Origin of the sequence: Stutzerimonas stutzeri (assembly GCF_051028275.1) — a bacterium.
GTDB lineage: Bacteria > Pseudomonadota > Gammaproteobacteria > Pseudomonadales > Pseudomonadaceae > Stutzerimonas > Stutzerimonas stutzeri_AS.
This window is the reverse complement of sequence record NZ_CP069269.1, coordinates 1511652-1623956: the sequence shown is the minus strand read 5'-3', so window position 1 is coordinate 1623956 and position 112305 is coordinate 1511652. Positions and strand designations below refer to the sequence as shown.

Below are 112305 nucleotides of genomic sequence, written 5' to 3'. Positions count from 1 at the left end.
CTTTGGGATGTCGAGGTACGTTGGCACTACCCCGACCCGTCGACCATTACCGTGTTGGAAGTGGCACGAACACCCGGCTAGGCTGGCCTGTACTCCCTGCATAGCCTGGCCAGCAGTTGGGTGGCCACGTAGTGGTATACGAACCAATCTCCCAGCGAAGTGACCGTTATGCCCACGTTCGTCGGTATCTACATTTATCCAGACGTCGAGGTCCTTGATTTTACGGGGCCTTACGAGGTGTTCACGACCGCGACGCGGCTGGCATTGCGGGACGGTCAGCCACCCCCCTTCTCGACCGCAACGATCGCTGCGCGCAAAGGCTTGGTTCGCGCCAGGGCCGGACTGGTCGTGCAACCCAATTTCAACTTTGCCAATCACCCGGCCATCGACCTGTTTATCGTTCCAGGCGGCATAGTCACAGCGGAACTGGACAACCCAGATGTGGTGCGATGGATTGAGAAAACCGCTGCTCAGGCCGGCCTTACCGCCTCGGTCTGCACGGGCTCCTTCCTGCTGGCGAAGGCCAACGTGCTATACGCGCACAGGGTGACCACGCACTGGGAAGATATCAGCGAGCTGAAAGCGATGTTTCCACTGCTGAATGTGGTCGAAGGCTGCCGCTGGGTGGACACTGGACGCTACGTGACCTCGGCAGGCATTTCTGCCGGCATCGACATGAGCCTGCATCTGGTCGAGCGAATCGCGGGCCGCGAGCTGGCCGAAGCCACCGCGCGGCAGATGGATTTCGATTGGCGCAAGAACGGCTGACCGTAAACTGCGCCAACGCTATCAGGCACGGGTCAGCTCGTTATTTTGGCGCCGGCGTTAGCAGTAACCTGCGGGTGCCATAAACCTTGTCCAGATTTTCGGGTTTGAATGGGAAGCTCATGTAATTGCCTTCCAGCCAGGCTTCGATGCCATCGGCATAGTGGGGGCTGGCCGGATTCCCGGACTGACCGGTGCTATTCAGTCCGATCATGGGTTCATCGCGGCCGAAGTCGACGATGATCCGCATTGCAGGTATCAGCCAGGTATCGAAGTTGTCGCCCCAACGGTAGGCCGATACGTTCAGGGTGCTGTGATCGCCACCGGCCGCGACCGGGCCCCGATCCAGATACCCGCCGATCGCACCGATTCCGGCACGCTGGCTGGTCGACATGTAGGGTGCCAGTTGCGTGGTGCCCGACTTCCAGGTGTATGTGTGCAGCTTTCCCCATTGCCATCCGCTTCGGTCAGTGCCCAGGGCGGACTCCATGCGGCTGACCGACGCCGCAAGCGAGCGCGCCAGAATTGCTGGCTTGTCTTCCTTGCCCGGCGTGCTGATGTCATTCCAGAACGGGCTGTCGTCGCGACCGAGAAGATGGTCGGCTTGTGCAGAATAGGAAGCGTTCGCGGTCTCGACCAACGCCTTCCACGCGGGAGAAGTATCTGGCCCTAACTCATCGAGAAAGGTCTGACGCGCCGCCTCCATCAGGAACGCTTCATACAGCGCAGCGTCTGCAGAATCGGCGGCGAGCTTGCCATCAAAGCGCAGAACGGCCGTAAGCGCTTCCCGTGCCCTGCGCTGGTCAGGCTCGGCAAGCGCATCGATGGCCGCCTTGAGTGGCTCTGCCATGCCTGGTGCCTGGAGCATCGTCTGTAGCTTGGCAGTAAAGGTCGACGTCTGGTCGTACTGCATCGCGATCACGCTGCGTGTGTCCTGCTTGCCTTCAGCAAGCAGTTCGGCAATACGCTCGGCGCGCTCCGGGTAGTACCATGAGTTGGACAACTGCATGCCATAGCCCTTGGGCACGGTGCGCTGATTGGCAGTTCCGAGCCAGCCTTGCACCGGATCCTGATCATAGGGATGCAACATCGGATCGGCATAACCATCCCAGTCATAACGCCCTTCCCAACCCGGCGATGGGATCAGGCCCACGCCCTCACGTCGATTGGGATAGCGCCCGGTCACCTGCCAGCCGGTGCTCTGCTGATCGGCAAACACGATGTTCAGCGCGATAGCCCGGATGTCACGTGTCGCCTCGAACGCCTGATCCACCGATTGCGCACGGGTCAGGTCGAAAAACGAGTCGAGCGTCCGATCTGACTCGAACTGGTTGGTCTTCAGGGCAAGTCCGTAGCCGCTGCTCAACCGCAGCGGTTGCAAGGGATGTTTGCGCTCACCTAAGACGCTGTTCAGCAGCGGCCCGTTGCGGGTCTCGTAGATCGTGTCACGGACTGGGCGTGCGCCCTTTACAATGAAGGTCTCATGTCGCTCGCGAGCCGGCACCCACTTCCCATCGGCCAGATACAGCAAGCGGCCGCGTTCGCGCCGGACCTGTTCGAGAAACAGATCCTGGGTATCGCCCATGACCATGGTCATGCCCCAGCCCAACTTGCCGTTGAAACCGGCGACCACGGCAGGCACGCCGGCAATCGTCACGCCCGCGGCCTGAAATTTCGGCGAACGAATCTGCACGAAGTTCCAATAAGACGGCATCGACAGGGGCAGGTGCGTGTCATTGGCAAGGATTGGCTTGCCGCTCCGAGTATGGCTGCCGGAAATAGCCCAGTTATTCGAAGCGGCGACGCCCAGCATGTTCAGCGAGGCGACTTGAGCGGCGGTCCTCTCAAGCGCTGCAAGCCCAACGATGTCACCACTCAGTGTCAGACCTTTGAGCTTTTCTGCCTCCTCAAAGGGCAACGGCTCATCCGGATAAGTAGGCAGCAGCCAGGCAACCTTATCCGCACCGACTTTCTGCGCCATGACCAGTGAAGCGATTTCCTCCTGAAGATTGACCGCCAGGCCGAAGTTCAACAGACAGAACACCAGTGCCGAATCTTCGGCCTTCCAGTACTCCGGCACATACCCTGCGGCGGCCAGATCCATGGGCAACTTGTCGCGATGGCGGAACAGGTAGGCGTTAACGCCTCTGGCATACACCTCGAAGAAACGCTTCATCCGCGGCGAGCTTTCCTGATACAGAACCGCTGCGCTTTTACGAAGATTCACAGCCCGCATGAAGCGATCCACCTCGAGCACGCCGGGGCCGGCCATTTCAGCCAAGCGCCCTTGGGCCATCAGCCGCATGCTGACCATCTGACTCAGGCGATCGGTGGCGTGTACATACCCCAGCCCGAAGAGCGCGTCATGGAAGTTCGCCGTTTCGATCAGCGGCATGCCCAAGGTATTGCGACGGATGCTTACGCTTTTATCGAGACCCGTGATGGCCTGAACGCCTTCCGCGGGCGGCAGGCTATCGCTGTAGCGACTGTCCAGATAGGCGCGGCAGCCACTAAGGCTCCCGGTCACCAATGCAGCGCCCAGAGACAGGCGAACCAGAAAAGACAGCGGACGCAGTGGCATCAACGGCTCCTTGCAGGCAGGGCAGTACAGAAAAAAATCAGAATGGGATGTGCCGTCGCGCTCAAGCGGCTTGGTAATTCTTTGGCAAGGCTTCATCGAGCAGCCAGCGGGCGGAGCGTCTCGCCTCGGCTTTATGCTGCAGTTCGAGCGCACTGAAGCGAGCTTCATGCTGGCGGCGTACAGAGCGATCCAGCGCTTTCCAGGCATCATGCGTCGGAACCTGAGCTGTTTCCTCGAAAAGCACCTGGAAAACCTGGCAGCGTGGATCCTGACCCAGCGTAGCGTCGTAGTTGTCCAACAGGACCTTGATCCGGATCGCGCCTTCGATCAGGGGCACCTGCTCGGCAAGCAGGCTACCGGCGAGCACGCGTAGATCTGCCGCAAGCGCTGCATGTTGCTGCGCTTGCATTTCCGCCAACTGCTGCTCTCTACGCCATACCTTGCGCCATAGGTGCAACGCGTATCCCGCCAGAGCCGCAATCAGCAGGCCAGCGATGAGCAACAGGATGGCGAAGGGTGTCATGCTCGGTTCAGGCTCCGTGGCACTTCTTGAACTTCTTCTCGCTACCGCAGGGGCAGGGATCATTCCGGCCAACATCCTTTAGCGGATTACGGACCGGATCGTGGCTGTGGTTGCAATGCGGACCGTGGACATGACCGTGGTCGTGGTGCGCGTGGTCGTGATCATGATTGCAATCGGGACCGTGCACATGCGTTTCGTGGTTCATCGGTACTGCTACTCCGGTATAAAGTTGCCGGGGATTATCTCGCCATTGGTTGAGATGTGCACGCGCCGCCCGAGCATTAGACCGGTTTTCAACTCACCATCCAGACGATAGGCGATCGGCCGGTCCGGCTTCTCGAGCAAACGAACGACATATTTCATGTGGCGCCAGAGATTGGTATGGATCGGCACCTCGTAATACTCGAAGCCGTGCGCCGGGACGGTTGCCCAGCCGCTGGACTCACCGCTGGCCAGCTCAACATCGTTGAGGTGGACGGTGTACACCAGGCCACGGACCGGCAGGCTCTGCTCGTTGGGATTATCAATACGGAAGCGCAGCATGAATTGCTGTTCAAGAAGCCTGGCTTTGATGATCTCGACGTTCTTGAGTTGGACGCGGGGGTCCTGAAAGTCGCTACTGAACCACGTTGAACAGCCTGTGAGACCGGACAACAGGCTCAACACCACCACCATTGCGGATATTCTTTTTATGGGTGCGTAGCAAAGCATTCCGGTACTCCAAAGGACGACCAAGTGTAGCAAGCAGCGAATTGCCCGCAATGGGTTGTTTGCCGAAATTAGCAGCAATGCGCTACGACTTTGCTACCGCTTCGACTATTGACGGCTCGATGCGTCCAAGCTTTCGATCGCCTCGTTACTGGCTCGCATCGTGGGAAGATCCATAGACTCACCCTGCCAGTGCGCGACCCAACACCCTGCGCATCTTGCCGACCCCTTCTGCCAGCGCAGCCTCGATTTCCGCCATGGTAATTATCCCGGTTGACTTACCTGCGGCTGGGTTGACTACGAGCGCAAGGCAGGCATACGGGAGTTCGAGCTCGCGGGCAAGCACAGCTTCGGGCATACCGGTCATCCCGACGATATCGCAACCATCTCGTTCCATCCTGGCGATTTCTGCGGCAGTCTCCAGGCGCGGGCCCTGTGTGCACCCGTAAACGGCGTGACTGCTGAACAGGTAACCCTCGGCTGCGAGGCCGGCAATCAGTCTTTGGCGCAGGCCCTCGTCATAAGGATGACTGAAATCGACATGCGTAACATGCTCGATATCGCCTTCGAAAAAGGTCTGCTCCCGGCCATAGGTGTAATCGATCAACTGATGCGGTACGCACAGGTGACCGGCACCCATTGCCGCATGGATGCCGCCGACCGCGTTCACTGCAATGATCGCCTGTGCGCCGACGCGCCGCAGCGCCCAGAGGTTGGCGCGATAGTTGACCTGATGAGGCGGGATACGATGCGGATGTCCATGCCGGGCCAGGAACAGTACCTCACGCCCCGCATATCTGCCTCGGAGTATGTCGGCCGAAGGCGAGCCATACGGCGTGTCCATGGGCACCGCTTCAAGCAACGTAAAACCAGGCAATTCGGTTAGGCCAGTGCCGCCGATAATGGCGTGGACAGTCATCAGTTTTCCTTGGTCAAACGATCAGCTCGGCCGCTTTAAGCATGGCGATGGAAGCACGCCAACGCGGATCCTGCTTGTACTCCAGTGAGCCAGAAGCCCGGCTGCGCATTGCCGCTAGCGCAGCTGACGGCTGCGCCCCCAGGCGCTGCAACGCCGAGAGCGCCAGCTCCGCAGCGCCTCTGTCATTGCAGACCAGCCCCATGTCGCAGCCTGCTGACAACGCTGCTTCAATTCGGCTCGCGGCATCACCGGCCACATGCGCACCCGCCATCGACAGATCGTCACTGAAAATCAAGCCACGGAAGCCAAGCTCCTTTCTCAGGATTTCCTGCAGCCAGCGCGGGGAAAACCCGGCGGGCCGATCATCAACCCGCGGATAAATCACATGCGCAGGCATCACCGCATCAAGCTCTCCCGCCAGCTGACGGAACGGTACCAAATCGCGTGCGCGAAGCTCGTCCAACCCACGCTCGTCGACTGGAATGGCAACATGAGAATCAGCCTCAGCCCAGCCATGACCGGGGAAATGTTTGCCAGTGGCGGCCATCCCGGCACGGTGCATACCCTTGATGAACGCACCAGCCAGTTCGCTGGCACGTTCCGGATCACCTTCGAATGCTCGTGAGCCCACCACAGCGCTGCGCTGATAATCCAAATCCAATACGGGTGCGAAGCTGAAATCCAGACCCACGGCAGCCACTTCGGTCGCCATTACCCAGCCGCAGGTTTCGGCCAAACTCACTGCATTCGCATGAGATGCAAACTCGCGCATCGCCGGCAACCGCACAAAATCACGCCGCAGTCGCTGAACGCGCCCGCCTTCCTGATCGACAGCTAATAACAGCTCAGGGCGCACCGCACGGATGGCACGACAAAGCTCCTGAACCTGACTGGGGCTTTCGATATTTCGGGCAAAGAGGATCAGCCCACCTACTTCTGGCTGGCGTAATATTTGTCGGTCCTCGGCGGTGAGCCAGGTGCCGGCAATGTCCAGCATCAATGAGCCTTGCATGTTTAATCCTTAGTTCAGCATTGCGCTCGACCAATCCGGGCATGCCGCTTCGCCGATGTATACGGCACAACCAGCTGGCACACGGGGGAATAGTTCAAGCAGGTCTGCATTGCGCAACCTTATGCAGCCGTGGGAGAGCGGTATGCCCATAGGCTCGGTATCAGGCGTGCCATGCAAATAGATGTAGCGGCGGAAGGTGTCAACAGATCCCATGCGGTTGTAGCCCGGCTCGCAACCACTTAGCCAGAGAATGCGGGTCAGAATCCAGTCGCGCCCCGGAAACTGGTCATGCAACTCAGCGCCCCACACTTCCCCGGTCCAGCGCCGGCCGCGCAGTACGGCACCGGAAGGCAGCCCATCACCAATGCGGGCGCGCACCCTATGTAGGCCACGAGGCGTACAGCCGGAACCGTTACGCTCACCTGCACCATTACGTGCGGTGGAAACCGGTATACGGAGGCGCAGGCACGAATCAGCAAACCCGTACAGTAGCTGGTCAGCGATCGAGATATGGAGGAAATCGAGGTCAGTCATGGGCGACTAGCTTAGCTGATCGCTACCTGAGCATGCACGTTAGCCCTTGGCGGGCATCGCTATTGCGTTACGTCGAGCAATGGGATGGGCCTGCGCCAGGCCTGGATCAGCTACGCCGGAATCGGCACGCATACCCGCTGCGAGAAACGGGACCATCATGCGCATGACCTGCTCGATTGAGGTCCTGGCACCGAAATCGTTCTCTGCGATAGCCCGCAGCGCCTTGATTCCCGACATGCTGAAAGCCGCAGCACCAAGCATGAAATGCACTCGCCAGAACAGCTCGATTGGAGGGATTGACGGTGCGGCTTCATGCACCCGATGCATATAACGGCGGAACACCTTGCCGTACATGTCCTCGAGATATCGACGTAGATGCCCCTGGCTCTGACTGAAGGAAAGTCCCAGCAGACGCATGAAGATGGACAGATCGTCCCCGCTGCGGGGCGTCACTGCCAGCGCCTGCTCGACGAGAATTTCCAAAAGCTCTTCGAGGCTCTCCTTCCGGTCCGACTGAGCCTCACGCCTATCCAGCTCACGTTCGAGACTCGCGCAAAATGGACCGAGAAAACGCGAGAAAACCGCCTGGATGAGGGCTTTTTTTGAGCCGAAGTGATAATTCACCGCAGCCAGATTGACGCCCGCCTTGCTGGTAATCAGACGCAGCGACGTCTCGGCGAACCCCTTCTCAGCGAACAGTTGCTCCGCTGCATCAAGAATACGCTCGACTGTTTCGGACTGCGCCATGCCTTCTCCCCCGACGAACAACTGTTTGAAACTTACGTTTCAAACTACCTCAAGTCAATAAAGATAACGTCGTGATTCGACCACGACCTTGCAAGCTTGCATCAAGGCCTCTAGACCCACAACCAAACAACGATTGCCAACCCTCTGACACTGTATATAATCCCAGTCACTGTATATAAGAACAGAGACCCTCCATGATCAAGCTGACCCCACGACAGTCGGAAATCCTCGGGTTCATCAAGCGCTGCCTTGAAGACAACGGCTATCCGCCGACACGTGCCGAGATCGCTCAGGAACTGGGTTTTAAATCGCCCAACGCCGCGGAGGAACACCTCAAGGCGTTGGCACGCAAAGGCGCTATCGAGATGACGCCCGGAGCGTCCCGCGGGATACGGGTTCCCGGCTTTGAGCCTGCTGCAGAAGAAACCGGGTTACCGGTAATCGGGCGAGTGGCTGCCGGGGCACCAATCCTGGCTCAGCAGCACGTGGAGGAGTCGTGCCAGATCAACCCAGCCTTTTTCCACCCGAAAGCCGATTATTTGCTACGTGTACGAGGCATGAGTATGCGTGACATCGGCATTTTCGATGGCGACTTGCTTGCTGTTCATACCACACGCGAGGCGCGCAATGGCCAGGTCGTAGTCGCTCGGATCGATGATGAAGTGACGGTCAAACGCTTCAAGCGTGAAGGTGACAAGGTCTGGCTCCTAGCCGAGAACCCCGAGTTTGCCCCAATTGAGATCGACCTTGAGCAGCAGGAACTGGTTATCGAAGGCTTGAGTGTCGGCGTTATCCGCCGATAAACAACCTGCTACCCAAGCGAGCTAAGCCCAAGGCCCGCTTGAGGCAAAGCGTATCAAGTCGAAACACTGGGAAGCTAGCCCTAACTTCGATACGAATTTCTGAATAAACGGTTTTCACAGGCGTTTAACGGTTAAACGAAGTAATGGCGAAGCAGGTACGTAACCATAGGCCTGCTAAGGAGAGGTTCATGCAGTACCATCACCATCCCACCGCGGCCAAACCACCGCAGCTTTCCTTGTTTGATGGGCTGGTTGCTCATCGCCTGACTCCATTTGAAGAAGTCGAACGAGCCACGCAGGCTGGCATTGATTGCTTAAGCGAGATGACCTTCAGCGGCAGCAGTGATCATTGCAGGATGCTGCTGGCCCCGATGATGCGCGAGCTCAGCGAAGCGGCAGACATACGGTGGCTTACTTTGATTGAACCTCCCGCTTCCCTGTCGCAGAACTGGCTGAGGGAAACCGGCCTGAATCGAGACCGGATACTCTTGCTACAAGCCCGCAAGACCCAAAGCGCTCTTGAGCTAGCATGCAAGGCACTGGTATCGGGCTGCAGCCATACGGTAGTTACCTGGTTCCCACGCCTCGACAAGGCGAGCCGCCTGAAGCTGCAGGTGGCGGCAGCACAGGGCAACGCACAAAGCCTGAACATACGCCTCGTCAGCTGAATTCTCTCACCGGCACATGGACGTGCCGAGCCGCAGCCAGACGCCTCAAGGCTCAATGCAATACACGCGGCCCCTCTTCTTCCTCCCGCTCAAGATCACCTTCCGACACGCGCCCAGCCATCTGCACACCGACGTTGAACATGGCCTTGGCAATTTCAACATGCTGACCTTGCAAGAACGCCTTGGCATCATCAGAAAAATCTAGCGTCACCAGTACGCCTTCATCTTCGGCACGACGCAGCACAATGCTGCCGTCGGGTAGCTCGACGATTTCCAGAAAAGACGTTGGCATGAGTCTGCTCCCCGTGAAACGGCGCATTGTAACAGCCGACCAGGCAAGCAGGCAGCCTTTGGGTTAGTTGATTGCCGAGCGACGCCAAAACTACGCGACTGATTGCCTGCGAAGCAGATGCGCCTTGCCACGGTCGCACAGTAGGATGGCGTCCTACCTTGGATCGGACCGAAGAATGACCGCCAGAACTTTGCTACTGACATTCTTGGCGATGACTGCCTTTGCCGGTAACTCGCTGATTTGCCGGGCCGCACTACGAGACAGTCAACTAGACCCAGCCAGCTTCACAGCACTGCGCCTTCTCGCGGGGGCGCTGACGCTGTGGCTGCTGTTGATTCTTCGCAAAGGCCCATCAGCCATGGCGGGTAGCTGGTATGGCGCGCTCATGCTTTTTGCTTATGCAGCGTCTTTTTCCTACGCCTATCTGCATCTTGACGCCGGAGCCGGCGCACTGCTCCTTTTCGGAGCCGTACAATTGAGCATGATCGTTTGGGGCTTGATTCAAGGTGAACGCCTGCATCCAGGGCAGACGGCCGGGATGCTCCTGGCAGGGGCTGGGTTGGTTGCGCTCTTACTTCCAGGCACGAGCGCACCACCTGTATCTGCCTCGCTGTTAATGCTACTGGCTGGCTGCGCCTGGGGCGCCTATTCGCTACTAGGAAAGGGAACGCCCGATCCCCTGGCCTCCACGGCGGGTAATTTCATCCGCACCCTGCCATTCGCCATACTGCTATGCCTGCACGTAATGGACGGGCTGAAATGGGACAGCAACGGGGTCATCTACGCGCTGCTATCGGGTGGGCTGATGTCCGGTGTCGGCTACGCCATCTGGTACGCCGCAATGCCTGGTCTGGCGGCCATCCAGGCGGCCAGCGTTCAATTGAGCGTGCCGTTGCTTACCGCATTGGCCGGGAGCCTTCTGCTGGGGGAGCCCCTGACCGGAGCGGTTGTCTTCGCCGGCCTTGCCATTCTTGGAGGGATCGCCCTGGTCCTGCGATTCAAGTATCGGAACTGACGCAACGAACCATGTCGGACCTCAGGCCGTCACTGTTACCACTCGGTAAGAGATTCACGGAAACGTAAGGCCAGCGCTTTCAGCTCACGCCGCCAGGCTTCCACTTGTTCCTGCGACAGCGACGGCGGCTGTTCATCAACGCTGACTGCCTCGATCAGGGGCATGGTCGGATCAGTTTTGGCCTTAGATGGCGCGCGCGGGGGTTCGAACAGCGATGAATACGCCTTCAGCAATTGTGCCAGCCAGGTTTCGGAGTGTTCGGCCAACTCAATCAGCTCAGCGAGCTCCGGGCTGGGAGACGCCCGCTCAGCAGTGGGCACCAGAAACAGCTCCGCACGCGGCGCGCCAGCTGTCGGCAAGCGGTAGTAGCCGGCAATCTCATGGCAAAGTCCCAACAGCGCGCCGTACAGATGGAAAAGGCTGGCCTCTCGCTCTGCCTGGATCAGGCCTGGAGCGTTCAGTGCGCCCTTTTGTTCAGCCCGTCGCCAATTCTCGAGCGCCAGCCCGGCGAAGTAGATTTTCTGGTTGGTTCGGGTGTACAGCTCGTGCGCCATGGCGACAGTCTCCCAGTAGATGATAACGCGACGGGGCCAAGCCGCAGCCAGCCTGAACCCGACGCTGCCGCTTATTTACCGGTGCTCTTGTCCTCGACCTTCCATTTGCTTCCATCAAAGAACGCCTTCCAGCCAGTCGGCTTGCCGTTGACCTCGGTCTGCACGTACTGCTCTTTGGTCTTTCGACTGAAGCGGATCACGGCTGGACGACCCTCAGGATCCTTCTTCGGTGCGTCGAGCAGGAAGTGATATTTAGGATCGATCTCTTCCTTGTGCGGCAGTAGCTCCTGCACCAATGGGGCGCGCGTCTCGCGATTCTTCGGAAACTGACTGGCAGCGAGGAACAATCCAGATGCACCATCACGCAAGACATAAGTGTCGTCCACCTTCTCGCACTTGAGCTCCGGCATCTTCACCGCATCCATCTTCGGCGGCGCAGCCTCACCGCTGCGAAGCAGCTTGCGCGTATTCTTGCATTCGGCATTGGTACAGCGGAAGAACTTGCCAAAACGGCCTGTCTTCAACTGCATCTCGCTGCCGCATTTGTCGCATTCGAGACTTGGGCCTTCGTAGCCCTTGATACGGTACTGTCCCTCTTCGATCTCGTAGCCGGTGCAGTCAGGATTGTTGCCGCAGATATGCAACTTGTGCGTTTCATCGAGCAGGTAGGCATCCATCGCCGTGCTGCAGATCGGGCAGCGGTGCTTACCAAGCAGTACGCGGGATTCGGACTCACCCTCATCGTCCGCGGCAATCTCGTCGCCCGGAATCAGGTTGACGGTGGACTTACAACGCTCTTTGGGTGGCAGGCTGTATCCCGAGCACCCCAGGAACACGCCGGTCGAGGCCGTACGAATCATCATCGGCCGACCACACACCTTGCACGGAATATCGGTCAGGGTTGGCTGGTTGGCACGCATTCCGTTATCGCTGGCTTCGGCAACCTCCAGCTTCTTCTTGAAGTCACCGTAAAACTCGTCAAGTACGTGCTTCCACTCGCGCTCACCCTGGGCAACATCGTCGAGATTCTCTTCCATCCCGGCGGTGAAACCATAGTCCATCAGATTGTTGAAGCTCTCCGAGAGGCGCTCAGTGACGATGTCGCCCATCTTCTCGGAGTAGAAACGACGGTTTTGCAGAGACACATAGCCACGGTCCTGGATCGTCGAAATAATCGCCGCATAGGTCGAAGGACGACCGATACCGCGCTTTTCCATTTCCTTGACCAGGCTTGCTTCGGAGTAACGCGCCGGCGGCTTGGTGAAGTGCTGGCTGGGGTCGAGCTTGATTAGCTTCATCCCGTCACCCTTGTTCATATCCGGCAGTACGTCGTCTTCACCGCTCTTGCTCTGCTGCGGCATGACTTTGGTGTAACCGTCAAACTTGAGGATTCGGCCCTTGGCACGCAACTCATAATCGCCAGCGGTCACGGTGACGCTGGTTGAAAGGTATTGAGCCGGCGGCATCTGACATGCAACGAACTGGCGCCAGATCAGGTCATAGAGGCGCTCGGCGTCGCGTTCCATGCCGGCAAGTTGGGCTGGGCGCAGATTGACATCAGACGGGCGAATCGCCTCGTGCGCTTCCTGAGCGCCTTCCTTGCTGGAATAGAAGTTGGGCTTTTCCGGGAGATACTTGCTGCCAAACTCGTCCTCGATGAAGCCGCGCACCATGGTCAGCGCGTCTGCCGACAGGTTGGTCGAGTCGGTACGCATGTAGGTGATATAGCCCGCCTCGTAGAGACGCTGCGCCATCATCATGGTTTTCTTCACACCGAATCCCAGACGGTTGCTCGCCGCCTGTTGCAGAGTCGAGGTGATAAACGGTGCGGACGGCTTGCTGCTGGTCGGCTTGTCCTCACGCTTGGTAACGCTGTAGCTGGCTTCCTTGAGCTTTTCGAGCGCCGCCATCGCGTGCGCTTCGTTGAGCGGCTTGAAGGCTTCGCCATTTTCGCGTGCGACTTCGAAGCGGACTTTGGAATTCCCGGCTGTGCTGAGGTCTGCGTGCAGTTCCCAATACTCTTCCGGGACGAAGGCTCGGATTTCCCGTTCACGCTCGACCACCAGCTTCACGGCAACCGACTGAACACGCCCAGCCGAAAGCCCGCGGGCAATCTTCGACCAGAGCAACGGCGAAACCATGTAACCCACGACACGATCCAGGAAACGCCGCGCCTGCTGTGCATTCACGCGATTGATGTCGAGGTCGCCTGGTTTGGAGAACGCGTCTTGGATCGCCTTCTTGGTGATCTCGTTGAACACTACGCGCTTGTAACGACTGTCATCGCCCCCGATAGACTCGCGCAGGTGCCAGGCGATCGCCTCCCCTTCTCTATCCAAGTCGGTTGCGAGGTAGATGGTGTCGGCCTCCTTGGCCAGTTTGCGAAGCTCCTCGATGACCTTTTCCTTGCCAGGAAGGATCTCGTACTTGGCCTTCCAACCGTGTTCCGGATCGACGCCCATACGGGTAAACAACTGGCGCTTGGCCTTCTCCTTGGGCGAAAGCGCAGGCGCCTCGGCTGCAGCAGCCTTGCCGCGATTGGCCGGTTCGCGGGCACCCGAACCGCTGGTGGGAAGGTCGCGGATGTGGCCGATACTCGACTTCACCACGTACTGGTTGCCCAAATACTTGTTGATTGTCTTGGCCTTGGCCGGTGATTCCACGATGACCAGCGATTTACCCATGGAGAGGAGAGTTCCTGAATCGAGAGGTGAACTGAGAGTAAAAATAGTCGGCAGGGAAAACGTCAAGTGACGCCGGACCGCCGTTGAGAAGCGAAGCAACACAGATCCTGAGCTGCATCGGGAGCCTGCCTGTGCTCCGTGAATCCTTCAAACCCGCCAAAAATCCTTTGGCAGCCGAGCTGCCCGGCGGTTTTTTTAATGCCTCGGACCGAGAGAGTTACCTTCACTCTGTCCGAAAAGCACCGCTATATATAGTGGCGATGGAGCTGAGGTCAAGCGCAAGGGTTAAGCCAAGCTGCCCGAAGCGCCCTCAAAAACGACTCGTTTCGGCTTCGATCAGGGCAAATCGCGGTAGTGTTTCACCCTCGACCTCGACCGTTTCGGTAAACATCGAAAGCGGACGTACCCAGAGCCCGAAATCGCCGTAGAGCGCCTGATAAAACACAACCTGCTCTTCGGTTTCCGAATGCCGCGCAACGGCATAAACCCGGTACTCCGGTCCCTTGTAATGACGATAACGCCCTGGCGTGACCAGCATTTCGTTTACCTCCAACGAACCACCCATCAGAAATGAAAAACCGGGGCGCATGGCCCCGGTTCCCTGTCCACCAACAGCTTAGACGCGTTCGAACACCGTGGTGATACCTTGACCCAGGCCGATGCACATGGTCGACACGCCCAGGGTGCCGCCGTTCTGCTTCATGACATTCAACAGAGTGCCGGAGATACGCGCTCCAGAGCAACCGAATGGATGACCCAGAGCAATCGCGCCGCCATGAAGGTTGACCTTCTGTTCCATCTTGTCGAGGAGCTTGAGGTCCTTCAGTACCGGCAATGCCTGAGCGGCGAAGGCTTCGTTGAGCTCGACGTAGTCAATATCATCCATCGTCAGACCGGCACGCTTGAGCGCTTTTTGGGTAGCAGGCACAGGACCATAACCCATGATGGCTGGATCGACGCCAGCAAGTGCCATGGAGCGAATAACGGCCATCGGCTGGATGCCCAGATCCTGAGCACGTTGTGCCGACATGACGATCATGCAGGAAGCACCGTCAGTGATCTGCGAAGACGTACCCGCCGTAACGGTGCCGCCCTTCGGGTTGAATGCAGGCTTGAGCGCCGCCAGACTTTCCAAGGTGGTTTCCGGGCGAATGGTTTCGTCGTAGTCGAAGACCTTGAGGAAGCCGTTCTCGTCGTAGCCTTCCATCGGGATGATTTCATCCTTGAACAGGCCATCGACGGTCGCTTTGTGCGCAAGACGGTGCGAACGCTCACCGAATGCATCCTGCTGCTCACGGGTGATGCCATGCATCTTGCCCAGCATTTCAGCCGTCAGGCCCATCATGCCGGACGCCTTCGCGGCGTACAGCGACAGCTGCGGGTTCGGATCGACGCCGTGCATCATGCCGACGTGCCCCATGTGCTCGACACCACCGACTACGAAGACATCACCGTTGCCGGTCATGATCGCCTGGGCAGCAGTATGCAGCGCGCTCATGGAGGAGCCGCACAGCCGGCTGACGGTCTGGGCAGCACTGGTGTGCGGGATGCGGGTCAGCAGCGAGGCCATACGGGCGACGTTCCAGCCCTGCTCCAGGGTCTGGTTGACGCAACCCCAGATCACATCTTCGACTTCGGCCGGGTCGACCTTGGGGTTGCGCGCCAACAAGCCATCGATCAGGTGCGCGGACATGGTCTCGGCGCGGGTGTTGCGGTGCATGCCGCCCTTGGAACGACCCATTGGGGTACGGCCGAAGTCGACAATGACGACGTCTCTCGGATTAAGGCTCATATCTCTTTATTCCTCAATTAACCGTAGAAGCTCTGGCCGTTGGCAGCCATCTCGCGCAGCTTCGCAGTCGGGTGATACAGCGGGCCCAGGTCGGCGTACTTGTCGGCCAATGCCACGAACTCGGCGACACCGATCGAATCGATGTAGCGCAGCGCACCCCCACGGAAGGGTGGGAAGCCAATGCCGTAGATCAGGCCCATATCGGCCTCGGCAGCGGTTTCGACGATCTTGTCTTCGAGGCAGCGAACGGTTTCCAGGCACAGCGGGATCATCATGTAGTTGATGATGTCCTCGTCCGACAGCTCGCGGGTTTCGCTGACGATCGGCTTGAGCAGCTCGTAGGACTGAGGATCGACAACCTTCTTTGGCTTGCCCTTCTTGTCCATCTCGTAGGCATAGAAGCCCTTGCCGTTCTTTTGGCCGAGGCGGTTGGCGTCATACATCACGTCGACGGCCGTACGGGTATCGTCTTTCATGCGGTCGGGGAAGCCTTCGGCCATCACGTCACGACCATGATGACCAGTGTCCATGCCGACCACGTCCATCAGGTAGGCCGGGCCCATCGGCCAGCCGAACTTCTCCATCACCTTGTCGGCGCGGGTGAAATCGACGCCGTGGGCAATGGCGCGGGCGAAACCGCCAAAGTAAGGGAACAGCACGCGGTTAACCAGGAAGCCCGGGCAATCATTGACCACTACCGGGCTCTTACCCATCTTCTTGGCGTAAGCGACGGTGGTGGCAATCGCGGTTTCGCTGGTCTTCTCGCCACGAATGACTTCCACCAGCGGCATCATGTGCACCGGGTTGAAGAAGTGCATACCGCAGAAGTTTTCAGGACGCTTGAGCGCCTGAGCCAGCAGGCTGATGGAAATGGTCGAGGTGTTAGACGCGATGATCGCATCTTCGCGAACCAAACCTTCCACTTCGGCCAGTACCGACTGTTTGATCTTCGGGTTTTCGACAACGGCTTCGACAACGATGTCGACATGGCCGAAGTCGCCGTAGGACATGGTCGGACGAATGGCATTGAGCGCTTCGGCCATCTTAGCCGGAGTCAGACGACCTTTCTCGACACGCTTGCCGAGCAGCTTGGAGGCCTCGTTCAGGCCCATCTGGATACCCTCTTCGCGGATATCCTTCATCAGGATCGGCGTGCCCTTGACAGCCGACTGGTAGGCGATACCACCGCCCATGATGCCGGCACCGAGCACAGCAGCCAGTTTCACGTCGCGGGCTTGCTTGTCGTAGGCCTTGGCCTTTTTCTTCAGCTCTTGATCGCTGAGGAACAGACCGACCAGGCTCTGTGCGACAGAGGTCTTGGCCAGTTTGACGAAGCCAGCAGCCTCGACTTCGATCGCCTTTTCGCGGCCGAAGTTAGCGGCTTTCTGGATGGTCTTGATCGCTTCGACCGGGGCCGGGTAATTCGGGCCCGCCTGACCTGCAACGAAGCCCTTAGAGGTTTCGAAGGCCATCATTTGCTCAATGGCGTTGAGCTTGAGCTTGTCCAGCTTCGGTTGGCGCTTGGCCTTGTAGTCCAATTCCCCGGAGATGGCGCGCTTGATCAGATCCAGCGCGGCGGCTTGCAGTTGCTCGGGAGCGACTACCGCGTCTACGGCGCGAACCTTAAGTGCATCCTCGGCGCGGTTTTCCTTACCGGACGCAATCCACTCAACGGCGTTATCCACACCGATCAGGCGCGGCAGGCGAACGGTGCCGCCAAAGCCCGGATAGATACCCAGCTTGACTTCCGGCAGGCCGACCTTGGCTACGGTGGACATAACGCGATAGTCGGCAGCCATGCACATCTCGAAACCGCCACCCAGTGCGATGCCATTGATGGCAGCAACGGTCGGAACGCCCAGGTCTTCGAAATCGCTAAAGATTTTGTTCGCTTCAAGATTGCCAGCTACCAGCTCCTCGTCGGACAGCTTGAAGTTGTCGACAAACTCGGTGATGTCGGCACCGACGATAAACACATCTTTACCGCTGGTCACGATGACACCCTTGACCGAAGCGTCGGCCTTGATGGCATCTACGGCCTGGCGCAGGTCGTTGAGGGTGAGGCGATTGAATTTGTTGACGGACTCACCCTTGAGGTCGAAATTCAATTCGACAATGCCGCTCTCAAGAGCCTTAACCGTGATGGCTTTACCTTCGTAAATCATCAACTGATCTCCACGGTATGGAAGCTGAACGTTACGCGTCGCACGTCATCGGCCCGAAGACCGTCACTGTTACCAGTGAAACGACACCCACCGACACGATAAACCGGGCTGACGGCATTTGCGTGGCAAACGCTCGATTCATACGCCCGTTTGATTTGGGTGAGCACACCTTCTTTCAAAAGCGATCCATTGTCAATCAGCTCACCGGATCGCCAAACAGGACCTTACCCACGATCAGACAGGTAAGCCTAGCCAAGAGCAGCAAACCTGCAGCTGGCAATCGCTATCGCCCTTCATTCACGCAGGTGATCGCGCGTTACGACAGTCAATGAACCCCGGCCGCTCGCCATCGTCACAAACTGGCGAGGCACCTAGTACACTCGGCGCCTGCCAATTCTGTTTACCGCGCCAGCTCGTAGCCGCGCCCCAGGAGTCATGCATGTCCGCCCCGATTGCCCGCGTCGCCCAAGGTTCAGACCCTTACAGTTGGCTGGAAAAACGTGACGCGCCCGATGTACTCGATTATCTGAAGGCGGAGAACGCCTACCTCGAAAGCGAGTTGGCGGATCAGGCCGAGCTGCGTGAAAAACTGTTCCAGGAAATCAAGGGACGTATCCGCGAAACGGACCTGTCGTTGCCCTCCCCTTGGGGGCCCTGGCTCTACTACCAGCGCACCACGGCCGGTGACGAATACCCTCGCCACTACCGGTGCCCGCGATCAGCCGACGCGTCGTTCAATGTTGACGAAAGCAACGAGCAGCTCCTGCTGGATCCTAACGAGCTGGCAGCCGGTGGCTTCCTGTCGGTGGGGGCATTCACTGTCAGCCAGGATCACAGCAAACTGGCCTACAGCCTCGACACCCAAGGCGATGAAATCTATCGGCTGTTCGTGAAGGATCTGACGACAGGCCAGGTGACCGCCCTGCCGTTTGAAGATTGCGACGGCAGCATGACGTGGGCCAACGATAACCAGACGCTCTTTTTCGGCGAGCTCGACGACACGCACCGTCCACACAAGATCTTCCGCCACCGCTTGGGCGAAGCTGAGTGCAGCGAGGTCTATCACGACCCGGACGGGCGCTATTTCGTCCACTGCTATCGCACCAGCTCGGAGCGCCAACTGGTCATCCTTTCGAACAGCAAGACCACCAGCGAAGCCTGGGTGCTACCGGCAGATGAGCCAGAGGGCCAATGGAGTTGCCTCGCGCCGCGCCAGGAAGCACATGAATACTTCCCTGACCACGGTTTACTCGACGGCCGATGGCGCTGGATGATTCGCAGCAACCAGGCGGGTATCAATTTCGCCCTGTATCACGCACCTGAAAGCAGCCCGCAACGTGAGCACTGGCAGGAACTGGTCGGCCACCGCGATTCGGTAATGCTTGAGGATGTCAGTTTGAATGCAGCCGGAGTAACGCTGAGTCTGCGTGAGGCCGGGCTACCAATCATTGAGGTACGTCCGCGCAATGGCGACGCTTATCGGTTGCAACTACCGGACGCGGCGTACAGCCTGCATGTGCAGAACACGCTTGAGTTTGATAGCCCTGTCATCCGCTTGCGCTATGAAGCACTGAACCGCCCCGCTCAGATTCGGCAGCTGAACCTGGCCGATGGCGAGCAAAACGTCTTGAAGGAGACACCAGTCGAAGGGCCGTTCGACGCCGAAGCGTACGAAAGCAGAAGAATCTGGGCAACTGCAAAGGATGGCACCCAGGTGCCGATCAGCCTGGTTGGCCGTCGCGAGCACTTCGGTAAATCTGCTCCCCTGTACCTCTATGGTTACGGCGCCTACGGCCACAGTTTGGACCCTTGGTTCTCCCATGCCCGCCTCTCACTGCTTGATCGAGGATTCATCTTTGCCATCGCCCATGTACGCGGCGGCGGGGATCTTGGCGAGGCTTGGTACCGCGCGGGCAAGCTGGAGCACAAGCCCAACACTTTTAGCGATTTCATCGCCTGTGCTGAAAAGCTCATTGCCGACGGTTACACGGAGTCTGCTCGACTCGCCATCAGCGGCGGTAGCGCTGGTGGCTTGCTGATCGGCGCAGTGCTCAATCTTCGGCCCGAGCTGTTCGGTGCGGCGATTGCGGAGGTGCCCTTCGTCGACGTGTTAAACACCATGCTCAACGCTGACCTGCCACTGACGGTCACCGAGTACGACGAATGGGGCGACCCGAACCAGCCTGAGGTGCATGCCCGCATCAAGGCCTATGCGCCTTATGAAAACGTGCGCAACCAACCCTACCCGGCGATTCTCGCCGTTGCCGGCTACAACGACAGCCGCGTGCAGTATTGGGAGGCTGCCAAGTGGGTCGCCAAACTGCGCGCCCACAAGACCAACGACAATTTGTTGTTACTCAAAACCGAGTTCGGCGCCGGACACGGCGGCATGAGCGGCCGTTATCAGGCGCTGAAGGACGTGGCACTGGAATACGCGTTCGTGCTTAAGGTCTTCGGTATGGCGTCGCGCTAAAGGCGCCCACCCTACGGCTTGGCCAGTCGCACTGTCGGGCCGCACGCCCGATACCGACTTGCGGTCGGAACGGGGCCGGTGTGATGGGGTCACTTATCACACCATCGTTGCGGAGGGATTACCCATGTTCAGGACATCATCGAACCAGGCTTCACAGAACGTGCACGGCTGGGAGAGAACGGCATCGATCATAGGCGGCCTGTACTTTCTCGGCAAAGGCCTAGGGCGCGGCGGCTTGGGTAGCGTCTTACAGCTGGCGGTAGGCGGCATGGCCTTGGCACGAGGTATTTCCGGTCATTGCGAAGCCAAGCGTGTGCTCTGTGACGTTAACGAACAGGCCAAAAATGCAGAAGGCAATTCACGGAGCATGCCGCTGGAACGCAACGAAACCGATGAGGAGCGCCTGAAAACCAATGCGCAGGCAGCTACTGGCACCGCCACGGTGACCGGTAACGACTCGCTCAGTAGTCCTAAGGCCGGCGTCTGAACGAACGCTGCGCACAGCAGAGGCACTTACAGCTCTGAAGGCTCGGTGCTCTATCGGGCCCTCCCCGCACTGCAAACTCAGCTGCGGGGCACGACGATCAGTCCGGCACGCTCGCCGATCGCAACGTCCGCGATCGGAAACAGGATCCGGGCGTGCTGCTCTTCTACAAGCCAGCGTACGCCGTTCTTGTCCTCAGCCAGCAAGGTGCCAGGCGGCAGCGGCTGAAAGTTGTGGATATCCGGGGGGAGACGCAGGACGAACTGGTCACTTTGCTTGATGATTTCCCGTGCCAAACGAAACGTCAGTATTGGCCGCCGTTCCACGTCCGACCGACCGGGTTCGGTTTCTTCAATCCAGCTCCGGGCTGCCCCCAGGAACTCGTAGAGACACTTAGGCCATACGCCCTCGGGGGCTTCAGCCATTTCCAGCGTAAAGGACTCGGCGCCGTGCCGCGTCGCCGTGTGGGCACTGAAGGTTCCGGAAGGCTTCTCCTGTACCAGCACCGCGTCGACCGACGCCTGCTGAAGGCGTGTCAGGCTTTGCGGGCTGACGTCACGTCCGTCGACCCAGGGACAGACGGCAAACTGCGGTAGCGTTGATGCACGCATGGCTGAATGCAGGTCGAAATGCCAGCGCTTGCGGCCGGATTGCTGGAAAAACGCTGCGACCCATGCCTCCAGCTGCGCCGCGCGGCTCGCCTCATAACCGGGCTCGCCGGCCACATGCTTGCCACAGAACAGGCGATTCAGATCCTGACCCAAACGACGCACGCCCTGCCGCATTGCGGGCGGATTGCAAAACAGCAGCAGCAGCCGCGCACGAGGACGGATTTCGTTGCGTCCTATCTCCTGTATCAAACGATCCAGCAACTCGATGGGAATGATTTCGCAGCCGTGCACGCCCGCTGACAGCACCAGATCCAGCCCGGCGTCCTGGTCGCTCGGCGGCATCACTTCCAATGCGCCTTCGCCCAACCATTGCAGCCGGGTACCGTCAGCGGTGTACTGAGTCTTCTCGGCCGGCTCCTTGCCGGCAAGTGTCAGCGCCAGCAACCCACCCAGCGCCAACCCTTTGGACGGGTCAGTGGTCGTGGTTACAGTCGGGACCATGAACGTGGTCATCCTCGATGGAAGCGACCGGCTCCATTTCAAGCTCAAGGCTGACCAAATTAGTCGCCAGCGGACGCAACAGTAGATTGGCGTATTCGGTATCGCCGTCTTCGACGTCGACGCCAATCATCAACTGGTTGTTGCCGACTTGCTGAATCCACACCTCCCGCCCTTGCCACATCACGGCAAAACGGGTGCAGGACGTCTCCAGCTGGGTACCGTCTACGTCTTCAAGGATGAGTTGCAGGCTGTCGCTCATGGTCAGTAGTTCTCAACAAGTGAACAGAGGCAGGACAGCTCAATGCCCTGCCGATTATTAGGTCGCCATGCGTCAGGCCTGGCTCAGTTTTGCCGCGGCGCGCTCAAAACGGGCAAGCCCTTCGGCAATGTCAGCTTCTTCGATGATCAGGCTCGGGGCCAGGCGGATCACATCGGGGCCGGCCTGCAGGATCATCAAGGCCTCGCGCTCGGCCGCATCGAAGATCTCTCGTGCACGCCCCTTCCACGCATCATCGAGTACACAGCCGATCAGCATGCCCATGCCACGTACCTGGCTGAACAGCCCATGGCGCTGGCCGATTTCCAGCAACCCGTCCTTGAACCGTTCGTGCCGCTCTTTCACGCCGCTCAGGACTTCCGGCGTGTTGACGATATCCACTACCGCTTCAGCCACCGCACAAGCCAAGGGATTTCCCCCATAGGTGGTGCCATGCGTGCCGACGCTAAAATGCGCAGCGATTTCGTCGGTGGTCAGCATCAGGCCGATCGGGAAACCACCACCAAGGCTCTTGGCATTGGTCAGAATGTCCGGTGTCACGCCGTAATTCATGTAGGCGAACAGCTCGCCCGTGCGCCCCATGCCGGTCTGTACTTCGTCAAAGATCAATAGCGCATTGTGTTGGTCACATAACTTGCGCGCACCCTCAAGGTACGCCTGATTCGCCGGCAGAACGCCACTTTCGCCCTGGATCGGTTCCAGCACTACAGCGCACGTCCTGTCTGAAATGGTTGCAGCCAGCGCGTCGAGATCGTTATAGGGCACGTGGCTGATACCCTGGATCTTCGGCCCGAACCCATCGGAATATTTCGGCTGGCCACCCACGGTCACGGTAAACAGCGTCCGGCCATGGAAACTGTTCACAGCGGAAATGATTTCGCTCTTCTCAGGTCCATGAGCGTCGTGGGCATAACGGCGTGCCAGTTTGAACGCCGCCTCGTTGGCTTCGGCGCCGGAGTTGCAGAAAAAGGCTCGATCGGCAAAGGTCGCGGCGGTGAGTTTCTTCGCAAGCCGCAACGCGGGCTCGTTAGTGAAGATGTTGGAAATATGCCAGAGCTTGCCGGCCTGTTCGGTCAGTGCAGCCACAAGCGCCGGGTGAGCATGCCCAAGCACATTCACAGCAATCCCGCCCGTAAAGTCGATCAGCTCTCGCCCGCTCTGATCCCAGACTCGCGAGCCCTGACCGCGCACCGGAATAAAGGCAGCCGGTGCGAAGGTGGGGACGATAACCTGGTCGAAATCAGCGCGTTCTACCGGGGTGTGCGGGGCGGACATCAGGACTCTCCTGCGATGCGACACGAATAGGAAATGAAGCGCCCCGCCATAGCGGGGCGCTGCTCGAGCAGTTTAAACGCTGGCCCGCAAGGAATGGACGACCTTGCGACAAATTCTCTTCAGGACACGACCGAATGTTGCTGATCGAGCTCGATGGCCTGGCTCAGGGTCTCGAGCAATGCCTTGCGTGCCTTGAGCTTGGTGTTCTTGTGCGCGGTCATGTTGATCTTCTTCAATTGCGTCGCGGTGGCCTTGGCGACGGCCATCAGTTCACCCGCCGGCACGATCTTGTCTAGGAAGCCTGCCTCGAGCGCAGCCTGGGGATTGAAGAGTTCACCGTTGATTACCGAGCGCTGGAAAGCCGGCTTGGTCAGACGATCTCGCGCCAGTTCAATACCTGAATGGTGCATCGTCATACCGATCTGGACTTCATTGAGACCGATATTGAAAGCGCCCTCGACGCCGATACGGTAGTCCGACGAGAGAAGCAGGAAGGCGCCTTTGGCAATCGCATGGCCAGGACAGGCGGTTACGATCGGAAAGGGATGAGCCAACATTCGGAGAGTGAATTTCGAGCCGGTTGTCACCAGCGCAATGGCGTGTTCCGGCCCTGACGTCATGACCTTGAGGTCATAGCCACCAGAGAGAATGCCCGGCTGGCCAGTGAGGATCACCACCGCGCGGTCCTTTTCGGCACGATCGAACGCAGCGTTGAGTGCGTCGAACACATCTGGCGACAACGCATTAACTTTCCCGTTGTTCAGGGTCAGCGTGGCGATGCCGTCTTCGAGTTCGTAGGAGACCAGATCACTCATGACGAATATTCCTTGTTAGAAGTTCGCAGACGTTACCCAGCGGAACCCGAGAGGTAAAGCATCGTGACCGACCGCCAGGTCATATTGCAGGCATACGCGGCTCGCTAGCCACACCAGGAGCGACGTTACTCTTCGGCCATTTCCGGCTCGAGCTCCATGACCGCAAGCAATTCGGGATGCAGGATTGTTTGCAGTTTGGGATCAGCGATGAACAGGCCATGAGAGCCGTCCGGAATTCCGCTGCTGATCCTATACGGTGTGCCTTCGGCATCCACCGTCAATTGTGAAAGGTCCAGATATCGAGGCTCGCAAGGCGTTTTGTCCGGGTTGAGCAGAACGACGACCTTCGGCCGCAGGTGTAGCTGCGGATGCTTCTCCAGCACCAGCCCAACTTCTCCGGTGTGCAGTTCCACCAGCGTGCCCACCGGAAAGACACCGAGCCAGCGGATGAATTCATGGATCAAGGCTTCATCGAATTGCTGCCCGGCGCTGCTACGCAACACATCGTAGGCCGTCTGGATCGGACGTGCGTCGTCATAGGCACGGTGACTGGTAATGGCGTCGAACGCATCGACAATGGTGATCACTCGTGTCGCGAAGGGAATCTGATAATCATCGAGTCCTTGCGGATAGCCCTTTCCATCTAACCGCTCATGGTGACCGTACGCGGCCTGAACAGCTGCTGCAGGGATGTCCGCTTGATCGCACAGCGCCTGGTAACCCAGCCTCGGGTGCTGTTTGATATGTTGAAACTCTTCTTCGGTCAATTTGCCCGGCTTGTTCAGAACTGCCGGGTCGATCTTCATCTTGCCCACATCATGCAACAGCCCGGCAATGCCCAAGAGCTCAATCTTTTCGTCGGGCAATCCAAGGTGGGTTCCGAACCCCATCGCGAGAATCGATACAGAAAGGCAATGCAGACTCGTATAGCGATCCTGAGACTTCAGACGCACCAACCACAGCATGGCGCTCTCGTTACGAAGCATGCTTTCGAGGTTTCGCTTAACCAACACCTGACAGGCCTTGGTGTCGATCGCACGGCCCTGCTGGACATCCTGCAGCACTTGATCCATGACGAGAGTACTGCTGCGATAGGCTTCTCGCGCCTCGTGTACCTCAAGCGAGAGCGGGATCCGAGCCATTTTGCGCGTCACGCGTAACGGCGTCGCCGAGGGCACGATCATCTGGCCCTGATCGATCAGTACGCGGCGAGTATCGTCTACGAACACATAATCACAGCGTTCGCGCACGGCTTGAATGTGCTCTTGCTTGAGCAGCGGGAATCCCTGAAAGAGAAAATCTGTCTGCCGCCAAGGGCGATCCAACTCGCAGATATACATCCCGAGTTCCAAGTGACTGACATGCAGACGACGTTTGGTGGCTATCTCTACCACCTCCGGCCGTTTACGCTTTGGTTTGAATAACTTCATCAAAGCCTTTCCTGGCACTCGATGCTCACCGTGTAGATCGCACACAGCTCATGACGTCCGCTCTGGTTCGAACCTTAGAGCAACGATAGGTTCACTGCACGCCAGCTTGGCCGGTTTCCCAACAACCTCTTAACCACATGAAAAAACTGAAAAAACTTTTTGCCATCCGCAGACTCTTCGGATACATTAGCGCGCCTCGAAGGACATAGCGCCTTAGAGATCCGGTGAGGTGTCCGAGCGGTTGAAGGAGCACGCCTGGAAAGTGTGTATACGAGAAATCGTATCGAGGGTTCGAATCCCTCCCTCACCGCCAGATCTTACACAGAGCCCCGTTTATCGGGGCTTTGTCGTTTCTAATGGCTGCGCTCAGCGCAGTTGCCTTGACCATCCACCGCTGACGTGTAGCGCGCAGAAACGAACCGCAGCGAATTCGGGTGAACGTCGACCGCCGATGTTTCGATTTCACACGTACGGAAGTACTGAACTCGCCAAGACGTTTCCGATCGAGCCATGTTTCGTTCCGGTTCGATAGCGGGCTATCCGCTCCGCCCTGCGGCTGAGGGCATCAAAATCTCATCGGCGAAGCGGCACGCTCCGATGATCGTGACATACCAGCCTCTCCGCTGCAGGAACGCACCCAACCAAGGCACGCCCTACCCGCTCGCCACCTTATGCCTGCACTCGGAATGGGTTGGCATGATCGGCGGTTAATCGCACTGGTCCGTATGTTGCTTAGGTCTAGCCAAAGCCCTGATATCGATCGAATGCTGAACGCCGATTTTCACTCGGAGCTCTTTCGCTATAACACCAAGAACAATACAAGGCCGCCAATATGTTCAAACACAAGAAGGTCAAGCAGGTTACGATGATCCTGCTCGCCACGGCGTTGATTCTGATCTTGCCGAACCTGACTCGGCTGATCAGCTGATTACCGAAACATAGGGGCACCTGATGAACATTGCGTACCGACTGTTACTGCTGTTCTTCATCACAACCGCTTCAGCCCAGGCCGAAGAGATTGACCAATCAGCCGCATTGAAGGCTCTGCAGCAAGCGGACAGCGTCCTGATCGACGTGCGCACCGAAGAGGAACACGCTAAAGGCTCGCTGCCCGGTGCAAGGCGAATCGAGACGGAACATCTCGCCCAGCACATCGCGTCCATCGCACCGGATAAGGACGCGCCTATTGTGCTCTACTGCCGTAGCGGTCGTCGTTCGGCGGCGGCGCAGGATCTGCTTCAGGCGATGGGCTATCGCCACGTCATCAATGCGGGCAGCTATCAGGATTTGCAGGGGCTCGTGTCGCGTCCCTGATGGTCAACACGGCGCAACCGCCCCACCCATCCTCTTGTCTCCATTCCCATCGGGAACTAATGCGCAACAGCGGCCACTGAAAAAGGGACCGTTGCTGTTGCGCTTGGTCTTGCACCCTGAGAGGAGACGATTTGATGAATTGGGAAGTGATGTTGAACGAGGACCTTTGGATCAACATCGCCATCATTGCTGGCGTCACCATTGTCAGCTACCTGATCATGCAGGCGATCCTGCGGATCGTTACCAACCGGCTACGCAAACTGGCCAAAGGCTCCAGAAGTGGGTTCGTCGGCATCGCAGCGGAGATGCTAAGCCGCACCAGTCATGTCCTGCTGATCGCCTTGTCGCTGCTGATCGCGCTGAAAGTGGTCCAATTACCGGAGCGATGGGAATCGGCCATGTCGCACGGCTGGTTCATAGCCCTCGCGTTTCAGATTGCGCTCTGGCTTGATACCGGCGTCCGCCTCTGGATGGAAAGCCTTACTCGTGACGGCAAGGCACGCAACCCGGTAACCACTACGATTATTGGCATCATGGTTCGCATCGTTGTCTGGACGATGATGCTGCTATCGATACTCGCCAATCTGGGTGTCGACATTACCGCCATGGTGGCCAGCTTGGGGGTTGGCGGTATTGCCATCGCCCTGGCTGTACAAACCCTGCTCAGCGATATCTTCGCCTCTCTGTCGATCGGCATCGACAAGCCGTTCGAGATTGGCGATTTCGTGGTGTTTGGCACTGTTGCGGGCACCATCGAACACATTGGCCTGAAGACGACCCGTATCCGGAGCCTTAGCGGCGAGCAGGTGGTTTGCTCCAACGCGGATTTGCTCAAGCAGATCCTGCATAACTACAAGCGCATGAACACACGTCGCATCGTGTTCAAGTTCGGAATCACCTACAACACGCCTTCTGAAAAGGTGCGTGAAGTGTCGCAGATGGTTAAGAGAATCATTGATGAGGTGGAAAACGCGAACTTCGACCGGGCGCATTTCCTCGCCTTCGATGACAGCCAGCTGACGTTCGAGGTCGTCTACATCATGCAAGTTTCGGATTACAACAAGTACATGGACGCCCAGCAAGAGATCAACCTCAAGCTGCTCGAAGGCATTCGAGAGATGGGCGTGCAGTTCGCCTTCCCGACTCGCAGTGTCGAGTTCATCGGCGGCCAATTTCCAGAGGTGACCGTAGCCGGCGTGCCGAAGGACAAACCAGCCGCCAACCACGAGACGCAAAACGCCTCGACCAGTTAATAACACGGATGCCAGCGGCGCCCTGCTCGATTTGCAGGACGCCGCTACCCGCTCGGATCAAAGGCGCATCTGTTTGTGCGTTTCAATGAGCTGAGGCACTACACCCGGGTCAGCCAGTGTCGAGATATCGCCCAGCGCGTCGTGCTCGTCAGTCGCAATCTTGCGCAGAATGCGGCGCATGATCTTGCCGGAACGGGTTTTGGGTAAGCCGGGCGCCCACTGGATGACGTCCGGTACGGCAATTGGGCCGATCTCCTTGCGCACCCACTGCTGCAACTCCTGGCGCAGCCGGTCGGACGGCTCCTCGCCCGCAACCAGCGTCACATAGACATATATGCCCTGTCCCTTGACCGGATGCGGCACGCCGACCACTGCAGCCTCGGCCACCTTGCGGTGCGCCACCATCGCGCTTTCGATCTCTGCCGTACCCATGCGATGGCCGGAGACATTGAGTACGTCGTCCACCCGTCCTGTGATCCAGTAATAGCCGTCCTCATCTCGGCGTGCACCGTCGCCCGTGAAGTACATCCCACGAAAGGTCTTGAAGTAGGTGTCGACGAATCGATCATGATCTCGATAGATGCTCCGCATCTGCCCTGGCCAAGAGTCGAGTATCACGAGATTGCCTTCCGTTGCGCCTTCGAGCAGATTGCCGAGGTTATCGACCAGCCCAGGCACGACGCCGAAGAAAGGCCGCGTTGCAGAGCCCGGTTTCAACGCGGTCGCGCCAGGCAGTGGGCTGATCAGGATGCCGCCCGTCTCGGTTTGCCACCAGGTGTCCACGATCGGGCAGCGTTCCTTGCCCACCGTCTCGTAGTACCAGTGCCAGGCTTCCGGATTGATCGGCTCGCCTACCGTGCCGAGCAAACGCAGACTCGAGCCGTCCGCGCCCTCCATTGCCGCGCTTCCCTCGGCCATCATGGCGCGGATCGCCGTCGGAGCCGTGTAGAGAATGTTCACCTTATGTTTGTCGATGATCCCGGCGATCCGCGTTACATCTGGATAGTTGGGTACGCCTTCGTATATCAGCGTTGTCGCGCCGTTGGCGAGCGGACCGTAGATGATGTAACTGTGTCCCGTGATCCAACCGACATCAGCGGTACACCAGTAAATCTCTCCGGGGCGGTAGTCGAACACCCGTTCATGGGTGAGTGCCGCGTAGAGCAAATAGCCGCCGGATGTATGCATTACGCCTTTCGGTTTTCCGGTAGAGCCGGACGTGTAAAGAATGAACAGCGGCTCCTCGGCGCCCATCTCCTTTGGTGCGCAGACCTCGCCGGCCACGCGCATCAGGTCTTCGTACCAGATGTCCCGGTGCGGATGCCAACGGATGTCACCGCCGGTGCGCCGTACCACAACAATCTTCTGGACGCAGCCCGTTTGCGGGTTGGTCAGCGCTTCATCCACATTGGCCTTAAGCGGAACCTTCTTGCCGCCACGGAGACCTTCGTCAGCCGTGATCACGACCTTCGATCGGCCATCGATGATCCGGCCGGCCAAGGCTTCCGGAGAGAAACCGCCAAAAACCACTGAATGAATCGCACCGATGCGCGCGCAGGCCAGCATGGCGACCGCCACCTCCGGAATCATGGGCATATAGATCGTGACAACGTCGCCTCGGTGGACATCCTGCCCGCGCAGCGCGTTGGCGAACTTGCTGACTTCGCGGTGCAGCTCGCGGTAGGTGATGTTGCGATGATCGGTGGGATCGTCTCCCTCCCAGATGATCGCGATCTCATCGCCACGGGTCTCCAGATGGCGATCCAGGCAATTAGCCGAGACGTTCAGCGTGCCATCGGCGAACCATTTGATATCGACATGGTGATCATCGAAGGAAGTCTGTTTGACCCGGGTGAACGGCTTGATCCATTCGATGCGCTCGGCCTGCTCACGCCAGAAGCCGTCAGGGTTGACCACCGATTGTTGATACAGCGCTTTATAAGTGGCCTCATCCGTCAGCGAACGGGCCGCCACCTCGGGCGCCACGGGATAAAGGGACGCAGGGCTCATGGGCACCTCACTCGTCGGTTTAGTTATTCGTTGAATAACCCCTGTCCTACAGGCGAACCCTACGAATCACACCAAGCGCCTGGCAGACATCGCTATTGAGCTATGCGGGGCTACAGCGTTCCGCTGGCCAAGCATCTGGCCTCTGCTGAGCATAGACCGTTTCCAGGTGAGGTACTTTTCAAGCGAACGCTGTCATATCACTACAGAGCTCGCTCGCCACTTCGGAACCGTCTCTCTATGTCGTCACCTTCCAATGCCGGCTTCCGCCTCGCTAAACGAATTTCCGAAAGCATTGCTTTCTACCCGGTTCTTGTCACGGCCTTGTACGCTGTCCTGGCCGCAGCCATGCTCGCTTTCGAGACGACATCCCTGGCCTCCTCGCTACGAGAGCGCTTACCGTCCGGCTTGACCGACCCGGACACTGCCCGGGACATTCTCAGCACGATGATTACCAGCATCGTGTCGCTCACCGTATTCAGCTTTTCAATGGTGATGGTCGTCCTGAATGGTGCGGCGGCTCGCCTGACGCCACGGGTACTCCCAGGTCTAATCAGCGACACGCGCAATCAGGTGATACTCGGCATCTATCTAGGCAGCGTGCTGTACTACCTGCTGCTTATCACGACCATCAACAAGGACCAGCCCACCGACATTCCGTCGGTCGGCCTGCTGCTCGCGCTGCTGATGGGCATACTCAACCTGGCGATGTTTGTGGTGTTCATTCGCTCGGTGTCCCAGTCGATTCAGGTTGACTGGGTTCTTAGTCAGCTGTACCGAGGTGCCTACGCCAACCTCGAAAAGCGCAAGCGACGCCTGGCAAATGTCCGTGCCGTGCCGGATGACGCAGACTGGTGGTGTCTCCCTGCCTCCCGTCCTGGTTACCTGCGAGCAGTCAACGAGCGGCAACTGGGCGAGTTGCTGAGCAAGCGTAACCTGTCGGCGGTCATCCAGGTCGAGCCTGGCTTCTTTCTGGTTGAGGGCCACCCCCTGATTCGCTTCAGCGCACCCTTGAGCGACGAAGACAGAGCGGCGGCTGTCGACTGCTTTGACTTCCAAAACAACGAATTCGCAAGCGCTAACGTGTCCTATGGCATGCGACAGATGGCAGAGATTGCTGTAAAGGCGATCAGCCCAGCGATCAACGACCCCGGCACCGCGATGCGGGCGATCAATTTGATCAGCGTGTTGCTGCAACGCATTGGTGGTGTCCCACCGTTCGACGTCGGCTGTTTCGACGATGGCCAGCCGCGACTCTTCTACCCACAATTGGCCATGCAACGCATGCTGGAAGCGGTGATCGCACCGATCCGGGTCTACGCCAGCCATGATCCGCTCGTTATGATCACCTTGCTGCAATGCATGAAAAACGCCCTGCACGACAGCCCTAGCGACGAGCAGGTCAAAGCGATTCATGACGAGATCCGCGCTTTGCGCGATCAGGCGGATGCGAAGGTCGAGAGTTGGCGGGACCGCCATGCAGTCAACGACGCCATCGAGCGGCTGCTGAAGCTCGAGGGACGCAAGCGTCCGAGCGTCCAGCTGCTCCCGGTGGATCGTAAATAGCCAATCAACCTGATCCTTGGGCGCCACAGACGAGACAGCGACTGGCTGCTCCTCGGGCAGGTTTTCGACCGGTGAAGCTTCGCAGCCCGTTACCTCCCAGCGAGTCGATCCCGGACGCATGCGCGTCCGTACCGCCCAGCCCGCCGCGGCAGCAGGGGCTGTAACGCACCTTAACCTCGGCAACCTTTGTGGCCGCACCACATTCTCGATCTACCAATGCTCAGTCATCCTCGACTCGTAAGCCATACCGGACCAGGAATCGCGATGAAGAAACACAACGGAAACGACCTGCCGCTGCATGGCCTCAAGGTGATCGAGATGGGCCAGCTGATAGCGGGCCCCTTCGCCAGCAAGATGCTCGGCGAGTTCGGCGCCGACGTGATTAAGATCGAACCACCAGGCGTGGGCGATCCACTTCGTAAATGGCGCAAGCTCAAGGACGGCACCTCGCTCTGGTGGCACGTGCAGTCCCGCAACAAGCAATCCCTGACCCTGGACCTGAAAACGACCGAGGGCCAGCAGATCGTCCGTCAGCTGGTGGCCGAAGCCGACGTGGTGGTTGAAAACTTTCGCCCCGGCACACTGGAAGATTGGGGGCTGGGCTGGGGCGAGCTATCCAAGCTCAACCCGCGTCTGATCATGCTGCGCATTTCCGGTTACGGTCAGACCGGCCCCTATCGCGACCTCCCCGGCTTCGGCGTCATCGGCGAGGCCATGGGCGGATTGCGGTACCTGTCTGGCTACCCTGGCCAACCGCCAGTGAGGGTTGGCGTAAGCATTGGCGACTCGCTGTCATCGCTGTATGGCGTGATCGGCGTGTTGCTCGCGATGCAGGAGCGCAACCGCAGCGGTAAAGGACAGGAGATCGACGTGGCGCTCTATGAGTCGGTCTTCGGGATGATGGAGAGTCTGGTGCCCGAATATGACGCCTTCGGCTATATACGCGAGCCCGCCGGTAGCGCCCTTCCCGGCATCACGCCGTCCAACTCCTACCCATGCAACGACGGCACCTATGTACTGATCGCCGGCAATGGCGACAGCATCTACAAACGCCTGATGACCTTGATCGGCCGTGATGACCTCGCAGGCGATCCGCGTTTCGCCCACAACGACGGCCGCGCCCAGCACGCCGAACTGATCGACACGGCCATCAGCGAGTGGACGGTTCAGCGGAGCCGCAATGAGGTCATCGAGGCCCTGAGAGAGGCTCGGGTCCCGGCCGGATATCCGTATACCGCCGCCGATATCGTCAAAGACCCGCATTACCTTGCACGGCAGATGATCGAGCAGGTCCAGACCTTCGCCGGACCGCTCAAGGTCCCGGGCGTGCTGCCCAAGCTCAGCCGCACCCCCGGCCGTATTGGCAACGGCGGGCCAGCACTGGGCGAACACTCAGAAGATATCCTTGCAGGGCTAGGTCTGAGCGATGAACAAATCCGAGGGCTGCGTGAGCGGGGGATCGTCTGACTCAGGTTTGGTCAGTGCCTGACGTTCGCAAAACGCAAAGGCGCACGACACCCGGCTCAGCGCCAAGCACCCTACTCAACAGACGCCAGCCGCCGCTGCTGATAAATGAGATCCACAATCTCACCCTCCGGCACGTATCCGCTCACGACCTCACGCAGCAGCACTCGGACCTGTGGGTAGTCATCTTGCTCAATGGCGTTAAGCAGTTTGGCCAATACCTCGCGCAGCACATCCCAGGGGAAGTGCTCTTCATCGGCCCGCATGATCATCGGATGCTCGGTCGCGCTGACGTTGTCACCAATCAGAAGCTCTTCATAGAGCTTTTCGCCAGGGCGCAACCCGGTGAACTCGATCTCGATATCGCCGTGCGGACATCTCTCCGAGCGCACACTCAACCCTGACAGATGAATGAGCTTTTCGGCCAAATCAGCAATCATTACTGGCTTACCCATGTCCAGCACGAACACATCGCCGCCCTGCCCCATGGAGCCCGCCTGAATCACCAGCTGCGCCGCCTCAGGAATGGTCATGAAGTAACGAGTGATCTTGGGATGGGTCACCGTCACCGGGCCACCGCTGCGGATTTGCTGATAGAACCGAGGGATCACCGACCCCGACGAGCCCAGCACATTGCCGAAGCGAACCATGGTGAAGCGCGTCTTGTTGACGTGATGCACCGCCCCGTCAGCGTTAAACAGCACGGGCGCCGTCTCACGGCTCAGCGCCTGCAGAATCATCTCCGCTACACGTTTGGTGCTGCCCATCACGTTGGTGGGTCGAACGGCCTTGTCGGTGGAGATCAGTACAAAGTTCGCCACGCCCGCCTGCACCGCCGCCTGGGCCGTGTTCATTGTGCCCAGTACATTGTTCAACACGCCTTCGGCGACGTTGTGCTCAACCATTGGCACATGTTTGTAGGCTGCCGCGTGGTAGATCGTCTCCACCTGCCAGGTGCGCATCACATCCAGGAGACGATCCGGATTACGAATTGAACCCAGGATAGGAATCAGCTTGATCGGCAACGAAGCCCGCTCGATGGCCCGTTCAAGCTCGATGTGAATGCTATAAAGATTGAACTCGCTGTGTTCGAACAGCAGCAACGCCTTGGGCTTGTTCACGAGAATCTGTCGGCACAGCTCCGAGCCAATCGAACCCCCAGCACCGGTTACCATCACCACCTTGCCACGAATGCACTTCTCGAACAGCGCCTGCTGCGGCGGCACGGCGTCGCGACCCAGCAGATCGGCAATGTCCACTTCTTGGATGTCCTCGACCTTCACCCGGCCGCTGGCAAGATCCATGAAGCCCGGCACGCTGCGTACGTGCAGCGGGTAGTTTTCCAACATTTCCAACACTTCGCGCCGCCGCGCTCTCGAAGCAGATGGAATAGCCAACAGAATCTCGTCGCTGCCTGTCTCATCAATCATCTGTTCGATATGTTTGGGCGAGTACACCCGCAGCCCGGAAATGCTCCGGTTATAGAGATTAGGGTCGTCATCAATGAAAGCGACGGGCCGCATGCCCCGCCCCAAGCGCAACGCCGCGACAAGCTGATTCCCTGCCGCACCCGCACCATAGACAGCTACCTTGGGCAACCCCGCATCGCGCCCTTTGAACTTAGTTAGCGAGTCAGGGGAGAACCAGTCGCCCATGAAGTATTGCCGCATGACCAAGCGTAGCCCGCCGATCAACACCAGGCTGAGCCACCAATAGTTGAACACCATCGAGCGCGGTATGAGTTTTGGCGCGTCGGTGTACCAATAAACAGCGAGAGACAGCAGCAATGCCGACAGGGTAACGGCTTTGGCTATGGCAAGTAATGCATCATTGCCAAAGTAACGCATCACAGCACGATACATGCCGAATCGGATAAAAAAAGGAACTGCCACCAGCGGAGCGACTGCAAAAAGCCAAGCATGCCCACCGAGCGGATCGACAAAGTCGGCGTCACCAAGACGAACGAAAAACGCCAGCCAAAGCGAAGCCCACACTAGCAAGACATCTGTCGCTACTTGAACCAATCGTTTCTGGCGCCGGGGTAAACGCACAAGCCTTGAACGAATTTTTTCAGCCAATCTCAACACAACGCCACCCTTACAAAAAAACCGGCAATGCCGGCCCCATTGGATATCCAGTCCAGTCATCAACTTGGGCTACAGTTTCGAGAACTGCTGCTGTCAGCGCTTTACCACCCGGTCCCCAGCGCCCTTACCCGCAACTGTCATAAAGATATATTTGAAGTAATCAGCAATCGTCAGATGGTTGATCATCTTTTGATCCGTCTCCGCCAACAGAGCCGGTGTAGACATGTCGATTTCACTCACCTGCGCCAGGCCAGTAATCCCTGGACGCACGTCGAAGACGCCACGCTTGGCGCGCTCCGTAGTCAATTCCTCTTGATTGAAAAGCCCCGGACGCGGCCCGACCAGGCTCATATCGCCCGTTAGCACGTTCCACAATTGGGGCAGTTCGTCCAGCTTTGTTTTGCGTAGAAACTTACCGAAACGGGTAATCGACGCGCTACTGGCCAGATGCGTGGCCACCGATACCGTATCCACGTTCATGGTGCGAAATTTGACCAGCGTAAACGGCTTCTGATGGCGACCAACACGCACTTGACGAAAAATCGGCGAGCCCGTATCGAACAAGCCGATAAGCGTCAGCACGAGCAATACTGGGAAGCCGACCACCAAGCCCAGCAGCGAAAAAACAATGTCGAAAAGTCGAATCAAGAGTTCATCCAGCCATAGATCAATTGGAGCGCTCGAAGCAACGCCTGAGCCCTTCTTGCACCGTATAGGGTGGTTTCCAGTCCAGCAGTTCGCAGGCCTTGTTGATATCCACCTGTAGCGAACCAAGCAACCGTTGCGCCATCGCTTTTTTGCCCAGCAGCGCCGCGCCAATCTCAAGCATGCCAGCCGGTACAGGAATCAGCCTTGCGGGCTTGCCCATCGCCTCGCCCACCCCACGCAGCAACTCAGTGGTGGAAAGATCCTGTCCATCTCCCGCAAGGAATACCTGGTTGGCTGCGGCGGGATGATCGATACAGCGGATAATCAAATCGACCAGGTTATCGACACCGACCAGGGAGCGTTTGTTGTAGATAGCACCAAGAGGAAGTGGAAGACCTTTTTCGACCAACTTGATCATACTGGCAAAGTTACCCTTTACTCCCGGCCCATAAACAAGCGGAGGGCGGATAATCACAACTTCCATGCCGGTTTGCGCAGCCAACTTCAGTAACCCCAGCTCGGCCTCCAGCTTTGAGAGGCCATAAGCATCCTCGGGGGCTGCTTCGTCATTCGCGGAGAAAGCCCTCGCCTTTACGGTCCCCTCACCATTTACTTTGATAGAGCTGATAAAGATAAAACGCTTCACACCTGCAGCCGCAGCCTGGCGAGCCAGATTCAACGTGCCTTCAACATTGACGCGACGATACTCAGCCAAAGGGTCAGCCACTTCATCCTTCATGACATGGGCACGGGCGGCGGCGTGGATAACAACTTGCCGCTGTGCCACCGCTGTTGACCAGTCTGTATTACCGGAGAGGCTTCCAACAATATGGGTCGATGGTGAAAGCGCAGGCCCCGCCGAGCGAACCAATAGCGTTAGAGAGATACCAACTCGCTTTCTCAGCTCTCTTTCGATTACACGCCCGATAAATCCAGACGCACCAGTCAGCAAGATGTTCATGGAAACTCAGCCTTTATGCCAAACAGTGCGGTTGATGTAGTCCGTGTAGCTCAATACAACACGTACGACCTGCTGGGAAACCGGGCCGCCTTCGTAGTCAGGCACTAACGGAATCATCCGTTCGCCGGCGCTATGCTGGCTGGTGATGACCTTAACCGCAGCCAGCACTGAGTCTTTCTTCAGGCCGCTCATGATCAGCGTTCCCTCGTCCATTCCTTCGGGCCGTTCGTGGGCGTTGCGCAACGTCACCGCCGCCAAGTTGAGCAACGAGGCTTCTTCGGTGATGGTGCCGCTGTCAGAGAGGACACAGAAAGCCGACATCTGCAGCTTGATGTAATCAAGCAGTCCGAAAGGCTTAACGAACCGCAACAACGGATGCTCCAGCGACTCACCGAGGGCCTCGAGGCGCTTGCGGGTACGCGGATGGGTCGAGATGATCATTGGATAGCCGTACTCATCCGCCAACGCACGGAGGGTTGCCAGCAGATCACGCAGATTTTCTGGAGTATCGACGTTTTCTTCGCGATGGGCGCTAACAACAAAAAACTTGCCAGTCTCCAAGCCTTCACGGCTCAGCACCTCGGACTGCTCGATCTTCGGCATGTAGTACTCAAGCACTTCATGCATGTGCGAGCCGGTTTTTATGATGGTTTCCGGCCGGATGCCCTCTGCGATCAAGTAGCGGCGGGCATGCTCGGTTAGCACCATATTGATGTCAGACAGATGATCGAGCACCTTGCGGTTCAGCTCTTCCGGCACGCGCTGATCGAAGCAACGATTGCCTGCCTCCATGTGGAACACCGGAATCTTTCGGCGCTTGGCGGCGATCACAGCTAGGCATGTGTTGGTATCGCCATAAAGCAGCAGCGCATCGGGTTTTTCCAGCTCAAACACCGCATCAGCCTTGGCGATCACTTCCGCGATAGTCTGCGCGGCAGTCTCACCGGCAGCCCCGAGAAAATGATCTGGCTTACGGATTTCCAGGTCGTCGAAAAAGACTTGATTTAGTTCGAAGTCGTAGTTTTGACCTGAATGCACTAGAACGTGGTTCACCTGACGGTCGAGTTCGGCCATTACCCGGCTCATCTTGATCAGTTCTGGGCGGGTGCCGAGCAGGGTCATGACCTTAAGCATCAAGTTGCTCCTTAATATAGTCGAGCTTGAGCAGCAACTGTTTGATGCCATCTATATCCAGACGCTCAGTATTGTGCGAGGTGTAGTCGTCAAATTCGGCAATCTTTTCTTCGCCCTCGACAAAGTACTTCTTGTAGTTCAAGTCGCGGTTGTCCGCAGGGATGCGGTAGTAGCGGCCCATGTCTTCGGCCTTGGCCATTTCCTCGCGGGAAATCAAGGATTCGTAAAGCTTCTCGCCGTGACGGGTACCAATTACCTTTACCGCATTGGCTCGAGCGAACAGTTCCTTGAGTGCTTGGGCCAGATCTCCCACGGTAGAAGCCGGGGCCTTTTGTACAAAAATGTCGCCTTGCTCGGCATTTTCGAAAGCATGGAGGACTAGATCGACCGAATCCTCCAAAGACATCAGGAATCGCGTCATGTTTGGATCAGTGACAGTGATCGGCTCCTCTCCCTTGAGTTGATCGATAAACAAAGGAATTACGGATCCACGCGAAGCCATTACATTGCCATAGCGTGTAGCGCAAATAACTGGCCCATTCATTGGAATAAGACGTGACTTAGCGACCATCAACTTTTCCGACATCGCCTTGGAAATCCCCATGGCATTAATCGGATAAACAGCCTTGTCGGTAGATAGCACAACAACACGCTTAACTCCGGAACTTATAGCAGCGTTGAGTACGTTTTCAGTTCCGATGACATTCGTCTTAACCGCCTCCATTGGATAAAACTCGCAGGACGGAACCTGCTTCAGAGCAGCAGCATGGAAAATATAATCAACGCCCACCATTGAGTTGGCTAAGCTATCGTAATCACGAACATCGCCAATGAAAAACTTGACTTTATCGTTAGCAAGTGAAATACGCATATCTTCTTGCTTCTTTTCATCGCGGCTAAATACCCGAATCTCCTTGACATTGGTATCAAGGAAGCGCTTCAGTACAGTGTTTCCGAACGATCCGGTCCCCCCCGTGATCATCAAAACTTTGTCATCGAACATATTCAAATACCACGCAAAAAAATTAGATTACTCAGCGCTTTCGCGCATTTTTTCAACAAGTTCACGCCATGTCGGCGGTGTGTAGCCAGTGGCGCTCCGAAAAAGAGTAGAATCCAGTGAACGGTCGATCTGAACACAATCATCCGGCACAATCTCGATATCCTTACCGTAAACCTCAGCCACTAGCTTGAGCAAGCTGTACTTATCAATAGGATCAACCGAGACATGATAGAGGCCATGAAGCTGGCGAGTGGGTAACACGTAGTCACAGATCACACGTGCCAACTCAACAGTGGGTAGCCCTGAAAAAATCGCTTTGCGATATCCCCTGACTGAGCCTTCTTGAGATAAAAACCAGTTGATCAGAGAGTGATTACTGCTAAGTTCATGCCCAATTATCGAAGTCCGTAGAGTGATTGTGTTGGCCTGATCGTGCAGCTCGCCGATGTACTTCGATTTTCCGTAGAGATCCTCCGCATCGGAAGCATCCGATTCGACATAAAGCCCCTTACTGCCAGAGAAGACGCAATCGGTGCTTATTTGGATCAGTCGCGCCCCGGCCAAAGCACATAATCTCGCCAAACGATGCGGAAGCAGAGCGTTGATTGGAACTGCGACCAGCGGATCGTTGACATCGGCAAGTTGCTTGATCAGACCTACACAATTGATCACTACATCAGGACGTATGCGTGCCAACACCGCAGTGAGTGCGTCTTGGTCAAGCACATCAACACCCGACAGCATGCGTTCCTGCTGCTTCTCGCTGAAATGGGACAGGCCAGCGGAACTGCGCAGCGTCCCCCAAACATCTAGCGCCGGTGACGCGCTCAAAACCTTGTGCACGTCATGCCCAAGCATGCCGGTGACACCTAGGACCAATACCCGCATCGTCTTACACCCCTTCATATCTGAGCTCTCGACGCTAGGATTTCAACCAAGCGCTCAGCCTGATGGTCCATGTCGAAATGATCATTAAAATAGCGCTGACCGGCGCTTCCCATCTTTTGGCGTTCAGCAGGGGACAGCGACATGAGTTCGAGAATACTCGCTACCAGCAAATTGGCATTTTCAGGCTCGCATGTTTTGCCTGCACCGGCCTCCTCAATGACACGTGCACCTTCGCCGCGTAACGATGCGATGATAGGTTTTCCGGCAGCAAAATATGCCTGCACTTTGCTAGGAATAGTGTAGGAAAAGATCTCCTCGTCCCTTAGAGAAACCAAAAGTGCGGAGGAAAATTCAAAAATTTGCGGCATGGCTTCCATAGGGAAGCGACCCGCAAGAATCAGATTATCGAGCCCAAGGGACTTCTTGCGCTCTTTTACCCACTCAAGTCGGCTACCGCTTCCAACCAAAACAAACTTCAACGTCGGGTGCTTGAGTGAAAGTTCCGCTGCCTCAACGATGGTCTCAATCGACTGAGCTATACCGATATTTCCGGCAAAAACAACACAGAAATTTTCCCTTAGCATTTCAATGAGCTGCGCTGGGATTTCAGGAACCAGAGTCTTTGCGGACGGTAAAGCGATAGAGTTTGGATAATAGACGAGTTTGCTAGGACTGGCATAAAAGGCAACGGGGTCAAAAAAAGCGCGTGATTGCAACAACAACGTGTCACACAACGCGTAGATGCCGCGCACGACCCAACCAACCACACGGAGCGTCCATGGCTTACGCACAAACCCTGTCGCAGCGAGACTTTCAGGCCATAGGTCCTGAATCCAGGCAGCAAGATGCGCGCGCTTGAGCCACTTGAGAGGAATAGCGGGTATCACCTGAGTAATTGGCGACATCGCAAAAACCACGATGCTATCGAACTTACGACTACGTAGAAGCCAAGGAAATAGAAACAGGCCAGTAATAACGAAAGACAGGTAATTCAATGTTAGATTTATTGCGCCCCCGCGGCCACGCGGCCACAGAGGAACCCGTATTACGTCGACGCCCTCAAAACGCTCACCCTGGACCCCCCACGCCTTATATCCATCAAACACCTTTCCTCCAGGATAATTAGGCTTAGCAGTTGCCACGGTCACATCATGACCTTGCTCGGTGAGCTTCCGAACCAGATCATTGATTATGAAGGTTTCAGGCCAAAAATATTGAGACAGAACTAATATACGCATTCAAGCAAACCGCGACCCGTAACATAGGCAACATTAGGAAAACTGCTTTAGATAACAAGCAATCACCACATATTAACTTAAAGCAGCACTATAAGCACACAATTAAATGCGACCGTTAGCGCGGTTATAGCTTTCCATTGCAAAATTAAATAGCTCATAATTATCGGAAATATCTTTCTCATTATTTATTATTGACAAAGCATTCAGCAAAACCTTTTTTCGCCAATCTAATCTAGAACATTTATCCATCACAGCAATCGTTTCGATTTTTTTCGCGAACTCATTTAAGTCCAGCGGCAAATCCCAACCCAAGTCGTTCTGCGCCAAATCCTGCCAAGGTGTTTGGTCACTTAACAATACGGGCGTACCAACCGATAATGATTCAGCTATCACGTGGCCATAGTTTTCGCCACGTGTTGGAAATAAGAACAGATCATGACTAGAAAAAATATCAGCGACGCTATCTGGCTTGATAGAGCCGCAATAGTTTACGCTTATATTTGCAGGGAGCTTTTCAATTAAACTCAAGCAAGAGCCCCAGTAAACCTCATCCTCAATTGGACCATAAATATTGAAAACCAAAGACGACTTCACCTTTGCAAGAACCTGCAAGGCGAAATCAAGGTTTTTCATTGGAGAGATACGGGATAAAAAAATCAAACGGCAAGTATCAGTAGCGTTTATATTTTCGCTGGGGATTGCTATTGAATATCTAGACGGCAAGTCTTTTGCGACAAATATGGAAGATTGCCTTACACCCAGCACTCTAACGATATCCTGTTTTTCAAGTTCGCTAGAAGCCTGCCAAACAACCCCCCGATGCAACCCAAGCGATTTAGAAATCATTATAAACAACTTCTTTTTAAACGGCTTGAGAGCCATAGCCCCGGCTGAAAATTCGCCACGCGGTGCCAGCACAACCGGGCGCTGGCGTATTAAACCCGCCCTTTTCGCCAACAAGGGCTTAATAGAAAATGAAAAGTCAAAGAAACTATTCAGATAGAGAACATCAAAATTGGAGCCGTTTATCAGCGATGCCATTTTCTGTAGCGATAGATTGTCTGGGCTTAGATAAATTACAGCTGCATTTTCTAGGGTTTGCCAAGAGTTTATATCCACGTTTGAAAATGATGTTTTGTCACACAAATCCCGATCTCGGGTAGCTATAGAAAAATGGCAGTCTTGAAGTTGCTCAACCATATTTCTAATAGTTTTAACTGGCCCTCCAGCCTTATAAGATGGGAGGTAAAAAGAAGTCAGGGCTAGCACTGATATCTTCCTATTCACTGGCATTCGGATGCATGCTCCTTATCATTTTTTATAAAGAATAAATAAACAAAAAACAATAGAACAAATGGAAATACAACGCCATTAAATATCAGCACCTTTATAAAGGTAATGAACCCCTCCCTAAAAAAATGAAACATCAACAATGGCAACAAAGAAAAATATACCGCTCTAAAAAAGGGAGACCAAGACGATTTAACTCTTAGAAAACCGTAAAAATAGCCAATACAAAAAATATAAATCGGATAAAGCATACCGAAATTTGAATACAGATTGGAAAACAGTGCGTTCGCACCAAAAGGAGATTCTTTGTTTTCATCAAAAGTAATTTGATTTATTATTTGCAGTTTCTCGGGATAAATAAAGCTTGGGATAAAATTTATTAACGCGGCAGCGATATCTACAGGAAAATTCAGCACCAGCCTCCCCCCTAAGTTAGCAAGATAAAGGGCACCACTCGTTGCTGTAAATAATGGCTCAACAAAAAAAATCGAAACTAAAATAGCACTATCTTCGAAACTATACCCTGAGCGCCAAACCCCCACCCCTAAAACCAATAAAAACGCTCCACTCAAAAGAACATAGAAATAAACATTTCTGAACAAAAAGGGATTGCGAGACAAAGAACCTAGCACCATAGCGATAAAACTAAGTACAAAAAACATTCTGGAGCCAAAACCCAACAAGCTAAGCGACGCAACAATAAATAAAATAAAGTACATAGATTTAATTTTTCTACGGCTAAAAAAATTATAAAAAAGAGCGCTAGTGAAAACTAAAGTGGCTAGAGGCCCAAGCACTTCTATGTTGTAACTCTCATAACCAGAAAACATGCCCCCCCCAGCCGCCCTAATTTTAAAAAAAATTAGAATGTAAAAAGCAAATAGCATTAGGAGAACTATACTTGGAGCTAGTCTAAAACCAGAAACCCCGTCAACAAAAATACCCTTCCGCCGCACAATGATCTTGGCTAGTTCATACCCTAGTAAAAAAAAAAGAAGAACCAACGAAACATCAAGCCAGTAGAAAAAATTAAAGTAATCGAGCCCGATATAAGGCCCAGCAGCTTTTACTAGCGGCAAGTCGCCCAAAAATAACAACGAGAAATATGGCGTTATCAAGTAATAAATTAACCCAAACAAAAAGAACGGAACCGCACTTGGTATCCAGAGCTTCTGGTTTTCTAGGACAACTAAAACGTTTTTCATTAAGTACAAGCCTGCCTTAAGTAGGTCAAAGACTCGTTCCTCGCATCAACAAGCCGGAGTAAAGCAGGCCTCATATCGACCTCAAATGATATTTTATCGAAATCTTGGATATTTCTGGCTAACCTCTCCTCCAAGCCAACGAGCTGAAGCAAGCTTTCAATACGATTCGAATGCTTGCCTGAAGAAACTGCTACGAAAGGTTTCCCAAAATTTAGGGAAAAGCAGGTCCCGTGAAACGAGTCAGTTACTACAAAACTTGCGTTAGCGAATAATTCTATAAATTCTTTAGGCCCTGCGTCTCGAATCTGCTCATCCACACGAGCACCTGCCGACAAACTTTGTTCGAGTGATATAACTCTTAAGCCAAGTTTCTTTGAAAAGAAATCTACAGTTTCTCGTATCAAAGGTATCTTGGGCACAGTGTAGAGTAAAATATAATTATGCTTGTCTATATCTTTTGATACCTCAACAGCATCCAGCCACTCTTCTCTATTCAATAACAAGGTTGGGTCCAGTACATGACGAACTGGTCTGCTTAACAACTTTTGCAAATAGATTTGAGTGTCTTTTTCCCTAACTGCTAGCTGCTCGAAACCCACCAGCAACTGCTGAACACGGCCTGCTTCAGCTTCAGAGTATTTATGCCCACCGATACTTGATGCAAAAGATATTTTCTTTGCTTCTAGCGGAGCAAACTCTAAAAAATAGACTGGGTCAATTTGACCCTTATCGTTCACACATACGGGGTTCCATATTTGATCACTCCCAGCAATGTAAATATCATATCTGGGAATTTTTCCAGCCAGCAAGTCAGCATGAGTAACGCTTTCCGTGAGGCGAAATTTAGCATCTATAAATTGCTTGAATTTCTTAATGGCACGGGACCGAGGAAAAAGCCTGCATATGTCTTTACCTGTCCCCAACAAGCCATGGATGCTGGGCTTGACACGTACTAGATCAAAACTTCGTGAGATATGACGATTCTCATAGTTTATGATCTCAACCTCGCCGTAGTTCTTCAAAATTTCTTGCATAGCGAAGGCTTGCAAAACTGCACCATAATTATTAGCATTTTGAAGAGTCAGAAGTGCTATTTTCATTTTAAACTTTTTCCTCTTCAAAAATACGAGAAAGTTCCTTTAACTCATCTGAGATCTTTATTGATGGATAGAAAACAGGTTCATTCTCAATGATATCGAAACTGCCTGCCAATTCTGAGATATCCAAAATATGTTTAACAAAATCTGCATCGCTATATTGACCAGAATTTATCAGAATATTAGCGCTTTTCTTTGAAAGATGATAGCGCCCCTGCTCCAATCGGCGACTGCTAAAATTTCTTCCTGCAAATTTAAGAGCGAGCTTGTTGAATACATAATTGTTTGGCCTTCTTCGATGAAAGAATTTACTTATAGGATTTTTCTTAAAAACTTTAAGAATAAGGCAGTATAATGTATACCAAATATTCTTTCTGAAAATCTGCAGATAGATATCTTTATTCAGTGATATCATACTTCCGAGATTTGGATAAGCCCATTCTTGATACAAATGACGGGCTATATGATACGTTTCGATATTGTGTGCAATGTCTTCCTGTATACCTTTATCGAAATCAAAAATAGCACTAATGATAATTAATTCGGGGTTCGTTCTAAACAAAGAGCGTCTATATGCAAACCCACATTGTTCTTTACTCAACATCACCACGTGCCCAGCATCATCTATGCATTTAACGGACACAAGCCTATCTGAAATCGAATAACCATAGGCGCCAGCGTTCATGAATATCGCGCCGCCAACTGTACCCGGTACGCCTTCTAACCCTTCACACCCAGTTAAACTGTTAACTAAACAAACTCTTACCAAGTCGCCTAAAGAATAGCCTGCCCCAACCTCAATCTGTGTATCTGACAATACAAAATAATTGATATTCTCTGTAGAAATTATTACCGAGTAAACAATGTTATCGAAAAATAATGTGTTAGTGGTACCACCGAAAACTCTGTACTCAACATTTGCTTCACAGCAAAACGATACTAAACTCACAAACTGCTCTAACGTTGCCGGTTTAATGTAAAACTTTACAACTCCGCCTCTTTTAAAATACGTCCGGTACTTTAGCTCAAAATCCTTTAAATAAAAGATTCTAAGTTTATCCAAATGATCCTCAAGCTCAGTCAAACTTTTCATCGATCAGCCTTAAAAACGAACTTGGAAGCAGAATAGTAATATAAAAACAGCAGTACACCATTGCTTATAACCGTCGCTACAGCGGCGCCCTTAGCGCCATAGCTTGGAATTAGTATGAGGTTAAGAGCCACATTTAATATTGCAACCCCCCCCATTAGCTTGACTTTTAAGCGCATATGTTCCTGCGTTACCAATGTCGCTCCAACACTACTCGCAACAAATAAAATTGGGGCAGAAATCGCTAAAACTACTAATAGCTCAACTGAGTTAGTATAGTCGCGACCAAACAAGTAAGGGATCGCTAAAGGCGATAACAACCACACCACAAGCATCGCTAACAGGCCGAGCAGCAGCATTATTATATTTCCTTTACGGTATATTTTATAAAACAAAATTCTATCGTGATTAGCCCATCTATGGATCTTCGGTAGAAGAAATTTTTGATAGATCATACCTGGGAAGAGAAGCACGGCCGTCATTACTGTAAAGGCAACATTATAGTAACCAGCCGCTTCATTTCCCGATATATACTTTACTAATATGATATCGCTCTGAAAATATATCAGATGGAACACACCCGCCAAACCAAATGGCCAGGAGTTTCTTAGGATGTCTATTATATTTGGGTGCGCCAAATTTTTCTCTCGTACTTGCTGTGACCTGTGACCCTTCAATAAGATCTTGCCTTTAGCCATATTCATCATTGGCTTAAAGCCTGTCGCAAAAACCAATAGCGATACAAGTGCAAACGAGTATGCGACCGACTCAATGTCGAAGCGGCTACCCAACAGGCCACTTACGACTACCAACAATAACAGTCTCGCCAAGTGTGGCATAAGCTGCCACACAGCTAAGCATTCATATTTTTCTTCTAATTGGAGCCTACCAGAGATCAATTCAGCTGATACTTGACCTAATATAAAGAGGGACATAATAATCAAAACTGCCTGCATTTTTTGGTCATGTGGCCCCCAAACCCCCCATAACACGACAAGTGACATTACCAAAGCCATGCTAAACGATATGAATTTGAGTGATGGCGTAACAAAACGAACAGCCTTCCAGCCTTCCTTCCCAAACTCTTTTAACCAATACTGGGCAATGCCAAAACCTACCACTGGTACTAACAAGCCCATCAAAGATAAAACAGAAGCAAAAATTCCAAAATCTTGCGGGCCAAGCGTTCTAGCTATCATGACTTGTGTTAAGAAAGCACAACCAGCGCCGGCTAAGGAACCCAGCCATAGTAGTGAAATATGCTTTGCTGCTTTGATATTACCCATTATTTCGCTTATCAATTAATATGGATGAGTACTATTTTCTGTGTCGCTTCGATAAGAATCGCCTAGCGTCTGCTTTGATGCGTGGCAGGCACGTGCTGGTGCGAGTTCAACGACCGGAGAGGCTACTTATGTTAACTTTCTGCAATATCCTCTTGGTTGGTTACTCAGGCAGGCTTAACATACAATTGGGGCCGTTGAACTCTGCTTAAAAGTGAAAGCCTTCTCACCGTACTCGCGATACTACTAGCTCACGTAGTCCGTGCTTACAGTTATAAGCTGCACGTCTCGCTGACTTTACCACCACTAAATCGCATGTAATTTCGTACCTGGTATCTGTTGGTGTTTTGCTCGCCACGAGCCATCCATATTGCCAGCCGGGCCACTGCTGCATCCAAGTCACAAACTCAACCAACCCTCTTGATCAGCATGAGCGTAATCGCCAGCGATGCTGGTGATGCCGGCGCGAATGTCGATCCGTTCACCGTCCATTTTCACATAGCCGCACTTCGGCCCGTAGGTCTGGATAGCCTTGGGCCTGGAACTAATGAACAAGACGTCGTGACGCTTATCTTCCAGCATGGCCTTTACGTAGTTGAATTTGCGACCGCCGCTGCACATGCCGCCACTGGCGATGGTGATGGCTGGGCGTGCAGTCTGGGCGAGATGGTTAACGATGCGCTGGTGATCACCGTGGCTGTCTATTGTAATGAGCTGTTCGAAGGCCAACGGGCGGCGCCCGGATTCGACACGTTTACGAGCCTCCTGGTTCCAGAGGGAATTCAGCGTGCGATAGGCCTCGGTGAAGCGGCCGGCGAGCAGGAAATCGAAAGTGACGTACAGTTTGGGCCAATTAGTTGGGTCGGTTCGCGGTTGAGAATTGATCGCCAGCAAGCTAGCTCCTACAGAGTCTGTGGTGTCCTGTTTGTTGTGCATGACCTCTTCGAGTTCGTAGAGCACCTCTTGGGTACGGCTTATGCCGGCGGCCGGGATCAGTACGGTACCCGGTCCCGTAGCGCCTGATCAATGACGGCATCGAGGCGCTGGTGGCGGTGCTCGCGGTCCTCGTGTAGGCGGCCACCATAGGAGCTTCCAGAACTGGACTATCGGTGCAGTCTGGCGAATTCGGCGGCACCAATGGCGTAGGGGCGCCCCAAGATCGCCGGAAAAAACCACACGCTTGCTCTGGTTCTGCTCCGGGTAGTTCAGAGCCAGCTCGACATAGGCCCAGCGGAGAATGTGGCCGGCAGGCTGCAAGCAGACCCGCGCGACCAGTTCATTGCCGTCAAACACGGTGAACCAGTGCTGATAAGGCAATGGCTCAAGGGGCTTTTCGATGCGCTCAATGTAACGCTTGATCTGGGTCTGGTCACGGCTGATGCTGAGCTTGAAGGCATCTTCGAGGACAATGGGCAGCAGTTTTGCCGAAGGCTCGCTGCACAGAATAGGCCCTTCGAAGCCTGCCGCCAGCAGATATGGGATCCGACCGACCTGGTCTATATGCACGTGGGTAGCGATAAGGACCTTGATTGTATCGAGGGGGAATTCGATGGCCAGCCGATCCGTTTCTGTCGCACCGGGTAGTGAGGCATCACCGCCCTGGAACAGGCCGCAATCAACCAACACACTGGTTGCGGCGTTCATATGCAGCTGGTGGCAGGAGCCTGTGGCTCCATCCCCGGCGCCATGATGTTCAATCAGCGGATAGTGCATGGTTATTCCTTTAACGATTGCTTCAATCACCCATGACCTTTTAGCCATGAGCCCACATCGTGAAAGAGGCGGGAGGTTGTCCGAGTTGAAGCGTTGCTGGCCGCACGCGGTCAGGCGACGGATGGGCGGTCAGCTTGAGTGACAGGACGGCGCAGGTTTCGCACCAGAGCAATGAACAGCCCGAGCATGCCACCAAGAACCAAGGCCAGCGCGACGATCATCGCTTTCTTTGGCTTAACGGGTTGTATTGGAGCGACGGCATGTTGATCGATTGAGACCAGCTTGAGGGCTGCGGCGTCAAAGTCCAGCGCACGCAAGCGCGTGGCCTCCTCACGCCAACCAGCAAGCCCTTTCAGGAAAAGGTCTTCGTTTTCGCGACTGTTGAACGTCTCGATCTGGCGGTTGTGCTCCAGCAACTTTAGCTCACGTGCAATCTGGGCAATGCGCGGTTCGGTGAAATCGTCGGAACGGCGAGCCTGTAGCGCTACACGCTCGGCCTCCAGTGCTTCGCTGCCCATGAAGTACAGCGGGATCTGCTGGTTGTTGACTTCGGTACGGATGACACTGCCTTGAGCGGTTACCTCGGCAGCCCCCAGCGACGACGGTGTCGTGGGCTTGGTGATCCCCAGTGATTTGGCGATGCTTATCGCCTCGTTGAGCTGATTGATACGGTTGTCGCGGCGCGTCTTCAATTGCTGACGCAGGGCGGCGAGCTCATCGCTCAACTGAGCGCGCTTGATGCATCCGCCTCGCTCAGCTTGGCGATCTCGACTTCTTTGCTGGCTTCGTAGTTGGCACGGGCAGCAGCCATCTTCTTTTCAAGCTGGCTGAGCCGGTTGCCGACGAGAGTATCGAGATCGGCGGCGATCTGTTGGCGCACTGCGCCCAACGAGTGCTGTATGAAGCCGTTGACCACATCGACGCCATTGATGTTCTCAGGGTAAGTTAGCCGTATGCCGACAAAGGGGGTTGTCTCCCCGAGTTTTTTGGCGTCAGGTTGCAGCCGAATGAAGGCCTCTTCGTTAAAGTCCTCGAAGGTCTGCTCAAGGGTGCGGCCGGGCTGGGCCAACTCTGCGAACAACGACTGATTGTTGCGGAAAAAACTGAGGCGGTTGTCATACGAATCCAGCATGGCCGCCACTTCGGCCAGGGCTTGCTTGGGTGTCATCTCGTAGATGCCCAAGTGATTGAGCTCATCCAGATCTTTAATGGCCGCTGGGCGCAGAACACTCTGGACGCTGTAATAGCGAGGCGCCAGCACGGCGTATGCCAGCCCGATAAGGCCAACCAGCAAGGTGATCGCGATGATCAGCGCTTTTTGCTTCCATAGCGCACTGAACAGCTCAACCAGATCGATCTCACTTGCGGTAGCTGGGCCTAGATTCTGTGGAGAGGTTATAGCATTCACGTCGAAATCCATCTCATCCGTGTACTGCGCTACGATATGCGGCGCATGACCGCAAAAAAAACAGAAAGTTTCCGTCACGTTTGCGGGCCCCCATTCTGCCACTTGTTTCACAAAAAACAAGCAAGCAGCGAATGAAAGGAATCCGCCTGAATGTCGCACCTGCGCGCTTTCGCTCGTCTTACCGAGACCGGAACGCCCTGTCGCAATCGCCACTCCCACCTTTGCCGGTGACGAGCAGTATTGTTGTGCAAGGTTGGGGCATATACCTATCTGTGACGGCATATGTGGAATGGCTCTTGATGAGAATGCCCGGATTTGCAGCGCAACCTTCAACGGCTCAAACAAAAACGGCAGGTCGCGTCGGAGCGGACCTGCCGTGATTACGATTCGGATGAGGTTATCGCTAGATAGATCGCTCTTGCCAGGCCCCGCGCGCCATCAAGCTGCGTATCAGCGCGATGAAGATCCCGAGCATACCGCCGAGCACAATTCCTAGCGCGACTATCATCGCCCTCTTCGGCTTGATCGGTCGCGATGGTTCAAGTGCTGGCTGATCCAGCCGAACCAGCCTGAGCCGCTCGGTATCGAGCTTGATGCTCTTGAGACGGGCCGCCTCCTCGCGCAGCTCGGCCAGGTTGGTCAAGTACAGGTCTTCGCCCTCTCTCCCCTGGAGGATCTCAACCTCGCGGTTGTTTTCCAGAATCGCTAGTTCGGATTGGATCTCAGCGATACGGGGCTCGATGAAATCATCGGACTTACGATTGGTAAGCGCATCGCGCTCAGCGGTCAGTGCCTCGGTACCCATGAAGTACAACGGGTTCTGCTGGTTATTCACCTCTGTACGAATGACCTGCGCTCCGCCCCGTGGCGCCTCCGACATGGCTGAAGGGCTAGTCGGCGTGCGAATGCCCAAGGATTCGGCAATTGAAATAGCCTCGTTTAATTGCTGGATGCGATTCATTCGGCGCGTTTTCAATTCCTCACGTAACGCGGTGAGCTCGTCTTTGAGCTGAGCTCTCTTGAGCGCGCTTTCTTCCAGCAGCGACGCAATCTTCGCTTCCTTGGTGGCATCGTAGCTCGCCCGCTCCGCATCCATCCTCGCCTCAAGGCCAGCAAGGCGGTTAGCGATTAGACTTTCGATGTCTTCGGCTACTTCCTGCCGCTCCAGCTCCAACACATAGGCTACAAACTCATTCACCACCGAGGCGCCGTTCATGCCTTTCGGGTAGGTGAGCCTGAGCCCGACGAATGCAGTGGGGTTATCGGTGCGCTTGGGGTCGGGATAGAGCATCTCAAACGCCTTTTCGTTGAAATCGGCGAAGGTCTGCTCCGGCGAATCGCCCTGGTTGGGGATGCTTTCAATAAGCTCAGGGCGGCTCAGAAAGAAGTCCAGGCGATGGTCATAGGAAGAAAGGCCACCGGCTACGCGATTAATTGCTTCTTCAGGCGTGAGCTCATAGATGCCCGTTTCGTTGAGCTGGTCGAGACTACTGTTCGGAACGGGTCGTAGGTACGTTCGGGTCGCGTAGTAAGGAGTAGCTGTGAACGCGTATGCCGCTGCGATAAGCGTAACAACTAACGTCACGCCGATGATGAGCAGCTTCTGTCGCCATAGGGCGCGAAACAGCTCGACCAGATCTATCTCTTCGGGTGTAGAGGTATGGTGCTGCACGGTCTTCACCGGATCCTTGTCATGAAGGCGCTTCACTGCATCGAAAGCGAACCGGGATTAGTACATGAGCAAGAGCACAAGTTCCGCAGGATTATGAGCTCGAACGACTTTGACGCCAGAGACACCATCTAGAGTAAGGCAGTGCCGTAACTACTCTTCTTCGTTCACCCGGTCCCGCAACTCCTTGCCCGGCTTGAAATGGGGGACGAACTTGCCATCGAGCGGGACGGACTGGCCGGTCTTGGGATTTCGGCCGACGCGGGGCGCGCGGTAATGAAGGGAAAAGCTGCCGAAGCCGCGGATTTCAATGCGGTCGCCGGTGGCCAATGCCTGGGCCATCTGTTCAAGCATGGTCTTGATGGCCAACTCAACATCCTTCGACGAAAGCAGCCCTTGCTGGGTGACGATACGCTCGATCAACTCCGACTTGGTCATGGTTTTCCCTTCGTTTTCAAGCGGCTAGATCAATTGGGTTGCGCTCGTTTGTAGCATGTTGTTCAGAGTTTGAACAGTCTAGCGAAGCGAGGGGAATCGAAGAGGCAAAGGTGTTCAAGGCTGCTCGGTACGCCTGAGAACGTGTTGGGTTCAGTGCACAGTGGCACTTAAGCCAAGCGGAGCCTAACGACCGGGCGAAGCGCACGATGGACGCATGCAATAAATCAAACGCGAAAAAAAAGGCGGACCGAAGTCCACCTTTTTATTGAGTCAGCGCGACGCCGAGGCCCGTAGCGTAGGGCTTCAGCTAGACGTCAATCCTCGCGATAGCGGCGCAGCTTGAGTTGTTTGCCGCCGACGCGGGTGTCCTTGAGCTTACCGAGCAGGCGCTCAAGCCCCTCTTCCGGCAGTTCGACCAGGCTGAAGCTGTCGCGGACCTGAATGCGGCCGATGGCTTCGCGTGCCAGGCCGCCTTCGTTGAGGATGGCGCCAAGCAGGTTGCGGGCGGCAATACCGTCGCGCGCGCCCAGCGGCGAACGGCAACGAGCACGCCCTTCAGCAAGCGGGATCGGAGCGCGACGCTCACGGTCACCACTGCGCTCCGGACGATCGGAGCGCTCGCGCGGAGAACTCGTAGGCACCAGCGGCTGCTCTTTTTCAACTTCAGCCAAGGTCAGCGCCTGGCCGTTGGTGGCCTTGCGCAGCAGCGCAGCGGCCAGGGCACGCGGGCTGCAACCGATATCGGCAACCAGCTTGTCGAGGAGCTCGCCATGGCTGGCTTCTGCATCAGCGACCAGTGGAGACAGGCTGTTGGTGAGCTTCTTGATCCGTGCGTCAAGTACTTGCTGGGCATTTGGCAGGCGGGCTTCGGCAACCTTCTGGTTGGTGACGCGCTCGATGACCTGAAGCATGCGGCGCTCACGCGGAGTCACCAGCAGCAGCGCTCGGCCCTCACGACCAGCCCGGCCGGTACGGCCGATGCGGTGAACGTAGGACTCCGGATCGTACGGCATGTCGACGTTGAACACGTGGGTGATGCGTGCCACGTCGAGGCCGCGAGCGGCGACGTCCGTTGCGACGACGATATCAAGGCGACCATCTTTGAGCGATTCGATGACACGCTCGCGCTGGTTCTGGGCGATGTCGCCATTCAGCGCAGCGGCCTTGTACCCCCTGGCTTCCAGAGCGGCAGCCAGGTCCAGTGTGGCTTGCTTGGTGCGCACGAACGCGATGAGCGCGTCGAAATCTTCCACTTCAAGCAGACGCAGCACGGCAGGAATCTTTTGATCGGCATGAACCATGAGATGCGCCTGCTCGATGCGCGCTACGGTCTGGGTCTTGGCCGCAATCTTGATGTGCTGTGGTTCGCGCAGGTGCTTCTCGGCGATCGCACGGATGGAGTGCGGCAGTGTCGCGGAGAACAGTACGCTCTGGCGGCCTTCCGGCATGGCCTCGAAGATGACTTCGAGGTCGTCCATGAAGCCCAATTTGAGCATTTCGTCGGCTTCGTCGAGAACCAGATACTGGATGGTGGACAGCAGGGTGCCGTTACGGCTCAGATGGTCGACCAGACGGCCAGGTGTGGCAACGATGATCTGCGCGCCCTGACGGATCGCCTTGAGCTGCGGGCCCATCGGAGCGCCACCGTAGACGGCAACGACGCCTACGCCCGGCATCTGCTTGGAATAGGTCTCGAACGCAGTCGCCACCTGCAGAGCCAGCTCGCGGGTCGGCGCAAGAATCAGCGCCTGCGGCTCACGCTTGGCCGGATCGATCTTCGAGAGGATCGGCAGCGCAAAGGCTGCGGTTTTACCAGTACCGGTCTGGGCCTGGCCGATCATATCGTGACCGCTGAGAATTACTGGAATAGCCTGGCTCTGGATCGCCGAAGGCTCTTCGTATCCGACTGCAAGGACAGCAGCCAATACGGAAGGATGAATACCGAGTGCGGCAAAGCCGCCGATTTCTTGGGTCATGGGTCTTTTCCTGATGCTCCGCAAAGACCCATGTTCCGAAGCTGCGCATGCCATGCAAAACCCGAAGGTCACCCTGGCAGCCTGGTCGGCGGGGTTTGCGAAAACGTAATGAATATTGAATCGTCTAGGACAGCCGCGAGAAGCGGAAAGCAGCCGAAGCAGCGCTTCGTGTGTTGCAGTACCTGAACGCAGGCTGGGTTTCAGCCGGCGCGTACTATACCGGAAATTTGTGAAGCTGTGGGTGTATTTGTCTGCCGGGTTAGGTTTTAGACGGGCTGCGGCATGGAAGCATTGGCTCTGCAATGCCCTCGCCTACGGACTGGCCATTGATGCTGGGAGAGTATTCAGCGTGCAGCTCGTCTATCAAACAGGCGAACGCCGTCTTCATCAGTGAGCGCCTTGAGGCGAGGCTTGTTGCGGTGGACGGATGAACTAGCTCGCCGGCCGTAGCGCATCGATCAGTGGAACCAGCGAATACCCCAGGCGCGGCGCCAGTGTAGCAGCCCGCTCACGCAGTCCCGCGAAATCCAATACCTGCTCGAGATCCGCCGGAACGAACAGCACGACGTTACCCTCCTTCACCGGGCATTCCCAATAATGGCGATGAAAAAGCCCACGAAGCAGTGCCGCACCGAGCGGCTTGTCTTCATCAGTGCCCCATTGGTTGATCACTAGCCAACCGCCCGGATTCAGTTTCTGCTGACAGCGCTCAAGAAAGCGCCATGCCAAGTGCGCGGCTGCAGGGCCTGTATCGGTGTAAAGATCGACGAAGATGAGATCGGCGGTTTCAGCCGATTCGAGCAACTCAACGGCATCGCCAACGCGGATATAGAGGCGCGGATCGTTCTGCAAGCCGAGATATCGCATCGCCAGTTCTGGCACATCCGGGCGCAGCTCAATGGCTTCTACGTCTTCCAGCGGCAAGAACTGCAGACATGCCTGGGTCAATGTACCTGCGCCCAGGCCAAGGAACAGCGCTGTTTCGGGCGCGACGGGCAGCAGGCCACCCATGAGCATGGCCCGGGTGTAGTCATATTCAAGCCAACTGGGGTCTCGTGTAAAAACGCAGCTTTGCTCGACCGCCGCGCCGAACTCCAGAAAGCGGTAATCCCCCACTTCCAGCACGCGGATCAGACCAAAATCGTCCTTCACTTCGGCGAGCAGAACTTCCTGCTTGTCCATGGCACTACTCCAGATCGGTAACCCATCTTAACAGCCCCATTGGCAAGCGCTATCAGCGGTGAGTCGACGCATCAGGTAATATCCGGGCATATTTTCGCGGACGGAACTACCTCATGAACCACGCCTGGAGCGCCACCAGCTGGAGAAACAAACCCATCCAGCAGCAGCCGCAATACCCTGACGCTGAGCACCTGAAGCGCGTTGAGGGCACGCTGGCAAGCCTGCCGCCGCTAGTGTTTGCCGGTGAAGCACGCGAACTGCGTCGGCAATTCGCCGAGGTGACTCAGGGTCGCGCCTTTTTATTGCAGGGCGGCGACTGTGCGGAAAGCTTCGCTGAATTCTCCGCACCGAAGATCCGCGACACGTTCAAGGTACTGCTACAGATGGCGATCGTGATGACGTTCGCCGCCGGATGCCCGGTGGTTAAGGTAGGCCGCATGGCTGGCCAGTTCGCCAAACCACGTTCGTCCGATAGCGAAACCATAGACGGCGTCACTCTTCCCGCATACCGAGGCGATATCGTCAACGGCATTGGCTTCGATGAGAAAAGCCGAGTGCCGGACCCGGAGCGCCTGCTGCAGGCCTATCACCAATCCACCGCCAGCCTGAACCTGTTGCGCGCCTTTGCCCAGGGGGGCTTTGCCGACCTGCATAAAGTTCATCAGTGGAACCTCGACTTCATTGCCAACTCGCAAATGGCCGAGAAATATCACCAACTGGGCGCGCGGATTGATGAGGCACTCAGGTTCATGCGTGCATGCGGAATGGACAACGCGCCGCAACTGCGCGAGACCAGCTTTTTCACGGCGCACGAGGCATTGCTGCTGAATTACGAACAAGCATTTGTTCGTCAGGACAGTCTGAGCGGCGGCTGGTACGACTGTTCCGCGCATATGCTCTGGATCGGTGACCGCACCCGGCAGCTCGACGGGGCTCATGTTGAGCTCTTGCGCGGGGTCGGTAATCCTGTCGGGGTGAAAGTCGGGCCAAGCATGGACAGCGATGAGCTGATCCGCCTGATCGACATTCTGAACCCCGACAATGACCCAGGCCGCCTGAACCTTATCGTGCGGATGGGCGCCGATAAGGTTCAGGAAGGTCTGCCCCGCCTCATCCAGGCCGTTCAAGCAGAGGGCCGCCACGTGCTGTGGAGCTCTGACCCGATGCACGGCAATACCATGAAGGCATCGAGCGGCTACAAGACCCGGGATTTCGCACGGGTGCTCGCAGAGGTGCGACAGTTTTTCGATGTGCACCGGGCCGAAGGTAGCTATCCAGGCGGAATTCATATCGAGATGACCGGACAGAACGTTACCGAGTGCATCGGCGGTTCGCGCCCAATAACAGAGGACGGCCTATCCGACCGCTATCACACCCACTGCGACCCTAGGCTCAACGCTGACCAGTCGTTGGAAATGGCGTTCATGATCGCCGAAACGCTAAAACAGGTGCGACCCGCTTGACCCACTTCTGATTGATAGTGCGATCAACCGCTACCGGTGCGTTTAGCAAGGCTTCGCATTGGCGGGCTGAGCTAAACGCAGGGAAGCGGCGGACCAGAGCAGGCCCCTCCTCCCGACTGCAACAGGTAAGACTGCGTTAACAACGCCCCCCTAAAAAGAAACCCCGCCAAAGCGGGGTCTCTTTATCGATTCGCCTGTCACGAGGCAAGGCTTGTCGGCAAGCGCTGAATCAGGCCTTGATGCGCGACTTGTACTCGCCGGTACGGGTATCGATTTCGATCGAGTCGCCGATTTCGCAGAAGGCAGAAACCTGCAATTCCGCACCGTTCTTCAGACGAGCAGTCTTCATGACTTTGCCTGAAGTATCGCCGCGCACGGACGGCTCGGTGTATGCGATTTCGCGAACGATGGTGTTCGGTAGCTCGACCGAAATCACCTTGTCGTTGTAAAAAGTGGCTTCGCAGACGTCGGTCATGCCGTCTTCGATAAAGGTCATGACGCCTTCGAGATCGTCTTTTTCGATCTCGTACTGGTTGAATTCCTCGTCCATGAAGACGTACAGCGGGTCAGCGAAGTAGGAATAGGTCACTTCCTTGCGCTCGAGAATCACCGGCTCCAACTTGTCATCAGCCTTGTACACGGTTTCGGTCGCCGAACCATTGAGCAGGTTCTTCAGCTTCATCTTGACCACGGCACTGTTACGACCGGACTTGTTGAACTCAGCTTTCTGGATGATCCAGGGTGCGCCGTTGATAACGGCCACTTGGCCGGCACGGAACTCTTGTGCGGTTTTCATACGAATATCCGAATGGAATTAGAGACATAAAACAGGCCGCGTATCATAGCCAATCTGTGTAAAAAAACACCAGCTTTCCGGCCAGATCGCCATTGGCGACCTGCTTGTGTGTCCACCGATCAGCGTGTGACTTCAGCTCAGCTTCGTGTTTGAGCAACCCAACCCAGGTGTTGCCGCATCCCACCCCATCGTTCCATGATCTCCAGAATTCTCGCAAGGCAGCGGCAGCCGACGGGGAAAGGTCGCGAACGTAAAGCTCCAGATAGGCATTGAGCTTGTCCCAGTGGGCGTCTTCTTCCTGAGGATAGATATGCCAGACCAGCGGGCGCCCGGCCCATTGCGCGCGGATAAAAGACTCCTCCCCCCGCACCGCATTGAAATCGCAGCACCACAGCAACATGTCGTACTGGTTCTGCGTCAGAAATGGCAACACAGCGATTTGCAGCGAACCACGGGTGTGGCGATCTCCGACCGCGAGCCGATCCAACCCCAACCAGCGGGCAACATCACCGAGCACCCGCCCGTGAGGGATCATCAGCAATGATGAACGCTCATCCGCGGCCAGCACATCCAACCACCCTTCGACGGCACCATTTTCATAGGCGAACAGGGAAAGCAATCTCGTATTGGGCTGCGGCCTCAGCTCCAGGCTCTCCAGGAACGCGTCGCGTATTGCCGGGTCGCTCTGGAACGCCTCTCGACGCGCCATAAGATCGCCTTCACGAATCAATCCCCCGGTGCCATGCTGAAATCCTGGAAAGAAGAAGTACTTGTGCAAACCATCGGGCTGCATCGACGGCAACGCATGACAGCCCACCACCCAATCCTCTGCACTGAGGTACTCCAGATTCAGCCAGAGGATACGCCGCGCACTGGCGGCCATTGCCTTGATATAGGCATCAGGCAGCTGACAGGCGAATGCCTCGATCACCACGTCAGCGGGCTCCGCGCCAGGCCATTCAGGCGACCAATGCCGAACGTCAACCCCTTCATGCCATTGTTGAGCGGCTGTGGCGCTAGCACCCGGACAGAGTTGTGCGAAGGTCTTCAGGTCATCGACCCAGAGCCGCACCGCCTGACGATGCTCAGCCACCAGCTGCCGCGCCAACCGCCAAGTCACGCCGATGTCTCCGTAGTTGTCGACCACGACGCAAAAAATGTCCCAGCTGGCTTTGACTGACAACAGAATGCTCCTTACTGGATCGGCCGTTTACATGCCGTTAGAAGTATCTGCGAAAGATACAACAGTAATGCTGGAGGTCTAGGCAGGCTATCGCTGCGCTGTCGGTGTGCCAATGGAGGCAGGCGCGCAAGCGAGAAAACGAGGCACAAGACGTTCGGATTCACCCGAGCCGCTCAAAGGGCCCAGCGTAGATCGATGTCAAGGAAGACAGATTTGAAGGTCATCATGGAGGTGAACCCTACCAGCCACACCCCGGCACACAATGTCACCGCTGCGGCTGCTCCCTTCCGGGCCTGACCGGGTTCACGGCTGATCGTTGCGGGGGGACCGGCAGGGCCCACCATGACAAACCCGCCTGGCGGCGAGCGGCGCCATTGTACCGGCTCGCCACCTTTGCATCGGTTTTCGGCTGACTACACGAGCTGCGAATTAACCGCGCCATTGTATGAGCCCATTTGAGAGCCCTGCAAGGCATCGTGTATCACCAATCTGGTCCCCTTTTGTACCACCGGCACACTTTGGTTCAAGCCAGCTGCGCCTGCTATTTGGTCTTCTTGCCAAAAGCAGTTTGTTTCATCAGTCTTGAGCTTCATCACGGCAGTAATGCAACAGGGAGAAGTGGCATGGCGATGCGGTTCAGGAAATCATTCAAGTTGGCCCCAGGCATTCGAATGAACTTGAGCGGATCCGGCGTGGGGTGGACGCTAGGCCCGCGCGGTGCGACCGTAGGAATTGGCAAACGTGGAGCCCACCTAAACACCAGCTTTATGGGCTTCTCCAACCGTCAGAAACTTTCCGGCCCATCCAAGCCCGCCAGATCCCCCGGGCACAGAAGGCCCACGACACTCGTCTCCTTGACATGCGCCGTGCATGACGACGGCACGCTGACATTCCAGGATGCTGATGGCAATGATGTGCCGGAGCACGTGGTTGAGGCAGCCAAGAAGCAGAACAAGGAAGCTATCCTTGCGTTAATTCAGAGCAAGTGCGACGAGATCAACAGAAACATTGAGGCCTTGGGCAGCATTCATCGGGACACACCTGATTGCAATACGCGCCCGACCTTTACTGAGGTTCCTTTCAGCGAACAGAAGCCAGCCCCTCCCCGGCCTCGAAAGCCAACCCTGCTACATCGGTTATTCAAAACGAAGATGCTGCGTCTGGAGGCGCAGAATGCCGAAGCCCTAGCAGACTTCACGACCCGTCTCGATGCTTGGGCAAACGACCAAAAACGTCACAACAAGCACCAAGGGGACCGGAAGCGACTCATTGAGGACGGCATCTACAACCGAGTATCGGACATGGAGGCCTGGCTCGAGGAGAACCTGCAGGACATATGCTGGCCCCGAGAGACTTCCATATCCATGGAGCTGCTTGAAGACGGTAAGTCTGTACTGCTTGACGTGGATCTTCCAGAAGTAGAGGACATGCCGTCCGTCACCGCAAGCGTACCCAGTCGAGGCCTAAAGCTGTCGGTTAAGCAGATGTCAGCTACCGCGATCCAGAAGCTCTACATGGCTCATGTACACGCTGTCGCGTTCAGAATAATTGGGGAGACGTTTGCGGCCCTGCCGAAAGCCACAACTGTAGTTCTGTCTGGCTATTCCCAGCGGCCTGACAAGAGCACTGGACGCATCGCTGACGACTACCTCTTATCGGTTCGCGTGGATCGAGGTCAGTGGAGTGATATCGATTTTGGCCGTTTGGCGGACATCGAAGTCGTTGATGCGTTGGCTCGATTCGATCTTCGCAGACAGATGACTAAAACGGGCATTTTCAAAGCCATCGAGCCTTTCAAGCAGTGACAAATTAAGGTCTCCCTACAGAATCGAACCAACGACACTGACTGGAGACCTTAACCCACTTAGGAAGCGCCCTCCAGAGAGGGCGTGAATGCGGAGCGTACTCAATGAGTTCACCCTCAACTATCGGTCCGCATTACTAGCGGCACCGGCATGACTGGCCAGGGACCGGCAGACGGGGCCGCTAACGTTTAGGTTAAATCACTGACCCGCCAGCTTGGGCCTCCTGTTGGGCGCCATCAAGTTCTCTCACGACGCCCCGAACCCGTTTTAGCCCTTCATCCGGATTCGCATACACACTTTCTCTGCGGATGATGCTCCCGTCTTGATTCAGCACTACCCAAAGACAGTTTTCCAACGGATCATCGGGCGGGACGAGTGCAGCTGCGTCTTTATCGCTCTGGGGCACCAAGGCGGATATGAAATGATCCATAACAAGTCTTTTAGTCGTGTGATACTCCAGGAAATACCCGAGCGAATAATAGAGCTTACTCTTTGACGGGTGGTTTTCGTCATAGATAACAAGAAAAATGGGCTTTCCGGTTGCTCTGGAAGTTTCGACAGCATCTCGCAGAGTCCGCTTCGGCTCTTCGATAAAGAACGGGTTACTTCCGGACATGGAAGGTCCAGGCATGTGCGCTTGCTCAATGTTTACTTTTGAAGCAGCAGAAACGCGCTGGATTCGCAGTAGCTCTTGCTCGGCCTGTTCTCTGGACCTCAAGCGCCATAGCATTACCACGCCAGCAATCGAAGTGCTGAGGCCTGCGACAATAAAGGCAACTTGCTGTGGCCTCTCAGTGAAAATATAAACAACATCTTCATAGAAAAAGCCGCCCAAGGCTGTCAAGATTCCGATGACTGAGTAGAGTTGAAGGATTAACTTATAGGGCGAAGATCTCCGTCGAGCAAACAGTTTGTAGTGGCCCATTTCGTCTTGGGCTTCTTTTATATCTGCTCCGGTTATTTCAACTAGATCATCACCGAGAACATACTTTCTCTGCTTGATGCTCTCCTCAAGCTCCTTCGCCTTGTATTCCTTAAAGCTTTCGAGCGCATTTTTCCCTGATTCTGTGTAAACAATCTTCATGGCTGCTTCAGCCTCGTGCTACGAACAACGAAAAGGATTACGGCTATTGCTACACTCAATACGAACAACGGCGTCCCCCAAGGCTCTTTCAAAGAGCCGCCGCCGACTCCCGCGAGAGCCGTAAAAACATACTCGCCGATTTGAACCGGAACTGACCAAACTGATGGCTTCGTTTTTCCGAGGCTAGCAGCCATTGCCATCGCGCCAGATCGAACATGGTCGTGAGTCACTTCGATATTTGAGTCGTCTGCTTTATCTGCTTGGGCGAACACGGTCGCCTTTTCAAGTAGGGTTTTTTCGAAGTCCAGCACGGCGTCCTTGTATCGTTTCAGGCCCGATGTTGTAAGTCCCGCCTGCACTAATTCCTGGTCTGTCTTCACATAGGTCCCCGGCTGTGTGAGTTCTGCATGCTTTGATTTTCACTTTTTCACTATTGGTTAGTAAGCGCCGCAAGCGCGATGATGTTCTGCTCTAACGGGCAGCATAACGCTCTCTCTCATGTATGGCTTCTTGAGCGAATTAAATGTCGCGGCAGAAACAACATAGGCCGAGCTGGGAAAGCGACATGACCAATGCGCAGGTTACGAAGCCGTTAACAGCTTGTCCATGGTTTGTATTTGATCGGCTCTGTCGACAGCAATTGGGAAGCCGGCCTATTTTCGGCCGAAAAATCCAAGCGACCTTTATGAATAAGGTCACAATCTAGCTCCCCCCCCCCCGCCCCCCCCGTTACCGCCTGCATACGCCCGCACCATCATTACCACCTCCCCGGCAGGACCAAGTGTGCTCTGGAATTGACCCCCCTCTCATGGGGGCGGTCAGCACCAGCACGCCAGACTGGCTCAGGAAGTACACCTTGTGAGCTAAGCCAAGCCGCCGCACGACGACACGGCAGAATGAGGCCTGCAGCATGGATCATATGTGTTGACTTTTAATGAGCCTCAATGCAGATTGCGAGCCTACATTCTGATCCATATGGGCACGACAACATGACCGCCATCCTCGCCTACACCCGAGTTAGCAGCGACGGCCAGTCCGTCGAGGCCCAGCGTCACGCTATCGGGCAGCGCTATAAGGTCAACGACGAGGGATGGTTCACCGACGAGGCAACCAGCGGCACCACCAAGGCCCTGGAGCGGACCGGCTTCAAGGCGCTGTTCACCTTTGCCAGGAAGGGCGACACCGTCATCGTCGCCGCCATCGACCGCTTGGGCCGGAACACCATCGACGTCCTGGAGACAGTCGAGGCGCTGGCAAAGAAGGGCGTCACCGTCGTTTCCCTGCGTGAAGGCTTCGACTTATCAACGCCAACCGGCAAGCTCATGCTCACCCTGCTGGCTGGTGTCGCCGAGCTGGAGCGGGAGAACATCAAGGCGCGCCAAATGGCCGGCATCGAGAAGGCCAGGCAGGACGGTCGTAAGCTGGGAGCCCCCAAGCAGCACGACGATGCCGCTATCGCTGCATGGCGGAAGGACACAGGTTCCAGCATTGCTGTAACAGCCGAACGCTGGAAGGTATCCCCGGCGACCGTCAAAAGAGCCTGCAGAGCAGCAGGGGCGGGGCTTTGAACCGTCTCATGGGTATTTACGGCCAGTCATTGCTGAAATGGCATCAAGCCATCAATCTTGAGCCGTAAGCGCTGTTCCTCTATCTGCTAAGCGTGCCTACAGGGCAGCCATTTTGACGCCTCTGTCAGCCTGCGGAGCATTTAGGGCCAGTCTTCGCTAAGGGTGCCATCAAGCCTTCAGGCACTGTTGCCCTAACAGCACTCCCCCACTATCTGCGACGACTACGACACCTGCCCGAACCACCAGGCGGGGCGTTAACGTTCGCCTATCATTTGGAAACCTTACCCATGAAACATGCATCTCTAACCACATCACAACCGTTCTTCCGCAGCATTGAGCGGGCCCAGAAGGTCATTGCTCATCTGCAGCACCTCACGGAGGACGCCCGGTCTGCTGACGAAGCGCCCGTCAACTTCCCACAAATGGGCTGCTCTCGCATGAACGCCAACATCAAAGCCGATGCGGCTATCACCATGAGCAGTCGCGAGATTGCCGACCTCCTGGACTGCCGTCACGACAACGTCAAACGGACCATCGAGACCCTGCAGAACAAGGGTCTGGTGACTTTTACTCAGACTGAGGAAAAGGGTATCGGACGCCCTGTCACGTTGTTCCACGTCGGCAAGCGCGACAGCTATGTCATCGTTGCCCAGCTTTCCCCTGAGTTCACCGCTCGATTGGTCGACCGCTGGCAGGAACTGGAAGCTGCAGTTGCCCAGCCAGCCATCCCGACAAACTTCACCGAAGCCCTCCGCTTGGTGCTGCAGTTGGAAGAAGAACGTCAGGCCCTGGCCGAGACTAAGGCCCGACTGCTGCCCTATGCCCAGGTCGGTGCCACTGTCGGTCAACGAAACCGATTGGGCGTCGTTGAGTTCGCCAGAAGGCTCCCAGGAGTCGATACTCAACAGGTCCAGAAAGACCTCCAGGTCATGCAGTACCTGTTCAAGCAGAACGGCAATTGGGCTGTTTACAGCAAGTTCCGAGGCGTCCTGTTCGACGAAGTATTCGACAACGACGGCCGCTCCAAGGTCGTCGCCCTGGAGAAGGGTCAGCAGCTCTTGGTTCGCCTGTACCACGAAGGCCGGCTGACCATGAAAGCGGATGCGCGCCATTGAATGGCTGAGTGACGACTATGCACAGCGCTGGTCTCAGTACGCGATTAAGCAGAGCTGCACGGCTTGAAATGCCATTCGCTGTTCTGGTGTCCTATCATCTGGGAAGCAAATGCCGCTGAAAGGAGCCCGCTATGACCGACGCCGTCGTCTCACAGGATATTCAGTTTGCCCCGCCGGAAACCTCGTCGGATGAATCGCTACGGCTCATTCGAGAGGTCAACAGGTTGAACCTCCAGAACACGAAGCTTCAGGCCGAAGCCGAGAATCGCAGGCTGCAGCGGGAGCTGAGGTACGCCAAGCGTCCATACCTGACGTACCTTGTACCGCTGGCAATCGCTACCGGGCTGCTTGTCGGCATACCAGCACTGGTCGTCATGCTCGTTATGCTGGTCAAAACCTAAACACTGCTGCTGCAGCTCATAACAGCCTACCTACTGGGGTTCTGCAGGACTCGGCCGTATTTACCACCAGTCTAAGCTGAACCCCATCGTCAGCCACTGACGTAAACCCAGCGCACCAGCAAAAACCCTCACTGAAACCCTGCCGGATTCGTCCAGGCAGGGCGCTTGCGCTTGCCTATCACAAAGGAAAATTACCCATGCGACATACCACACCTGCGCCTCTCGTGCGCTTTTACATCCATATGCGGCGCGACCATGCCAAGCGGCTGACCAAACTGGCCAGTGCATTGGCGAGGAAGAAAGGCCGAGACGTCCGGCTTGGCGAGGCTCTGGAGCTGACCGTTACAGCTGGCCAGACCTGGACGGATCGGGACCTGCTGGATTTGGCTCCTAGCGACAAAGAGGCGCCGTACTGGCTTCAGCTTGGGCCAATCAATCGTAGCGGTGGCCGTGCTCACGTCCCGATAACGCTGAGGAACGCGCAATGACCGCCGTTGCTGAAATCGAAGAGCAAGTCGGTAGGCTTCTTCTTACAGGGCTATCGGAGCGAAAGATCGCTGAGCAGGCTGGCATTACTCGTCGGCAAGTCCGAAATATCAAAGAACGGATCGGAGATGCGGAAGGCGACGACAATCCCTTTGCGTTCGACGTTGGGCCGACCATCAGCCGCTCACAAGCTGTCTCTGAGCTGGTCAACTTAAGCGTTCGTCCCGAAGGGGTCCGAAAATCTGAAATGTGGCCTGTCCTTCGTGCGCTCTTCGGTTTACGTCTCGACGATGAGTCCGGCAGGTTCGAATTGAACATGACGGACAACCAACTCCGCTACCTGAAGGACAAGACCAAGGAAGCTGCGCAATCCCGAGGCAAGGACGCATTGTTCCTTCCGGAGTGGCTTCCTCGTCGTGCCCCTTGCGCAGCTGTCGACATGCTGACCAACGCAGCCCACAGCCTTGTTGAACGAGCTCATGAATACACTGCGGATTTTCTGGCGGCTTTCCCTGAGGTGTCTCCGTCCGCCGTCTTTCATGAGCTTATTTCCCTGAGCTTTCGCCAAGCATGCCCAGAGCCGGTAATTACGAGATGCGAGCGCAACAAGGAGACCGCTGACAGGTTACAGCTGCGACTCGATGCCCTCATGATGACTGCTGCCGCGAATGATTCCTCAGCTGCGCCGCCTGTGATGTTCGACCCTGAGTTGGACCGCATCTGCCTGTGAACCTCAGACGGCCCGCCGGGGCAGGCGTGAGCCAGCAGTAACGGAGTGAGCGAAGCGAGCGACAGTTATTGTCTGGGTCCGTAGAGCCTGACCTTCATCAAGCATCGTTTCAGGGGGCTATCGCCCCGACTACTTCGTTGTTGTCTCCCCTCATTGTCCCAGCTGCCGCCCCGCTGTGATTCAGACGCTGACGATATGGGCCAGTGAACCACCCTATATCTATGTCGGGAATTGGTCCGCCTGCTACCGAGTTAGTTGGCTAGCACGGCTCATCAGCAAACCGCAGCCTCCGTCATTAACCATCCCGGCACGCCTGGCGCACCCGTCAGGCAAGGCCTTACTTCGTCTAAAGGAAACCTACCATGTCAAACCAACGCAGCTACACCATATACACCGACGGGGCTTGTCTCGGTAACGGAGGTCTATTTCCCCGCGCAGGATGGGGAGCTATCCTGCGAAACCCCGAAGGTGACGTCCTCGAACTTGCTGGTCCCGTACCCGAAGAGCAGCCGCAGACCAATGGGAGAGCTGAGTTACTAGCTATCGTCGAAGCACTCAAGGCCATCCGTAACCCAGCAATAATCGAGGTCTTCACCGACAGCGAATACATCGCGAATGCGTTCAACAAGTGGCTCGACGGATGGATTGAACGGGGCTGGAGGAAAGCTGATAAGAAGCCTGTCGCTCACATCGATCTGTGGGAGGAATTGGTCCGCCTGCGGGGTGTCCATGAGATGACCGTAGCCTGGGTCAAAGCCCACAACGGTATTGAGGACAACGAACGAGCTGACCGGCTGGCGAACATCGGCTGCTACAAGAAGAGGGTCCGAAGCCGGATACCGGCCACAGCCGAATGACTATACGGGAAGCTCCTGCGAGGGCTTCTCGTATGCATGTACGTCCACCTGCAGTTTTGTCTGCATTGTTGTCAGAGCAGGGCCAATTGAGGCCATCGGTCGTGAACCCAGGCGTACTCCTCGGGCGGACTGCTGGTCACTACGAACACCCGCTGGTCGTCACCTTCGCCCGTCACGAGACAGCGCAGAGCGTAGCCGTCGGGGACGTCGAACCAATGAGACGTCCGCTGACCATCCTTTTCCATGAATCGGTCGACCAACCCGAGTGCTGGCCTCGGTCGGTACTTGTCCCACCCGCCGCGCTCGATGGTCTCCAGTTTGGCCCAGCCGCCTCTCGGACCGATGCCTGATTCGCCCTCGCGCTTGCCCCAGCGGACCCAGCCAAGCTCACCACCGTCGACCAGTACCACCGGGAACGCTGCCTTGGGACTCGGGAAGTACACCTTGAACGCCTTCTCGGCTTCGCGAGCCTCGACTCCACCACACATAACAGACCTCGCTAGGGGCACGCACTAAGGTCGACGGGCCCAACGAAACGGTTACCGTGTCCCATCACGCAGGCCAGCCGTTGATTTCTGGCCAGCTCCCAACTGCGTGCGGGGTATGCCTTGTCCCAGGCGTCATATAGCTGCCTGTCTTGTTTCGACAGCCGCAGCGCGTAGCGTTCAGCCACGTAGAAGTAGGTCCGAGCTATCATCCCGCGCACCTGCTGACGGGGCATCGCCTTGCGGGCCTTGAAGTCAACCACCATTGGGCAAGCCCCGTATTGCGTTGGCTTCTGTGGTAGCCACCCAAAGCCGTAATTGCTCCTATCACCATTGACCTCTCCAATGCTGGGGACGAGGTTATGCAGGTCGGCCTCCGCAATCCGGTATGTCGAATCGGTCTTCGAGCAGTTCGACCGTCCGCCCTTTTGCCAGCACTGCCGCTGATGACCGATGACCCAGGCGGGGACCACATGCTCCCATTCAATCCGAGCGGCCCGCTGAGCATTCTTTCGAGGCACATAGCCGCAGCTCTTCAGGTCGACCTTGTTACCGCTGTAACGGCAGCCGCAGTAGAACTCGACTGGATTGCCGGCGTAGAGCTTCCAAGCAGCTTTCTTGGCTTCCGCGAAGGTCCTTGGGGCTGAAGCGGCGACGGCCGACTCGATTGTGAGCAGTAGCAGGAGAAACAAACAGCGGAGCATCAGTGCGTCCTTGGCATGGGAGGTTGTCGACGGCAAGCTATTGTCGGGCTAGTAGCTCAGCGTGCACTGTATAAGCATACAGTCCTTTGAGCAGTCCCGACTATGTCCCTTACCCTCCTTGGGCGCCTTGACCGCCTTCACAACCTGAGCCATGAGTGCGCAGAACTCCGTATTACCGGCTTCCAGAGCCCGGCTGAAGATGACGAGCAATTTGAGGAAGCGTCACTGTCCGCTTTCGGCCAAAAGGGGACAATCACGGAAGCTGAGCCGGATATGGGTAGCTATTCGGCTTAGGCCCGACTTTTTGCTGCCCTTGTGTACTTCGCATGTTGGCTTTGCCTGGCAGGCAAGATAGCTTTGCTCCCTCTATCGGCAGGGGGTGGTATGCAGGATTTCAAGGATCAGGAAGGCGAATATCTGCAGTGGTTGGCCAACAACCCATCTGGCTTCGTTGCCAATCTCGATAAGCGCCATTCGTTACCGAACTATCCGCTGGCACACATTGCCTCCTGTAGCTTCCTCAAGCGCGGTGAGAACTTCACTACCGGCGATTATTACAAGGTCTGTTCTGCGGATCTCGATGAGCTGGAAGCTTGGTGTTTGGCAGAGCATCACCAGCCACTTCGACACTGCGCCAACTGTAGCCCCGTTCGACCTAGTGGATTCTGGTGGGTGAACCACAAGCAGACCAGCCGGGTAGAGCTCAACGAGGGTTATATCTGGTCGCCTCGTGAAAAGAAGGGCGGTGTGCGCAATCAGGCCTACATTAACCTGACGCTTGTATGCCCTGGCGATATCGTCATTTCCTATGCCGACACGTTGATCCAAGCGATTGGTGTCGCTCGCAGCAGTTACACCGACGCGGCCAAGCCTGCTGGATATGGCTCGGCGGGGGATACTTGGAATGATATGGGGTGGCAGGTGCCGATCGACTGGACGCACCTGGATAATCCTATTCGCCCCAAAGATCATTTGGCCGAGATATCTGGCATGCTGCCGGAGAAGTACTCGCCTCTACAGAAGAACGGCGACGGCAACCAGAGCATCTATTTGGCCGCAATTTCGGCCCAGCTAGGTAACCTGCTGCTCGAACTGTCCGGACAGGCTGCGGACAAGGTGCAGCGCCTCTCGGAGTCTTACTCGACCGGCCATAGGCCCGGAAGGGCTCTCGCTCGTTTGCCGGCAGAGCAGCTCCGTAAGGTCTCCGCGCGCCACATCTGGCAGGCGGTTCAGGACATGCTTGGCGGCGTAGAGGCTCCAGGTTTTGGGCCTTCGACAGACTATGACCTAATCGTTGAGGGCGAAACTCGACTCCCTCCCAAAGCAGTCTTCGGCCTGGCTGCCACTCTGGCGCTGGGCTTCCAGGTGCAGCCAAAGCACTTTACGGCAGGAGTAGGAAGCCCCTGCTTCGAGCTCCTCACGGAAGCAGGCTATTTGATCGTGCCGAAGGGAGAGCTTTTACCCACGCCAGATCTGCAGATTTCCTACGAGGACCGTGTCTGGTCCGAGGGACAATCGAAGCTGGTAACGCATCTTCGAAAGGAGCGAGGGACTGGCTTGGCAAAAGCCAAGAAGGATCAGTTCCGAACGGATCACGGGCGGCTGTTTTGCGAGCGATGCAACCTGGATCCTATTGAAAAATATGGCGACGCTGGAGAGGCCTGTATTGAGGTGCACCATGACAAGGTGCAGGTTTCCGAGATGGCCGCCGAGCAACAGACTCGGCTCGATGACCTGCAGTGCCTGTGCGCCAACTGCCATCGAATCGTTCATCGGCTGCTCAAGCAGGAACAGATTCAGCAATCCCACTCAATTGAAGCAGTGGCCGCTCACGTAGCCGTGACCGAATAGCCCAAGCCAGCCGCTTCAGCGGCTTCGGCACTTCAACGATTGAATGGCAGCTTCTGGCCGCTAGCTGCCACTTGCGAAGGTCACCTATTGAGCAATTTCGCTCAGTCGGTTCCTTTTGCGCCGATGCCTGTTTAGAAGTGTTGAAAGCGTTCGGAGCTGGAAGGCCGGAAGGTCGCTAGCAGGTGACGCCACGACGAAGTAGCGAGCAGCTGATGGCTGTTATAGACGTCATCAACCGCCGTGAAGGTCGTGGGACAGTCCGCCTAGGCAGCGTTCCCATTGTGCCCGACTGGGGCATGCGGCGTGACATGAAAAGCCAGTGCTATACGACGCGATGGGACGAACTTCTAACGATTCGGGGATGAATAAGTCCCAGCTAAATCTAGCTGACAAAGTTGCAATGTATATGCTCAGCACTTCTTTTTATTCTTGCTTGACCGAGTTAAACATATAAAAATCAACTTACATATAATCTTTAATTCTTGCACCTGCGCAACTATCACACAAAGCGTTACAACTGTGATATTCATCTTCCTCGAACATAGAAACTCGTTGAAGATGAGCCATGCCAAAGAAACGAAAAGCAGACAAGACGTTTACTACCAAGACCATAAGCCCAATCATTGCCGAGTTCCAAAAGCTAGTTAACATGAAAGGCGGCCATTTCCCTTGGGCTCAAATGCTCGAACAGAAAGAAGTCCGTTTCATATACGACATGTTGGCTTGGGCGGAAGCCAGAAAGGACTACTTACCAAGCACTGCTCAAGGGCGATGGGGAGCGCAGATCCTTATAAAAATTAAGGGTGCGCAAAAGCAGTGGAAGGCAGCGCACGGAACAAAATCTCCAATGCCGTCCGCCCGTGCGGATATTGTTGCACGGAGAAATGCTAAGGAATACCTAAAACGAAAGGGGGTGAAGCTGACAAAAGAGACACCATCGGACGTGGAGCTAGCTTTGATGTTGAACTCTTTGGGAGAAATAGAAAATCCTCCTACAAGGGCTACGGCAAAAGGTCAGCTCATCAAATGGAGCGCCTCAGTTGCTAGGTAAATTGATGTACGAAATGAAAAATTCTCCTACCTGAACTAATAGCCCTAGTTAGAGCGGAACTCGCGTTAGCTGTTCCGCTATAGGGTGCACGGAGCCAACTATGGCTGTGCCTAAAACGATTCCAAAGTGACCGCCTGCACTACGGGCAACAGCGTCTCAGGTCGGTAGTCCTTGCCGTAGCGCCCGAATGTTATTCCCCCGGCCTGATGACCAAGCAACCCCGCTACGAGCGATTCCGTTACGCCCTTCTGCTTTAGGTGGTCAGCTAGTGTGTGTCGAAAGCTATGGAAGTCCTTTCTCACTCCGCCCTCTCGGAGCCCTAGCTGCTGTCGTATACGGGCGAACCACTTGGACGGCACCGCCCCATAACCATGCATCTTGTGGCAGCCAATCTCAGGGAAAAGGCGAAGCGCGCCAAGCTCGCGCTGACGCTCAACAAACCGTTTGAACCCAAGCTCTACAAGCTTCCCGTGAATCGGTATCAGCCGCTCCGAAGTAACATTCTTAAGCTTCTGGTCCGCCCTTCCTTGCCGGAAATGAATGCAATCGATGCCGTCCCGATTGACGATATCGTCCAGGTAAAGCTGGCATAACTCGTTGAGCCTAGCCCCAGTATAAAGACCAAGAAGCGGCAACCAGTAGCGATACGGCTTATCGGTCGAGGTCGATTCGTAAGTAGCCCGATTGAAGAGAAGCCTCAGATCAGAAGCGCTGAATGCGCTGCGCTCCTCGTTCGTCTTCCTCCGCTGGCGCACCTTCAAACCCTCGAAAGGGTTCTTCTCGCAATGCCCCTCTTGGATGGCGAAGGAGAAGATCGTCGTAAGGTTCTTCACATAGTGGTTGAACGTGGTAACGCTGATGGTCTCGGAAGCGGAGCTAACTATTTCGTTCAGTGAAAGGTCCTGGATTTGACCTAAGCGAGGGGGCAACTTCAGCGCGGTCTCTCGAAACAGGAGAGCTTCCTTCCTGGTGATCTGTGCGACAGGAAGGTCACCAACTATTTTACCGAGCAGGGACACCACGGCACGCTTGTCCTGCAGCGTCTTAGGGGCCACGCCCTCCCGCTCCTGCTGCGCCAAATACGAGCTGGCCAACGACGACAGGCTTGGCGAGACGACAGGCTTCTGTTGAGTGAGCGCAGGGGCAGGCACATGACCTTGAGCTGGGGGAAGCGGTAAGGCCTCCTGGCCATGTTCGAAATGGTGTACGAGCTGCTGCTGGCGCAGCCAGGACGACCAACAGGCGAGCCGCTTGCCCTGAAGCTCCCAGCTCCCTTTCAAGTGCTCTATGGAGGGCCTGAGGCCTCGGAACGCATCCGTGAACAACGACTGCACCTGAAGAAGAAGCTCACGACTTCGCAGCAGAGCTTCCCGTCGACACCGAGTCAGGAGTGAACGCCTGATTTCACGCTGAGGAAACAACGGGCGAATGACGTCAGGAATCACTATTCGGAAATAGTAAATCGAGTGACGAGACAGAAGAAGATAAGACGGGACTGACGACACGGTTGTATCACTCCTTGGACCACCTAGATGGCTGAGAGCGAAAAACCGAACAAAAACAACGAGCTATCGTCATGGAGGTGAACCCTACCAGCCACACCCCGGCACACAATGTCACCGCTGCGGCTGCTCCCTTCCGGGCCTGACCGGGTTCACGGCTGATCGTTGCGGGGGGACCGGCAGGGCCCACCATGACAAACCCGCCTGGCGGCGAGCGGCGCCATTGTACCGGCTTATCAGCAACTTACAACCACCGGCGACTGGCAGCCACGGGACCCGATGCGTCGCACACGGCAAAGCAAGCGCAGGACAGCCGCTGACGCGGTAAACCGTTCGCCGCATTCGTCGAAACCCTCTAGCCAAAGACACGCGTCTGTCCGAGGATGGAGACGATCAACCACTATTGAACGCTTGTCATGAGATCGCACCGCGACCAACTGTTTGCGGCTGATGGCACCAGTACACGAGGTAATCATGAGCCAGGCTCCAATCGCCATTATCGGAACCGGAATAGCGGGGCTTTCGGCCGCTCGCGCGCTACTCGATGCCGGACAGCGGGTCCATTTGTTCGACAAAAGTCGCGGAAGCGGTGGCCGCATGGCCAGCAAGCGCAGCGACGCAGGCTCGCTCGACATGGGTGCGCAATACTTCACCGCCCGCGACCGGCGCTTCACCGAGATTCTTACTGAATGGCGGGCCAGGGGCTGGGTAGATCAGTGGTCCCCTAATCTGTTCCAGTCTCGCGCCGGACAACTGACCCCATCTGCAGACGAGCAGCTACGGTGGGTCGGCGTGCCTACGATGAGCGCCATTACGCGCGGGTTGCTGAGTGACCTGCCCGTCGAGTTCAACTGCCGCATTACTGAAGTTTTTCGCGGCGAACAACTCTGGACACTGATCGATGCCGCCGGAAACAGCCACGGTCCGTTCAGCAAAGTGATTGTCGCGACACCCGCGCCTCAGGCTGCAGCGCTGCTCTCAACCACTCCCAAACTTGCCGCCGTGGCAGCCAGCGTGCCAATGGAGCCAACCTGGGCGGTCTCGCTGGGTTTTGCCACACCGCTGAGTACACAGGTCGAAGCTTGCTTCGTTCAGGACGACGCGCTGGACTGGATTGCGCGCAACCGCAGCAAACCGGGGCGCGATACTGGGCTCGATACCTGGGTACTTCACGGAACCGGCAGCTGGAGCCGTCAACATCTCGACCTGCCCAAGGAAGCCGTGATCGAGCGCCTGCATGGCGCTTTCGCCGAATTGATCGACAGCGTGGTGCCAGAACCAGAGTTCAGCCTGGCGCACCGCTGGCTGTATGCCCGCCCCGCCCAAGCGCACGAATGGGGTGCTCTGGCCGACGCTGGACTGGGCCTTTACGCATGCGGTGACTGGTGCCTATCCGGTCGGGTGGAAGGCGCATGGCTCAGCGGCCAGGAAGCAGCGCGCAGGCTATTGGAGAATATCTGAGCTAACCCCGAGCGGCTTGTCGGGGCAATGCGTAACTCAGACACCGCCGGGGCCCGGAGCTAAACCAATTAGCCTAACGCGGTGTCGAGAAACATCATCACGGCGAATCCCAGCATCAGCCCGAGCGTAGCGGGCGTCTGGTGGCCGTTGCGGTGTGTTTCCGGGATGACCTCATGAGACACCACGAAAATCATGGCGCCAGCGGCAAGCCCCAGACTGACCGGGTAGGCAATAGCGAAGCCGCTGGACATTCCGATCCCCACCAGCGCGCCTAACGGCTCCATCAACCCAGACGCTGCAGCAACCAGCACGGAAGCTTTCGCCGACAGGCCCGTGGTACGTAGCGCAAGCGCAACGGCGAGCCCTTCAGGGATGTCCTGAATCGCAATTGCAGTGGTCAGCGGAAGTCCGACATTCAGATCGCCATTGGCGAAACTGACGCCGATTGCCATGCCCTCGGGCAGGTTATGGAGCGCGATCGCCAAGACGAACAGCCAAACCCTGTTGAGCCTCGCGAACTCCGGCCCCCGGGGACCGGTGCTCTCATGCTCGTGCGGCGTGAAGTGGTCCAAGCCAAGCATTAGCAAAACACCGAGCCCAAGCCCAACCACAACGGTCAACGCCGCAGCCGGGCCATTTCCGAACAATTCACGCCCAGCTTCGAGGCCCGGCAAGATCAACGAGAATGCGCTTGCTGCCAGCATCATCCCTGCAGCAAAACCGAGCATGCTGTCCTGAGCCCGGATAGAAACATCACGAAGACCAATTGCCAGAACCGCCCCAACAGCAGTCGCGGCGAAACCGGCGCTCCCCCCTAATAGTGCATAGCGAAGGTTGCTCGCCTCACCACTTTGAAACGCATTGATCCCGCCCGCGACAATCAAAAGCAGCACCGCGACCGCGGTTAGGACGAGGCTGAACGTAATCCACGGGCTGGCCTGCGCCTGAGCAAGCCAGACGGAGCGCAATGTGGCAACAGGGCTTTGAACGGTTGACGCCATAATCACCAGATCCTGAATGCAAGAACGTCGATGGTACGCAGCCACCTCTTCAAACGGGGCGATAGCCGTGACAGGCATGCCCTGAGAAGGTGGGTTCATTCTTTGAACCCGACGGATGAAGGATGATTCAACACCAACCCTAGTTAGCGCCCAGATAGACCGTCAACTGGCGACAAACCGCACTCGAATACACGGACAAGAAGCTTTGGGCAGACTCTGGTTAGCGACTACGAGACATTCGAGCTGCCGTCTGGTTGTAAAACAAGCAGCGATTACTTCTTCGAAGCGAAATCTTAGCCAAGTGTCATGCGATAAGAGGGCGCAACCCTTTTTCCCTGAACAAACAACACTCGTCTACGTTTCACGCCGACAGAAGTATGGAGACTGACCAGAAACGAAAAAAGCGACCCTAAGGTCGCTTTCTCGGTGCTTCAAGATCTTCGATTAGAAGATGTCGACGCAAATTTGGAGCGGGAAACGAGACTCGAACTCGCGACCCCGACCTTGGCAAGGTCGTGCTCTACCAACTGAGCTATTCCCGCAAATATGGCGTCCCCTAGGGGACTCGAACCCCTGTTACCGCCGTGAAAGGGCGGTGTCCTAGGCCACTAGACGAAGGGGACGCTGCCCGGAAGCGATTGCTTTATTCCGGCTTTCAGCGCTTCGCTTTGTGCTTCACGCTGCAAGTGGCGCGCATTCTAGGGAGGTCCAGACAGGTCGTCAAGCACGATCTATAAAAAATTTATCAAGCTAACGTCCAGCTTGCGCTGAGCTATCAGCTTGCTATCTAACGCTCTACACTCGGCAAAAATCGCCCGGTCAGAGAGGTGCGTCTCGTGTCCCCAGTATTGATTACCGGATTGGTCATAGCTGGCCTGTTCATCTTGATCGCGATCGGCGTCATCAATCAGATCGTCGAAAAGAACAGCCTGGAGAAGGCACGCATTCGTGCCGAGCTCAGCGACAGAATGCGCCGATGCGCCCTACTCTCGGATGGTTTTCCGGGCCAGATGATGTCACCGGAGCTCAAGCTCTTCCTGTCACGCCTGGAACTTGCAGTTGGCGAACAACTGCTGGCTCAAGATAAGAAAAACGCCACGCTCGAATCCCGAGTCAACGCTCTGCGTAGCGCTGTGGCCAAAGGTGAGGACATCCCCGTTGAAAACTCACCAGTCAAGGTCGTGACCGAAGCCCAGGCCAAAGAAATTCGCCTGCTTATCGAGGACCTGCATGGGCTGATCGTTTGGGCCAACAAACAAAACCAGCTGGACGCGACTACTGCTAAACGATGGATTCGGCAAATACAGCGGATGATGGTCATGCTCCACGTCGAATATTTCAGCAATGCTGGCCAAATGGCGCTCCAGCAGGGCAGCGCGCATAAGGCACGTCTCGCCTTCGAGCGCGGCATCCAATACATCCGAAAACAAGCCAACCCGGCCGATTTTCAAACCCAACTTGCGAAACTCGAAGCGAGTTACAACCACGCCAACAAACTCGAGCACACCCAGCAGCAACCGAAGCTTGACGAACCGAGCGCACTGGCCGAGGGTTTGAAGAGTCTCGAAAGTGAAGACGATTGGAAGAAAAACAATATCTACTGAAACCGGACAAAGGAAGACGACGCATGAGCAATCTTAGCGAACGTCCGGCTGCAGCCTACCGCTTTGCCGTGGAGAACACGTTATGCCCATAACCGTATTCGGTGCCCCGCTATCACCCTTCGTCCGCAAGGTCCGTGTCTGCCTGCAGGAAAAAGGCATGGACTATCAGCTTGAAGTCGTTATGCCATTCACCCCTCCCGAATGGTATCTGCAGCTCAATCCTCTTGGCCGTATTCCCGCCATCAAGGATGGAGAACTCAGCTTGGCCGACTCCAGTGTTATCTGTCAGTACCTTGAAGAGACGTATGCAGAGACCGCGCACCTTTACGGAGAAACCCCGACCGACCGCGCCCTTATACGTTGGCTGGAAAAATATGCCGACTATGAGCTAGCACCGCTGACGACCTTTGGTGTGTTCCGCAATCGTGTGCTGAAGCCAAGCTTGGGCCAGCCATGCAACGAAGACAAGGTTCAGGCCGCACTGAATGACAAACTGCCCCCACACCTGAATTACCTGGAGCGCCAACTGGGCGGAAACGACTATTTCGTCGGCAATCAGCTTTCAATGGCTGACATTGCTATCGCCTGCCAGCTGATCAACATGGAACATGGCAGGGAAGTGATCGACGCGGGGCGCTGGCCCGCACTGTCGGCACATTACGCACGGATGAAGGCACGCGAGTCGGTGCAGAGTCTTCTGCCGGGCGAGCAACGGACCGTGGCGAAGCTCATCGAAATGGGCAACCGGACGACTCAGCCCAGCTGAATCGTCTAGGCCCGTCCTATGACCGCTCTACGAAAGCGGCCGGGGCGGGCTGAAATAGCTCGCCGATTGAGCAGCCCCACGGTACACCGGTCAGTCGCTCGCGATGCAACGAACAAGACCTTCGTCGGCGCCCCGGCAATGGCGAAGGTCCGATCTTTTAGAGCAGACGCATCCCTACCCACTGACGCGCAAACTGATAGGCGCACCGCCCGTTGCGGTTCCCTCGGGCGGTCGCCCAACGAATGGCGTCTTTTTCCAGCACGTCGTCCCAGGCCCACTGCAGGCCGGCCTGCTTGGCCATCGACTCGATCCAGTGACGAACGACGTTCAGGTAATGGTCCTGACCGAAGGGGTAGAACGAGAGCCAAAGACCAAATCGATCCGACAGCGCAATTTTGTCCTCTACCGCCTCGTTTGGATGCAGCTCACCATCGATCATTTGCCAGTTCTCGTTATCGCTCTGGCGTTCAGGAACCAGGTGACGGCGATTCGATGTCGCATAGAGAAGCACGTTCTCTGGTGCCCGCTCCAACGATCCGTCCAGCACGCTTTTCAGGACCCGATAGTCACCCTCTCCGGCCTCGAATGAAAGATCGTCACAAAACACCACGAAGTAGTGCGGCTGACCAACAAGTTGATCGACTAGCTTTGGCAGGTCGGCAAGGTGATCACGCTCAATTTCGATCAGGCGCAGCCCGGCCGGTGCGTATTCGGCCAGCAAGGCCCGGATGAGCGACGACTTCCCGGTTCCACGTGCGCCCCAGAGCAGAACATGATTTGCCGGCAGGCCTGAAACAAATTGATGTGTGTTGCGTGCCAGCAATTCTCTTTGTCGATCGATACCGATCAGGTCAGCCAACTTCATATCCAGCGACACATTTAGCGCCTGCAGGTATCCGCCCTGCCCTTCACGGTGCCAGCGTGCAGCCAGGCTAGCCGCCCAGTCTATGGAGGCTCGCTGCGCTGGCAACAGGGGTTCCAGGCGCGTCATCAGCGCATCGGCACGCTGCAAAAAAGCTCTTAGCTCAGCATCCATCCATCGACTCCAATAAAAACATTCGAGCAGCGCCTAAAGCGCTGCCGCGGCAAAGCACTAGAGATGGGCCTCGATGCGTGCTGCCAAAGCCTCCGGGGCCGTACGCGGGGAAAAGCGACTCACCGACCGTCCTTCATCGCTGACAAGGAACTTCGTGAAGTTCCATTTGATCGCCTTGCTGCCGAGCAAACCAGGGGCGCGCTTCTTCAACTCGATGAATAACGGATGGGCCTCACTGCCATTGACCCGAACCTTGGAGAACATCGGAAAGCTGACTCCGAAATTTCTCTCACAGAACGTCGCAATCTGCGCTTCATCGCCAGGCTCCTGATGACCGAATTGATCGCAGGGAAACCCGACAACGAGCAGCCCCTGCCCGCGATACCGCTGCCATAGCGCTTCGAGCCCCTTGTATTGAGGCGTAAAGCCGCACCGGCTGGCGGTATTGACCACCAGCACCGCTTTGGCTTGGAAATCGCCGAGAGTCGTCTGCTGGCCATCTATGGTAAGACATGGAATCTCGAACAGCGGGTCGCGCATGGAGGCATCCTGACGAGGCGTAGCGAGGCTGATCAGGCCTCGCGCGGCTTGTGGTTGAGGGAGGCTGAATTGATGCAGTAGCGCAGACCGGTCGGCGCCGGGCCATCTGGAAACACATGTCCCAGATGCGCATCGCAACGGGCGCACTTGACCTCAATGCGATGCATGCCGTGACTGAAGTCATCGAGGCTGGAGATGGCCGTGTCGCTCACCGGCTGAAAATAACTTGGCCAACCGCAGCCAGAATCAAACTTGGCGTCTGAGTCGAACAAAGGCGCGTCGCAGCAAGCGCAGTGATAAATCCCAGGCGTTTTCGTTTCATTGTACTTCCCGGTGAAAGGCCGCTCGGTTGCACCCAGTCGGCACACCTGGAATTGCTCGTCGGAGAGCTCTTCACGCCAGGCTTCCAGCGGTTTTTCTAGCTTATCCATCGGTACACCTCGTGATCTTAAAAAAGGCGGATCTGTACCTTTTCCGGTGGTCAGGCCGCACGTATGATGCGGTGCTCTTGGACGCCTAGTCTGGCAGCGGGGTTTCAAGCTGCCAAGGCGCCTGGGGTTCATGCCAAAGGTTGCCGGGTCTCGAATACCCGGCACGCCCTCACTTCGGGACACTCAGGATCATGCAGGTCAGCAAATCGAACAAGCTCGCCAATGTCTGCTACGACATCCGTGGGCCAGTGCTCAAGCACGCCAAACGCCTGGAAGAGGAAGGCCATCGCATCCTCAAGCTGAACATCGGCAACCCGGCACCGTTCGGTTTCGAAGCGCCTGAAGAAATTTTGCAGGACGTGATCCGTAATCTGCCGACAGCCCAGGGCTACAGCGACTCGAAGGGCCTGTTCAGCGCTCGCAAGGCTATCATGCAGTACTACCAGCAAAAGCAGGTAGAAGGCGTAACCATTGAAGACATCTATCTCGGCAACGGTGTATCCGAGCTGATCGTGATGTCGATGCAGGCGCTGCTCAACAACGGCGACGAGGTGCTGATTCCGGCGCCGGACTACCCGCTGTGGACCGCCGCGGTGAGCCTGGCAGGCGGCAAGCCGGTGCATTACCTCTGTGATGAGCAGGCGAACTGGTGGCCTGACCTGGCGGATATCAAAGCCAAGATCACCCCCAGCACCAAGGCACTTGTGCTGATCAATCCGAACAACCCGACAGGCGCCGTTTATCCGCGCGAAATTCTGGAGGGCATGGTTGAACTCGCTCGCCAGCACAAGCTGGTGCTGTTTTCGGACGAGATCTACGACAAGATTCTTTATGACGATGCGGTTCATATCTGCACCGCCTCTCTTGCGCCCGATGTGCTGTGCCTGACGTTTAATGGGCTGTCGAAGTCCTATCGGGTTGCAGGCTTCCGCTCCGGCTGGGTAGCGATCTCGGGACCCAAACACAAGGCCCAGAGCTACATCGAAGGCATCGACATCTTGGCCAACATGCGCCTGTGCGCAAACGTACCGTCACAGCATGCCATCCAGACCGCCCTCGGCGGCTATCAGAGCATCAACGATCTGGTATTGCCGCCTGGACGCTTGCTCGAGCAGCGCAACCGAACCTGGGAGTTGCTCAACGACATCCCTGGCATCAGCTGCGTCAAGCCAATGGGGGCGCTGTATGCGTTTCCGCGGATCGATCCGAAGATCTGCCCGATCCACAACGACGAAAAATTCGTACTCGACTTGCTGCTGTCGGAAAAGCTTCTGGTCGTACAAGGTACGGCGTTCAACTGGCCGTGGCCTGATCACTTCCGCGTCGTCACGCTGCCCCGCGTCGATGATCTTGAACAAGCAATAGGCCGAATTGGTAACTTTCTCAAGACCTACAGCCAGTCGTGATCGATGGACCTGCAAATTGACGACTTCTACCGGGATGCCGCGGCCGGGCTGCTGACGCTCTATCAAGCCTTTCCGCGGAAAGTCGCTCTGTATGTCGAAGACCTCATCGGACATGAGGAGCCCGACGAGTTCGGTCTGCCAAGCAAGCGCCACCAGGGCTGCCTTGGCGCACTGATATGGCTTGCAGAGGAAGGCTATCTTCGCTTCGAGAGCACCATTCAATTCCTGGCGCTAGATCAGGCGGTGCTCACCGAGAAAGCCTTTTTGCGGCTAACCGGCAGCGTCCCGGATGCCCTCATCAGCCATGAAGCATTACCCCCCAGCGTTCGCCGGGTCCGGTCGAGCCTCGCCCATCAGTTACGCGAGGCGTTGCGCGAAGGCGATAGTGAACGCCTGGCGAAACTGACCCGCCGGCTGTTCGATAGCCCATCAACAGACCCGTCCTGACCTCCCGCGCGCAACAAGCGACATAGCTTGAAATAGTCGCCAGGTTGAAACACGCCGACCCGCCCCTTATATAGCCTATCGTTCTTCACTGTTCCCCTTGGAGTCTGCCGCAACATGATGCGCATTTTCTTGTTTCTGGCCACCAACCTGGCTGTACTGGTCGTAGCTAGCATCACCCTCAAGCTGCTCGGGGTCGACCGCTACACGGGTCAGAACTACGGCAGTCTGCTGGCTTTCTGCGCTGTATTCGGTTTCGCCGGCGCACTGGTTTCGCTGTTCATTTCCAAGTGGATGGCGAAAATGAGTACCCGCACCGAGGTCATCACCCAGCCTCGCACCCGTCACGAACAATGGCTGCTGCAAACCGTCGAGCAGCTGGCCCGCGACGCCGGCATCAAAATGCCCGAAGTCGGTATCTTCCCTGCTTACGAAGCCAACGCCTTCGCCACGGGATGGAACAAAAACGATGCGCTGGTTGCGGTCAGCCAAGGCCTGCTTGAACGCTTCTCACCAGAGGAAGTAAAAGCCGTACTGGCCCACGAAATCGGCCATGTGGCCAACGGTGACATGGTTACCCTCGCGCTGATCCAAGGCGTCGTGAACACCTTTGTCATGTTCTTTGCGCGGATCTTCGGAAGCTTCGTTGATCGGGCGATCCTGAAAAACGAAGATGGCCATGGCATTGGCTACTTCGTTGCGACTATCTTCGCAGAACTGGTTCTGGGCATCCTCGCCAGCATCATCGTCATGTGGTTCTCGCGCAAACGAGAGTTTCACGCTGACGCGGCCGGCGCTCAGCTAGCAGGCACCAGCGCGATGATCGGCGCACTGCAGCGTCTACGCGCCGAACAGGGCGTCCCCGTAGACATGCCCGACAGCCTTAAGGCCTTCAGCATCAACGGCTCCCTGCGTAACGGCCTGGCGGGCCTGCTGATGACCCACCCAACCCTGGAAGATCGCATCGAAGCACTGCGCCAGCGTGGCTAAGTAGTGACTCAAGACAAGGGTGGCATCAGCCGCCCTTTTTTTCGCCTGCAATTTGCACCCAAGGGCGGTATGCCTGTCGAAACAAGCGCCATCTACGACAAAGGATAGATCAGCATGCGTCGCCTTCTTCTGATACCCATCGCCCTGCTCACCTTAGCCGGCTGCCAAAGCGCCTATTATTCGGCGATGGAAAAGGTCGGCCTGCACAAGCGCGACATTCTTGTCGACCGCGTCGAGGACGCCCGCGACTCGCAGCAGCAAGCCAAGGAGCAGTTCAAGGATGCCTTGGAGCGCTATCGCAGCGTGGTTCAGGTCAAGGGCGGTGAGCTTGAGGAGCGCTACGAAGCCCTGAATACTGAGTTCGAAGCCAGCGATAACAGTGCACGAGAGGTGCGGGATAGAATTGAAGCGGTAGAGGACGTCGCCGGAGCTCTGTTCCGCGAATGGAAACAGGAACTCGACGAATACAGCAATGCGAGCCTGAAGGCTACGAGCGCCAAGAATCTGCAAAACACTCGGAATGACTATCGCAAACTGCTTGAACGCATGAAGGCTGCGGAAAAGCGAATCGACCCGGTTCTAGACGTATTACGCGACCAGGTCTTGTTTCTCAAGCACAACCTCAACGCGCGCGCCATCGGCTCGCTGCAGGGTGAATTTCGCACGCTTGAGGGGAATGTAGACCAGCTCTTGGCTGAGATGCAGCGGGCGATAGACGAAGCCGACATCTTCATTCGTCAATTACAGCGGAACCAGTGAATACGTCGTAACAGTGGAGTCCAGAAGACTCAACTAATGATTGACGAGCAGGTAGCAGTTTTCTTCGAGACGTGTCAGGCCACGCTGAATAAACTTCCAGTTGCCTTCGTCTTTCAGCACGTCCGCCCTCTCGAGTAACTCGACGCGCCAATGCGAGCCAAACGACGCATGAATCTCGACATCGCTTACGGCAAATGGCGGGCCGGACATCTGCTCCTGTTCGTAATCCAAAGCGATCAGCAAACCCTTGGAGCCGGCCGTCACAATGCTCGTCAGATGCTCTACATATCGCCCACGCATGGCGGCAGGCAGCGCAATAAGCGCAGCGCGGTCGTACAGCGCCTGACAACCAGCCACATCGCTTCGATCCAGCGAAAAGAAATCACCGCAGCGGATCTCGAGCGTACCGGCGCGATAGACCTTGAACGCTCCCTCAGTGGAGACATTCGCCACAAGTCCTTGCTCACCAAAAAAGGCTTCGACGGCGCGCTCGCTCAACTCCACACCGAGCACAGCGAAGCCTTGCTGGACCAGCCAAGCCATGTCGAGGCTTTTTCCGCAAAGCGGCACCAGCACTCGGGTGCCGGCAGCCAAATGCAATCCCGGCCAGTGCCGGCGCAGGTAAGGGTTTACATCGTTCAAGTGAAAGCCGATCTCGTTGCGTGCCCAACGGCGCTGCCAGAACCCCTCGTCCACATCCAAACCCTCTCGAAATAAGCTGGCAGCATATCAGGCCTGCCTGGGCCGGATATGGCATCAATTGGAACGAAGTGCAGCCTCCGGATCCAAGCCGGCATCGCGCATCTGTGCCAACTTGTATCGCAAGGTACGCGCACTGATACCGAGACGTTCGGCGGTCTCCTTGCGGCGCCCATGCTCGGCGCGCAACGTATTGAGGACCAGTTCGAATTCTCGATGACGCAGGTCTTCACCCAGTACGCCACCGGCCTCGACCGGCACTGGCGAGGCCAGCGGCGCAGGCGCTGTCGACACTACTTCACTCGTCATGGTTCTCCCCGGCAATGCGAAGCCGGCAACGCTCAGGCAGAGATCGTCTGGCCTGATCAGACCGCCCTGCTGCAAAATCAAGGCTCGCTGAATCGCGTTGTCCAACTCACGCACATTACCGGGCCAGTGATAACCGAGCAGACATTGCCGCGCCTCCGGTGTCAACCTGGCGTTCGGCTGGCGCATCTTAGCCGAGTGGCTTGCTAGCAAGCGTTCTGCAAGCGGCACGATGTCTGCCGGCCGATCCCGCAACGGCGGCCAGGCGAGCGGAAATACCGAAAGTCGGTAATACAAATCTTCACGGAATCGCCCGCTGCGAACTTCATCAGCCAGATCACGGTTGGTCGTAGCGACGATACGAATGTCCAGCGGGATCGGTTTTCGCCCTCCGACACGCTCGACCTCGCGCTCCTGCAACACTCTCAAAAGCTTGGCTTGCAACACCAGCGGCATCTCTGAAATTTCGTCGAGCAGGAGTGTGCCGCCTTCCGCCAGCTCAAACTTGCCCGGCTGCGACGCGATGGCGCCAGTGAAGGCACCCTTTTCATGACCGAACAGAGTTGCCTCGAGCATGTTGTCCGGTATGGCTGCGCAGTTGATGGCAATGAATGGCTTGTCAGCCCGGGGCGATTGTTGGTGAATGTAACGAGCCAACACCTCTTTTCCGGTTCCGGACTCTCCAGAAACCAGGACGGTCGATTCGCTTTGTGCCACGCGGGCCGATAATGCCAACAGCTGCCGACTAGCCGGCTCTACCGCAACCGGGCTCTGCTGATCAGTAGCATCGAACTGGCCACAAGCATGCCTTGCTACCAAGCCAAGCAAGACTTTTGGCTCGAATGGTTTGACGAGGTAATCCACGGCCCCCTGACGCATCGCCTCAACAGCGCGATCAACGGCGCCGAATGCCGTCATCAACAGCACAGGGAGCTGTGGGTACCGTTGGCGGACCACCAATTGCAGCGCATGGCCATCCATGCCAGGCATGTTCACGTCACTTACGAGCAGGCCGAAACTCTCTCGTTCAAGCGCACGCAACGCTGCCTCTGCGCAATCGACAGCCTTGTATGCATAGCCACCAAGTTCGAGGGTATCGCCTAGCGCTTCGCGCAATGCGCGGTCGTCTTCGACCAGTAGGACCTTGACGCTCATAGTGCTATTCCGCACGTTTAGAAGAGGACACTGAGAGGAGCGGCAAACGCAAGGTCGCGCATGTACCGCGACCCGGCCGAGATCGCAACCCGAACGCACCTGAATGAGCACGCGCGACCGAGTGGACAACTGCCAGGCCGAGACCGGTCCCGGTTGCCCTTGTGGTGAAAAAGGGCTCGCCGAGTCGAGCCAGGGTGGCAGCATCGATACCCGTACCGTTGTCGCTGATACTGATGCGCAGCACACCCTGCCGCCCGTAGAAATGTATTTTCAGCCTTGCGCTGCCATTGACGGATTGGAGCGCATTTTCGATCAGATTGAGCAGTGCGCCGACCAAGGTGTCGCGGTTGCATAGCACCGCGCCTTCCCTTACGTCGCACTGCCAGCGCACGGAAACGCCATCCAGCTTATCTTCAGCTGCGGCACGCAACGCAGCCAGCAGATCGTTCGGGGCCAGGCGGTCTTCAAGCGGCAAGTCGCCGCGAGCGAAAACCAGCATGTCGCGGACCTGGTGCTCCAGCTCGTTGAGTCTATCCTTCAGCCGGCCGGCAAAGCGCTGTTGGTGTTCAGCAGACAGACCTCCCTGCTCGAGGTGGCTGGCATACAGTAGCGCTGTGGACAGTGGGGTGCGGATCTGATGCGCCAATGAGGCGACCATTCGCCCCAACGCTGACAGTCGCTCGTGCCGCGCCAGCTGTTCCTGTAGTCGCCGCGTCTCGGTCAGATCGGTCAGCAGGACCAGCTGTCCAGGCTCACCATTCAAAGACCGCGTGGCGATGGAAACACGCCGGCCATCTCTCAACGATATTTCATGACCATCGTCTCTGCGCGGCGAAAAGCTGCGGCTGATCACCTCGCGCCAGAGCGACCCTTCAAGCGGCGCACCTAGCAGCTCAAGCGCAACCGGATTGGCTTCACGCACAACCCCTTGGCCGTCGATGACGATCACGCCGCCAGGCAACAGATTCAACAGGCTCTGTAACCGGTTGGCTAACCGCTCCTTCTCGTCGAATTCCTGCAAGCGCTGAGCGGCAGTCTCGGCCAACTGATCCCTCAGTTCAGCCACACGAGCGTGTAGCAGCTGCTGGGACTCACCCAATCGGTCAGACATGCGACTGAACATGGCGAGCGACTGCTCAAGCTCACTGCTCGCAGCAGGCTTGACCAGGCTATAGCGGGAATGTGGTGAGCTGATCGCTGAATTCACAGGAACACATATCCGTCAAAAGATGGTCTGTGATGTGAGATTCAGCAAGGATCATGCCGGCATGGCCTGGCAAAGGCGACACGCCGCCTGGTCAGCGGCGTCGGTCGGTTCATTCTTCGAGATCGTCTTCCCGACGGTTCATTCCGTACTTGCGCATCTTCTCGACCAGCGTGGTTCGCCGGACACGTAGTCGCTCTGCGGCTCTCGCTACGACCCCGCCGGCATCGTCGAGCGCCTGCTGGATGAGCCCTTGCTCCAGATTGCCGAGGTAGTCCTTCAGATCAAGCCCCTCAGCCGGCAACATCGCGTGCGCGTCGGCATGAATGATCGGAGCGTTGATCGCCGCACGCTCCTCCATCTCGTCATGCAGACTGCTAGCGTATTGCTCGTCATCATCATCGACATGACGGAATTTCTTTGGCAGCTCCATCACGCCGATCACGCCGTATGGATGCATGATTGCCATGCGCTCGACGAGATTGGCTAGCTCCCGGACGTTGCCCGGCCAGTCGTGACGGCAGAGCGACATGATCGCGGCCGAGTTGAAACGAATAGAGCCGCGTTTCTCATGCTCCATGCGCGAGATGAGTTCATTCATCAACAGCGGAATGTCCTCGATTCGCTCGCGCAATGGGGCCATTTCAATCGGAAAGACGTTAAGCCTGTAATAAAGATCCTCGCGGAAACTGCCATCAACGATCATCTTCTCAAGATCTTTGTGGGTTGCCGCAATGATGCGCACATCGGCATTCTGCGTACGGTTGCTGCCAACGCGCTCGAAGGTACGCTCCTGCAGAACACGCAGCAGCTTGACCTGCATAGGCAGCGGCATGTCGCCGATCTCGTCGAGAAAGAGCGTCCCGCCTTCAGCCAATTCGAAACGGCCTGCCCGAGCCGTGATAGCTCCGGTGAAAGCACCTTTCTCATGGCCGAACAGCTCGCTTTCAAGAAGCTCGGCCGGTATCGCACCGCAGTTGACCGGTACGAAAGGGCCACTGCGTCGTTTGGAATGGTAATGCAGGTTGCGGGCGACCACTTCTTTACCGGTGCCTGATTCACCCAGGATCAGCACGCTAGCTTCGGTATCTGCAACCTGCTGCATCATCTGACGTACATGCTGAACGGCACGACTGGTGCCCACCAGGCTGCGGAACAGGTTCGGTTCGCGCTGCCGTCCACGCGACTTAGCCTTATCGTTCATATCGCGATAGATCTGTGCCCGGTGAAGCGAGTCGAGCAGCTTGTTGTAACTCGGCGGCATCTCGAGACTGGTCAACACACGGTGTCGAATCTCATCAGGCCAGTCAGCCGGAGTGGGCTCTCCGATGAGAAGGAGTGGAAGGTTCTCGTCCCACTTGGTCAATTGCTTGAGCAGCTCCACCGCTCCGCCCTTTGCCGACACATCTCCCAGCATCACCCCGAGTATGCTCTGGCTCGATTCCAACGCATCGACTGCGCCAAGCCATTCGCTGCTGGAGCACGACAAATGATCCTCGCTCACAAAGTTCAGAATGACCGTCAAGTCCCGGCGACGATCCTGATCGTCGTCTATCAACAAAATCTTGGTTTCACGCCACATCTTGTTTATAGCTCTTGAAGCTGAGAGAAAACCTGCGCGCGTCCACGGCAGAGCGACTGCGAAATAGGCAGATAGCCGGTAGTAAATTAAAAAAAAGTGCCCGAGTCAAATTTATGACGTGATTCAACGACAAAACGCCACGGAACGGCGTCTGTCGCTGACACATAACAAACTACAAGAAGTGAGGCGAGCCAGTACCGGTCTGGCGCACCGAAATGGCCCCTTGCACAAGAGGCCAAAGGTATAAAGACCTAGAGCCTGTAACGGAGCGCCCGGGCCTTCGAGGTGTTCAGCAGCTGCGAGCTTTGCTGGGGTTATCCGAACAGTTTGTAAACGTTGACGCCCTGCTGTGACTGATTGAGCTGTATCAGCTCATCAGCTACGCGTCGCTTCTCGTTATGGCAGGCACTGACAAGCTCGCGGTACAGATCGACCAGCTCCTGTAGACGCTGGCCGATAGCGGAGTCATCGTTCCGAGGCTCGGCCATGACAGCTTCGACGACTTGCCGGCACTGCAAATCCAGAACGCTGATGGCCGTCCAGTCATGCTGCGCCATTGCATCGCGAAGCGCGTTGCCGGTTTCTTCAAGGCGTCGTACTGCTGCATTCATGGATTCGCTCCGGATTATCTGGTGACAAGGCTCGAACCGTCACAATTGGTATGTGAAAGGTGGTGCCTGGACCTGTATCGGCAAGCTGTTCATCACCTTTAACCGCAGGTCATAAAAGTCTGCGACTCAATGAAGTCTACGCAGTCCGGTTGGCACGCTGGGCGGAGCGACGGGCTCCCAAGGTCCGCTCGGACGGCCCGCGCAGTACCAGCCATCATCCCAGCGGTAATACAAACGCTCGCGGTAGAACAGGTTCTGCCCCTCCACAACATAGACGCCAAGCCGGTTATCCCAATGCGCAGCGGCATGAGGCGGCGGCGCGTAGCGTGGATGGCTTTTCTGCGTTGCAGGAGGGCGAGGTGCCGGTGGCGTACGTACCGGCGGCGGAGTTGCAACCGGCTCGCGAGGAGGCGAAGACACTGGCGGCGCAGGGGTACGCGTCGGCTCAGAAGCCTGGTACGGGTTGCCAGCACAAGCACCCAGCAGGAGCGCGAACGTCACGATCCCCCCGGTTCTGGACAGGTGACGAAAAACTTCTGAAGCCAGCCCACCGCGCATAATCATTCGCCTCTTGAGCCCTTTGTCAGGGCGATACAGGTTGATCGATAGTCAGCTTGGTCGCACCTTTATCAGCTGTAGCGAGCGGCTCGCTATTGCCTTGCCACTCACCGCGAGTAGCGTTCCCGTCTCGGGATATGCGAGCGAACAATCTGACCTGTTCGAAGTTTGACAATCGAAGCTGCGGCGTCATTGCATCCTCGTCGCTCAGCTGCACGGTGGCGGGCAGGTCGGCAACGGTCAGACGCTTCACGGCCAACGGCATGGGCGGGCCCGATAGCGCCCGCGCAAACACGAACACGGTATCGGTGGGTTGTACCTTGTCAGCTAGCTCGGTGCCTAACTGCACTTCGACCGTCAAGCCGGCGTTGGCCTCGCTCGGAGTCGAGGCCGCCTCGCCCGCCGGATTCGTGGTGTTCGCAGAATCCGGGGCACCGATCTGCTCGCGCGCCCGGGCAATACCGCCCTGAATGGCCTCACGCGACGGATCCTCGGCAGGCAACGTTGCGACTAGCTGCTCCCAGAACCCTATTGCCTCTTCGAAACGTTCATCTTCGTACGCGGCAATACCCAACAATCCCAGACTGGTGACTTCGTGGGGATCACCACGGAGTGCTTCATCGGTCAGTTGCTGCAGCTGCCCGGTCCACTGGCGGTTGCCCGCGAAATACAACGCCTGCGCCCATTGCCCGAGGAGTTCAGGCTGGCGACCCACCAGCTTTACGACCTGCTCGTAAGCGGCCGCGGCATCCCCGGGACGCTCCTGGTTCATATAGGTTCGGGCAAGGAAATACCATGCCTCCGAGGATTCGGGCTGAGCCTTTACCGCGCGCTCCAGGCGCCCGACCATTTCTTCCATCGTGCCGGGCTGCTGTTTGAATTCCCGCGCTAATTGCAGTGTGTCGCTTGCGCCCCAATGGAGATACATACCAAAGCCGAACAATGGAACGAGAATAGCGGCAATTAGCGGCACGGAGCGGCCGAGATGGCTGTTGCGCCGAGACACGGCGCCCTCGGTATCATCGAGCAGCTCGCGTGCTGCGTCGGCACGCCCAGCCTCGAACTGTTCCGCTGTCAGCGTACCGGCCGATTGCTGAGTGGCAAGCTCCTGGAGCCGCTCCTGATACAGCACTACATTTAGCGCAGTCCGATCCTCTTCAGCCTGGCTGCGACGGCCACGCAACAGCGGCACCAGCAGAAATGCCAGTGCGGCCAGCGCTAACAGGCCGGCCCCTATCCATAAATCGATCATGGTTCTTTTCTATCCAACAACGCGGCGAGGCGGGTGCGCTCAGCCTCGGAAAGTGTGCTTGATGCAGGGTCAGCGGACCCACGACGGCGACGCATCAACAGGAACGCCAGCACGCCGAATCCAATGACCAACAAAACGACCGGTCCATACCAGAGCACCAGTGTCTTGGCGTTAACCGGTGGCTTGTACCGAACGAAATCGCCGTAACGGGCGACCAGATATTCGACGATCTGCTCGTTGCTCTGACCTTCTTCCAGCATCCGGTAGATTTCGCGGCGCAAGTCCATCGCGATGGGCGCGTTGGAGTCTGCGATATTTTGGTTCTGGCACTTGGGGCAGCGCAGTTCCTCAACCAGGGTGCGGTAACGTTCGCGTTCAGCTTCGTTCTTGAACTCGTAGGCATCGATTGCTGCCGACGCGCTGGCGGCAAGACCTAGCGTCAGCAGAACTACCTGGATCAGCTGCTTCATTCGTCCACCAGTTCCTGATAGAGCGCGGCGAGCTGTTCTCGCCAGACGCGCTCATCGATAACGCCGACATATTTGTGACGGATGATGCCCTGCTTGTCGACGAGGAAGGTTTCGGGGGCGCCATATACACCCAGGTCCAGTCCCAGGCTACCTTCCTCGTCGCGAATGTTCAGGCGATAGGGATCGTGGAAGTCCGCCAACCACTTCTGCGCCGCCGCATTATCATCCTTGTAATTCACACCATGGATGACAACACCTTGCTCAGCTAGCTTGTTGAGAACAGGGTGTTCGACCTTACAGGCGACGCACCAGGTTGCCCACACATTGACCAGCGCTGCCTTGCCCTTGATGTCCTCTTCGCTAACCAACCGCTGCGGGTCCTCCACCGAAGGCAGGGAGAACGATGGCAGCGGCTTTCCGATAAGCGCGGATGGCAGCTCGGTAGGATCCAGGAACAAACCCCGATAAAGGAAGACGGCGATTAGCAGGAAGATCGCCAGAGGCAGCAACATCAGTAATCTTTTCATTCAGGCTCCTTGTTGTGCCATGCCGAGCGCCTCGCGTACACGGGTCTTGACCTTAACCCGGTAACGCTTATCACTCACCGATAGCATGCCGCCGATAGACATCAGCAGAGCGCCCAACCAGATCCAGCGAACGAACGGCTTTATATGAACCCTGACCGCCCAGGCGCCGTCCTCCAGAGGCTCACCTAACGCGACGTAGAGATCCCGGGTAAAGCCTGCATCAATGCCAGCTTCGGTCATTGGCATCTGCTGCACGGTATACAGCCGTTTTTCCGGGTGCAATGTCGCCACCTGTTTATCACCCTCGAAAACGCGGATGGTGCCCTTGTCGGACGTGAAGTTGGGGCCGTCGAAATGCTTGGCGCCGTCGAATACGAAGCTGTACCCGCCCAGCTGTAGCGACTCCCCAGGAGCCAGACGCAGGTCACGCTCGTCACTCTGGAGGCTCGTCAATACGATGCCCAGCGCGCACATCACTAAGCCGAAATGCGCAAGCTGCATGCCCCAATAACTGGGTGTCAGGGTACGCAGACCTTTGATAAGACCTTTGTGGCGGGTCTTATCGAGGATGTCGCGCACTCCCGCACTCACCACCCAGACGGCAAGCAGGCAGACGGCTAACACTGCCCAATGAAAATCGCCGAAGAGCATCGAGCCCAAACCACCCAGAACCGCGCTGGTGATCAGAACAGGCGTCAGCATGCCCATCAGCCACTTCACCGGTGTGTCTTTCCAACGGACCAGCACACCCACACCAAGCGCGAGCATCAGCGCGCCCATGATCGGCATGAACATCGCGTTGAAATAAGGGGGACCGACCGACAGCTTGGTGTCGAACAGCGCATCGAGCAGCAACGGATACAAAGTACCCAACAGGATCATGGACGTTGCAACGACCAGCAGCAGGTTGTTGACCAGCAGCAGCGTCTCCCGTGACCAGAGCCCAAACCCGATCTGGCTCTTCACCACCGGTGCACGCAGGGCAAACAGAGTGAGCGAGCCGCCAATCACCAACAAGAGAAAAGCCAGGATGAAGACGCCACGCGCGGGGTCGGTGGCGAAGGCGTGTACGGACGTGAGCACCCCGGAACGGACCAAGAACGTACCGAGCAAGCTGAGCGAGAACGCGGCGATAGCCAACAGCACGGTCCAGCTCTTGAACACGCCCCGCTTTTCCGTCACCGCCAGCGAATGAATCAACGCGGTGCCCACCAGCCACGGCATAAAGGATGCGTTCTCTACCGGATCCCAGAACCACCAGCCGCCCCAACCCAGCTCGTAATAGGCCCACCAGGAACCCAGGGCGATTCCAATCCCGAGAAACGCCCAGGCAATCAACGTCCAGGGGCGCGACCAACGCGCCCAGGCAGCATCGAGGCGGCCTCCCAACAGCGCGGCAATGGCAAATGCGAAAGCAACCGAAAATCCGACATAGCCCATATAGAGCATAGGTGGATGTACCACCAGGCCGAAATCCTGAAGAAGCGGATTGAGGTCCTGCCCGTCCGTTGGTGCCTGCGGTAGCAACCGCTCGAACGGGTTTGATGTAAGGATGAGGAACAGTAGAAAACCGATGCTGATCAGCCCCATGACACCCAGTACACGTGCGAGCATGTCCTCGGGCAACTGGCGCGAAAAGATCGCTACCGCGAAGGTCCAGCCAGCCAGAATGAACGCCCACAGCAACAAGGAACCTTCGTGCGCCCCCCATACCGCGCTGAACTTGTAGTACCAGGGCAAGGTGCTGTTGGAATTCTGCGCCACGTAGGCGACGGAGAAGTCATCCACCATGAACGCGTAGGTAAGGCAGGCGAAAGAAAACGCCAGAAAGGAAAACTGACCCCAAGCGGCCGGTTGCGCCAGGCCCATCCACAGGCGGTCGCCCCGCCAGGCCCCGATAAGCGGCAGCGTACCCTGAACCACGGCCAGACACAGCGCCAGAATCATTGCCAAATGGCCAAGCTCAGGGATCATTTCGCATACTCCTGCTCGGTACCAACATAGGGTTTGCTTTTGCCGCTTTTTTCCAACGCTGCAGTGACCTCCGGCGGCATGTAGTTTTCGTCATGCTTGGCCAGCACTTCGTCTGCGACCAGCACACCATCAGCATTAACACGCCCCAAGGCCACGATGCCCTGCCCTTCGCGAAACAGGTCGGGAAGAATTCCCTGATACTGAATGGTGACCGCTTCGGCATAGTCAGTGACTCGGAAGCTCACAGTCAGTGAGTCTTTGTCGCGTTGCACCGAGCCCTCTTCAACCATACCGCCGGCACGAATGCGTGTGCCTTCGGGCGCTTCGCCTGCAGCGATCTGTGTCGGTGTGTAGAACAGGTTGATGTTTTCTTGCAGGGCAGACAGTGCCAGCGTTACCGCGATACCGACACCCGCCAGAATCGCCAGAACGATGAACAGACGCTTCTTGCGCACAGGATTCACTTCATTTCCTCCCGGCGCAAACGACGCGCCTCGTCTTGCAGATAACGCCGACGCGCCATGACTGGCAGCGCTACGTTGAGAATCAGAACTGCCAGGCTGATGCCATAGGACGTCCAGACGTACAGGCCATGGGTCCCCATGGCGACGAACTCCGAAAACGACGAAAAACTCATGCTTTACCTACCAGTTTTTGCACTTCCGCCTTGACCCAACTGCTTCTGGATTCCCGGCGTAGCACCTCGAGGCGCATACGCATCAGCAGAACCGCCGCAAAGAAGCAGTAGAAGCCCAGCACCATCACCAGCAGAGGCAGCCACATTTCGGCCGGCATGGCAGGCTTTTCCGTTACGGAGAAGGTGGCCGGTTGGTGGAGCGTATTCCACCACTCGACTGAATACTTGATGATCGGGATGTTCACCACGCCGACAATGGCGAGCACGGCACAGGCCTTGGCCGCACTGTCGCGATTGGTGATGGCCTGCCCCAGGGCAATGATCCCGAAATACAGAAAAAGCAAAATCAGCATCGACGTCAGACGGGCATCCCAGACCCACCAGGCGCCCCAGGTGGGTTTGCCCCATACCGCGCCGGTAACAAGAGCAATGAAGGTCATCCAGGCGCCAATTGGCGCAGCCTGCTGCAGGGCTACATCGGCCAGTTTCATTTTCCAAACCAGACCGACCAGCCCAGCGACCGCTAGCATCACGTAAATGGATTGCGCCAGAAACGCAGCCGGAACGTGGATATAGATGATGCGGAAGCTATTGCCCTGCTGGTAATCCGGTGGCGCGAACGCGAGCCCCCAGACCAACCCGACACCTATCAACACCAACGCCGCCCAGGCTAACCAGGGTAGCCAGCGACTGCTGATGCCATAGAACCACTTCGGTGATCCAAGCTTGTGGAACCAAGTCCAGTTCATAGAGCCTGCCCCTTACCCACTACTTTGGCATGGGCCGATACTGCGCCGAAACGAAGGGATAGCGTGTTGCCCGGGATCAGCGAACTCATCGTTGTCATGCCCACTCGTCTCATATTGGCGATTTGCGTTCCGCTACTGGATAGAAACATTGGGCGAATCCGTTATTCGCCGACGCTGATTTTCAGGCCGGCCGCTATTGCAAAGGGCGTCAAGGTGACTGCCAGAGCAGTCAGACTGGAAAGCCATAGTAGGTAACCGAGCGCAGGCAACCCCTGTAGCGCTGCCTGTAATGCCCCGCTGCCGAGGATCAGAACAGGGATGTAGAGCGGGAGGATGAGCAGCGCCAGCAGCAGCCCTCCGCGCTTGAGGCCGACAGTCAGAGCAGCCCCGACGGCACCTAGCAGACTCAGAACCGGTGTACCCAGCAGCAACGACATCAACAATACGGGTAGTACACTCACAGGCATCCCAAGCATCAGTCCCAGCAGCGGAGCCAGCAGCACCAGCGCCAGGCCGGAGAACATCCAGTGTGCCAGCACTTTGGCGAGCACCAGAAGCGCCAAGGGGTGCGGCGAAACGACCCACTGCTCGAGAGAACCATCCTCGAAGTCGCTGCGAAACAGCCCGTCCAATGAGAGCAGCACGGCCAACAACGCAGCGACCCAAATCAACCCTGGGGAAATGGTCTGTAACAGTTGGGACTCCGGGCCGACCGCTAATGGAAACAGCGCAATGACGATGGCGAAGAACACCAATGGATTGGCCAGCTCCGCCGGCCGGCGAAATAACAAGCGGCTCTCACGTGCCAGCAACAGTGTGAAGACGTTGCTCATGCGGCTCGCTGCCCCAGATCGATCTGACGGAAGCCCGCCGGCATCTCTACGAGAGAATGATGCGTCGTCAGCACGACCATGCCGCCTTGCTCGCAATGAGCCGCCAGATGATGTTCGAGCTGGCCCACGCCGCCTTTGTCGAGGGCCGTGAATGGCTCATCGAGAATCCACAAGGGCGGCGGCGACAGATACAGACGGGCCAGACCAACGCGCCGCTGCTGCCCAGCGGAAAGCGTATGGCAAGGGACATCCTCGAACCCACGCAGCCCTACGGCATCCAGCGCTTGCCAGATCGCATCCCGGGTTGCAGGCTGATGCAAGGCGCACAGCCAGGACAGGTTTTCTTCAGCGCTGAGCAGGCCCTTTATTCCCGCGGCGTGACCGATCCACAGCAGATTACGAGCCAACTCGCCGCGCTGGCTTTCCAGCGACTGCCCCTTAAGCAGAACCTCTCCGGAGGTCGGCTGCATCAGGCCTGACAACAACCGCAGCAGGCTGGTCTTGCCACTGCCGTTGGGGCCGGCGATCTGCAACATTTCCCCTTTGACCAGCTGCAGGTCTAACCTTTCGAACAGCAGACGCCAGTCCCGTTCGCAGGAAAGCGCTACAGTTTCAAGAAAGGGGCTGGACACGCTAGGGCTACCTCAAGATGGAAGGAGCCCGGCCGCTACATCGTCATCGTCATCGAACGGGCGGCGGAATTATACATGCCGAACCCTGGCGCCAAAGACCACAACGTCGAAAGGTTGTAAGAGCATTTAAGTAAGATGACCGAGATCAAAAGCACCCAGTCAATTCCCGCCTCTGGCCCAGCTCGACCGGCAATGGCGCCAGCTGACCTTGCGTTGAAATTGCTTCAGCCTATGCAGGGGTTGCTTAGCGCGGGGGAGACTGCCGAGGCGGAAGTCATCAGCATCAAGGAGGCGCTGCAAAGCTTTCAGCTGACGCTGCGCCTCACCCTGGCCAACGGGCGCCAGGCAACAATCGAGACCAACAGCCCTAAAACGGCTGCCCCTGGGGCAGCCCTGCTCGTCACCGCCGTGTCCGACTCACGCCTGATGGCCGCTTTGCAGCCCGGTAATCGCCAGCCTCAAAGCACCATAGACCTGACCCAACTGCCCGTCGGCAGCGTTGTACAGGGAAAGGTAACGGCAAGCCAGCAGACCCAACAGGACGGCAAGGTGCTGTTCAAAGTGGTCATCAGCCTGCTCAATTCACCGGTTGCTGGACAGAAACTCAACATCGAATCGGCCGTGCCGCTCGCACCCGGAAGCTTGATTACGGCTCGTGTACAGGGGGACCAGTCGCTGGTTTTCATGCCCCTCAGTGGTCGTCTCGATGAGCTTGCACTGGGCCAGCAACTGACTGCACAGCATGCGCGTCAGGGCTCGCTTGAAGGATTATTCGGCGCGCTTGGGTCCAACTCGGCGCTGCCCGAGCAGCTACGCGGTGCAGCCGAGCGCCTGCTTGGTCTGGTACCAGACATGCAACAGCTTGGTGATGCCAAAACCTTGGCACAAGCACTGGCGCGTAGCGGGATCTTTATGGAGAGCAGCCTCCTCCTCGGCCAGGAAAACGACCTGCCGAGGGATATGAAAGCCGCCCTGCTCCGTCTGATTGCCCAGCTGCCGGGGTTGCCGGGCGGCGGGGCGCTGGCAGCTGCACAAACAGGTGCAACGCTCGGTCTGGCATTGCCAGCCTTTGCGCGTAGCGCCCTCGGGGCGCTCGGTCAGCCGAACCTTCGACAGCAGGCACAGAGTTTCCCACTGCCAAGCCGGCTATTGCCCAGTACGGATGACGAGAACGATTTGGAAGCGCTGCTGAAACTGGCGGCAGCTGCAGTGTCACGACTACAGACACATCAACTGTCGAGTCTCGCCCAGACCCAGACCAGCCCGGACGGCACCCAAGTCACGACTTGGCAAATCGAGGTACCGATGCGCGACCAGCGCGATATCGTCCCGCTGCAACTGAAGTTCCAGCGTGAAGAGGAGCCTCAGCAAAGCCACAAGGAAAAGCCCGAAACCCTCTGGAAAGTCGAACTCGCTTTCGATGTTGCACCCCTCGGCCCTCTGCAGGTGCAGGCACAACTGCTGCAAGGCAGCCTCTCAAGTCAAATATGGGCGGAAAAAAGTCGCACCGCCGACCTGATCGCTGCTGAGCTGGATCATCTTCGTCAGCGCCTGGTCACGGCCGGGCTCAATGTCGGCGAGCTCGCATGCAGACAGGGCACGCCACCGCAGGGTCCCCGGACCTCGTTGGACCAACGCTTTGTGGATGAGACCGCATGACCGCAAACACACCACGCCAAGCCATCGCGCTGACCTATGACGGCGCTACCGCCCCCACACTGTCTGCCAAAGGTGACGATGAATTGGCCGAAGCGATACTGGCCATCGCTCGCGAGCATGATGTACCTATCTATGAAAATGCCGAACTGGTGAAACTGCTGGCACGACTGGAGCTGGGCGACGCAATTCCCGAAGCGCTTTACCGGACTATCGCCGAGATCATTGCCTTCGCCTGGTATCTGAAAGGCAAATGCCCGCCAGGCTTTGGCACGCAACAGGAGGCTTCGACCTTTCCACGGCTCAATGGGCCTGAGCATTGAGGGTCGTAATGCCCCCCACGCGGTCTTTTTCCTGGGGATAATCAGCCAGCATCCAAGCGAAATACCCTTCTCGGAAATAAAAGACCTGCTGGTATCCCCATGCAACGGCAAGACGAGCCGCCTCGGCACTGGCCGGACAGACTTCGCTGTTGCAATAGACAACAAGGGGCACGCTTCTTGGCCATTCTCGCTGTGACAGTCCGGCGAAGTTGTGTGCCAGGCTGAGGTGAACTGCGCCTTTCACATGTCCCCAGGCCCACTCGCGCCTCGGCCGCACATCAATGAACACCGCGCCAAGAAGGTGAAGCTGCCGAGCCTGATGCACATTGACGGTCATCGCACCGTCGACCTGTGCGGGCGCTTCCGCTGCACAGAGCCAAGCGGGGCTCGCCAGCAGACACAGCATTAGAATGCGCAGCATCACATCCTCCTTGCCCAATCTCGGGCACAGGCTTGCGCCAGACATGGCAAACCTTGTCCAGTTTGGAGGAAGCATTAATTAGATCGTTCACTGTTACGGCCAAGGCCGCGCTTCGCTGCACCGCAACGACAGACGTCTGGACTAATCCGAGCGGCGCGTTTGATAGAGCTTGCGCATCAACTCGGCTTCGGATTGCGACAGGCCGCAGGATTGCGTCAGATCATCGACGCTGGCACCCATCCCGACCAGCTTGGCAGCCTGAGAGAAGGAGAAGTTGTTGATATCGCGCTGTTCGAGCTGGCTCAGCTTTTCGGGCAACGGAGCAACGATGCGCGAGAGCTCGTGCAGCTCATTGCCCATGCGGACGTTGCTTTCCAGATAGTTATCAAGGCGGGTTCCGAGTGCTTTGATGCGTTTATCACGGGTAGCGTCTTCCCGCGCTTGTGTGTCTGCCTGCTGCCGCTGACGGCGGAACAGCCAGATACAGCAGCCAAGCAATGCCAGGCAGCACACAGCAAGCGCGACGACCGCCGCTACCAGCGACGCAATCATGTCTCAGATACTCTCAAGTTCCGCCCATTCTTCTTCGCTCATCATCTTGTCCAGTTCGACAAGAATCAGCAGCTCGTTGTTCTTGTTGCATACGCCCTGGATAAATTTGGCGGATTCGTCGTTGCCAACGTTCGGTGCCGTTTCAATTTCCGACTGGCGCAAATAGACCACTTCGGCGACGCTGTCGACCAGAATGCCGACGACCTGGCGATCGGCTTCGATGATAACGACACGGGTATTGTCCGACACAGGCGCTGTGTCGAGCCCGAAGCGCTGGCGCGTATCGATCACGGTAACAACGTTGCCACGCAGATTGATGATACCAAGCACATAGCTTGGCGCACCCGGCACCGGAGCGATTTCGGTATAGCGCAGCACTTCCTGGACCTGCATCACATTGATGCCATAGGTCTCGTTATCCAGTCGGAAGGTTACCCACTGCAGGACCGGATCATCGGAACCCTGTGCGGAAGTCGTCTTCATAGCCCCACCTCTTCATATACCGCAACGGCGGTTGATTCTATCGATTACTCGAGGCGCTTACGTGCCCCTCAGTTTGTTCAGTTCGTTACGACGGCACGCCTTTAAGGTGTCGAGTCGCACCGCTGGCGATCAGCTCTGCAAGCGCGGCCACGTCCACCAGCGCACACATATGGTCGATCACCGTCCCGGCGAGCCACGGCCGCTGGGTGCGTTGACTGCGCCACTTTACTTCCTTCGGGTCCAGACGAATCGAGCGACTGACCTGATGCACCGCCAGCCCCCACTCGTACCCCTGTACTGAAATCACGTACTGAAGTCCTTCGCGGAAATCGTCGCGGTACCGCTCAGCCATGACCCAGCGTGCAGTGTCCAACACCTTTAGATTGCCAGCCTGGCTCGGCAATATGCCGAGGAACCATGAGGGCTGGCCGAAAAGAGGTGTCAGGTCCTGCCCGGCAAGCGAATAAATCGAGCCAAGGCTGACCAAGGGTACCGCCAGCGTCAGTCCGGCCACATCGAACAAGAGGCATTCGAAAGGCTCCTCACCCCACTCCGGCTGGCTGCCACGCTGTGCTGGCGGACCGTTGGGCGTTTGCGCTAGCGAGTCGAAGTTGGCAATCGGCTCTACAGGGGCCGGCGGCGCCACTACAGGTCGTTCAGGCGGCAATTCGAGCAACGCCTGCGGCTCGTCTACCACCGGTACGACAATTGGCGCGGGCTCAGGCTGAACCACCTGACGCAACGGAACCACTCGCTGAATATCGCGCTGCTGCTCTTCGAGCACGGCAGCCTGAAACTCATCGGCACTGACCGATTCGGTCAACCCGATTACGGCTTCCTGCAACAACGCGTCGAGGTACGACTGCAGCGTCTGTTGCGACCGGCTTTCTTTTAGAACGGTACGGCTCATGAAACCAACTCGTGCGAACCCACTGGATAGGCTATCGGCCGCACCCCGGCCGAACTTGAACCCTGAACAAGCCCGTACGTCGTCATTCAGGCCACCTGCGGCGAGGCTTGTGCAGCCAGCAGCGTCTTGAGCAGCGCGCGATAGGCGATGACCCCGCGGCTATTTGGATCGTGCTGAGACGGCGTAACGCCGGCGCGACTGGCATCGCGCAAGCGGGTATCGATTGGAATGAAGGCTTGCCAGAGGTTGTCCTGGTAGTTGTTGCGCAGAACCTTGAGTGTATTCATCGAAGCCTGGGTCCGACGGTCAAACATGGTTGGCACTATGGTGTACGGCAAAGCCTGCCGACGCGACCGGTTGATCATGCTCAGCGTGCTGACCATACGTTCCAGACCCTTCATTGCCAGGAATTCGGTCTGTACCGGGATCACAAGTTGCTGACTCGCGGCCAGCGCATTGACCATCAACACGCCGAGCAATGGCGGGCTATCGATGATCGCATAATCGAAATCCTGCCAGAGCTGCGAAAGGCTCTTGGCGATCACCAGGCCGAGGCCGTTCTGACCAGGGGACTGACGTTCCAGCGTTGCCAGAACCGTACTGGAAGGCAACAAGGCAATGCGTTCATGACTGGTCGGCAACAGCAATTGCCAGGGCAGCCCCTCCGGAACCGTGCCCTGATGCTGAAATAGATCGAAAACGCTGCGATCGAGATTGTCCGGATCATGCCCGAAATAGCTTGTCATCGAGCCATGAGGATCGAGATCAAGCGCCACGACCCGCTTGCCAGAATCGGCCAGCAGCCCGGCAAGTGCAATGGAGGTCGTGGTCTTACCCACACCACCCTTCTGATTGGCAACAGCCCAGACTCTCATAACTCTTTATCCATCCGGATCGAACCAGACCGGGAACGGCCGTATCGGCATGGCCGATGACGAAGAATTGACGACACCGCGCGCGGCACCTAACGAACAGAGGCAGCAGCACGTTGCGTGCCAGATTGCCCAGACACGTCAACAGGACGGGCATTGCCACTTCCCACACCACTCACACTACGGCGAACATCGAGATTACGGGAAATCACCAGAATCACCCTGCGATTGCGCGCCCTGCCCTCAGCAGTGGAATTGTCAGCGATCGGCTGAAACTCGCCATAACCCACTGCAGCCAAGCGTGACGGATCAACGCCATCAGCGGCCAGCATCCGCACCACACTGCCGGCGCGGGCCGCAGACAGCTCCCAGTTGGTCGGAAATTTCGCAGTGTTGATAGGCAGGTTGTCGGTAAACCCTTCCACATGAATCGGATTATCGAAAGGCGCCAAAATCCCGGCAACCTTCTCCAACAGATAGAACGCATGGTCGTTGGGCAACGCATCGCCGCTGGGGAACAGCAAGCTTGAGTTCAGCTCAATTTCGATCCAAAGCTCATTGCCCCGCACAGTGATCTGCTTTGAATCAATTAGATCGGCAAAGACCGTCTGCATGCTTTGCATGATGCTTTGCAGCGGATCAATCGCTTGCTCGGACTGTTGTGACTGATCGAACTGAGACACATCCGCCTGCGTGGTGCGCGGTCGCTCTTCACCTATTGGAATAGGCTTGACCGCGCGATCGACCTGATTGAACACGCCGACCAACGAATCGGACAGTATCTTGTACTTCCCTTCGTTGAGCGACGAAATGGAGTACATCACCACGAAGAACGCAAACAGCAGCGTGATGAAATCGGCGTAGGAGACCAACCAACGTTCATGGTTTTCAGGCTCTTCATGCGTACGGCGACGGGCCATGTCAGTTGCCTTCAGATGATAGTGAAAACCCCGTCAGGCACTCGAACACGGCGCGTCGGCAGATCGTTTTTGCTAGAGCCTTAACCATCATCTTCCCCGGGGAGCGCAGCGCCAAGCGTACGGTCCGTTGCCCTTGTATCAGTCGACGAAGCCCTGAAGCTTCATTTCGATTGAGCGAGGGTTTTCGCCTTCGGCAATCGACAGAACGCCTTCGAGCAACATTTCGCGGTACGCGGTCTGTTTCTGCACAACGCTCTTGAGTTTATTGCCCATCGGCAACGCCAACAGGTTGGCGAAGGCAACGCCGTAGATGGTGGCAACAAACGCCACCGCAATGCCGCTGCCCAGCTGGCTGGGGTCGGCAAGATTACCCATCACGTGGATTAGCCCCATCACAGCGCCGATGATGCCAACCGTGGGCGAATACCCGCCCATGCTTTCGAAGACTTTGGCCGCCCTCAGATCACGCGTTTCCTGTGTGTAGAGGTCCACCTCGAGGATGCTGCGTATCACCTCCGGCTCTGCGCCATCGACTAGCAGCTGTAACCCTTTACGGGCATAGGGATCAGGCTCGGTGTCAGCGATCGGTTCCAGCCCCAGCAAGCCTTCCTTGCGCGCTGTTGCGCTCCAGCCCGTCACCAGGCTTATGCCGCGGATCATGTCCACACGCGGAGGAAAAAATATCCAGCCGATCACTGACATGGCACGCATGAACACAGCCATTGGCGTCTGCAACAGCACCGCTCCCAGCGTTCCGCCAAGAACGATAAGGGCCGCAGGGCCATTGAGCAGCGCCGAAACATGCCCGCCTTCTAGGAAGTTACCGCCCACGATGGCGACAAACGCAAGGACCAGCCCGATCAGGCTGAGTACATCCATCAGATGCACGCCTCGCTCAGATGGCGACCGATGTCATCAAGGCTGTAAATAGCGTCGGTGAGATTGGCCTTCACCACGGCCATCGGCATGCCATAGATTACACAGCTGGCTTCGTCTTGCGCCCAGACCTGACTGCCGCTCTGCTTAAGCATTCGCGCGCCTTCACGTCCGTCAGCGCCCATGCCGGTCAACACCACAGCAAGCACCTTGTCGCCGAATGCCTTGGCAGCGGAACCGAACGTGACGTCCACGCATGGCCGGTAATTGAGCCGCTCGTCGCCGGGCAATATGCGCACTGTGCCGCGCCCGTCGACCATCATCTGCTTTCCTCCAGGCGCCAACAGCGCGAGACCTGGTCGCAACAGATCACCGTCTTCGGCTTCCTTCACGCGGATCTTGCACAGCTTGTCCAAACGCTCGGCAAATGCCTTGGTAAAAGCTGCCGGCATATGCTGAATCAATAGGATAGGCGCCGGAAAATGAGCAGGCAGCTGCGTCAACACGCGCTGAAGCGCAACCGGCCCTCCGGTCGAAGTGCCGATGGCGACCAGCCGATAGGACTTGCGACGAGGGGCCGCGACCGGAGCCGTATGGGCCGGCGCGGTAGATCGTGCAACTGGAGCGGTGCCTGGCGCAACGTTGGCTGACCGAGCACCAGGCACTGAAGGAGCCGGTGCGGCAACGGTACTGCTAAAACGGCGATTGCTGCGCGAAATGGAGTGGACCTTCTCGCACAGCAATTGCTTGACCTTTTCGGGGTTTCGCGAGATGTCTTCGAAGTTCTTCGGCAGAAAGTCGACAGCTCCTGCATCCAGCGCGTCGAGCGTAACCCGTGCGCCTTCGTGAGTGAGCGAAGAGAACATCAGAACGGGTGTCGGGCAGCGCTGCATGATCTGCCGGACCGCCGTGATGCCGTCCATCATCGGCATCTCGTAATCCATGGTGATGACGTCTGGTTTCAACGCCAACGCCTGGTCGATCGCCTCACGCCCGTTGGTGGCGGTGCCGATCACCTGAATGTTCGAATCTGAAGAGAGAATCTCCGATACACGGCGGCGGAAAAAGCCGGAATCGTCCACCACCAGGACCTTGACAGCCATAAAACACTCCTAGCAGCAGCGGTCCGTAACCCGCTGCCTACTGATCAGATCCGACGCGCGTAACGCTTGAGCATGCTCGGTACGTCGAGGATCAAGGCGATACGACCATCACCCGTGATTGTCGCACCGGACATGCCGGGAGTGCCTTGCAGCATCTTGCCCAACGGCTTGATCACGACTTCTTCCTGCCCGACCAACTGATCGACGACGAAGCCAATGCTCTGATTGCCGACGTTGAGGATTACTACATGCCCCTCGCGCTGTTCCTCATACTCGGCGCCGTTTACAAGCCAGCGCTTGAGATAGAACAACGGCAGCGCCTTGTCGCGGACGATCACGACTTCCTGGCCGTCAACCACGTTGGTGCGAGACAGGTCCAGGTGGAATATTTCGTTGACGCTAACCAGCGGGAAGGCAAACGCCTGGTTGCCCAGCATCACCATCAGCGTCGGCATGATGGCCAACGTCAACGGCACCTTAATAACGACCCGCGAGCCCTGGCCTTTGTTGGAGAACACATTGACTGTGCCGTTGAGCTGCGAAATCTTAGTCTTGACGACATCCATGCCAACGCCGCGTCCGGACACATCGGAGATTTCCGATTTGGTCGAGAAACCCGGCGCAAAAATCAGGTTATAGGATTCGAGATCGCTCAGGCGCTCGGCAGCGTCTCGATCGAGCAAGCCCTTCTCCACCGCCTTGGCGCGCAGGATGTCAGCGTCCATGCCTTTGCCGTCGTCGGTGATCAGCAGAAGGATGTGGTCACCTTCCTGTTCGGCTGAAAGGACCACCTTGCCGGTGCGCGGCTTGCCTGCAGCTTCACGTTCTTCCGGCGTTTCGATGCCGTGGTCGACCGCGTTGCGTACAAGGTGAACCAATGGGTCGGCAAGCGCTTCTACGAGGTTCTTGTCCAGATCGGTTTCTTCACCGACCAGCTCCAGGTTGATTTCTTTCTTGAGGCTACGGGCCAGATCGCGAACCAGACGCGGGAAGCGGCCGAAGACTTTCTTGATTGGCTGCATGCGCGTTTTCATCACAGCGCTCTGAAGATCGGCGGTCACCACGTCAAGATTCGATACAGCCTTGGCCATGGCTTCGTCAGCGCTATTGGAGCCGAGGCGCACCAGACGGTTACGCACCAGCACCAACTCACCGACCATGTTCATGATTTCGTCGAGTCGAGCAGTGTCGACACGAACAGTCGTTTCCGCTTCGCTCGCTGGCTTTTCCGGGCCTGGAGCTGGGGCTGGCTTGGACGCAAGATCCGATTTGCCCGCCGTGGCTCCCTTGCTTGCCACAGCATTCGCTGCCGGTTTCTCCGGTGCAGCTTTCTTCTCGACTGGGGCAGCAGCTGCCGCGGGCTTGGCTGCGGGCGTAGCTACTGAGGCCACTGAGGCGGCAGCATCGGGTTCAAATTTTCCTTTACCGTGCAGTTGGTCCAGCAGCGCTTCGAACTCGTCATCGCTGATATCGTCGCCACCGGCCGCCGCGGGAGTGGCATCCGGTGCTGGGGAAGCAGGTGCAACGGCAGACGGCTCGGAGAATTGCCCCTTGCCATGAAGCTGGTCGAGCAATGCTTCGAACTCATCGTCGGTAATCTCATCGCTGGCCGGCTTCTCCGCCGCTGCGACCGACGCTGCCGGGGCGGAGGCTTGCTCCACCACGAACTGCCCTTTGCCGTGAAGTTGGTCGAGCAGCGACTCGAACTCCTCGTCAGTGATTTCGTCAGGCACGCCGGAAGCCTGAGCCTCAGCGGACTGGTCAAGCGCGCCAAGAAACTCTTCAAACTCGCTTTCAGCAGTGGCGACTACAGGTTCGGGCTCTGGCTCGATGGCGACTTCGGCCACTGGCTCCTCTGCGCCAGCCGGCTCGGCCAAACGCGTCAACGCCGCAAGCAGCTCAGGCGTTGCAGGGGTAACCTCGGTGCGTTCACGCACCTGGGTGAACATTTCGTTGACAGAGTCCAGCGCCTGAAGCACGACGTCCATCAATTCCGAGTCGACGCGACGCTCACCCTTGCGCAGGATGTCGAAGACGTTTTCAGCAATGTGACAGCACTCCACCAGCTCATGCAGCTGGAGAAATCCGGCACCGCCTTTTACCGTATGGAAACCGCGAAAAATCGCATTGAGCAACGCGGTGTCATCGGGGCTGCTTTCCAGCTCCACGAGTTGCTCTGACAATAGTTCGAGAATCTCGCCGGCCTCTACCAGGAAGTCCTGGAGGATTTCTTCATCGGCGTCGAAGCTCATATTCACCTTCCCCTAAAAGCCCAGGCTCGAAAGCAGATCATCAACGTCGTCTTGCCCGGATACGACATCCTCACGTATATCGGCATGCATCTGCGGACCTTCACCATTGGAAGGCTGTTTTTCTTGTTTTTTTCTTTCCTGCTCGGCGCGCATCGCTTCACGGTCGTGCTGGATGCCTGCTACGCGGTCAACCTGCCCGGCCATCAGCACTAGATTAAGCAGATTACTTTCGAGTTCGGTAATGAGCCGGGTCACCCGTTTGATCACCTGACCGGTCAGGTCCTGGAAATCCTGCGCAAGCATGATTTCGCTAAGGTTCTGCGACAGCTGACTGCCATCGTTCATGCTGCGCTGGAGAAACTGGTCGATGCGTTTGACCAGCTCGCGGAACTGCTCGGCGTTCATATCGCGACGCATGAAGCGCTGCCAATCGGCAGTCAGGCTTTGGGCTTCATAACTGACGTAATTCACAAGCGGCGCAGATTCTTCAACCAGGTCCATGGTGCGGTTGGCCGCTTTTTCGGTCATTTCCACAACATAGGACAGTCGATCGGTTGCATCTGTAATGGGAGATGGATCGCCGCCAGTTGCACAGGTATCCATCTCAAGCTTGACGATGGCGTTATGCAATTCACGGGTGAGCTTACCCACTTCCTGATAAAGCCCATGGTTGCGGGCCTGATTGAGCTCATTGAACATCTGCGTCGCTTCGTCGAAGCGGCCTTGCTGCAAACTTTCAATCAGTTTGGGTGCATGAGCCCTCAGAGTCGCTTCAAACTCTGCCAGGCTTTGGTCTGCTTGCGTCATAGTGCCCTCGCGGCGGTACTGCTTCAGCCGTTGACGCGCTCGAAGATTTTTTCGATCTTTTCTTTGAGCACTTGAGCCGTGAATGGCTTGACCACATATCCGTTGACGCCGGCTTGTGCGGCCTCAATGATCTGGTCGCGCTTCGCCTCGGCGGTCACCATCAAGACGGGGAGATGCTTGAGGCGCTCGTCGGCACGCACTGCGCGCAACAGATCGATGCCGCTCATGCCAGGCATGTTCCAGTCGGTGACGAGGAAATCGAAACTGCCGCTTTTCAGCATAGGCAGTGCAGTAGTGCCATCATCCGCTTCGGCGGTGTTGGTGAAGCCCAGATCGCGCAAGAGGTTCTTGATGATCCGTCTCATTGTCGAGAAGTCATCGACGATGAGGATTTTCATGTTCTTGTCCAAGTACACCTCCGTAAATCCCGAATCCGAGACCTGCTCACGGTCTGTTTGCGGGCCTCGTGAATGAAGCTCGTAAGCGGTCTTTAATGCTTTGTCGCAAACCGGTCGCTAACGCGCGCGCCATTCGCCAAGACGAGCACGCAGGCGTGCAGCGCACTGACTGTGCAGCTGGCTCACCCGTGACTCGCTGACGCCTAGTACCTGGCCGATTTCCTTCAAGTTCAACTCTTCGTCGTAGTACAGCGAAAGCACCAACTTCTCACGTTCCGGCAGGCTGCCGATGGCCTCGGCCAACGCCTGCTGGAATCGCTCGTCTTCCAGATCGCGGGACGGTTCCGGATGTGTGCTGGCGGCATCCTCGCCTAACTCCCCGTGCTCACCTTCGGTCAGCAGGTCATCGAAACTAAACAGACGGCTGCCCAAAGTGTCGCCAAGAATGCCGTAGTACTCATCGAGACTCAATTTAAGTTCGGCCGCAACTTCCTGATCTTTAGCGTCGCGTCCGGTTCTGGCCTCGATTGCGCGAATAGCCTCGCTGACCATTCGCGAGTTTCGATGCACGGAACGCGGTGCCCAGTCGCCCTTGCGAACCTCGTCGAGCATGGCTCCACGGATGCGGATACCGGCATAAGTCTCGAAACTCGCACCTTTGCCGGCGTCGTATTTTTTTGACGCTTCGAGCAAGCCAATCATGCCGGCCTGCATCAGGTCATCCACCTGCACACTTGCCGGCAGACGCGCCAGGAGATGGTAGGCGATGCGCTTGACCAGCGGCGCATATTGGTCGATGAGCTGGTATTGCGAGTCTTTAGCCTGAGCTTTGCTGTTATACATACCGAGTCCAGCCGCTATTGTTCGTTAGGCTCTGCGGCGGGCCTGACCAGGCGCTCCACAAAGAACTCCAGATGGCCGCGAGGCGTTGCTGGCAAAGGCCAGGTATCGACCTTTTGCGCGATTGCCCTGAAGGCCAGCGAGCACTTAGCGCGCGGATAGGCTTCATAAACAGCGCGCTGCTTCTGCACAGCCTTGCGTACCGCCTCGTCGTAGGGGACAGCCCCAACATATTGCAGCGCTACATCGAGGAAGCGTTCGGTTACCTTGGTCAGCTTAGCAAACAGGTTGCGCCCCTCTTGCGGCGCATGAGCCATGTTGGCCAGAACACGGAAGCGGCTGATGCCGTAATCCCGATTGAGTAGTTTGATCAGCGCGTACGCATCGGTGATGGATGTCGGCTCGTCAGTCACTACCAGCAGTACTTCCTGCGCAGCCCGAACGAAGCTCACCACTCCATCGCCGATGCCGGCGGCCGTGTCGATGATCAGTACATCGACGTCGTTGCCGATGTCGCTGAACGCCTGAATCAGGCCTGAATGCTGCAGCGTCGATAGCTGCACCATGCTTTGCGTGCCGGAAGCGGCCGGCACGATACGCACACCGCCCGGCCCCTGAATCAGTACGTCACGCAGGTCACACTCCCCTGCGATCACATCAGCCAGGGTGCGTTTGGTGGTCAGGCCGAGCAGTACGTCGACGTTGGCCAGACCGAGGTCAGCGTCGAGCAAGACGACCCGTCGACCCAGATCGGCAAGGGCCAGGGCCAGATTGACCGATACGTTGGTCTTGCCGACGCCACCCTTGCCGCCGGTCACTGCAATAACCTGTACGGGATGCATACCCATTTTCACACGCCTATCTCTTGCTGGAGCCCTTGGGCTATCGATGCGTTCAGCCCGAACGCGTCTTCTTTGTGTGTCTCTCGGAGCGATGCGTTCATCCGGCTTTCCGAGAACCGTTGTACAGACCGGAGAACAGGTCAGCCATTGTTTCCTCGCTAGGATTCTCTTCGGATTGCAGACTTACCGCGCGGCTGACCAATTGATGGCTACGCGGCACGTGCAAATCCTCTGGAATTCGCGGTCCATCAGCCAGGTAGGCAATAGGCAGGTGCTGACTGATGGTCAGACCGAGCACATCGCCCAAGCTCCCGGCTTCGTCCAGTTTAGTCAGAATGCAGCCTGCCAGTCCGCAACGGCGGTAGTTGTGCCATGTCGCTTTCAGCACCTGGCTCTGGCTGGTTGCTGGTAGAACCAGATAGTTTTTCACCTTGATGCCGCGGTCCGCCAGCGTCTCAAGCTGCAAACGCATCATCGGATCACCCGCCGGCAAGCCGGCAGTATCGACGAGAATCAGGCGTTTGCGGGCCATCGGTGCCAGCGTTTTGTTCAATGGTTGGCTGGGGTCAATCTGAATGACCGGTACGTTGAGGATGCGGCCGAGTGTCTTCAGCTGCTCCTGAGCGCCGATACGGTAGTTATCCATGCTCGCCAGCGCGATGCTTTGGGGGCCGTGTTTGAGCACGTAGCGCGCCGCAAGCTTCGCCAGCGTTGTGGTCTTGCCTGCACCAGCCGGGCCGACCAACGCGATCACACCGCCCTCATCGAGCGGCTCGACCTTGCTGACCTTGATCGATTGCGCCAGGTGCGCCAGCAGCATTCGCCAGGCCTGACGAGGCTCGGACACGGTCGTAACCTTCTCAAGCAAGGCGCGAGACAAGTCGGATGGCAGCCCAATGCGCTGCAGACGACGCCAGAGGCCAGCCTGTTGCGGGCGACGACTCTGCTCCTGGCCCCAGGCGATCGAGCCGAGCTGCACTTCGATCAGCTCACGCAACCCCTGCAGCTCCGATTGCATCGCCTCAACCGCACGCGAATCGAATGACGCAGCCGCAGCGACGGGCGCTGCCGGCGCGACCACCGCAGGCTTTTCGTCAAGAAGCTGGCGATCCTGGCCGGCCGATCCACGCGACGGCGCGCTCATCTCGGCATGGGCACTGGCAATACGGGCTTGAGTCTTGCGCAGCTCGGCTTCCAGCGCCGCATTCGGCTGCTTGGGCGCCGGCGACTCCATCGGATAATCAAGCACAGCGGTCAGCTCGACGCCGCCAGCGACTCGACGGTTACCCGTGATCACGGCGTCCGCGCCCAGCTCGTCACGAATCATTTTCATGGCGATACGCATGTCGGCTGCGAAGAAACGTTTGACCTGCATGGCCTGTAGCCCTCAGTTAATTCTGACCCACCGTCGATACGATGGTGACCTGCTTGTTATCCGGTATTTCCTGATAGGCCAGGACATGAATGTTCGGAACAGCGAGTCGGGCGAACCGCGACAGCATCGCGCGAACCGGACCCGCCACCAGCAGAATCGCCGGCTTACCCAACATTTCTTGACGCTGTGCCGCCTCTACCAGAGAACGTTGCAACTTTTCGGCCATTCCTGGTTCGAGAAGAATGCCATCTTCCGAACCCTGTCCAGCCTTCTGAAGACTGTTGAGCAATATCTGTTCCAACCTTGGCTCAAGCGTGATGACAGGCAGCTGCGGCTCAAGCCCGACAACGTTCTGCACAATTGCACGAGACAAGGCGACACGTACCGCAGCCACCATCGCGGCGGGATCTTGACTCTTGACGGCAACGTTGGCGATGGCCTCGGCAATGGTTCGGATGTCTCGTACAGGCACCTGCTCCTGCAGCAATGCCTGCAGCACTTTCAGCAAGGTGGACAGGGAAATAATTCCCGGCACCAATTCCTCGGCAAGCTTCGGCGAGCTCTTGGCAAGTAGTTGCAGCAACTGCTGGACCTCTTCATGACCAAGCAGCTCATGAGCGTGCTTGTGCAGCACCTGGTTGAGGTGCGTCGCGACCACGGTACTGGCGTCAACGACCGTATAGCCAAGCGATTGCGCCTGGTCGCGCTGGCTGGCTTCAATCCAGACCGCCTCCAGGCCGAAGGCCGGATCCCTGGCGGCAATGCCATTGAGCGGGCCGAACACCTGCCCCGGGTTGATCGCCAGCTCGCGGTCCGGATAGACCTCGGCCTCGGCCAGGCTTACGCCCATCAGCGTCAAACGGTAGGCGTTAGGTAGCAAATCCAGGTTGTCGCGGATGTGTACCGAGGGCATGAGAAAGCCCAGGTCTTGCGACAGCTTCTTGCGCACACCTTTGATCCGGGCCAACAGCTGCCCCCCCTGGTTGCGGTCGACCAACGGAATCAGCCGATAGCCAACCTCCAAACCGACCATGTCCACGGGCGTCACGTCATCCCAGCCCAACTCCTTGGTTTCCGCCGCGCGCTGCGCAGGGAGCATCTCCTGCTGCTTCTGGACGTCCTGCTCAGCCTGTTGCTGTTGCTGCTTCTGACGATGCCAGATCCAATACGCGCCACCAGCGGCAACCGCGCCAAGCCCGAGGAACGACATATGCGGCATTCCGGGCACCAGGCCCATCGCAATCATGATGCCGGCTGAGACCGCCAAGGCTTTCGGCGAGGCGAACATCTGCCGGTTGACCTGTTGCCCCATGTCCTCGGAGCTGGTGACTCGGGTCACCATGATGGCGGCAGCGGTCGAAAGCAGCAGCGACGGAATCTGGGCCACGAGGCCGTCACCGATGGTCAGCAATGCGTATACCTGGC

113 protein-coding genes, 3 tRNA genes, 2 other RNA genes and 3 pseudogenes (2 of these 121 running past the window's edge) are annotated in these 112305 nt (G+C 56.8%); 36 read left to right on the top strand and 85 right to left on the bottom strand.

Annotation, left to right across the window (positions count from 1 at the left end):
• Together tsaA and JQR87_RS07540 are read left to right on the top strand one after the other, a co-directional pair.
• On the top strand, positions 1-81 hold the final stretch of the coding sequence (gene tsaA, locus JQR87_RS07545; protein ID WP_407291230.1) for a tRNA (N6-threonylcarbamoyladenosine(37)-N6)-methyltransferase TrmO. 618 nt of this gene lie to the left of the window's left edge; 81 of the gene's 699 nt are visible here — the last part of the coding sequence; the start codon falls outside the window, past its left edge; the stop codon is at positions 79-81.
• Positions 82-168: 87 nt separating this feature from the next.
• Positions 169-768, top strand: a complete 600-nt coding sequence (locus tag JQR87_RS07540) for a DJ-1/PfpI family protein (RefSeq protein WP_407291232.1) — start codon at positions 169-171, stop codon at positions 766-768.
• Positions 769-808: 40 nt separating this feature from the next.
• Here the strand turns inward: JQR87_RS07540 and JQR87_RS07535 are convergent, their stop codons facing one another.
• The 8 genes from JQR87_RS07535 to JQR87_RS07500 all read right to left on the bottom strand — a co-directional run bounded on the left by JQR87_RS07535 (position 809) and on the right by JQR87_RS07500 (position 7789).
• Positions 809-3346 carry a penicillin acylase family protein gene (locus JQR87_RS07535; RefSeq protein ID WP_407291234.1) on the bottom strand — a complete coding sequence of 846 codons (2538 nt, stop codon included), beginning with the start codon at positions 3344-3346 and terminating at the stop codon, positions 809-811.
• A 61-nt stretch (positions 3347-3407) separates the two neighbouring features.
• Positions 3408-3869 (bottom strand): DUF2489 domain-containing protein, encoded by a 462-nt coding sequence (locus tag JQR87_RS07530; protein WP_407291236.1) that lies wholly within the window; start codon positions 3867-3869, stop codon positions 3408-3410.
• A gap of 7 nt (positions 3870-3876) precedes the next feature.
• Positions 3877-4074, bottom strand: a complete 198-nt coding sequence (locus tag JQR87_RS07525) for an SEC-C metal-binding domain-containing protein (protein WP_102834641.1) — start codon at positions 4072-4074, stop codon at positions 3877-3879.
• An 8-nt stretch (positions 4075-4082) separates the two neighbouring features.
• On the bottom strand, positions 4083-4580 hold the full coding sequence (locus tag JQR87_RS07520) for an LEA type 2 family protein (RefSeq protein WP_407291238.1): 498 nt from the start codon (positions 4578-4580) through the stop codon (positions 4083-4085).
• A gap of 178 nt (positions 4581-4758) precedes the next feature.
• Positions 4759-5496 carry an S-methyl-5'-thioinosine phosphorylase gene (locus JQR87_RS07515; protein ID WP_407291240.1) on the bottom strand — a complete coding sequence of 246 codons (738 nt, stop codon included), beginning with the start codon at positions 5494-5496 and terminating at the stop codon, positions 4759-4761.
• Between the two features lie 13 nt (positions 5497-5509).
• On the bottom strand, positions 5510-6508 hold the full coding sequence (gene nagZ / locus JQR87_RS07510) for a beta-N-acetylhexosaminidase (RefSeq protein ID WP_407291242.1): 999 nt from the start codon (positions 6506-6508) through the stop codon (positions 5510-5512).
• Positions 6509-6517: 9 nt separating this feature from the next.
• Positions 6518-7042 carry a L,D-transpeptidase family protein gene (locus tag JQR87_RS07505; protein WP_407291244.1) on the bottom strand — a complete coding sequence of 175 codons (525 nt, stop codon included), beginning with the start codon at positions 7040-7042 and terminating at the stop codon, positions 6518-6520.
• 39 nt (positions 7043-7081) lie between these two features.
• Positions 7082-7789, bottom strand: a complete 708-nt coding sequence (locus JQR87_RS07500; RefSeq protein ID WP_407291246.1) for a TetR/AcrR family transcriptional regulator — start codon at positions 7787-7789, stop codon at positions 7082-7084.
• A gap of 194 nt (positions 7790-7983) precedes the next feature.
• Between JQR87_RS07500 and lexA the strand changes: the two genes are divergently transcribed.
• Positions 7984-8592, top strand: a complete 609-nt coding sequence (lexA, locus tag JQR87_RS07495; protein ID WP_407291248.1) for a transcriptional repressor LexA — start codon at positions 7984-7986, stop codon at positions 8590-8592.
• Between the two features lie 188 nt (positions 8593-8780).
• The gene (gene sulA / locus JQR87_RS07490) at positions 8781-9260 is read left to right on the top strand and encodes an SOS-induced cell division inhibitor SulA (protein ID WP_407297786.1); all 480 of its coding nucleotides are present in this window, start codon (positions 8781-8783) and stop codon (positions 9258-9260) included.
• Between the two features lie 52 nt (positions 9261-9312).
• Here the strand turns inward: sulA and JQR87_RS07485 are convergent, their stop codons facing one another.
• A complete protein-coding gene (locus JQR87_RS07485) occupies positions 9313-9552 on the bottom strand; it encodes a hypothetical protein (RefSeq protein ID WP_407291249.1) in 240 nt (79 codons plus the stop codon).
• 175 nt (positions 9553-9727) lie between these two features.
• On the opposite strand from JQR87_RS07485, the gene JQR87_RS07480 reads away from it, so the two are divergent.
• The gene (locus tag JQR87_RS07480) at positions 9728-10567 is read left to right on the top strand and encodes a DMT family transporter (RefSeq protein ID WP_407291251.1); all 840 of its coding nucleotides are present in this window, start codon (positions 9728-9730) and stop codon (positions 10565-10567) included.
• Between the two features lie 35 nt (positions 10568-10602).
• Here JQR87_RS07480 and JQR87_RS07475 read toward each other — a convergent pair whose 3' ends face one another.
• From JQR87_RS07475 to fadB, 5 genes are all read right to left on the bottom strand, one after another.
• On the bottom strand, positions 10603-11121 hold the full coding sequence (locus JQR87_RS07475) for a DUF6586 family protein (RefSeq protein ID WP_407291253.1): 519 nt from the start codon (positions 11119-11121) through the stop codon (positions 10603-10605).
• Positions 11122-11192: 71 nt separating this feature from the next.
• The gene (gene topA, locus JQR87_RS07470; RefSeq protein ID WP_407291255.1) at positions 11193-13805 is read right to left on the bottom strand and encodes a type I DNA topoisomerase; all 2613 of its coding nucleotides are present in this window, start codon (positions 13803-13805) and stop codon (positions 11193-11195) included.
• 310 nt (positions 13806-14115) lie between these two features.
• Positions 14116-14343 carry a DUF1653 domain-containing protein gene (locus JQR87_RS07465; RefSeq protein ID WP_407297788.1) on the bottom strand — a complete coding sequence of 76 codons (228 nt, stop codon included), beginning with the start codon at positions 14341-14343 and terminating at the stop codon, positions 14116-14118.
• A 78-nt stretch (positions 14344-14421) separates the two neighbouring features.
• A complete protein-coding gene (gene fadA, locus JQR87_RS07460) occupies positions 14422-15597 on the bottom strand; it encodes an acetyl-CoA C-acyltransferase FadA (protein ID WP_407291257.1) in 1176 nt (391 codons plus the stop codon).
• Between the two features lie 17 nt (positions 15598-15614).
• Positions 15615-17762 (bottom strand): fatty acid oxidation complex subunit alpha FadB, encoded by a 2148-nt coding sequence (fadB, locus tag JQR87_RS07455; RefSeq protein ID WP_407291258.1) that lies wholly within the window; start codon positions 17760-17762, stop codon positions 15615-15617.
• Between the two features lie 17 nt (positions 17763-17779).
• On the opposite strand from fadB, the gene JQR87_RS07450 reads away from it, so the two are divergent.
• The 3 genes from JQR87_RS07450 to JQR87_RS07440 all read left to right on the top strand — a co-directional run bounded on the left by JQR87_RS07450 (position 17780) and on the right by JQR87_RS07440 (position 20722).
• Positions 17780-18094, top strand: coding sequence for a hypothetical protein (locus tag JQR87_RS07450; protein ID WP_407291260.1), 315 nt, complete (start codon positions 17780-17782; stop codon positions 18092-18094).
• Positions 18095-18201: 107 nt separating this feature from the next.
• Entirely contained in the window at positions 18202-20235 is a 2034-nt protein-coding gene (locus JQR87_RS07445; protein WP_407291262.1) for a S9 family peptidase, read from the top strand.
• Positions 20236-20359: 124 nt separating this feature from the next.
• The gene (locus tag JQR87_RS07440) at positions 20360-20722 is read left to right on the top strand and encodes a YgaP family membrane protein (protein ID WP_407291264.1); all 363 of its coding nucleotides are present in this window, start codon (positions 20360-20362) and stop codon (positions 20720-20722) included.
• A gap of 77 nt (positions 20723-20799) precedes the next feature.
• Here the strand turns inward: JQR87_RS07440 and JQR87_RS07435 are convergent, their stop codons facing one another.
• The 5 genes from JQR87_RS07435 to JQR87_RS07415 form a co-directional block, all read right to left on the bottom strand.
• A complete protein-coding gene (locus tag JQR87_RS07435; RefSeq protein ID WP_407291265.1) occupies positions 20800-21831 on the bottom strand; it encodes a succinylglutamate desuccinylase in 1032 nt (343 codons plus the stop codon).
• Positions 21803-22090, bottom strand: a complete 288-nt coding sequence (locus JQR87_RS07430; RefSeq protein ID WP_407291267.1) for a topoisomerase II — start codon at positions 22088-22090, stop codon at positions 21803-21805. Before JQR87_RS07430 ends, JQR87_RS07435 begins: the two co-directional genes overlap by 29 nt.
• 72 nt (positions 22091-22162) lie before the next feature.
• Positions 22163-23383 carry an aspartate aminotransferase family protein gene (locus JQR87_RS07425; protein ID WP_407291269.1) on the bottom strand — a complete coding sequence of 407 codons (1221 nt, stop codon included), beginning with the start codon at positions 23381-23383 and terminating at the stop codon, positions 22163-22165.
• A 119-nt stretch (positions 23384-23502) separates the two neighbouring features.
• Complete coding sequence (locus tag JQR87_RS07420) at positions 23503-24198, bottom strand: crotonase/enoyl-CoA hydratase family protein (RefSeq protein WP_407291271.1); 696 nt, start codon at positions 24196-24198, stop codon at positions 23503-23505.
• A gap of 125 nt (positions 24199-24323) precedes the next feature.
• Positions 24324-25628 (bottom strand): HD-GYP domain-containing protein, encoded by a 1305-nt coding sequence (locus tag JQR87_RS07415; RefSeq protein ID WP_407291272.1) that lies wholly within the window; start codon positions 25626-25628, stop codon positions 24324-24326.
• Positions 25629-25851: 223 nt separating this feature from the next.
• Between JQR87_RS07415 and JQR87_RS07410 the strand changes: the two genes are divergently transcribed.
• The 3 genes from JQR87_RS07410 to JQR87_RS07400 all read left to right on the top strand — a co-directional run bounded on the left by JQR87_RS07410 (position 25852) and on the right by JQR87_RS07400 (position 28195).
• Positions 25852-25941 (top strand) — tRNA-Ser (locus JQR87_RS07410).
• A 638-nt stretch (positions 25942-26579) separates the two neighbouring features.
• Entirely contained in the window at positions 26580-26942 is a 363-nt protein-coding gene (locus JQR87_RS07405; RefSeq protein ID WP_407291273.1) for a rhodanese-like domain-containing protein, read from the top strand.
• A gap of 134 nt (positions 26943-27076) precedes the next feature.
• On the top strand, positions 27077-28195 hold the full coding sequence (locus JQR87_RS07400; RefSeq protein ID WP_407291275.1) for a mechanosensitive ion channel family protein: 1119 nt from the start codon (positions 27077-27079) through the stop codon (positions 28193-28195).
• Positions 28196-28252: 57 nt separating this feature from the next.
• Here the strand turns inward: JQR87_RS07400 and acs are convergent, their stop codons facing one another.
• The gene (acs, locus tag JQR87_RS07395) at positions 28253-30205 is read right to left on the bottom strand and encodes an acetate--CoA ligase (protein ID WP_407291276.1); all 1953 of its coding nucleotides are present in this window, start codon (positions 30203-30205) and stop codon (positions 28253-28255) included.
• A 237-nt stretch (positions 30206-30442) separates the two neighbouring features.
• On the opposite strand from acs, the gene JQR87_RS07390 reads away from it, so the two are divergent.
• Both JQR87_RS07390 and JQR87_RS07385 read left to right on the top strand, forming a co-directional pair.
• Positions 30443-31768, top strand: a complete 1326-nt coding sequence (locus JQR87_RS07390) for a DUF2254 domain-containing protein (RefSeq protein WP_407291277.1) — start codon at positions 30443-30445, stop codon at positions 31766-31768.
• A 264-nt stretch (positions 31769-32032) separates the two neighbouring features.
• The gene (locus JQR87_RS07385) at positions 32033-33235 is read left to right on the top strand and encodes a CaiB/BaiF CoA transferase family protein (RefSeq protein ID WP_407291279.1); all 1203 of its coding nucleotides are present in this window, start codon (positions 32033-32035) and stop codon (positions 33233-33235) included.
• A 71-nt stretch (positions 33236-33306) separates the two neighbouring features.
• Here JQR87_RS07385 and JQR87_RS07380 read toward each other — a convergent pair whose 3' ends face one another.
• The 19 genes and pseudogenes from JQR87_RS07380 to JQR87_RS07290 form a co-directional block, all read right to left on the bottom strand.
• Complete coding sequence (locus JQR87_RS07380; RefSeq protein WP_407291280.1) at positions 33307-35319, bottom strand: polysaccharide biosynthesis protein; 2013 nt, start codon at positions 35317-35319, stop codon at positions 33307-33309.
• A gap of 93 nt (positions 35320-35412) precedes the next feature.
• Positions 35413-35967, bottom strand: coding sequence for a sugar transferase (locus JQR87_RS07375; RefSeq protein WP_407291281.1), 555 nt, complete (start codon positions 35965-35967; stop codon positions 35413-35415).
• Between the two features lie 19 nt (positions 35968-35986).
• Positions 35987-36928: a UDP-glucose 4-epimerase family protein gene (locus JQR87_RS07370; RefSeq protein ID WP_407291283.1), complete on the bottom strand. Its 942-nt coding sequence runs from the start codon at positions 36926-36928 to the stop codon at positions 35987-35989.
• Between the two features lie 6 nt (positions 36929-36934).
• The gene (wecB, locus tag JQR87_RS07365; protein WP_407291285.1) at positions 36935-38062 is read right to left on the bottom strand and encodes a non-hydrolyzing UDP-N-acetylglucosamine 2-epimerase; all 1128 of its coding nucleotides are present in this window, start codon (positions 38060-38062) and stop codon (positions 36935-36937) included.
• The gene (locus tag JQR87_RS07360) at positions 38055-39065 is read right to left on the bottom strand and encodes a polysaccharide biosynthesis protein (protein ID WP_407291286.1); all 1011 of its coding nucleotides are present in this window, start codon (positions 39063-39065) and stop codon (positions 38055-38057) included. The genes wecB and JQR87_RS07360 overlap by 8 nt, the downstream gene beginning before the upstream one ends.
• A gap of 27 nt (positions 39066-39092) precedes the next feature.
• The gene (locus tag JQR87_RS07355; RefSeq protein ID WP_407291288.1) at positions 39093-39953 is read right to left on the bottom strand and encodes a dTDP-4-dehydrorhamnose reductase family protein; all 861 of its coding nucleotides are present in this window, start codon (positions 39951-39953) and stop codon (positions 39093-39095) included.
• Positions 39954-39967: 14 nt separating this feature from the next.
• Positions 39968-41191: a glycosyltransferase family 4 protein gene (locus JQR87_RS07350; protein WP_407291289.1), complete on the bottom strand. Its 1224-nt coding sequence runs from the start codon at positions 41189-41191 to the stop codon at positions 39968-39970.
• Between the two features lie 102 nt (positions 41192-41293).
• On the bottom strand, positions 41294-42460 hold the full coding sequence (locus JQR87_RS07345; protein WP_407291291.1) for a glycosyltransferase family 4 protein: 1167 nt from the start codon (positions 42458-42460) through the stop codon (positions 41294-41296).
• Positions 42461-42474: 14 nt separating this feature from the next.
• Positions 42475-43686: an O-antigen polymerase gene (locus tag JQR87_RS07340; RefSeq protein ID WP_407291292.1), complete on the bottom strand. Its 1212-nt coding sequence runs from the start codon at positions 43684-43686 to the stop codon at positions 42475-42477.
• Entirely contained in the window at positions 43686-44786 is a 1101-nt protein-coding gene (locus JQR87_RS07335) for a polysaccharide pyruvyl transferase family protein (protein WP_407291293.1), read from the bottom strand. The genes JQR87_RS07340 and JQR87_RS07335 overlap by 1 nt, the downstream gene beginning before the upstream one ends.
• Before the next feature lies 1 nt (position 44787).
• Positions 44788-45876: a UDP-N-acetylmuramate dehydrogenase gene (locus JQR87_RS07330; protein WP_407291294.1), complete on the bottom strand. Its 1089-nt coding sequence runs from the start codon at positions 45874-45876 to the stop codon at positions 44788-44790.
• Positions 45873-47159 carry a flippase gene (locus JQR87_RS07325; RefSeq protein ID WP_407291295.1) on the bottom strand — a complete coding sequence of 429 codons (1287 nt, stop codon included), beginning with the start codon at positions 47157-47159 and terminating at the stop codon, positions 45873-45875. Before JQR87_RS07325 ends, JQR87_RS07330 begins: the two co-directional genes overlap by 4 nt.
• A 396-nt stretch (positions 47160-47555) precedes the next feature.
• On the bottom strand, positions 47556-48092 hold the full coding sequence (locus JQR87_RS07320; protein WP_407291296.1) for a hypothetical protein: 537 nt from the start codon (positions 48090-48092) through the stop codon (positions 47556-47558).
• A gap of 87 nt (positions 48093-48179) precedes the next feature.
• Entirely contained in the window at positions 48180-48869 is a 690-nt protein-coding gene (locus JQR87_RS07315; RefSeq protein WP_407291297.1) for an MBL fold metallo-hydrolase, read from the bottom strand.
• Positions 48870-48979: 110 nt separating this feature from the next.
• Positions 48980-50277: pseudogene (locus JQR87_RS07310) on the bottom strand (Wzz/FepE/Etk N-terminal domain-containing protein).
• Between the two features lie 403 nt (positions 50278-50680).
• A complete protein-coding gene (locus tag JQR87_RS07305) occupies positions 50681-51949 on the bottom strand; it encodes an LPS O-antigen chain length determinant protein WzzB (RefSeq protein WP_407291298.1) in 1269 nt (422 codons plus the stop codon).
• A gap of 150 nt (positions 51950-52099) precedes the next feature.
• On the bottom strand, positions 52100-52384 hold the full coding sequence (gene ihfB / locus JQR87_RS07300) for an integration host factor subunit beta (RefSeq protein ID WP_045164450.1): 285 nt from the start codon (positions 52382-52384) through the stop codon (positions 52100-52102).
• A 314-nt stretch (positions 52385-52698) separates the two neighbouring features.
• On the bottom strand, positions 52699-54360 hold the full coding sequence (locus JQR87_RS07295; protein WP_407291299.1) for a DEAD/DEAH box helicase: 1662 nt from the start codon (positions 54358-54360) through the stop codon (positions 52699-52701).
• Between the two features lie 432 nt (positions 54361-54792).
• Positions 54793-55542 (bottom strand): spermidine synthase, encoded by a 750-nt coding sequence (locus tag JQR87_RS07290; RefSeq protein ID WP_407291300.1) that lies wholly within the window; start codon positions 55540-55542, stop codon positions 54793-54795.
• Between the two features lie 113 nt (positions 55543-55655).
• Here JQR87_RS07290 and JQR87_RS07285 point away from each other — a divergent pair, with 113 nt between their 5' ends.
• Positions 55656-57005, top strand: a complete 1350-nt coding sequence (locus JQR87_RS07285; protein ID WP_407291301.1) for a class II 3-deoxy-7-phosphoheptulonate synthase — start codon at positions 55656-55658, stop codon at positions 57003-57005.
• Positions 57006-57234: 229 nt separating this feature from the next.
• Here JQR87_RS07285 and efp read toward each other — a convergent pair whose 3' ends face one another.
• The 3 genes from efp to ffs (JQR87_RS07270) form a co-directional block, all read right to left on the bottom strand.
• Complete coding sequence (gene efp / locus JQR87_RS07280; protein ID WP_407291302.1) at positions 57235-57801, bottom strand: elongation factor P; 567 nt, start codon at positions 57799-57801, stop codon at positions 57235-57237.
• Between the two features lie 43 nt (positions 57802-57844).
• Positions 57845-58984 carry an elongation factor P maturation arginine rhamnosyltransferase EarP gene (gene earP, locus JQR87_RS07275; protein ID WP_407291304.1) on the bottom strand — a complete coding sequence of 380 codons (1140 nt, stop codon included), beginning with the start codon at positions 58982-58984 and terminating at the stop codon, positions 57845-57847.
• A 236-nt stretch (positions 58985-59220) separates the two neighbouring features.
• Positions 59221-59317, bottom strand: an RNA gene (gene ffs / locus JQR87_RS07270) — signal recognition particle sRNA small type.
• 290 nt (positions 59318-59607) lie between these two features.
• Here ffs (JQR87_RS07270) and JQR87_RS07265 point away from each other — a divergent pair.
• Together JQR87_RS07265 and JQR87_RS07260 are read left to right on the top strand one after the other, a co-directional pair.
• Positions 59608-59709 (top strand): annotated as a pseudogene (locus tag JQR87_RS07265) (DUF4236 domain-containing protein); the annotation flags it as partial.
• Positions 59710-59850: 141 nt separating this feature from the next.
• Positions 59851-60789, top strand: coding sequence for a hypothetical protein (locus tag JQR87_RS07260; RefSeq protein ID WP_407297898.1), 939 nt, complete (start codon positions 59851-59853; stop codon positions 60787-60789).
• A gap of 193 nt (positions 60790-60982) precedes the next feature.
• Here JQR87_RS07260 and JQR87_RS07255 read toward each other — a convergent pair whose 3' ends face one another.
• The gene (locus JQR87_RS07255) at positions 60983-61873 is read right to left on the bottom strand and encodes a hypothetical protein (protein WP_407291305.1); all 891 of its coding nucleotides are present in this window, start codon (positions 61871-61873) and stop codon (positions 60983-60985) included.
• The gene (locus JQR87_RS07250) at positions 61870-62253 is read right to left on the bottom strand and encodes a hypothetical protein (RefSeq protein WP_407291306.1); all 384 of its coding nucleotides are present in this window, start codon (positions 62251-62253) and stop codon (positions 61870-61872) included. The genes JQR87_RS07255 and JQR87_RS07250 overlap by 4 nt, the downstream gene beginning before the upstream one ends.
• Positions 62254-62862: 609 nt before the next feature.
• Here JQR87_RS07250 and JQR87_RS07245 point away from each other — a divergent pair.
• From JQR87_RS07245 to JQR87_RS07220, 6 genes are all read left to right on the top strand, one after another.
• Positions 62863-63441 carry a recombinase family protein gene (locus JQR87_RS07245; protein ID WP_407291308.1) on the top strand — a complete coding sequence of 193 codons (579 nt, stop codon included), beginning with the start codon at positions 62863-62865 and terminating at the stop codon, positions 63439-63441.
• A gap of 287 nt (positions 63442-63728) precedes the next feature.
• Positions 63729-64556, top strand: coding sequence for a Rha family transcriptional regulator (locus JQR87_RS07240; RefSeq protein ID WP_407291309.1), 828 nt, complete (start codon positions 63729-63731; stop codon positions 64554-64556).
• Between the two features lie 131 nt (positions 64557-64687).
• Positions 64688-64957, top strand: a complete 270-nt coding sequence (locus JQR87_RS07235) for a hypothetical protein (RefSeq protein WP_407291310.1) — start codon at positions 64688-64690, stop codon at positions 64955-64957.
• A 197-nt stretch (positions 64958-65154) separates the two neighbouring features.
• Positions 65155-65445, top strand: a complete 291-nt coding sequence (locus JQR87_RS07230; protein ID WP_407291311.1) for a hypothetical protein — start codon at positions 65155-65157, stop codon at positions 65443-65445.
• Positions 65442-66173, top strand: coding sequence for a hypothetical protein (locus tag JQR87_RS07225; RefSeq protein ID WP_407291313.1), 732 nt, complete (start codon positions 65442-65444; stop codon positions 66171-66173). Before JQR87_RS07230 ends, JQR87_RS07225 begins: the two co-directional genes overlap by 4 nt.
• Positions 66174-66535: 362 nt before the next feature.
• On the top strand, positions 66536-67030 hold the full coding sequence (locus tag JQR87_RS07220; protein ID WP_407291314.1) for a ribonuclease H family protein: 495 nt from the start codon (positions 66536-66538) through the stop codon (positions 67028-67030).
• A gap of 71 nt (positions 67031-67101) precedes the next feature.
• On the opposite strand, the gene JQR87_RS07215 is transcribed toward JQR87_RS07220, so the two are convergent.
• Together JQR87_RS07215 and JQR87_RS07210 are read right to left on the bottom strand one after the other, a co-directional pair.
• Positions 67102-67518 (bottom strand): hypothetical protein, encoded by a 417-nt coding sequence (locus tag JQR87_RS07215; protein ID WP_407291316.1) that lies wholly within the window; start codon positions 67516-67518, stop codon positions 67102-67104.
• Between the two features lie 11 nt (positions 67519-67529).
• Entirely contained in the window at positions 67530-68219 is a 690-nt protein-coding gene (locus JQR87_RS07210) for an endonuclease (protein ID WP_407291317.1), read from the bottom strand.
• Positions 68220-68321: 102 nt separating this feature from the next.
• Between JQR87_RS07210 and JQR87_RS07205 the strand changes: the two genes are divergently transcribed.
• The 4 genes from JQR87_RS07205 (at position 68322) to JQR87_RS07190 (ending at position 71121) form a co-directional block, all read left to right on the top strand.
• On the top strand, positions 68322-68513 hold the full coding sequence (locus JQR87_RS07205) for a hypothetical protein (protein WP_407291319.1): 192 nt from the start codon (positions 68322-68324) through the stop codon (positions 68511-68513).
• 90 nt (positions 68514-68603) lie between these two features.
• A complete protein-coding gene (locus tag JQR87_RS07200) occupies positions 68604-70070 on the top strand; it encodes an HNH endonuclease (protein ID WP_407291320.1) in 1467 nt (488 codons plus the stop codon).
• A gap of 212 nt (positions 70071-70282) precedes the next feature.
• On the top strand, positions 70283-70435 hold the full coding sequence (locus JQR87_RS07195) for a DUF4113 domain-containing protein (RefSeq protein WP_407291322.1): 153 nt from the start codon (positions 70283-70285) through the stop codon (positions 70433-70435).
• Positions 70436-70635: 200 nt separating this feature from the next.
• On the top strand, positions 70636-71121 hold the full coding sequence (locus JQR87_RS07190) for a hypothetical protein (protein ID WP_407291323.1): 486 nt from the start codon (positions 70636-70638) through the stop codon (positions 71119-71121).
• A gap of 110 nt (positions 71122-71231) precedes the next feature.
• On the opposite strand, the gene JQR87_RS07185 is transcribed toward JQR87_RS07190, so the two are convergent.
• Positions 71232-72176: a site-specific integrase gene (locus tag JQR87_RS07185; RefSeq protein WP_407297790.1), complete on the bottom strand. Its 945-nt coding sequence runs from the start codon at positions 72174-72176 to the stop codon at positions 71232-71234.
• A gap of 135 nt (positions 72177-72311) precedes the next feature.
• Here JQR87_RS07185 and JQR87_RS07180 point away from each other — a divergent pair, with 135 nt between their 5' ends.
• The gene (locus JQR87_RS07180; protein ID WP_407297900.1) at positions 72312-72515 is read left to right on the top strand and encodes a hypothetical protein; all 204 of its coding nucleotides are present in this window, start codon (positions 72312-72314) and stop codon (positions 72513-72515) included.
• On the opposite strand, the pseudogene JQR87_RS07175 reads toward JQR87_RS07180, so the two are convergent.
• Both JQR87_RS07175 and ffs (JQR87_RS07170) read right to left on the bottom strand, forming a co-directional pair.
• Positions 72495-72566: pseudogene (locus JQR87_RS07175) on the bottom strand (hypothetical protein); the annotation flags it as partial. The gene JQR87_RS07180 and the pseudogene JQR87_RS07175 overlap by 21 nt on opposite strands.
• Before the next feature lie 142 nt (positions 72567-72708).
• An RNA gene (gene ffs / locus JQR87_RS07170) (signal recognition particle sRNA small type) lies at positions 72709-72805 on the bottom strand.
• 292 nt (positions 72806-73097) lie between these two features.
• Between ffs (JQR87_RS07170) and JQR87_RS07165 the strand changes: the two genes are divergently transcribed.
• Complete coding sequence (locus tag JQR87_RS07165) at positions 73098-74084, top strand: NAD(P)/FAD-dependent oxidoreductase (protein ID WP_407291324.1); 987 nt, start codon at positions 73098-73100, stop codon at positions 74082-74084.
• Positions 74085-74152: 68 nt separating this feature from the next.
• Here JQR87_RS07165 and JQR87_RS07160 read toward each other — a convergent pair whose 3' ends face one another.
• The 3 genes from JQR87_RS07160 to JQR87_RS07150 form a co-directional block, all read right to left on the bottom strand.
• Positions 74153-75085 (bottom strand): ZIP family metal transporter, encoded by a 933-nt coding sequence (locus JQR87_RS07160; RefSeq protein WP_407291326.1) that lies wholly within the window; start codon positions 75083-75085, stop codon positions 74153-74155.
• A 466-nt stretch (positions 75086-75551) separates the two neighbouring features.
• Positions 75552-75627: transfer RNA gene (locus tag JQR87_RS07155), tRNA-Gly, on the bottom strand.
• A 5-nt stretch (positions 75628-75632) separates the two neighbouring features.
• Positions 75633-75708, bottom strand: a tRNA-Glu gene (locus JQR87_RS07150).
• 213 nt (positions 75709-75921) lie between these two features.
• Here JQR87_RS07150 and JQR87_RS07145 point away from each other — a divergent pair.
• Positions 75922-76689 carry a hypothetical protein gene (locus tag JQR87_RS07145; protein ID WP_407291328.1) on the top strand — a complete coding sequence of 256 codons (768 nt, stop codon included), beginning with the start codon at positions 75922-75924 and terminating at the stop codon, positions 76687-76689.
• Positions 76690-76771: 82 nt separating this feature from the next.
• Positions 76772-77455, top strand: coding sequence for a glutathione S-transferase family protein (locus JQR87_RS07140; RefSeq protein WP_407291329.1), 684 nt, complete (start codon positions 76772-76774; stop codon positions 77453-77455).
• A 157-nt stretch (positions 77456-77612) separates the two neighbouring features.
• Here JQR87_RS07140 and JQR87_RS07135 read toward each other — a convergent pair whose 3' ends face one another.
• The 3 genes from JQR87_RS07135 to msrB are packed head-to-tail and all read right to left on the bottom strand — an operon-like array spanning position 77613 to position 79462.
• A complete protein-coding gene (locus JQR87_RS07135; RefSeq protein ID WP_407291331.1) occupies positions 77613-78491 on the bottom strand; it encodes an ATP-binding protein in 879 nt (292 codons plus the stop codon).
• Positions 78492-78548: 57 nt separating this feature from the next.
• Positions 78549-79031, bottom strand: a complete 483-nt coding sequence (locus JQR87_RS07130; RefSeq protein WP_407291332.1) for a glutathione peroxidase — start codon at positions 79029-79031, stop codon at positions 78549-78551.
• A gap of 32 nt (positions 79032-79063) precedes the next feature.
• Complete coding sequence (gene msrB, locus JQR87_RS07125) at positions 79064-79462, bottom strand: peptide-methionine (R)-S-oxide reductase MsrB (protein ID WP_407291334.1); 399 nt, start codon at positions 79460-79462, stop codon at positions 79064-79066.
• Between the two features lie 191 nt (positions 79463-79653).
• Between msrB and JQR87_RS07120 the strand changes: the two genes are divergently transcribed.
• The 4 genes from JQR87_RS07120 to JQR87_RS07105 all read left to right on the top strand — a co-directional run bounded on the left by JQR87_RS07120 (position 79654) and on the right by JQR87_RS07105 (position 83061).
• A complete protein-coding gene (locus JQR87_RS07120; protein ID WP_407291336.1) occupies positions 79654-80868 on the top strand; it encodes a pyridoxal phosphate-dependent aminotransferase in 1215 nt (404 codons plus the stop codon).
• A gap of 3 nt (positions 80869-80871) precedes the next feature.
• Positions 80872-81315, top strand: coding sequence for a hypothetical protein (locus JQR87_RS07115; protein ID WP_407291338.1), 444 nt, complete (start codon positions 80872-80874; stop codon positions 81313-81315).
• Positions 81316-81429: 114 nt separating this feature from the next.
• Entirely contained in the window at positions 81430-82302 is an 873-nt protein-coding gene (gene htpX, locus JQR87_RS07110) for a protease HtpX (RefSeq protein WP_407291339.1), read from the top strand.
• A 114-nt stretch (positions 82303-82416) separates the two neighbouring features.
• Complete coding sequence (locus tag JQR87_RS07105; RefSeq protein WP_407291341.1) at positions 82417-83061, top strand: DUF2959 domain-containing protein; 645 nt, start codon at positions 82417-82419, stop codon at positions 83059-83061.
• Between the two features lie 33 nt (positions 83062-83094).
• On the opposite strand, the gene JQR87_RS07100 is transcribed toward JQR87_RS07105, so the two are convergent.
• The 15 genes from JQR87_RS07100 to ccmA all read right to left on the bottom strand — a co-directional run bounded on the left by JQR87_RS07100 (position 83095) and on the right by ccmA (position 96250).
• Positions 83095-83757 (bottom strand): thiopurine S-methyltransferase, encoded by a 663-nt coding sequence (locus JQR87_RS07100; RefSeq protein WP_407297792.1) that lies wholly within the window; start codon positions 83755-83757, stop codon positions 83095-83097.
• Between the two features lie 60 nt (positions 83758-83817).
• Entirely contained in the window at positions 83818-85221 is a 1404-nt protein-coding gene (locus JQR87_RS07095) for a sigma-54-dependent transcriptional regulator (RefSeq protein WP_407291343.1), read from the bottom strand.
• A 4-nt stretch (positions 85222-85225) separates the two neighbouring features.
• Positions 85226-86344 (bottom strand): sensor histidine kinase, encoded by a 1119-nt coding sequence (locus JQR87_RS07090; protein WP_407297794.1) that lies wholly within the window; start codon positions 86342-86344, stop codon positions 85226-85228.
• A gap of 193 nt (positions 86345-86537) precedes the next feature.
• On the bottom strand, positions 86538-88007 hold the full coding sequence (locus JQR87_RS07085) for a sigma-54 dependent transcriptional regulator (protein WP_407291345.1): 1470 nt from the start codon (positions 88005-88007) through the stop codon (positions 86538-86540).
• A 314-nt stretch (positions 88008-88321) separates the two neighbouring features.
• A complete protein-coding gene (gene fliT, locus JQR87_RS07080; RefSeq protein ID WP_407291347.1) occupies positions 88322-88618 on the bottom strand; it encodes a flagellar protein FliT in 297 nt (98 codons plus the stop codon).
• Positions 88619-88744: 126 nt separating this feature from the next.
• Complete coding sequence (locus JQR87_RS07075; protein ID WP_407291349.1) at positions 88745-89176, bottom strand: hypothetical protein; 432 nt, start codon at positions 89174-89176, stop codon at positions 88745-88747.
• A gap of 25 nt (positions 89177-89201) precedes the next feature.
• Positions 89202-90428, bottom strand: coding sequence for a c-type cytochrome biogenesis protein CcmI (gene ccmI, locus JQR87_RS07070; protein ID WP_407291350.1), 1227 nt, complete (start codon positions 90426-90428; stop codon positions 89202-89204).
• Positions 90425-90898 (bottom strand): cytochrome c-type biogenesis protein, encoded by a 474-nt coding sequence (locus JQR87_RS07065; RefSeq protein WP_407291352.1) that lies wholly within the window; start codon positions 90896-90898, stop codon positions 90425-90427. The genes ccmI and JQR87_RS07065 overlap by 4 nt, the downstream gene beginning before the upstream one ends.
• Positions 90895-91425: a DsbE family thiol:disulfide interchange protein gene (locus JQR87_RS07060; RefSeq protein ID WP_407291354.1), complete on the bottom strand. Its 531-nt coding sequence runs from the start codon at positions 91423-91425 to the stop codon at positions 90895-90897. Before JQR87_RS07060 ends, JQR87_RS07065 begins: the two co-directional genes overlap by 4 nt.
• Positions 91426-93399, bottom strand: coding sequence for a heme lyase CcmF/NrfE family subunit (locus tag JQR87_RS07055; protein ID WP_407291355.1), 1974 nt, complete (start codon positions 93397-93399; stop codon positions 91426-91428).
• Complete coding sequence (gene ccmE / locus JQR87_RS07050) at positions 93396-93863, bottom strand: cytochrome c maturation protein CcmE (RefSeq protein WP_407291357.1); 468 nt, start codon at positions 93861-93863, stop codon at positions 93396-93398. Before ccmE ends, JQR87_RS07055 begins: the two co-directional genes overlap by 4 nt.
• Positions 93860-94036 carry a heme exporter protein CcmD gene (ccmD, locus tag JQR87_RS07045; RefSeq protein ID WP_407291358.1) on the bottom strand — a complete coding sequence of 59 codons (177 nt, stop codon included), beginning with the start codon at positions 94034-94036 and terminating at the stop codon, positions 93860-93862. Before ccmD ends, ccmE begins: the two co-directional genes overlap by 4 nt.
• A complete protein-coding gene (locus JQR87_RS07040) occupies positions 94033-94785 on the bottom strand; it encodes a heme ABC transporter permease (RefSeq protein ID WP_407291360.1) in 753 nt (250 codons plus the stop codon). Before JQR87_RS07040 ends, ccmD begins: the two co-directional genes overlap by 4 nt.
• A 161-nt stretch (positions 94786-94946) precedes the next feature.
• Entirely contained in the window at positions 94947-95618 is a 672-nt protein-coding gene (gene ccmB / locus JQR87_RS07035) for a heme exporter protein CcmB (protein WP_407291361.1), read from the bottom strand.
• Entirely contained in the window at positions 95615-96250 is a 636-nt protein-coding gene (gene ccmA, locus JQR87_RS07030; RefSeq protein ID WP_407291363.1) for a cytochrome c biogenesis heme-transporting ATPase CcmA, read from the bottom strand. Before ccmA ends, ccmB begins: the two co-directional genes overlap by 4 nt.
• Before the next feature lie 135 nt (positions 96251-96385).
• Between ccmA and JQR87_RS07025 the strand changes: the two genes are divergently transcribed.
• Together JQR87_RS07025 and JQR87_RS07020 are read left to right on the top strand one after the other, a co-directional pair.
• Positions 96386-97909 (top strand): flagellar hook-length control protein FliK, encoded by a 1524-nt coding sequence (locus JQR87_RS07025; protein WP_407291364.1) that lies wholly within the window; start codon positions 96386-96388, stop codon positions 97907-97909.
• Positions 97906-98229: an EscU/YscU/HrcU family type III secretion system export apparatus switch protein gene (locus JQR87_RS07020; protein WP_407291365.1), complete on the top strand. Its 324-nt coding sequence runs from the start codon at positions 97906-97908 to the stop codon at positions 98227-98229. The genes JQR87_RS07025 and JQR87_RS07020 overlap by 4 nt, the downstream gene beginning before the upstream one ends.
• Here the strand turns inward: JQR87_RS07020 and JQR87_RS07015 are convergent.
• From JQR87_RS07015 to flhA, 15 genes are all read right to left on the bottom strand, one after another.
• Positions 98210-98650: a rhodanese-like domain-containing protein gene (locus tag JQR87_RS07015; RefSeq protein ID WP_407291367.1), complete on the bottom strand. Its 441-nt coding sequence runs from the start codon at positions 98648-98650 to the stop codon at positions 98210-98212. The two genes, JQR87_RS07020 and JQR87_RS07015, sit on opposite strands and share 20 nt — an antisense overlap.
• Positions 98651-98791: 141 nt before the next feature.
• Positions 98792-99202, bottom strand: coding sequence for a DUF2802 domain-containing protein (locus JQR87_RS07010; RefSeq protein WP_407291368.1), 411 nt, complete (start codon positions 99200-99202; stop codon positions 98792-98794).
• 3 nt (positions 99203-99205) lie between these two features.
• A complete protein-coding gene (locus tag JQR87_RS07005) occupies positions 99206-99685 on the bottom strand; it encodes a chemotaxis protein CheW (protein ID WP_407291369.1) in 480 nt (159 codons plus the stop codon).
• A gap of 85 nt (positions 99686-99770) precedes the next feature.
• Complete coding sequence (locus JQR87_RS07000) at positions 99771-100595, bottom strand: CheW domain-containing protein (RefSeq protein ID WP_407291371.1); 825 nt, start codon at positions 100593-100595, stop codon at positions 99771-99773.
• Between the two features lie 86 nt (positions 100596-100681).
• Positions 100682-101470, bottom strand: a complete 789-nt coding sequence (locus JQR87_RS06995) for a ParA family protein (protein ID WP_407291373.1) — start codon at positions 101468-101470, stop codon at positions 100682-100684.
• Positions 101471-101559: 89 nt separating this feature from the next.
• The gene (gene motD, locus JQR87_RS06990; protein WP_407291375.1) at positions 101560-102387 is read right to left on the bottom strand and encodes a flagellar motor protein MotD; all 828 of its coding nucleotides are present in this window, start codon (positions 102385-102387) and stop codon (positions 101560-101562) included.
• 138 nt (positions 102388-102525) lie between these two features.
• Complete coding sequence (locus JQR87_RS06985; RefSeq protein WP_407291377.1) at positions 102526-103266, bottom strand: flagellar motor protein; 741 nt, start codon at positions 103264-103266, stop codon at positions 102526-102528.
• The gene (locus tag JQR87_RS06980) at positions 103266-104366 is read right to left on the bottom strand and encodes a protein-glutamate methylesterase/protein-glutamine glutaminase (protein ID WP_407291379.1); all 1101 of its coding nucleotides are present in this window, start codon (positions 104364-104366) and stop codon (positions 103266-103268) included. The genes JQR87_RS06985 and JQR87_RS06980 overlap by 1 nt, the downstream gene beginning before the upstream one ends.
• A gap of 44 nt (positions 104367-104410) precedes the next feature.
• The gene (locus tag JQR87_RS06975; protein ID WP_407291381.1) at positions 104411-106618 is read right to left on the bottom strand and encodes a chemotaxis protein CheA; all 2208 of its coding nucleotides are present in this window, start codon (positions 106616-106618) and stop codon (positions 104411-104413) included.
• 12 nt (positions 106619-106630) lie between these two features.
• Positions 106631-107425 carry a protein phosphatase CheZ gene (locus tag JQR87_RS06970; RefSeq protein ID WP_407291383.1) on the bottom strand — a complete coding sequence of 265 codons (795 nt, stop codon included), beginning with the start codon at positions 107423-107425 and terminating at the stop codon, positions 106631-106633.
• 23 nt (positions 107426-107448) lie between these two features.
• Positions 107449-107823, bottom strand: coding sequence for a chemotaxis response regulator CheY (locus JQR87_RS06965; RefSeq protein WP_172830728.1), 375 nt, complete (start codon positions 107821-107823; stop codon positions 107449-107451).
• A 117-nt stretch (positions 107824-107940) separates the two neighbouring features.
• Positions 107941-108666: an RNA polymerase sigma factor FliA gene (gene fliA, locus JQR87_RS06960; RefSeq protein ID WP_407291385.1), complete on the bottom strand. Its 726-nt coding sequence runs from the start codon at positions 108664-108666 to the stop codon at positions 107941-107943.
• A 14-nt stretch (positions 108667-108680) separates the two neighbouring features.
• Positions 108681-109511, bottom strand: coding sequence for a flagellar synthesis regulator FleN (fleN, locus tag JQR87_RS06955; protein ID WP_407291387.1), 831 nt, complete (start codon positions 109509-109511; stop codon positions 108681-108683).
• 91 nt (positions 109512-109602) lie between these two features.
• Positions 109603-110880: a flagellar biosynthesis protein FlhF gene (gene flhF / locus JQR87_RS06950; RefSeq protein ID WP_407291388.1), complete on the bottom strand. Its 1278-nt coding sequence runs from the start codon at positions 110878-110880 to the stop codon at positions 109603-109605.
• Positions 110881-110896: 16 nt separating this feature from the next.
• On the bottom strand, positions 110897-112305 hold the 3' portion of the coding sequence (gene flhA, locus JQR87_RS06945) for a flagellar biosynthesis protein FlhA (RefSeq protein ID WP_407291390.1). The gene runs 712 nt beyond the window's last position; 1409 of the gene's 2121 nt are visible here — the last part of the coding sequence; the start codon falls outside the window, past its right edge — the gene reads right to left on this strand; the stop codon is at positions 110897-110899.

Excerpts from the sequence above, each read along its gene's own strand:
- JQR87_RS07540 (WP_407291232.1), top strand. The coding sequence starts at position 169 with ATGCCCACGTTCGTCGGTATCTACATTTATCCAGACGTCGAGGTCCTT.
- JQR87_RS07535 (WP_407291234.1), bottom strand. The coding sequence starts at position 3,346 with ATGCCACTGCGTCCGCTGTCTTTTCTGGTTCGCCTGTCTCTGGGCGCT.
- JQR87_RS07530 (WP_407291236.1), bottom strand. The coding sequence starts at position 3,869 with ATGACACCCTTCGCCATCCTGTTGCTCATCGCTGGCCTGCTGATTGCG.
- JQR87_RS07525 (WP_102834641.1), bottom strand. The coding sequence starts at position 4,074 with ATGAACCACGAAACGCATGTGCACGGTCCCGATTGCAATCATGATCAC.
- JQR87_RS07520 (WP_407291238.1), bottom strand. The coding sequence starts at position 4,580 with ATGCTTTGCTACGCACCCATAAAAAGAATATCCGCAATGGTGGTGGTG.
- JQR87_RS07515 (WP_407291240.1), bottom strand. The coding sequence starts at position 5,496 with ATGACTGTCCACGCCATTATCGGCGGCACTGGCCTAACCGAATTGCCT.
- nagZ (WP_407291242.1), bottom strand. The coding sequence starts at position 6,508 with ATGCAAGGCTCATTGATGCTGGACATTGCCGGCACCTGGCTCACCGCC.
- JQR87_RS07505 (WP_407291244.1), bottom strand. The coding sequence starts at position 7,042 with ATGACTGACCTCGATTTCCTCCATATCTCGATCGCTGACCAGCTACTG.
- JQR87_RS07500 (WP_407291246.1), bottom strand. The coding sequence starts at position 7,789 with ATGGCGCAGTCCGAAACAGTCGAGCGTATTCTTGATGCAGCGGAGCAA.
- lexA (WP_407291248.1), top strand. The coding sequence starts at position 7,984 with ATGATCAAGCTGACCCCACGACAGTCGGAAATCCTCGGGTTCATCAAG.
- sulA (WP_407297786.1), top strand. The coding sequence starts at position 8,781 with ATGCAGTACCATCACCATCCCACCGCGGCCAAACCACCGCAGCTTTCC.
- JQR87_RS07485 (WP_407291249.1), bottom strand. The coding sequence starts at position 9,552 with ATGCCAACGTCTTTTCTGGAAATCGTCGAGCTACCCGACGGCAGCATT.
- JQR87_RS07480 (WP_407291251.1), top strand. The coding sequence starts at position 9,728 with ATGACCGCCAGAACTTTGCTACTGACATTCTTGGCGATGACTGCCTTT.
- JQR87_RS07475 (WP_407291253.1), bottom strand. The coding sequence starts at position 11,121 with ATGGCGCACGAGCTGTACACCCGAACCAACCAGAAAATCTACTTCGCC.
- topA (WP_407291255.1), bottom strand. The coding sequence starts at position 13,805 with ATGGGTAAATCGCTGGTCATCGTGGAATCACCGGCCAAGGCCAAGACA.
- JQR87_RS07465 (WP_407297788.1), bottom strand. The coding sequence starts at position 14,343 with ATGCTGGTCACGCCAGGGCGTTATCGTCATTACAAGGGACCGGAGTAC.
- fadA (WP_407291257.1), bottom strand. The coding sequence starts at position 15,597 with ATGAGCCTTAATCCGAGAGACGTCGTCATTGTCGACTTCGGCCGTACC.
- fadB (WP_407291258.1), bottom strand. The coding sequence starts at position 17,762 with ATGATTTACGAAGGTAAAGCCATCACGGTTAAGGCTCTTGAGAGCGGC.
- JQR87_RS07450 (WP_407291260.1), top strand. The coding sequence starts at position 17,780 with ATGGAAGCTGAACGTTACGCGTCGCACGTCATCGGCCCGAAGACCGTC.
- JQR87_RS07445 (WP_407291262.1), top strand. The coding sequence starts at position 18,202 with ATGTCCGCCCCGATTGCCCGCGTCGCCCAAGGTTCAGACCCTTACAGT.
- JQR87_RS07440 (WP_407291264.1), top strand. The coding sequence starts at position 20,360 with ATGTTCAGGACATCATCGAACCAGGCTTCACAGAACGTGCACGGCTGG.
- JQR87_RS07435 (WP_407291265.1), bottom strand. The coding sequence starts at position 21,831 with ATGGTCCCGACTGTAACCACGACCACTGACCCGTCCAAAGGGTTGGCG.
- JQR87_RS07430 (WP_407291267.1), bottom strand. The coding sequence starts at position 22,090 with ATGAGCGACAGCCTGCAACTCATCCTTGAAGACGTAGACGGTACCCAG.
- JQR87_RS07425 (WP_407291269.1), bottom strand. The coding sequence starts at position 23,383 with ATGTCCGCCCCGCACACCCCGGTAGAACGCGCTGATTTCGACCAGGTT.
- JQR87_RS07420 (WP_407291271.1), bottom strand. The coding sequence starts at position 24,198 with ATGAGTGATCTGGTCTCCTACGAACTCGAAGACGGCATCGCCACGCTG.
- JQR87_RS07415 (WP_407291272.1), bottom strand. The coding sequence starts at position 25,628 with ATGAAGTTATTCAAACCAAAGCGTAAACGGCCGGAGGTGGTAGAGATA.
- JQR87_RS07405 (WP_407291273.1), top strand. The coding sequence starts at position 26,580 with ATGAACATTGCGTACCGACTGTTACTGCTGTTCTTCATCACAACCGCT.
- JQR87_RS07400 (WP_407291275.1), top strand. The coding sequence starts at position 27,077 with ATGAATTGGGAAGTGATGTTGAACGAGGACCTTTGGATCAACATCGCC.
- acs (WP_407291276.1), bottom strand. The coding sequence starts at position 30,205 with ATGAGCCCTGCGTCCCTTTATCCCGTGGCGCCCGAGGTGGCGGCCCGT.
- JQR87_RS07390 (WP_407291277.1), top strand. The coding sequence starts at position 30,443 with ATGTCGTCACCTTCCAATGCCGGCTTCCGCCTCGCTAAACGAATTTCC.
- JQR87_RS07385 (WP_407291279.1), top strand. The coding sequence starts at position 32,033 with ATGAAGAAACACAACGGAAACGACCTGCCGCTGCATGGCCTCAAGGTG.
- JQR87_RS07370 (WP_407291283.1), bottom strand. The coding sequence starts at position 36,928 with ATGAACATCTTGCTGACTGGTGCGTCTGGATTTATCGGGCGTGTAATC.
- wecB (WP_407291285.1), bottom strand. The coding sequence starts at position 38,062 with ATGCTTAAGGTCATGACCCTGCTCGGCACCCGCCCAGAACTGATCAAG.
- JQR87_RS07360 (WP_407291286.1), bottom strand. The coding sequence starts at position 39,065 with ATGTTCGATGACAAAGTTTTGATGATCACGGGGGGGACCGGATCGTTC.
- JQR87_RS07355 (WP_407291288.1), bottom strand. The coding sequence starts at position 39,953 with ATGCGGGTATTGGTCCTAGGTGTCACCGGCATGCTTGGGCATGACGTG.
- JQR87_RS07350 (WP_407291289.1), bottom strand. The coding sequence starts at position 41,191 with ATGCGTATATTAGTTCTGTCTCAATATTTTTGGCCTGAAACCTTCATA.
- JQR87_RS07340 (WP_407291292.1), bottom strand. The coding sequence starts at position 43,686 with ATGAAAAACGTTTTAGTTGTCCTAGAAAACCAGAAGCTCTGGATACCA.
- JQR87_RS07335 (WP_407291293.1), bottom strand. The coding sequence starts at position 44,786 with ATGAAAATAGCACTTCTGACTCTTCAAAATGCTAATAATTATGGTGCA.
- JQR87_RS07330 (WP_407291294.1), bottom strand. The coding sequence starts at position 45,876 with ATGAAAAGTTTGACTGAGCTTGAGGATCATTTGGATAAACTTAGAATC.
- JQR87_RS07325 (WP_407291295.1), bottom strand. The coding sequence starts at position 47,159 with ATGGGTAATATCAAAGCAGCAAAGCATATTTCACTACTATGGCTGGGT.
- JQR87_RS07320 (WP_407291296.1), bottom strand. The coding sequence starts at position 48,092 with ATGCACAACAAACAGGACACCACAGACTCTGTAGGAGCTAGCTTGCTG.
- JQR87_RS07315 (WP_407291297.1), bottom strand. The coding sequence starts at position 48,869 with ATGCACTATCCGCTGATTGAACATCATGGCGCCGGGGATGGAGCCACA.
- ihfB (WP_045164450.1), bottom strand. The coding sequence starts at position 52,384 with ATGACCAAGTCGGAGTTGATCGAGCGTATCGTCACCCAGCAAGGGCTG.
- JQR87_RS07295 (WP_407291299.1), bottom strand. The coding sequence starts at position 54,360 with ATGACCCAAGAAATCGGCGGCTTTGCCGCACTCGGTATTCATCCTTCC.
- JQR87_RS07290 (WP_407291300.1), bottom strand. The coding sequence starts at position 55,542 with ATGGACAAGCAGGAAGTTCTGCTCGCCGAAGTGAAGGACGATTTTGGT.
- JQR87_RS07285 (WP_407291301.1), top strand. The coding sequence starts at position 55,656 with ATGAACCACGCCTGGAGCGCCACCAGCTGGAGAAACAAACCCATCCAG.
- efp (WP_407291302.1), bottom strand. The coding sequence starts at position 57,801 with ATGAAAACCGCACAAGAGTTCCGTGCCGGCCAAGTGGCCGTTATCAAC.
- JQR87_RS07255 (WP_407291305.1), bottom strand. The coding sequence starts at position 61,873 with ATGAAGATTGTTTACACAGAATCAGGGAAAAATGCGCTCGAAAGCTTT.
- JQR87_RS07245 (WP_407291308.1), top strand. The coding sequence starts at position 62,863 with ATGACCGCCATCCTCGCCTACACCCGAGTTAGCAGCGACGGCCAGTCC.
- JQR87_RS07240 (WP_407291309.1), top strand. The coding sequence starts at position 63,729 with ATGAAACATGCATCTCTAACCACATCACAACCGTTCTTCCGCAGCATT.
- JQR87_RS07235 (WP_407291310.1), top strand. The coding sequence starts at position 64,688 with ATGACCGACGCCGTCGTCTCACAGGATATTCAGTTTGCCCCGCCGGAA.
- JQR87_RS07230 (WP_407291311.1), top strand. The coding sequence starts at position 65,155 with ATGCGACATACCACACCTGCGCCTCTCGTGCGCTTTTACATCCATATG.
- JQR87_RS07225 (WP_407291313.1), top strand. The coding sequence starts at position 65,442 with ATGACCGCCGTTGCTGAAATCGAAGAGCAAGTCGGTAGGCTTCTTCTT.
- JQR87_RS07220 (WP_407291314.1), top strand. The coding sequence starts at position 66,536 with ATGTCAAACCAACGCAGCTACACCATATACACCGACGGGGCTTGTCTC.
- JQR87_RS07215 (WP_407291316.1), bottom strand. The coding sequence starts at position 67,518 with ATGTGTGGTGGAGTCGAGGCTCGCGAAGCCGAGAAGGCGTTCAAGGTG.
- JQR87_RS07210 (WP_407291317.1), bottom strand. The coding sequence starts at position 68,219 with ATGCTCCGCTGTTTGTTTCTCCTGCTACTGCTCACAATCGAGTCGGCC.
- JQR87_RS07205 (WP_407291319.1), top strand. The coding sequence starts at position 68,322 with ATGTCCCTTACCCTCCTTGGGCGCCTTGACCGCCTTCACAACCTGAGC.
- JQR87_RS07200 (WP_407291320.1), top strand. The coding sequence starts at position 68,604 with ATGCAGGATTTCAAGGATCAGGAAGGCGAATATCTGCAGTGGTTGGCC.
- JQR87_RS07195 (WP_407291322.1), top strand. The coding sequence starts at position 70,283 with ATGGCTGTTATAGACGTCATCAACCGCCGTGAAGGTCGTGGGACAGTC.
- JQR87_RS07190 (WP_407291323.1), top strand. The coding sequence starts at position 70,636 with ATGCCAAAGAAACGAAAAGCAGACAAGACGTTTACTACCAAGACCATA.
- JQR87_RS07180 (WP_407297900.1), top strand. The coding sequence starts at position 72,312 with ATGTTCGAAATGGTGTACGAGCTGCTGCTGGCGCAGCCAGGACGACCA.
- JQR87_RS07165 (WP_407291324.1), top strand. The coding sequence starts at position 73,098 with ATGAGCCAGGCTCCAATCGCCATTATCGGAACCGGAATAGCGGGGCTT.
- JQR87_RS07160 (WP_407291326.1), bottom strand. The coding sequence starts at position 75,085 with ATGGCGTCAACCGTTCAAAGCCCTGTTGCCACATTGCGCTCCGTCTGG.
- JQR87_RS07140 (WP_407291329.1), top strand. The coding sequence starts at position 76,772 with ATGCCCATAACCGTATTCGGTGCCCCGCTATCACCCTTCGTCCGCAAG.
- JQR87_RS07135 (WP_407291331.1), bottom strand. The coding sequence starts at position 78,491 with ATGGATGCTGAGCTAAGAGCTTTTTTGCAGCGTGCCGATGCGCTGATG.
- JQR87_RS07130 (WP_407291332.1), bottom strand. The coding sequence starts at position 79,031 with ATGCGCGACCCGCTGTTCGAGATTCCATGTCTTACCATAGATGGCCAG.
- msrB (WP_407291334.1), bottom strand. The coding sequence starts at position 79,462 with ATGGATAAGCTAGAAAAACCGCTGGAAGCCTGGCGTGAAGAGCTCTCC.
- JQR87_RS07120 (WP_407291336.1), top strand. The coding sequence starts at position 79,654 with ATGCAGGTCAGCAAATCGAACAAGCTCGCCAATGTCTGCTACGACATC.
- JQR87_RS07115 (WP_407291338.1), top strand. The coding sequence starts at position 80,872 with ATGGACCTGCAAATTGACGACTTCTACCGGGATGCCGCGGCCGGGCTG.
- htpX (WP_407291339.1), top strand. The coding sequence starts at position 81,430 with ATGATGCGCATTTTCTTGTTTCTGGCCACCAACCTGGCTGTACTGGTC.
- JQR87_RS07105 (WP_407291341.1), top strand. The coding sequence starts at position 82,417 with ATGCGTCGCCTTCTTCTGATACCCATCGCCCTGCTCACCTTAGCCGGC.
- JQR87_RS07095 (WP_407291343.1), bottom strand. The coding sequence starts at position 85,221 with ATGAGCGTCAAGGTCCTACTGGTCGAAGACGACCGCGCATTGCGCGAA.
- JQR87_RS07090 (WP_407297794.1), bottom strand. The coding sequence starts at position 86,344 with ATGTTCAGTCGCATGTCTGACCGATTGGGTGAGTCCCAGCAGCTGCTA.
- JQR87_RS07085 (WP_407291345.1), bottom strand. The coding sequence starts at position 88,007 with ATGTGGCGTGAAACCAAGATTTTGTTGATAGACGACGATCAGGATCGT.
- fliT (WP_407291347.1), bottom strand. The coding sequence starts at position 88,618 with ATGAATGCAGCAGTACGACGCCTTGAAGAAACCGGCAACGCGCTTCGC.
- JQR87_RS07075 (WP_407291349.1), bottom strand. The coding sequence starts at position 89,176 with ATGCGCGGTGGGCTGGCTTCAGAAGTTTTTCGTCACCTGTCCAGAACC.
- ccmI (WP_407291350.1), bottom strand. The coding sequence starts at position 90,428 with ATGATCGATTTATGGATAGGGGCCGGCCTGTTAGCGCTGGCCGCACTG.
- JQR87_RS07065 (WP_407291352.1), bottom strand. The coding sequence starts at position 90,898 with ATGAAGCAGCTGATCCAGGTAGTTCTGCTGACGCTAGGTCTTGCCGCC.
- JQR87_RS07060 (WP_407291354.1), bottom strand. The coding sequence starts at position 91,425 with ATGAAAAGATTACTGATGTTGCTGCCTCTGGCGATCTTCCTGCTAATC.
- JQR87_RS07055 (WP_407291355.1), bottom strand. The coding sequence starts at position 93,399 with ATGATCCCTGAGCTTGGCCATTTGGCAATGATTCTGGCGCTGTGTCTG.
- ccmD (WP_407291358.1), bottom strand. The coding sequence starts at position 94,036 with ATGAGTTTTTCGTCGTTTTCGGAGTTCGTCGCCATGGGGACCCATGGC.
- JQR87_RS07040 (WP_407291360.1), bottom strand. The coding sequence starts at position 94,785 with ATGAACTGGACTTGGTTCCACAAGCTTGGATCACCGAAGTGGTTCTAT.
- ccmB (WP_407291361.1), bottom strand. The coding sequence starts at position 95,618 with ATGAGCAACGTCTTCACACTGTTGCTGGCACGTGAGAGCCGCTTGTTA.
- JQR87_RS07025 (WP_407291364.1), top strand. The coding sequence starts at position 96,386 with ATGACCGAGATCAAAAGCACCCAGTCAATTCCCGCCTCTGGCCCAGCT.
- JQR87_RS07020 (WP_407291365.1), top strand. The coding sequence starts at position 97,906 with ATGACCGCAAACACACCACGCCAAGCCATCGCGCTGACCTATGACGGC.
- JQR87_RS07015 (WP_407291367.1), bottom strand. The coding sequence starts at position 98,650 with ATGCTGCGCATTCTAATGCTGTGTCTGCTGGCGAGCCCCGCTTGGCTC.
- JQR87_RS07010 (WP_407291368.1), bottom strand. The coding sequence starts at position 99,202 with ATGATTGCGTCGCTGGTAGCGGCGGTCGTCGCGCTTGCTGTGTGCTGC.
- JQR87_RS07005 (WP_407291369.1), bottom strand. The coding sequence starts at position 99,685 with ATGAAGACGACTTCCGCACAGGGTTCCGATGATCCGGTCCTGCAGTGG.
- JQR87_RS07000 (WP_407291371.1), bottom strand. The coding sequence starts at position 100,595 with ATGAGCCGTACCGTTCTAAAAGAAAGCCGGTCGCAACAGACGCTGCAG.
- JQR87_RS06995 (WP_407291373.1), bottom strand. The coding sequence starts at position 101,470 with ATGAGAGTCTGGGCTGTTGCCAATCAGAAGGGTGGTGTGGGTAAGACC.
- motD (WP_407291375.1), bottom strand. The coding sequence starts at position 102,387 with ATGGCCCGTCGCCGTACGCATGAAGAGCCTGAAAACCATGAACGTTGG.
- JQR87_RS06985 (WP_407291377.1), bottom strand. The coding sequence starts at position 103,266 with ATGGATGTACTCAGCCTGATCGGGCTGGTCCTTGCGTTTGTCGCCATC.
- JQR87_RS06980 (WP_407291379.1), bottom strand. The coding sequence starts at position 104,366 with ATGGCTGTCAAGGTCCTGGTGGTGGACGATTCCGGCTTTTTCCGCCGC.
- JQR87_RS06975 (WP_407291381.1), bottom strand. The coding sequence starts at position 106,618 with ATGAGCTTCGACGCCGATGAAGAAATCCTCCAGGACTTCCTGGTAGAG.
- JQR87_RS06970 (WP_407291383.1), bottom strand. The coding sequence starts at position 107,425 with ATGACGCAAGCAGACCAAAGCCTGGCAGAGTTTGAAGCGACTCTGAGG.
- JQR87_RS06965 (WP_172830728.1), bottom strand. The coding sequence starts at position 107,823 with ATGAAAATCCTCATCGTCGATGACTTCTCGACAATGAGACGGATCATC.
- fliA (WP_407291385.1), bottom strand. The coding sequence starts at position 108,666 with ATGTATAACAGCAAAGCTCAGGCTAAAGACTCGCAATACCAGCTCATC.
- fleN (WP_407291387.1), bottom strand. The coding sequence starts at position 109,511 with ATGGGTATGCATCCCGTACAGGTTATTGCAGTGACCGGCGGCAAGGGT.
- flhF (WP_407291388.1), bottom strand. The coding sequence starts at position 110,880 with ATGCAGGTCAAACGTTTCTTCGCAGCCGACATGCGTATCGCCATGAAA.